Here is a 108,179-nt window from a genome sequence, read left to right as displayed (position 1 = left end):
TCCACGCGTCGATGTTCTACAACATCTACCGCTGCATGCTCCCGCACGCCGACGATCGCCTGGACGCCTTGATCAAGGCTTTCCGCCTGTACCAGCAGCAGGCCAAGGCGCTCGGCGAGGACTCGGAGCTGGACTTCACCCGCGCCTGGACGCTGGTGCGTTTCTTCGACAGTGACCAGGTCCAGCTCGCGGCCTGCACACAGTGTGGGGGCCAGTTCGTGGCGCACGCCTACGAGAACCACAACAGCTACGTCTGCGTGCTGTGCCGCCCGCCGGCCCGCGCCGGCAAGAAGCGCCGCCCCCTGCTGGCGGCCGGCGCCTGAGCATTTCTTCACGCTCGCGGCCGCTCGTCCCCGAGTAACGGCGATTTACTCAACGTAACTAGATGTCACACTCCTTGCAGAGGACCGGAAGCCATTCCGGCGAGGAGCGTGTCAATGGAAGCGGCTGACGCCACCAAGGAAATCGCGGACCTGAACCTGACCTACCTGCTGCTGGCGCAGAAGCTGCTGCGGGAGGACCGGGCCGGCGCCATGCTGCGCCTGGGTATCAGCGCCGAGATGGCCGACCTGCTGGGGAGCATGACCCTGGCGGAGGTGGTGAAGCTGGCGGCCAGCAACTTCGTGCTCTGCGCCTTCCGCCTGGACGAACTGCCCGGCGTGCGCAGCATGTTGCAGCCCGGCCGCGAAGGCGCGCTGCAGCAGGCCCACCTCTCCATCCTGCTCGCGGGCCGGCACCAGCAGGCCGCTGCCGCGGCCCGCTGAATCCTTCCTACGGTTCCTGCCGGATCACGTCGCTGACGGTGAAGCCCACCTGGCGCAGCAGCGCCGTGCGGCCGCCCGTGCTGCCGAAGCCCGTCACGTGCGCCACCGGCGCCCAGCGCAGCTGCTCGCCGTCCGACACCTGCTTCTCGATCGACGCGCGGAAGGTGTAGACGTAGCGCCTGCCCTCGGCCGCGCAATGCAGTTCGCCGCGCAGCTGCATGTCCTTGGGCAGGTCGAGGTTGTTCACCTTGCCCGCCCTCTGGATCGCCTGCGCCAGCTCGCCCGCCGACACGATCGGGCAGGAGGATTCCTGGCGAACCGCATAGGTGCCCGCCTGGGCGGCGCCGGCTGCGGCGGCGACGAGGGTCAGCAGCATCAAGGCCTTCTTCATCTCGCTCTTCTCCTGGTGTTGTGCGTGCATCGTAGGAGCGCGGGGCACGATCCGATCGGCGGAACAGCGCGGGGTTTCCGTGCCAGCTTGCCGGCGACCGGATAATCCGCGCCCATGCCCGACGCCAGCCCCCCTTCCTTCGACGCCGTCGTCATCGGCGCCGGCGCGGCCGGCCTGTTCTGCGCCGGGGTGGCAGCCCAGCTCGGGTTGCGGGTGCTGCTGGTGGACCACGCGGAGAAGGTGGCCGAGAAGATCCGCATCTCCGGTGGCGGCCGCTGCAACTTCACCAACCGCGAACTCGACCCGCGGGCGCCGCACAAGCACTTCCTGGGCGAGAACCCGAACTTCTGCCGCTCGGCGCTGGCGCGCTACACGCCGCAGGACTTCATCGCGCTGGTGCAGAAGCACGGCATCCCCTTCCACGAGAAGCACAAGGGGCAGCTGTTCGGCGACCGCTCCTCGGAAGACTTCATCCGCATGCTGCTGGCCGAATGTGCCGCGGGCGGCGTGACGCACTGGCAGCCGTGCGGCGTGCGCGCCGTGCGCACGACCGGCGACGGCTACGCGCTCGACACGGACCGGGGCGCGGTCACCACGCGCTCGGTGGCGGTGGCCACCGGCGGCCTGTCCATCCCCAAGATCGGCGCGACGGACTTCGGCCACCGCCTCGCGCAGCAGTTCGGGCTGCGCGTCGTGGCGCCGCGGCCGGCGCTGGTGCCCCTCACGTTCGACGGCGCGCACTGGCAGCCCTTCGCGCAGCTGGCGGGCCTCGCCTTGCCGGTGCGCATCGAGACCGGCGCGAAGAAGGAGCGCATGGCCTTCGACGAGGACCTGCTCTTCACGCACCGGGGCCTGAGCGGACCGGCGGTGCTGCAGATCTCCAGCTACTGGCGGGAAGGCACGCCGCTGCGGGTGGACCTCGCGCCCGGCGTCGACCTGCCCGAAGCCCTCACCGCCGCGAAGGCGCGTTCGCGCAAGCTGATCGCCAACGAGCTGGCGCAGTGGGTGCCGTCCCGGCTCGCCGAAGCCTGGGCGCAGCAGGAGGGTGCGTGGCAACGGCCCGTCAACGAGGCCGGCGACAAGGCACTGCAGCAGCTGGCCGAACGGCTTTCGCGCTGGGAGCTGGTGCCCACCGGCACCGAGGGCTACCGCAAGGCGGAGGTCACGGCCGGCGGCGTCGACACGCGCAGCCTCTCGTCGCAGACGATGGAGTCCACGCAGAAGGGGCTGTACTTCATCGGCGAAGTGGTGGACGTGACCGGCTGGCTCGGCGGCTACAACTTCCAGTGGGCCTGGGCCAGCGGCTTCGCTTGCGCGCAGGCGCTGGCGGCATCCCGCTAGTCCGTCCCCGCACCGGGCGGGCGCGCCGGCCAGCGCGCCGTGAACACGACGTCCGGGTCTTCGTAGGTGTACGCCAGAGAGCCCCCGTGCCCGCGGGCGATCTCGTGGGCGATGTAGAGGCCCAGCCCGAGCCCGCCCTTGTTGCGCGTGTTGCCGACCGACTGGCGCTTGTAGGGCGAGAACAGCTGCGACGCCACGTCCTCCGGGATCGGTGGCGCCGGGTTGCGCACCCGCAGCACCACGTGGTCGCCGTCCTGTTCCAGCTGCACGGTCACGGGGCGTCCCGCCGCGCCGTGGTGGCGCGAGTTGGACAGGAGGTTGCTCAGGAGCTGCGACAGGCGATCCGGGTCGGCGTGGGCCCGCAGCGCCTCGGGCAGGCGACGGTCGATGACGGTCCCCGGCAGGGCGGCCGTGACTTCGTCGGCCAGCGCTTCGACCAGTTCGCGCAGCTCCACTTCCCGGATGGCGAAGCCGAGCCCCAGGCCGCTTTGCAGCCGCGACATGTCCAGCACCTGCCCGATCAGCCTCTGCATGCGGCTCGTGGCACTTTGAATGCGTTGCCCGACCTTCGCCGTGTCCGCGCCCCGCTCCAGCAGGTGCGAACTCATGGAGATCGCCTGCAGCGGATTGCGCAGGTCGTGGCCCAGCACCGCGAGCAGCTGGTTGCGCGCCCGCACCAGCTCCGCATGGCGCGCCGCGCTGGCGCGCCCGAGTTCATCCAGCAACTGCCTGCCGATCTCCAGGTCGGTGGGGCTCCAGGGGACCGCCGTGTCCCGCACGGTCTCGCGCCACTCCTGGAACGATCCGCGCGGCGTCAGGCGCGGGCCCAGCGGGCCGTTGACGTAGTGCTTCTCGGGCCGCCCACCCCAGGCGATCGTTTCCACCTGTTCGCGCCTCAGTACCAGCACCCAGCCCGCGGTGGCCTCGTCGTGCCGCAGGCCGAGGATGCCGCACCAGGGACCGAGTGCCTGCGCCAGTGCCGGGGGCAAGGCGGCGCGGCCGGAGATGGCGAGCAGCCCGCCTTGCAGCGGAACGTCGGGCGCTTCGAGCCACCCGAGCAAGGCGCGCGCGGCCGGCTCCTCGATGCCGCCGTGCAGCGCCAGCCGGCCGCCCTCGGCCACCACCACGGCTTCCGCGTCGAGCGCCAGCGCCACTTCGGCCGCGGACGGCGCCAGCGCTGCGACCGTGTCGTCGGTGACCAGCAGGCTTTCGACCATGCGGCTGCGCAGGCTGGCTGCCCGCGCGATGCGCCGGCCATGCTCCGCCGCCTCCAGGCTCTGCAGCCGCGCCGCGAGGACCTGGGCGAGAACGTCGCACGCCATGCGCAGCCCGTAGGGCACGTGCCGCGCGGTGCCGTGGTGGCAGGCGATCATTCCCCAGAGCGCGTCGCCGATCACGATGGACACGCTCATGGAGGCGCCGACCCCCAGGTTGTTCAGGTATTCGATGTGCACCGGCGAGACGCTGCGCAGCACCGAATGCGACAGGTCCAGCGGCTGCGGCTCGCGCCCGAGCAGCGGCGCAGGTTGTGCGCGCACGTCCGCGATCAGCCGCAGGGTGCTGGCGATGTAGAGCCGCCGCGCCTGCGCCGGGATGTCGGCCGCCGGATAGCGGCGGTCGAGGAAGGGCTCCAGCGAAGCCTCGCGTGCCTCGGCGGCGACCTCGCCGCTGCCGTCGTGCCGGAAACGGTAGGCCATCACGCGGTCGAAGCCGGTGAGGATCCGCACCTCCTGGACCGCGATCTCCAGCAGCTCCTGCTGGCTCTTCGCGCGGCGCAGGCGGTCGAGGCCGCGGTGCGCCTGGATCGCGAAGGCCGCGGCATCGTCGTCCGGGGCCTGCGGCTCGAACTCGGCGACCAGCAGTTCACCGGAGTGGTGCAGCATCAGGTGGAAGTAGCGGCCGGCCAGCGCCACGTCGTGCTGGCGGGGAACGGCGCCGGCTTCGGGGGCGGTGGCCAGTTCGCCGGCGACGGCCAGCGCCACCACGGCTTCGCCGTCGAAATGGGCCAGCCCTAGGCGTTCGCCGAGCGCAGGCAGCGCCACGCCGAGCACTTCGGACGCATTGCCGCTCACCCAGCGCAGCACGCCGCCACGGTCGAAGGCGAGCAAGGCGCCGTGCGGCTGGATGTGTCCGGGGATGTGGATGGGCTCCCGGTCGCAATTGTCGAGGTTGACGTCCTGCGGGACGGGGCTGGGACCGGCTTGCATGCGGCCCCCATCGTAGCAAGGGGCGTCCCGGCAGCTGGCTCGGCAGCGGCGACTTTGCCCGCAGGACACCCGCCGCCACCGGCCCGCCGGTTGCCGGATTCCGGAGGGCGGCTATAATCGCGGGCTTTGCTGGCAAACCCTCGCCGGCCTGATCGAAACCACAGGCGGGGGAAACATCGGCGGGTGTCCTCGATCTTCACCTGCCACCTGAATATTCTGGAAGTCATGACGACCATTCGTGTCAAGGAAAACGAGCCGTTTGACGTGGCGCTGCGCCGCTTCAAGCGCACCATCGAGAAGCTGGGCCTGCTGACGGAACTGCGCGCGCGCGAGTTCTACGAGAAGCCGACCGCCGAACGCAAGCGCAAGAAGGCCGCCGCCGTGAAGCGCCACTTCAAGCGCGTGCGCAGCATGCAGCTGCCGAAGAAGCTCTACTGAGCCCCGGCCCGCGACCGCTTCGAAAAGCCCGCCTGGGGACGCCCAGCCGGGCTTTTTCCATTCCACCCGAGGAAACCACATGACCACGCTCAAGGAACGCATCACCGAAGACATGAAGGCCGCCATGCGGGCCAAGGAGACGGAGCGCCTGGGCGCCATCCGCATGCTCACCGCGGCCATCAAGCAGAAGGAAGTGGACGAACGGGTGGAGCTCGACGACGCCGCGGTGGTGGGCATCGTCGACAAGCTGCTCAAGCAGCGCAAGGACAGCATCGACGCCTTCCAGAAGGCGGGCCGGCAGGACCTCGCCGACAAGGAACAGGCCGAGGTGGCCGTGCTGCAGGCCTACCTGCCCGCGCGCCTGTCCGCCGACGAAGTGGCCGCCGAAGTGAAGGCCATCGTGGCGGAAGTCGGGGCCAAGGGCCCGGGCGACATGGGCAAGGTGATGGGCGCGGCCAAGCAGCGCCTGGCCGGCAAGGCCGACATGGGCCAGGTGAGCGCCGCGGTCAAGGCGGCGCTGGCGGGCTGAGCCGCCGCCTTCAGAACCCTTCCAGCACCACCTTGCCGCGGGCGCGATGGCTTTCGACGAAGCCGTGCGCCCGCCGCAGGTTGGCGGCGTTCACCGTGCCGAAGTGCTCGCTGGCCGTGGTGCGCACGACGCCTTCGTCCACCAGGGCCGCCACGCGCTCGAGCACTTCGTGCTGCCGGACCATGTCCGGCGTCTCGTACAGGGACCGCGTGAACATCATCTCCCAGTGCAGCGACAGGCTCTTGGACTTGAGCGCCCTGGCGTCGAGCGACTGCGGATCGTCGATCAGCGCCAGCCGACCCTGCGGCCGCAACGCCTCGACGAGCTGGGCGAAGTGCGCATCGGTGTGCGTGAGGCTCGCGGCCAGGTCGACGGACGCCAGCCCTGCGGCGCGCAGTTCCGCGGCCAGCGGCCGGCCGTGATCGACGACGTGGTGGGCACCGAGCGCCCGCACCCATTCCGCCGTCTCCGGCCGTGACGCCGAGCCGATCACGGTGAGCTTCGTGAGCCGCCGCGCGTACTGCGTCAGCATCGAACCCACGCCACCGGCGGCGCCGACGATCAGCAGGCTCTGGCCCTCGCCACCACCTTCCGGCACGCCGAGGCGGTCGAACAGCAGCTCCCACGCCGTGATCGACGTCAACGGCAGCGCCGCGGCATCCGACGGCGACAGCGAGCGGGGGCGATGGCCCACGATGCGCTCGTCCACCAGCTGGAGTTCGCTGTTGCTGCCGGGACGGCGGATGTCCCCGGCATAGAAGACGGCGTCGCCCGGCCGGAACAGCGTCACGCCGGAACCGACCGCCTCGACCACGCCGGCGGCGTCCCACCCGAGGACGCGGGGCTCCTGCACCGGGCTGCTGCCGCGCACCTTGGTGTCCACCGGATTCACCGACACTGCCTGCACGCGCACCAGCAGGTCGCGGGGACCCGGCGTCGGCGCGGGGAGCTCGAGGTCGAACAGGGCTTCGGGATGGCTGCTGGGCAGGCCGTGGCGGGCGTACACGATGGCTTTCATGGCGGCTTCCTCTCTCTTGGGGTTGGAACAGGCCTGCATGGTGGGCTGCGGCGTTCCATTGAAAAAGCCGGAAAATCGGGAAGCACTTTCATTGGATTCGTGAAGATGATCCGTCTCGACGACCTGGGCCTGTTCGTCCGTTCCGCCGCGCTGGGTGGCTTTTCCGGCGCGGCTCGCGAAGCCGACCTGCTGCCCGGCCAGGTCAGCGCCGCCATCCAGCGCCTGGAGCGCGCGCTCGACGTGCGGCTGTTCGCGCGGTCCACCCGCAGCCTGCGCCTGACCGCGGAGGGCGAGCGCTACCTGCCCTACGCCCAGGAGGCGCTGCAGGCGCTGCGCGACGGCCATGAAAGGCTGCGGTCCATGCCCGGCGGTGCGCTCAACGGCATGCTGCAGATCGCGGCGCCCTCCGACTTCGGGCGCAACGTGCTGCTGCCCTGGCTGGCCGCCTTCCGCCGCCGCCACCCGGCGCTGCAACTGCGGCTGGTGTTCTCCGACCAGGTGAGCGACGTCTTCCGCGAGCCGGTGGACGTCGCCTTCCGCTACAGCCCCAGCACCCACGCCAGCTTCATCGCGCTGCCGCTGGCGCCGGCCAACCGGCGCGTGCTGGTCGCCTCGCCGGGCTACCTGGCGCGCCGCGGCACGCCGGCGAGCGTGGACCAGCTGGCGCAGCACGACTGCCTGCCCTGGACGCGCGGGGAGCGCGCGCACGACCAGTGGACCTTCGTGGAAGACGGGCACCGGCGGCAGGTGCGGGTGCGCGGATCGCTGCAGGCGGGGGACGGCGACGTCGCGCGCCGTCTGGCGCTCGAAGGGGATGGCATCGCTTACAAGTCCTGGCTCGACGTGCGCGACGACGTGCTGGCCGGGCGGCTGGTCCGGCTGCTGCCGCAGGTGCAGGGCGAGCCGGCGCCGCTGCACCTCGTGTGCCCGCACCGCAAGCAGTTCTCGCCCGCCGTCCAGCAGCTGCATGCATGGGTGCGGGAGCGCTGCGACGCGCTCGCGGCGGACTGATGCGCGGCCCGTCGGCCGATTACGAGCCGGCGACCTTCATCCGCGGGACCAGGATCGACCCCACCGTCTTGGCGCCGTAGTTGTAGACGTCGGCGCCGACGGCCTCGATCGACATGAACATGTCGCGCAGGTTGCCGGCGATGGTGATCTCCTGCACGGGGAACGCGATCTCGCCGTTCTCCACCCAGAAACCGCTCGCGCCGCGCGAGTAGTCGCCCGTCACGTAGTTCACGCCCTGCCCCATCAGCTCGATGACGAACAGCCCCGTGCCCAGCTTCTTCAGCATCTGCACCAGGTCGTCGCCCGGCTGCGTGCGGCGCGAGGTGAGCGACAGGTTGTGCGAGCCGCCGGCGTTGCCGGTGGTCTTCATGCCCAGCTTGCGCGCGGAATAGCTGCTGAGGAAATAGCCCTCGACCCGCCCGGCATCGACCACCTTGCGCGCGCGGGTGCGCACGCCTTCCTCGTCGAAAGCGGCGCTGCCCTTGCCGCGGCGCACGAACGGGTCTTCCAGCACGTCGATGTGGTCCGGGAAGACCTGCTTGCCCAGCGCATCGAGCAGGAAGGTGCTCTTGCGGTACAGCGCGCCGCCGCTGGTGGCCTGCACGTAGCCGCCCAGCAGGCCGGCGGCCAGCGGGGACTCGAACAGCACCGGGCACTCCCGCGTGGGGATCTTGCGCGACTTCAGGCGCGCCAGCGCGCGCTCGGCGGCATAGCGGCCGATGGATTCCGGCGAGGCCAGCTCGGAGGCCGAGCGCATGGAGCTGTACCACGCGTCACGCTGCATGTCGTCGCCGCGGCCGGCGATGGGCGCGACGGAGATCGAGTGGCGCGAACTGGCGTAGCCGCCGCGGAAGCCATGCGTGTGGGCGCTGAAGAAGTGGCTCTGTTGCGCCGACACGCCGGCGCCTTCGCTGTTGGTGATGCGCGCGTCGGTGGCGAAGGCCGCGCGCTCGCAGCGGATCGCCAGCTCCGCCGCCTGTTCGCTGGTGACGTCCCAGGGATGGAAGAGGTCGAGGTCGGGCTGCGCATCCGGCGGTGCGATGTCGTCGGGCTCGGGCAGGCCCGCCACGGGGTCCTGCGCGGTGAAGCGGGCGATGTCGTAGGCGGCCTGGACCGTGCGCTCGATCGCCGGGCGCGAGAAGTCGGACGTGCTCGCATTGCCGCGCCGCGCGCCGACGTAGACCGTGACGCCCAGCGACTTGTCGCGGTTGCGCTCGACCGTCTCCAGTTCGCCCTTGCGCACGGACACGCTCAGGCCGCAGCCTTCGGACGCTTCCGCGCCCGCGTCGGTGGCGCCCAGGGTGCGGGCATGGGCCAGGGCGAAGTCCACCAGTTCCTCGAAATCGGCACGGCTGTAGCTGAAACCGGATGGCGCTCGCGCGGGGGCTTTGTTCATGGCGGGCTATGATACTTGCGCAACACGGCACGCCACGGCCGCGCTTCCCTTCGGCTCCACTCCCCCCATGTCCCGCAAACCCAAAAAAGGCTACTTCGTCAAAGGCCACTTCGTCGCCGAAGGCAGCGAGCTCGATCTCGAACTGCGCGCGGAACAGACGGGTGGCGAGCCGAGCCGGACCGAGCTGAAGAAGGAAAGCCTGGAACTGCAGAAGGTCGGCGAAGCGCTGCTCACGCTGCGCGCCGACCTGCTGGAACGCCTGGAGCTGCCGGAGTCGCTGCTGACCGCCCTCGACCAGCTGCGCCGCATCACGAACTTCGAAGGCAGGCGCCGGCAATTGCAGTACGTCGGCAAGCTGATGCGCCAGCTCGAGCCGGAGGCGCTGCAATTCGTCCGGGACGCGCTGGAGGAACAACGCAGCGGTTCGGCGCAGCAGACGCTGGCGCTGCACGCGGCGGAGAAATGGCGCGACGACCTGATCGCCGACGACGAGGCCGTGCACGCGTGGCTGCAGGCGCACCCCGCAACCGACTCGCAGCAGCTGCGCGCGCTGGTCCGCCAGGCGCGCAAGGACGGCGCGCCGAGCGCGGACGAAGTCTCGCGCGGGCAGGCACCGCGCCGCGGCCGGGCCTATCGCGAGATCTTCCAGATGGTGCGCGACCAGCTGGAGCAGGAAGAACATGAGTGAGCACGACCCCGTCACCATCGGCATCGTCTCCGTCAGCGACCGCGCCTCGACCGGCGTCTACGAGGACAAGGGCCTGCCCGCGCTGAAGGACTGGCTCGGGCGCGCGCTGAAGAACCCGCTGACCTTCCACGAACGCCTGATCCCCGACGAGCAGGAGCGCATCAGCGCGACGCTGGTCGAACTGGTCGATGCCGGCTGCGCGCTGGTGCTCACCACCGGCGGCACCGGCCCGGCGAAGCGCGACGTCACGCCGGAGGCGACGCTCGCCATCGCCGACAAGGAGATGCCGGGCTTCGGCGAGCAGATGCGGCAGATCAGCCTGCGCTTCGTGCCCACCGCCATCCTGTCGCGCCAGGTGGCGGTGATCCGCGCCAACACGCTGGTGATCAATCTGCCCGGGCAGCCGAAGTCGATCCAGGAAACGCTGGAAGGCCTGAAGGAAGACGGCAGGCAGGTCGTGCCGGGCATCTTCGCCGCGGTGCCCTACTGCATCGACCTGATCGGCGGGCCGTACCTCGAAACGAACGACGAGGTCTGCAAGGCGTTCCGCCCGAAGAACGCGGTGCGGGTGAAGTAGCTACTTCCCCACCAGCTGCGTCAGCTTCTCCTTCTCGAACTGCTCGGTGACCTGCGCGTCCAGCGGCACGCAGTCCCCGGCCTGCCGTTGCGACGAGAGCTTCTCGATCGCCTGCCAGAGCAGCGCGATCTGGTGCTCCTGCGCCGAGGCGTTGTCGATCAGCCCCTTCATCGCCTGCGACAGCGGGTCGTCGCTCGCCGTGATGCCGTAGGCGGAGAAGCCCATCTTCGCCGCCGCTTCCTCGCGGCGGGCGGTGTCTTCGGCCTGGATGATGCGCGCGGGGATGCCCACCGCCGTGGCGCCGGGGGGCACGGGCTTGATCACGACGGCATTGCTGCCGACCTTGGCATCGTCGCCGACCGTGAAGCCGCCCAGCACCTTCGCGCCCGCGCTGACCACGACGTTCCGGCCCAGCGTGGGGTGCCGCTTCTCGCCCTTGTACAGCGAGGTGCCGCCCAGCGTCACGCCCTGGTAGATGGTGCAGCCGTCGCCCACTTCGGCGGTCTCGCCGATGACGACGCCCATGCCGTGGTCGATGAACACGCCCCGGCCGATGACGGCGCCGGGGTGGATCTCGATGCCGGTCATCCAGCGCGCGAACTGCGAGAGGAAGCGTGCGAGCCAGCGCAGTTCGCGCTGCCACAGCCAGTGCGCGCCCCGGTGCAGCACGATCGCATGCAGTCCCGGGTAACACGTGAGCACCTCCCACTTGCTGCGCGCGGCAGGGTCGCGGTCGAGGATGCACTGGATGTCGGAACGCAGGCGGCTGAACATGAGGTTCTTTGCTTCTGTCCGGAGGAGTCTAAGGCTTTGCCTTTTTCGCTGCTTCGGCCATGGCCTTGGCAACACCGCGCAGGATGTGGATTTCCTCGGTGGTCGGTTGCGCCCGGTTGAACATCTGGTTCAGGCGCGGCATCAGCTTCTTGGGGGCCGCGGGGTCCAGGAAGCCGATCGCGACCAGCGCCTCCTCCCAGTGCCGCAGCATCCCCGCCACGGCGGCCGCGTCGGCGACCGGCGCAGCGGCGACGGACGGCGCCCCGAAGCCGCCCAGCGCGATGCGCCATTCGTAAGCGATCACCTGGATCGCCGCGGCCAGGTTCAGCGAACCGTAGTCCGGGGACACCGGGATGCGCAGCGCCGCATGGCAGCGGTACACGTCCTCGTTGCGCATGCCATAGCGCTCGGACCCGAACAGGAAGGCGACGCCGTGGCCCTGCGCCGCGACCGGCCCCAGGTGCTCGCGCGGCGTGTACGTCGGCGGACCGAAGTCGCGCGGGGTCATCACGGTGGCGCAGACATGCGTCATGCCGTCCAGCGCCTCTTCCAGGGTGTCGACGGCGCGGGCCTTGCGCAGCACGTCGACGGCGCCGCTGGCGCGTTCGACGGTCTCGTCGCGCTCCAGCACGTCGTCCCAGCGCGGCTGCACCAGCACGAGATCGTCGAACCCCATCACCTTCAGGGCGCGCGCGGCCGCACCGACGTTGCCGGCGTGGCTGGGTTGGATCAGGACGAAGCGGGTGGCCATGGCACCGATTGTCGGGTACGTGGTTGGACGTAGGACGCGCCCGGGAGTCCCTCGCCGCGCGCGGCCGACACCCCCGCCGCTAAAATGGGGCCAACGTGGCAGTCCGCATCGGCGGCCTGTCTTCCGCCGCACCCGGCGAGGCTCTTCGCACAACCCATGTCGTCCAACCAGCACCCCATGCTCAACGTGGCCGTCAAGGCCGCCCGCGCCGCCGGCGCGATCATCAACCGCGCCGCCCTCGACGTCGAGGCGGTCCGCATCTCGCAGAAGCAGACCAACGACTTCGTGACCGAGATCGACCACGCGGCCGAGAACGCGATCATCGAGACGCTGCTGACCGCCTATCCCGACCACGGCATCTGGGCCGAGGAGTCCGGCCGCGAGCACGGCAAGGCCAGCTCCGACCACGTGTGGGTGATCGACCCTCTGGACGGCACCACCAACTTCATCCACGGCTTCCCGGTCTACTGCGTCAGCATCGCGCTGCTGGTGCGCGGCCGCGTGGAGCAGGCGGTGATCTACGACCCCACCCGCAACGACCTCTTCACCGCCACCCGCGGCCGCGGCGCGTACCTGAACGACCGCCGCCTGCGTGTGAGCAAGCGCACGCAGCTGAAGGAGTCGCTGGTCTCCACCGGCTTCCCCTTCCGCCCGGGCGACAACTTCAACATCTACCTGCGCATGATGTCGGACGTCATGAAGCGCACGGCCGGCCTGCGCCGGCCCGGTGCCGCGGCCCTTGATCTCGCCTACGTCGCCGCCGGCTACACCGAAGGTTTCTTCGAAACCGGCCTGTCGCCGTGGGACGTCGCCGCGGGCTCGCTGCTGGTGACCGAAGCCGGCGGCCTGATCGGCAACTTCACCGGCGAAGCCGACTTCCTGGAACAGCGCGAGTGCGTGGCCGGCAACCCGAAGGTCTACGGCCAGCTGGTCGCGATCCTCGGCAAGTACAGCAAGTTCGCCAGCGCCGGCGAGAAGGCCGACCTGCGGCAGAACACGCCGAACCTGGTCGAGCCCTCCCTGCAGCCGGGCACGCAGATCGACGACGGGCCCGTTTCGGACGACTGACCCCGCGCGCATGCTGCCCCTGCTCCAGGGCCATCCGTGGATGGCCGCCCTGCTGGCGGCGCTCGCGGCAGCGCTCGTCGCCCTCGCCCTCCACCACGCGGCACGCGCCGTGCTGCGCCGCGTGCTGGTCCGCGAGCACGCGCAGGTGCTCAGTGCGATGCTGGAGCGCACCCAGCGCGCCGCGGGCTTCGCCGCGCCGCTGCTCGCGATGCAGCTGGTGTGGGCCGCGGCGCCGGACACGCTGGATTCCATCGGCGCGGTGCGGCACGTCAACGGCGTGCTCCTGATCATCGCGCTCACCGCCTTCCTCATGGGGCTGATCGGCGGCATCGCCGACGGCCTGATCGCGCGCCACCCCTCGAACGTCGAGGACAACCTGCACGCGCGGCGGGTGGAGACGCAGACCCGCGTACTCTCGCGCAGCGCGCAGACGCTGGTCCTGATCGGCGGCGCGGCGATGGTGCTCATGACCTTCCCGGGCATGCGCCAGCTGGGCGCCAGCCTGCTGGCGTCCGCGGGCTTGCTGGGCATCATCGCCGGCCTGGCGGCGCGGCCGGTGTTCAGCAACCTGATCTCCGGCCTGCAGATCGCGCTCTCGCAACCGATCCGCATCGACGACGTGCTGATCGTTCAGGGCGAGTGGGGCCGGGTCGAGGAGATCACCGGCACCTACGTCGTGCTGAAGATCTGGGACGAGCGCCGGCTGATCATCCCGCTGCAGTGGTTCATCGAGAACCCGTTCGAGAACTGGACGCGCACCGGCTCGAACCTGCTGGGCACCGTGTTTCTCTACCTGGACTACACCGCGCCACTCGACGCGATCCGTGCGGAAGCGAAGCGCATCGTCGAGGCCGCGCCGGAATGGGACGGTCGCGTGTTCAACGTGCAGGTGACGGACGCCAGCGAGCGGGCCATGCAGGTGCGCGTCCTGGTGTCGGCGAACAACTCGGGCAAGGCGTTCGACCTGCGCTGCAAGGTGCGCGAGGGCGTCCTCGCGTTCCTCGCGCGCGAGCACCCGCAGAGCCTGCCGGTGGTCCGGGCCCCGGCCCCGGCGGCGGCGGCCGAACCCGCGTAGCCGACGTCCGCGAACGCTCCGCGGCACGCGAGGCCTGCTAAGCTTCGTGCCCCGAGTCCGAACATGCCTGCCCTGTCCGCCCCGCCCAGCACCCCGCGCCGCATCGCCGTCGCCATGCTGCTGCTCGTGCTGGTGCTGGCGCAGACGCTCGGCTGGGTGCACCGCAGCCTGCACGGCTCGGCGACGGAGGGCTGGCGCCACGGCTCGCCCCTGCTCACGGCGGTAGCCGCCGAAAGCAGCGCCGCCGCCGCCGTGCAGGACCTCTTCAGCACCCACGCCGACACTTCCGACTGCCGGCTGTTCGACGTCCTGGGGCAGCCCGGCTGCGCCCCGGCGCCGCTGGTCGCGCTGCCGGCGCTCGTCCCGGCGACCTTCATCGTCCTCACGCACGCGGAGTTCGTCGCCCGCTGGGCCGCGCTTTTCGACGCCCGCGGCCCGCCCGCCTCTCGCTGACCCGTTCCCGGCCCCTGTCCCGCCGCCGCGGGCAGGACCTCCGTCCCCTTTCAGCGAGTTTCCTCATGCAGACCTTCCGGGTCCTTCCGTGCATGGCGACGGCCATCCGCCGCGCCGCGTGCACCGTTTTCCTTTCCTCGGCCGCCACCGCGGCCTTCGCGCAACCCGCCGCCACCGGCTGGCAGGCGGGCGCCGTGCTCGACCTCTCCGCCAGTTCGCGCGAACTGGCGCTCGGCAGCCGTGACAAGGGCCTCGGCCTTGGCCACAGCGACGTCAGCGTGCGCGGCCCGCTGGGCACGCACCTCGAGGCGCAGGGCACCGCCGCCGCCCACACCGACGAGCGCAAGCTCGAGGTCGAGCTGGAGGAGGCGTGGATCCAGACGCGCACCCTGCCGGCCGGACTGCAACTGCGCGCCGGCCGTTTCTCTTCGCAGATCGGCTACCTCAACGAACAGCATCCGCACAGCGACGACTTCATCCAGCGCCCCTTGCTATACCGCGCCTTCCTGGGCAACCACTGGTTCGACGACGGCCTGCGCGTGAACTGGACGGCGCCCACCGACTTCTACCTGCGCCTGGGCCTGGAGGTGTTCCGCGGCAAGCAGCTGGTGCGCGAGGCCGCGTCGTCCCGCCGTCCGGGCGCCGTCGTGCTCTCCAGCCGCATCGGCGGGGACCTGGGCCGCAGCCAGAGCTGGCAGGCGGGACTCTCCCTGCTGCACAACCGCCGCGAAGCCGCGGTGGAAGCGCACGAGGAAGGCGAAGAGGAAGAAGAACACGAAGAGCACGGGGCGGAGCACGAAGAGCATGCGCACGCCCACGGCGCCGCCTTCAGCGGCCGCCGGATGTGGCTGGCGGAGCTGGCGTGGAAATGGGCGCCGGAGGGCAACAACCGCCGGCAGCAGGTGCGCGTGAGCCTGGAGCACGCGCGCGTGACGCGCCTGAACCGCTTCGCCACCAGCTCCGACCAGCATCACGCCACCTACCTCAGTGCCGTCTGGCGCTTCGCGCCGGAGTGGGAGGTGGGGGTGCGGCACGACCTGCTGCGCGTGCGCCAGCCGCACGAGGACCACTTCGACGATGGCCGACTGCGCGAGACCGCGCTGATGCTGGCCTACAAGCCTTCGCACCGCCAGACCGTGCGCGTGCAGTTCACCCACCAGCGCGATCGCGGCGGCTTCGAGGCCGCGACGCACGCGGTGCAACTCCAGTACATCCTCAATTTCGGCGCCCATGCATCCCACTCCTTCTGAACGCGGCGCACGCGTGCTCCGCACCGCCCTGGCCGCCTTCGCCCTCTGGGGCGCCGGTGCCGCGCAGGCCCTCACCGTCTTCACCTGCGAGCCCGAATGGGCCGCGCTGGTGCGGCAGCTCGCGCCGTCGGCCGACGTGCGCAGCGCCACGCACGCGCGACAGGACCCGCACCACATCGAGGCCCGTCCCAGCCTCATCGCGCAACTGCGCAAGGCCGACCTCGCCGTGTGCACCGGCGCGGCCCTGGAAGCCGGCTGGCTGCCGATGCTGCAGCAGCGCGCCGGCAACCCGAAGGTCCAGGACGGCGCGCCCGGCATGGTGTATGCGGCCGACCACGTGAAGCTGATCGACCCGCGCCCGGCGGGCGGGGTCTTCGACGGCGACGTCCATGCGGCGGGCAACCCGCACGTGCAGCTCGACCCGCGGCGCATGGCCGACATGGCGGCCGCCATCGCCCAGCGGCTGGAGCAGGTGGACCCGTCGGGGGCCGCCGGCTACCGCTCGCGCCTGGCGGCCTTCCAGGCCGACTGGCAGGGACGCATCGCGCAATGGGAACGGCGCGCCGCACCGCTGCGCGGCACGCGCGTGGTGGCGCAGCACAGCACCTTCGCGTACCTCTGGCGCTGGGTGGGCATGGAGCAGGTCGCCGACCTCGAACCCAAGCCCGGCGTACCGCCGACGCCCGGCCACCTGCAGAAAGTGCTGGAGCAGGTGCGCAGCGCACCGCCGCGCGCGGTGGTCGTCTCGGCGTACCAGGACCCGCGCGGCGCGCAATGGCTGGCGCAGCAGCTCGGGGCCGGCGTGACGGTGCTGCAGCTGCCGTCCACCGTCACCGAGGAGGCGCCGGCGGAGACGCTCGCCGGCCTCTACGACCACCTGCTGGACCGCCTGCTGGCCGGCCGCTGACGCCGTGTCCGACTTCGCCTGGCTCGCCGCGCCCACCGCCGCCCTGCTGGCGGCCTGCCTGCTGCTGGTGCCGCTGGGCGCGCAGGTGCTCGCCCGCGGCGTGGTCTTCATCGACCTCGCCGTGGCGCAGGTGGCGGCCTGCGGCGTGCTCGGCGCGGGCATGCTGCTGCACGATGCGCAGCCGGCCCACGCGATGGCCGCGGCGGCCGTCTCGGCGCTGGCGGGAGGCGGGCTGGTGTGGTGGCTCGCGCGCCAGTGGCCGCAGCAGCGGGAAGCGCTGATCGGCCTCGTCTACGTGATGGCGGCCAGCGCCTCGGTGGTCGCCGTCGCCTTCGATCCGCACGGACGCGAACGGCTCACCGCGCTGCTCGCCGCGGACGTCCTGTGGGCGCCCTGGTCGTCGGTGCTGCTGCTGGCGATCGGCGCCGCGGTGATGGTCGCCCTGCTCGTGCTGCGGCGCGGACTGCTGCAGCGCGATGCCGTCTTCTATCCGCTGTTCGCGCTGGCCCTCAGCGTGGTCGTGCAGGCGCTGGGCCTGTACCTGGTGTTCGCGTTGCTGATCGGGCCGGCGCTGTGGACGCGCCGCGGCTGGCCACTGGCGCGCTCCATTGGCCTGGCGGTCGTGGCCTGCCTGGCGGGACTGGGGCTGTCGTGGGCGCTGGACTGGCCGAGCGGCGCCTGTGTGGCGTTGGCGCTGAGCGGGCTGGGACTTCTGAGCGCCTGGGGCGTCCGCGCGCACGCCTGACGCAGGGCCCGCGAGGCCCGGCGGGGATAATCCCCCCGGAATGAGCCAGAACCCCGCCCAGACGCCCGACCTGAGCAAGCACACGCCGATGATGGCCCAGTACCTGGCCATCAAGGCTGAGCATCCGTCCACGCTCGTGTTCTACCGCATGGGCGATTTCTACGAGCTGTTCTACGACGACGCGGAGAAGGCCGCGCGGCTGCTGGACATCACCCTCACGCGCCGCGGCACGTCCGCCGGCGAGCCCGTGGTCATGGCCGGCGTGCCTTTCCATTCGGTGGAGGGCTACCTGGCCCGCCTGATCCGCAGCGGCGAGTCCGTGGCGATCTGCGAGCAGGTCGGCGAGGTCGGCGCGAGCAAGGGCCCGGTCGAACGCAAGGTGGTCCGCGTCGTCACGCCGGGAACATTGACCGACACCGAGCTGCTCACCGAGAAATCCGAGGCCTTGCTGCTGGCGGTGCACCAGGGCGCGAAGCACCAGGTCGGCCTGGCGTGGCTGAGCGTCACCCAGGGCGCGCTGCACCTGGCGGAATGCGACGCCGACGCCCTGGCCGACTGGATCGCCCGCGTCGGCCCCAGCGAACTGCTGCATTCGGCGGACGTCACGCCGGCGTTCGCGCAGCGGCTGCAGGCGGCCCGCGCGTCGATCCCGGTCACGGCCCGGCCCGAGTGGCAGTTCGAGTCCGGCCTCGGCCAGCGCAAGCTGCTGGAACAGCTGAAGGCCGCGAGCCTTTCGTCCTGGGGCGCGGAGGAACTCGCGCACGCGCATGCCGCCGCCGGCGCGCTGCTCGCCTATGCCGAACACACGCAAGGCCGCGCGCTGTCGCACGTGCAGCAGCTGCTGGTGGTGCGCGACGGCGAACGCATCGAATTGCCTCCAGCCACGCGGCGCAACCTGGAACTGGTGCAGACGCTGCGCGGCGAGGACAGCCCCACCCTCTTCTCCCTGCTGGACACGTGCATGACCGGCATGGGCAGCCGCATGCTCAAGTCCTGGCTGCTGGAACCGATGCGCGACCGCACCGTCGCCAACCTGCGGCTGGATGCGATCACCGGACTGCGCGAAGGCCTGTGGCAGAAGCTGCGCGGCGAACTCAAGGGCGTGAGCGACGTGGAACGCATCACGGCACGCATCGCGCTGCGCCAGGTGCGCCCCCGCGAGCTGGTCGGCCTGGCCCTGGCCCTGGGCAAGTCGCGCCAGCTGGCCGCGCTGCTGCAAGGGCTGCCGGGACTGCTGTCGAACGCCGCGTCCGACCTGCAACCGCCGGCCGGATGCGCGGAGCGGCTGGCCGCGACGCTCAAGGAAGACCCTTCGGCGCTGGTGCGCGACGGCGGCGTGATCGCCCCCGGCCACGATCCGGAGCTGGACGAACTGCGCGCGATCCAGGACAACTGCGACGGCTTCCTGCTGGAGCTGGAAGGCCGCGAACGCGCGCGCAGCGGCATCGGCAACCTGCGCGTGCAGTTCAACCGGGTGCACGGTTTCTACATCGAAGTGTCGCAGGGCCAGCTGGACAAGGTGCCGGCGGACTACCGCCGCCGCCAGACGCTGAAGAATGCCGAGCGCTTCATCACGCCGGAACTCAAGGCCTTCGAGGACAAGGCGCTGTCGGCGCAGGAGCGCGCGCTGGCGCGCGAGAAGTGGCTCTACGAGCACCTGCTCGATGCCTTGCAGGACCACGTGCCGGCGCTCACGCGGCTGGCCCGCGCACTCGCAAGCGTCGACGCCCTGTGCGCGCTCGCCGAACGCTCGCTGAACCTGAACTGGTGTCGGCCGCAGTTCATCCGCGAGCCCGGCATCGAGATCACGCAGGGTCGCCACCCCGTCGTGGAGTCGCGGCTGGCGGAGACGCACGGCGGCGCCTTCATCCCGAACGACACGCGGCTGGGCCCGAAGCAGCGCATGCAGGTGATCACCGGCCCGAACATGGGCGGCAAGTCGACCTACATGCGGCAGGTGGCGCTGGTCTGCCTGCTGGCGGCGATGGGCTCGTACGTGCCGGCGCAGGCCTGCCGGCTCGGCCCGATGGACGCGATCCACACGCGCATCGGCGCCGCCGACGACCTGGCGAACGCGCAATCCACCTTCATGCTGGAGATGACGGAAGCAGCGCAGATCCTGCATGCGGCCACCGCGCAGAGCCTGGTGCTGATGGACGAGATCGGCCGCGGCACCTCCACCTTCGACGGCCTCGCGCTCGCGTCCGGCATCGCTGCGCACCTGCACGACAAGACCCAAGCGTTCACGCTGTTCGCCACCCACTACTTCGAACTGACGGAATTCCCCGCCAAGCACCACTGCGCCGTGAACGTGCACGTGGGTGCCACCGAGTCCGGCGCCGACATCGTCTTCCTGCACGAGATCCAGCCGGGCCCGGCGAGCCGCAGCTACGGCATCCAGGTGGCGAAGCTGGCCGGAATGCCCACCGGCGTGGTGAACCACGCACGGCATGCGCTGGCCGCGCTGGAGAAGCACCAGGAGCAGAGCCGCGAGCAGGTAGACTTGTTCGCACCACCGCCCGCCGCGGAGGCCCGCGCGCCGAGCAAGCTGGAAGCGACGCTCGCCGCCCTCGACCCGGACGCCCTGACGCCGCGCGACGCGCTCGACGCGCTCTACACCCTCAAGAAAATGATCCAGTCATGACCTATTGCGTCGGCATCAAGCTCAATGCGGGGCTCGTGTTCCTCTCCGACTCGCGCACCAACGCAGGCGTGGACAACATCAGCACCTTCCGCAAGATGATCATCTACGAGAAGCCGGGCGACCGCTTCATGGTGCTGCTGACCGCAGGCAACCTGAGCATCTCGCAGTCGGTGCGCGAGCTCCTGCAGGTGGAGCAGCTGAAGGAGCAGGATTCCGACCAGCCCATCACGATCTGGAACGCCAGGAGCATGTTCGACGCGGTGCGGGTGCTGGGCCAGGCCGTGCGGCACGTGTACGAGCGCGACGCCAAGTCGCTGGAGCGCGCCGGGGTGGAGTTCAACGTCAACCTGATCATCGGCGGCCAGATCGCCGGCGAGGGCATGCGCCTGTTCCAGGTGTACTCGGCGGGCAACTTCATCGAGGCGACGCCCGAAACGCCCTACTTCCAGATCGGCGAGTACAAATACGGCAAGCCGGTGCTGGACCGCGTGCTGACGCCCGACACCGACCTGGACGAGGCGGCCAAGTGCGCGCTGGTGTCGATGGATTCGACGATGAAGTCGAACCTGTCGGTGGGCCCGCCGCTGGACCTGGTCGTCTACGAGGCCGACCGGCTCCAGACCGACAAGGTGGTCTGCATCGACATGCAGAACCCCTACTACCGCATGCTGCACCAGAGCTGGGGCCAGAAGCTGCGCGAGGTGTTCGACAGCCTGGAAGACCCGGTCTGGGACGAATCCCACACCGACACGCCGCTGCGCACGCACGCGGGCGGCCGCAGCAAGCCGCTGAAGAAGATCACGCGGCCGGAAGAGAAGCTGATCTAGTGTCCCTGATCGTCTTTTCGCACGCCAACAGCTTTCCCGCCGGCACCTACAACCTGCTGTTCCGGAACCTGCGTTCACGGGGCTTCCTGGTGCGCGCCATCGACAAGTACGGCCACGAGGACGCATACCCGGCCACGAACAACTGGCCGCACCTGGTCCAGCACCTGCACGACTTCACCGCACGCGAGGTCGACAAGGCAGGAGAGCCGGCCTTCCTGGTGGGCCATTCGCTCGGCGGCTTCCTCAGCCTGATGTGCGCCGCGCGCCATCCGCGCCTCGCCCGCGGCGTGCTGCTGCTCGACTCGCCGTTGATCGGGGGCTGGAAGGCGCACGCGCTGCGCGCGGCCAAGCACACGCAGCTGGTCGGGTCGATCTCGCCGGGCGCGGTGAGCCGCAAGCGCAAGAACCGCTGGCCCACGAAGGAGGCGGCGATGGAGCACTTCCGGCACAAGAAGGCGTTCGCGCGCTGGGACCCGCAGGTGCTGGCCGACTACATCACGCACGGCACGCACGACGAGGACGGCGAACGCGTGCTGAGCTTCGACCGCGACATCGAGACCACCATCTACAACACCCTGCCCGACAACCTGGCGGGCATGTTGCAGCGCCATCCCCTCCGTTGCCCGGCGGCCTTCATCGGCGGGCTGCAGTCCGAGGAGATGAAACAGGTGGGCACCGCGCTCACCGGGAAGCTCACGCACGGGCGCATGACGATGCTCGAAGGCAGCCACCTCTTCCCGATGGAGAAGCCGGTGGCGACGGCCGCGGCCGTCGAAGCGTCGCTGCTGGCGCTGCCGGCCTGACGTCCTACCGCGGCGCCGGGAGCGGACTACAAGGCGCTTCCCCGCCAGACCACAGACAGGGACGGGCTGCGGGCCCACAGTGGCGGCATGCCTTCATCGACTGCCCTGGCCTTCCAGGCGCCCTCGCTGGCGCTGCTGGCCACCGAGCCCCTGCGCGCCGCCCTCGACTTCTTCGCCGCCCGGGTCGGCCATCTCGCCCCGGTGCAGGGCGACGGCCATCCCGTCATCGTCTATCCGGGCCTCGGCGCCGGTTCGCTGTCGACCGCCGCGCTGCGCAACCATCTCGCCAGCTGCGCCTTCACCGTGCACGACTGGGACCTGGGCGTGAACCGCGGACCCGAGGGCATGTTCGACGCTTGGTTGCCGGCCCTCGTGGAACGCGTGCGTGCCTTGCATGCCGGCCACGGCCGCAAGGTGAGCCTGGTGGGCTGGAGCCTGGGCGGCATCTACGCCCGCGAGATCGCCCGCTGCTGCCCGGGCAGCGTGCGGCAGGTCGTCACGCTGGGAACGCCCTTCGGCGCGCTGGGTACCGCGAACCATGCGGGCACGGTGTTCCGCTGGCTGGGCGGCGACGCCTCGCAGTTGACGCCCGAGCTGCAGGCCCGCCTGCGCGAGCGCCTGCCGGTGCCCACCACCTCGATCTACAGCGAGAGCGACGGCGTCGTCTGCTGGCGCGGCTGCCTGGAACGCAAGGGGCCGATGGTGGAGAACGTCGCCGTGCAGGCCAGCCATCTGGGCATGCCGACACACCCCGAGGTGCTGCGCATCGTGGCCGACCGGCTGGCGCAGCCGGAAGGCCGCTGGAAGCGCTATCGCGCGCGGCGCCTGCTCACTTCGCCGACCACTGCACCCAGCCGGTCGCGGACGTCACCAGCACGATGATGCCGAAGGCGATGCGGTACCACGCGAACGGCACGAAGCTGTGCGTGGAGATGTAGCGCAGCAGCCAGCGCACGCACAGCCAGGCGCTCGCGAAAGAGAACAGCAGGCCCACGGCGAACATCGGCAGGTCGTCCACCGACAGGTGCTGCCGCTCCTTGACCAGGCTGTACACGCCCGCGCCGATCAGCGTCGGGATGGCCAGGTAGAAGGAAAAGTCGGTTGCCGCCTTGCGCGACAGGCCCAGCAGCATCCCGCCGATGATGGTCGCGCCGCTGCGGCTGGTGCCCGGGATCAGCGCGAAGCACTGCACGAGGCCGAGCTTGAGCGCATCCGTCCAGCGCATCTCCTCCACCTCGTGGATGCGGATGTTCGGGTGCGGCCGCTTCTCGGCCCACAGGATGATGAACGCGCCGACGATGAAGCTGGTGGCGACCACCGCCGGCGTGAACAGGTTGTTCTGGATCATCTTGCCGAAGGCCAGCCCCAGGATCACCGCGGGGAAGAACGCCACCAGCACATTGGCCGCGAAACGCTGCGCCTCGCGCTGCGTCGGCAGCGCCACGATGGTGCTGCGGATCTTCTGCCAGTACACCAGGATCACGGCCAGGATCGCGCCGGTCTGGATGGCGATCTCGAACACCTTGTCGCGCTCGGCATGCAGGCCCAGCAGGTGCCCCGTCAGGATGAGGTGGCCGGTGCTGGAGATGGGCAGGAACTCCGTGAGCCCTTCGACGATGCCCATGATGGCGGCCTTCACCAGCAACACGATGTCCACGCAAGCTCCCCGAACAAAAGGGCGGATTATCCCTGTCGCGGCGGAGCCCGGAGCGGCGCGGGTCTGTAGCTCAGCCACAGCTTCCGTCTGACAGGGCGTGTCGGAAAGCTGCATCCATGGTCGCGCACGGAACCTACAGGGCGCGATCGGGGCGGCGGCAACATCAGCGGTTATGAAAATCCTCGAACTGCTCCACGTGATGGTTGCCCAGTCTTTCTATCGCTGGGCGATGAAAGAGATCAACCCGATGCACCCGGACGTGCCGAAGATCATGCTGCGCCAGCAACAGCTGGCCGAGAAGTACCGCCGCATCTGGGCCTGAGCCCGGTCACCGGCCGCCGCTGACGGCGGCCAGCGCCCGGTTCGCGGCGCGTTTCCCGCATTTCGTCGCACCCGGCTCGCAGCGCGGGGCGGCACCGCGCAAAGTGCGCTCCATCGCAGACACGAGGAGCGCACCATGCAACTCACCCCCGTCATCGCCGTCCACATGACCGCCGCCATCGCGGCGGTGGCCATCGCGGCGGTGGCCATCGGCCCCGTGGCCCTCTGGGCCCGCCGCGGCGCCCGGCCGCGGCCGCGCCTGCACCGCGCTTTCGGCTACGCCTGGGTGACGCTGATGGTGGTCACGGCCACCTCCGCCGTGTTCATCCGCGACTTCGAACTGCCCAACATCGGCGGCTACACGCCGATCCACCTGCTGGTGCCGGCGACCCTCCTGGGCCTGTTCGGCGCCTTCTGGAAGCTCGCCCACCGCGACATCGCCGGTCACCGCCTGGTGATGCGCCACCTGTACTTCTGGGCCTGCATCGTCGCCGGCGCCTTCACCCTGCTGCCGCGCCGCTACCTCGGCCAGCAGGTCTGGGCGCAGCTCGGCCTGCTCTGAACCGATCCCCCGCCCCCACCCAAGGAGAAAGCCATGACCGCACTCGCCGACACCGAACTCGAACGCCTCGCCCGCCGCCGCGCCGGCATGAAGATGGGCTGGTACATCCATGCCGGCGTCTACATCGCCGTCAACCTGATGCTCGCCGCGCTGTCCTACCTGAGCGGACGGCACTGGGCCGTCTTCCCCGCCTTCGGCTGGGGCCTGGGCCTGGCCATCCACGGCGTCGTGGTCTATCTCGTCGCCGGCGGCAGCGCCTACGAAGGCATGGTGGAGCGCGAGCGCCGCCGCCTGCAGGCCAACCCCGAACCGTGGTGAAACACCCACCCGCTCCCCTAGAATCCGCTCGCCATGCCCCAGCTTTCCGAAGACGACATCGACCGCCTCGCGCGCAAGCGGGCCGGCGCCAAGCTGGGCTGGTACGTCCACGCCGCGGTGTACCTGGTGGTGAACGTGGGCATGTTCGCCGCCTGGCAGTTCGGCCTGCGCAGCCGGCCCTGGTCGGCGTACCCGGTGCTCGGATGGGGACTGGGGCTCGTGCTGCACGGCCTGTCGGTCTTCGTGCTGGGCGGCGGCAGCGCGTGGCGCGAGCAGCTGGTGCAGCGCGAGCGCGATCGGCTGCGGCGCGAGCAGGACCGCGCGGCGCGTCGATGAAGATCGACTGGATCTCCAAGCTGCAGAACCTGCTGCAGACCATCGCCTTCTGCCTCGCGGTGGCCACCATCCAGTACGCCTTCTCGCCCGACCGCCCCTACCCGCCGCTGGTGGCGTACTCGCTGTTCACGGGTTGCACGATCTGGGCGGTGATCGACCTCGGGCGGCACCTGTTGCCGACCGCTTCCGAGACGGGCTGGCCCGCGGGCTGGCAAGGCGGCATGCTGGTGGTCGGCGGCATCGTCACCGGCTTCCTCGTGGGCAACATCGGCGGCGACGCGGTGATGCGCTCCCTCGGCCTGATCCCGGCGGGGAGCAGTTCCTCCGGCACGCACCTGCGCAGCGGCCTGCTGATCACGCTGCTGGCGGGCATCGCGGGCAGCTACTGGTTCTACAGCCGCAACAAGAGCGCCTACCTCGAGCGGCGCATCGGCGAAGCCGAACGTCACGCCGGCGAGGCCCGGCTCAAGCTGCTCGAATCGCAGCTGGAACCGCACATGCTGTTCAACACGCTGGCCAACCTGCGGGCGCTGATCGCCGTGGATCCCGGCCGTGCGCAGCAGATGCTGGACCACATGATCGCGTACCTGCGCGCCACGCTCGATGCGTCGCGCGCCACCACGCACCCCCTGCAGTTGGAGTTCGACCGGCTGCGCGATTACCTGGAGCTCATGGCGATCCGCATGGGGCCGCGCCTGCGTTCCACCATCGAGCTGCCGGCGGAACTGGCCGGCCTGCGCGTGCCCACGTTGCTGCTGCAGCCGGTGGTGGAGAACAGCATCCTGCACGGCCTCGAGCCCAAGGTGGAGGGCGGCCAGGTCACGGTGCGCGCCGCGCGCGACGGCGACCGGCTGCTGCTGGAGGTGACGGACACCGGTGTCGGCGACGCCGCCGGCTCCGCCGGCAAGGGCTTCGGCCTGGTGCAGATCCGGGAGCGGCTCGCGACCCTGTACGCCGGCCGCGCCGTGATCGACTTCACGCGCGATGCGCACGGCGCGTGCACGCGCATCCTGCTGCCGATCGCATGAAGCCCACCGCCGTCCTCGCCGAAGACGAACCGCTGCTGGCGCAGGCCCTGCAGGCGGAGCTGGCGCGCGCGTGGCCGGAGCTGCAGGTGGTCGCCTCCGTCGGCGACGGCGCCGCCGCCGTGCGGGCCGCCCTGCAGCACCGCCCCGACGTGCTGTTCTTCGACATCCGCATGCCCGGCCAGGGCGGGCTGGAGGCCGCCGCCGAACTGGCGGATGCGTGGGCGCAGGACGCACCCTTCCCGGCGCTCGTCTTCGTGACGGCCTACGACCAGTACGCGGTGCAGGCGTTCGAGGCCCAGGCCGTCGACTACGTGCTGAAGCCGGTGCAGCCGCAACGCCTGGCGCGGACCGTGGAGAAGGTCCGACAGGTGCTGGCACGACGCACCGCCGGCGGCGTCGACCTCGAAGCCACGCTGGGCCAGCTGCGCCACCTGCTGGCCGGGACCCCACCGACCCCGCAACCGCACCTGAAGGTGATCCAGGCCGGCGTGGGCACCACGATCCGCATGGTGCCGGTCGAGGAAGTCGTGTATTTCGAAGCGGCCGACAAGTACGTGCGCGTGGTCTGCGCGGCCAGCGAAGTGCTGGTGCGCACGCCGCTCAAGGAACTGCTGCCCCAGCTCGACGCCCAGCTCTTCTGGCAGGTGCACCGCGGCACGGTGGTGCGCGCCACGGCCATCGAAAGCGTGCACCGCGACGAGGGCGGCAAGCTGCACCTCGCCCTGCGCGGCCGCAAGGAGCGGCTGCCGGTGAGCCGGCTGTACGCGCATCTCTTCAAGGCGATGTAGCCGCGGTTGAATCCGCGCGGGGTTTTCCTGCGTATCCGTGGCGGACGCAAGCCGCGTCACTTCGCAACGATCAGGAGATCCCCCATGCAACGCCTCATCCTGGCAGCTTCCTGCTGCGCCACGCTCGCCGCCTGTGCCTCCGGCCCGATGGCCATGTCCCGTCCCTACGACCAGGCGATGCTGCCGGCCGCCGTGCAGGTGCCGTCCGGGCACCGCGTGGCGATGGAAACGGTGGGGGTGGGCGAGATCACCTACGAATGCCGCGTGAAGGCGGGGGGGGGCCACGAATGGTTCTTCGTCGGCCCCGATGCCAAGCTGATGGACCGCGCCGGCAAGCAGGTCGGCCGCTACTTCGGCCCGCCCGCCACCTGGGAGAACATGGACGGATCGCGCGTCACGGCCACGCAGGTCGCCGTGGCACCGGCCGATGCGGGCAGCATCCCGCTGCAGCTGGTCAGGGCGAACCCCGCCATGGGCAACGGCGCCATGAACGGCGTCACCTACATCCAGCGCGTGGCCACGCAAGGCGGTGTGGCGCCCGCGGCCGCCTGTGGCGCTGCGAACCTCGGCACCAAGCAGGTGGTGCGCTACCAGGCCGACTACATCTTCTACAAGGGCGCGTGAGTTCGCCCCCGGGGCCTGCGATGCACCAGGCAAAGGGGGAATCGTCCGGCAGGCGCTGTGGGCGGCGTCCTACAAGGCGTACCGCGGCCGGCCCTTCTACTACAAGGCATCGAATTGCACGGAAGGCGCCCCTTCACCGACAGACCGAAGCAGCGCGTTCCGTCTCCCGATCACCCCGACTCCTCTGAGTCCCCTCCTCCTCCGGGGTGAGCTGGTCCGGCCCTCCGTCCCGCGACTGGCATTGTTACCCCCAGGCTCAACCCCTGGGGGTTCTTTTTTGCCCGTCCCCGTTGCGGGTCCGCCTACGGCTCGGTCGATGAAGTCCGACGCCCAAGGCCGGGCACGGCCGTCATGTAAAGCGTTGCTGCGCCCGTACTCTGTTAACACTCAGAGGAACAACAGACATGAAAGACGGCAAACCCAACAGCGCGAGCGAGCCGGACGACCGGCGCGTTGCGCCGGGCGGCCGGAGGAGCAACGGGCCCGGCCGGACGCGCGGATTCGTCGAGCGCGCCACGGCCAAGGGCCACAGCGGCTACGGGGCGGACAGCGTGCGTCCCCACCTGCGGGACCAGCTGAAGCTGAAATCCCTGCTCCCCCAGCCTTACCCGACACCGGAACAGCAGCCCGAAGCGGGCAAGGACGAACACCACCGCTGATGCGGCGGCCACGGGTTTCAACGCGGGACGGCGCGACCCACCCACCAAGCCAAGGGCCCAAAAAGAAGGCCCCGGCTTGTGGGCCCGGGGCCAATCGCTTGGAGAACCGAAACTTCTTTTTCTGCCTGTCCGTTGCTGCAACTCCCTGAGGGGCCGTCCCGCGCTTGTCAGTGATGGTGGCGATGGTGCCGGTGATGCTTGTGGCGCTTGTGCCTGTGGTGTCCGTAGCCCTGGCCGTAGTACACCGGCGCCGGCTGCACGTAGTAGACGGGCGGGGCCACGTACACCGGCCGCGGTGCCACGTAGATCGGGGCCGGCGCGACGTAGACCGGCGCCGGCGCCACATAGACGGGCCGGTGGTTGCCGACGCCGACCGAGACGCCGGGGGCGGCATCGATGCCGATCGACCAGTACACGTTGTCGCGGGCCTGCGCGGCGCCGGCCAGCGTGGCCAGGGCCAGTGCTGCGAAAGCGGTGATAGCGCGAGAGGTTTTCAATTTCAGGGTCCTGCTTGGGGTGTCCCGGGTTTTCCCGGAACCTGTGGCGTGATTGAACGCAAGCCGTGAAGGATTGCCTAGGGGCGTCGCAGTCAAATGCGTTGCCGGACGTAACCCGCCGCGCCGTTCATCCCCGGATGCCGACGCTTCGTCCGAAAGGCGCGCAAGTCCCGCTTTCGGTGCACTGCAACAAGCCATGACAAAATCGTCCGCATATGGCTTCCCCGACCGAAAAAGAAAACGCCCCCAAGCCGTCCAACTTCCTGCGCGGCATCGTCGAGCGCGACCTGGAACAAGGTACCTACCGGCAGCGGCACTGGGGCGGCGGGCCCGGGGATGCGGCGCACCACCGCATGGGAGAGCCGGACCCGGCGCGCATCCGCACCCGATTCCCGCCCGAACCCAACGGCTACCTGCACGTGGGCCATGCCAAGAGCATCTGCCTGAACTTCGGGCTGGCGCGTGACTACCAGGGCATCTGCCACCTGCGCTTCGACGACACCAACCCCGAGAAGGAGGAGGTGGAGTACGTCGAGAGCATCAAGGATGCCGTGCGTTGGCTCGGCTTCGACTGGGACGCGCACGGCACCAGCCACCTGTACCAGGCCAGCGACTACTTCGACTTCATGTACCGCGCCGCCGAGTACCTGATCGAGGCGGGCCACGCGTACGTCGACGAGCAGACGCCGGAAGAGATGCGCGTCAACCGCGGTGACTTCAGCAAGCCCGGCACCGACAGCCCCTTCCGCAGCCGCAGCATCGACGAGAACCTGCAGCGCTTGCGCGAGATGCGCGACGGCAAGCTGGAGGACGGCAAGGCGGTGCTGCGCGCGAAGATCGACATGGCCAGCCCCAACATCAACCTGAGGGACCCGACCATCTACCGCATCAAGCATGCGGAGCACCACCACACCGGCGGCAAGTGGTGCATCTACCCGATGTACACCTTCGCGCACCCGATCGAGGACGCGCTGGAGAACATCACCCACAGCATCTGCACGCTGGAGTTCGAGGACCAGCGGCCGTTCTACGACTGGCTGCTCGATCGCCTGGCGGAGGGCGGCCTGATCAACACGCCGCAGCCGCGGCAGTACGAGTTCGCGCGCCTGAACCTCACGTACGTGGTCACCAGCAAGCGCAAGCTGAAGCAATTGGTCGACCAGGGCCACGTGACGGGCTGGGACGACCCGCGCATGCCGACCATCGTCGGCCTGCGCCGCCGCGGCTACACGCCGGAGAGCCTGCAGCTCTTCGCCGACCGCATCGGCGTGAGCAAGGCCGATTCGTGGATCGACTATTCGACGCTGGAGATCGCGCTGCGCGACGACCTGGACCCGAAGGCGGCGCGCGCGATGGCGGTGCTGGACCCGGTGAAGATGGTCATCACCAACTGGGACGAGGCGATGGGCGCCGGCCACCTGGACCCCTGCTCCGCGCCCGTGCACCCGCATGCGCCGGAGCGCGGCAAGCGCGAGTTCATGTTCGGCCGCGAGCTGTGGATCGAGCGCACCGACTACGAAGAGACGCCGCCCAAGGGATTCTTCCGCCTGTTCCCGGGCAACAAGGTGCGCATGAAGTACGGGCACGTGATCGAGTGCACGGGCGCCACGAAGGACGCATCGGGCCAGGTCACGGAAGTGCAGGCGACGCTGGTGCCGGACACCAAGAGCGGCACGCCGGGCGCGGACGCCGTGAAGGTGAAGGGCAACATCACCTGGGTCGGCGTGGCGGATGGCGTGAAGGCGGAAGTGCGGCTGTACGACCGCTTGTTCTCCGTGCCGCAGCCGGGCACGGGCGAGAAGGACTTCCTGGACGAACTGAATCCGGACAGCCTGAAGGTGGTGACCGCGTATGTGGAGCCGTCACTGGGCCGGGCGAAGGGGGATGAGAAGTTCCAGTTCGAGAGGCATGGGTACTTCGTGGCGGACCGGAAGGACCATGGTGGAGGCCGGCCCGTGTTCAATCGGGTGACGGGGCTGAAGGACGGCTGGGCGAAGTGACGAAGGCGGGAAAGGGTGCTTAGTCCCTCTCCGCGAACGCCTTCAGCTTCGCCAGCGCCATCTCCCACTGCTGCCCGATCACCTCCAGCGACTTCCTCGCCTCCTCCACCTGCGTCGGGTCGAACTGCCAAAGCCGTTCCCGTCCGATCCGCAGGTCCTTCACCAGCCCCGCATCCGCCAGCACCTGCAGGTGCTTGGTGATGGCCTGCCGGGTGAGGTCGGTGTTGGCGGTGAGCTGGGCGATCGAATAGACGCCGCCTGCGCAGAGGATGGCGACGAGGCGCAGGCGCGTCGCGTCGCCCAGGGCGAAGAAGACGTTCGCCAATTCGGAAGCGGCCAGTTTCGTCATGCAGTCTCGGCGTGCTTGCGGATGTTCTCCAGTTGGCCGTCCCAGCCGCCGCTGTTCATGCGGAAGGCTTCCAGCCGCCGCCCCGGCGGGACCTTGTCGAAGCCGGACTCCACCGTCTTCACCAGCGTGCCGCCACCGGGCGCATCCTGCAGCGTCCAGGTGACCACCGTACGCTCTTCCCTGCTGTAGTCGACCTTCGGATCGACGGCGTAGGGATGCCAGCGCCACGAGAACACGCTCTCGGGTTCCAGCCGCTCGACGATGACGTCGAACAGGATGTGCGTGTAGCCCGGGATCGTGATGGGGCCCTGCGTGCGCTGGCCGACCGCGAACACCTGGCCCTTCAGGTCCGCGCCGAACCAGTGGCCGAACGCCTCGGCGTCGGTGATCAGGCGCCAAACGCGCGAGCGGGGTGCGGCGATGACGACGCTGCGTTCGATGCGGTCGCCGGCTTCGGTCTTCGTGTCCATGCGTTCTCCTTGATTGGCAACCAATCTGTTGCCTATCGCCCATTCTGGATCGACGCGTGCAGAAATGCAACCTATGGGTTGCCAGAAACCCCGGGCCGCGGAGGGTTGGCGGCTGCGTCCGCAGGGCCCCTTGCCCCGCTGCGCCATGAGCCGGGCGGGACGCCGTACTCGAGCTTGAATGCGCGGCTGAAGGAGGCTTCGGAGTCGTAGCCGACCGCCTGGGACACCTGCAACAGTGTCGCGCGTTCGTGCGCCAGCATGCGGGCGGCGACCCCGAGCCGCAAGCGCCGCAGGTAGTGCATGGGCGGCGTGCCGAGCAAACCGCTGAAGCGTTCGGCGAGCACGCTGCGCGAAGTGTGCGCGGCCTGCGCGAGCGTCTCCAGTGTCCAGTCGCGCGCCGGTTCGGCGTGCATCAGCGCGAGGCAGCGGCCGACCTGCGGGTCCCGAAGCCCGGCGAGCCACCCGCATTCTTGCGCCGTCAGGGTCTCCACGTACGCACGCAGGGACTCGACGAAGAGCGACTCCGCCACCCTGGCCGCCACTGCGGTGGAGCCGGGTTCGCGCGCCGCCGCCTGCCGGGTCGCGTACCGGATGGACTGCTCCAGCCACGGCCCGGCGTCCCGGCCGCCGACCGCCACCCGGAACAGGCGTGGCAGCGCGGCCAGGAGCAGGTTGGGCACGTCGCGTTCGTAGGCGAACCAGCCGCACACCAGCGCGCAGGGCTCCCCGTCGCCTCCGTAGCGGACTTGCGCCACTTCCGGCAGCTTGACGGGCACCACGTGCTGCAGGCTGACGGGCGCATGCTGCATTCCGCTGCCCACCAGGTGGGCGTCGCCGGCCGGGAGCACGGCCACGTCCCCCGCCTCCAGGGACACCGGTTCGCCATCGGGCATCTGGATCCAGCAGCGGCCCTCCATCACCATGTGCAGGATGGCCAGGTGGCGGGCGCCGGGCCGCAGCAGCGGTGCCATCGAAACCGCGGGCGGCGCCGCCACGCACCAGGGCTCGCGGAAATCACCGTTCAGGAACAGGGCCCCCTCCAGGCGGATCGTGCGCAGCACGTCGGACAAGGCATCCATCCGCCGGACTGTCCACGCCCGCGGACGATCGGTCAAGAACCCAGGACGCCGGGGCAGGACGCCGGCCACCCGCGACGCGGAACATGCGGGCTCCCGGACCCCACACCCCCCAGGAGCATTCCAGTGACCACCGATTCCCGCGAACTCGTCGTCCTCATGACCCGCGGCGCCGACCATGAACTGTCGTCCGTCGCCTCCACCATCGCCTGCGGCGGCATCACTTCCGGCCTCAGGGTGACGGCCTTCCTCACCAGCAGCGCCGTCGACCTGGTGCGCAAGCGCAGCGTGGACCTCACCCAGGTGGCGCCCCTCGACCCGTTGAAGGCCTTGATGGAAGACTTCATGCGCCGCGGCGGCAGCGTCGTGGCCTGCCCGCCTTGCGTCAAGTCGCGCGGCTACACGCAGGAGGACTTCATCGAAGGCGTGACGATCGCCGGTGCAAGCGTGGTGCACGAGAAGCTGAAGGCCGGCGCAGCCAGCCTGAGCTTCTGATCAGCGCGGCAGCCGCGCGCCCCAGGTCTCCAGCGGCACGCGCGCGGCGCGGCAGACGTAGCTGATCGCGCGGTACCAGCCCGCCAGCATCAGCAGTTCCACCAGCTGCGGATGCGTCCAGTGCGCCGCAAGGTCCGACCACAGGGCATCGGACACGTCCGAGCCCTCGTGCAGCTCGTCCACCATGCGCACCAGCAAGCGGTCGCGTTCCGTGAGCACGGCCAGGTCCGCGGCCGGATCGGCGATCGCGCGGCTCTGCTCCGCGCTGAAGCCGGCCGCCTCCGCGAATGCCGCGACGTGCACGCCCCACTCGTACTCCGCGCCGCAGCGCGCGCAGACGCGATCGATCACGACCTCCCGGTCGCGCAGTGACAGCAGCGCCTTGCGGCCCAGGAGAAATCCGCCCCAGCCGGTCATGCGCTCCGCCAGCGCCGGATGGTGCGCAAGCACGCGGAACAAGGCCAGCACTTCGGGCGCGCCGGGCGGTGTCATCTTCGCCAGGAGCGCCTGCAGTTCCGCGTCGTACGGCGGCTGCAGCGGGGGGATGCGCGGGGTGGTCGGGGTCGTTGGCATGGTCGGCCTTTCCTTGTGCACGTGCGATGGTGCACCCGGCGCAGCCGCCACGAAATCGTGTGGGCGACAGGGGATCTCCGCGCCACGGGCGCCGCGTTGCCGCTGAGTCGAAACGCGCCGACATGCGGCAGCCCCCTGCGCCGCTACTTGTCGTAGAACAGGCGCGCTGCAATGGTGTCTGTGGGCGGCACCCCGCCGCCTCATCGACAGGAGCCACACCATGCAAGCCGATCAACTCAAGCAGAGCATCCACCGCATCGAGGAATGCGTCGACGAAGCCAAGCGCGCCGTCGAACAGGGCAACGCGCCCGCCGAACTGCGCCAGTCCGTCGACTCGCTGCACCAGCAGGCGCGCCAGGCGCAGCAGCAGGCCGACAGCGGCCAGCAGCAGGGCCAGGAGAGCCTGCGCAACGCCGTCATGCAGATGGAACAGGAAGGCGACCGCGCCATGCAGGCCTGCCGCAATGCGGGCAACAGCGTCGATCCGCAGACGCAGCAGGCCGTGAAGCGCGCGCACGACGAGATCTCGGGCCTGAAGAAGCAGATCCAGATGCAGTAAGCCGCGCCACGCACGCAGCGGCGGCCTTCGGGCCGCTTTTTCTTCGGGATTCGCGCGCGGCGCACAATGCCCGATGGCTTTCACCGTCACCTCCGCGGGCCGCCGGCTCGTCATGGCCGCCCTGCTCGCGCTCGCGATCGCCGGGCTCGTCGTGCGCCACTTCGCGCCCAACCCCTCCACGCTGCGTGACGTCGGCACGCTGCTCCTCGTGCTCTGGCTGCCGGCAGTGGGGAACCTCGTGGCGTACCTGGTCCGCAAGATGCCACGCAAGCCGGACGCGCGGCCCGCAAATGCATTCGCGCCGGGCAGCGCATTCACGCCGCAGTTGCGGGCGGAGATCGAGACGGAGGGCATCCCGGCGCACGTGGCGTCGCCGCTCACCGCCGGCGACGCACGTTTCATGGTCGTGAAGGGACAGCACGCCTTCACCGCGCGGCTCGAACGCCCGCTCGTGGAGATGCTGGCCGCGCCGGGCAAGCAGGTCATCGGCCTGGAGTTGCTTCACCCCGCCACCGCGCTGCCCCACTTGCGGGCCGGCGGAGACTTCCACGTCGTCGTGGGGAGGACGGCGGTGGCGAAGGGGCGCGTCGTGGAATGAGGAAGAGCGGCCGTGGCCGCTCTTTCCGGATGCCCTGGGTTCCCGCCTGCGCGGGAAGGACGGTCAGGCCGCCTTCTTCTGCGCCGGCACGCCGATGCGGTCCAGCGCGTCGGCCAGCGACTTCACCGTGCGGTCGACGTTGTGCCACTTGTCCAGGCCGAAGAGGCCGATGCGGAAGGTCTTGAACTCCGGGCCCTCGTCGCATTGCAGCGGCACGCCGGCCGCGGTCTGCAGGCCTTCGTTGAGGAATTTCTTTCCGCTCTGGATGTCGGGGTCGGTCGTGTAGCTCACCACCACGCCCGGCGCCTTGAAGCCGTCCGCCGCCACGCTGGGGAAGCCGCGGCTTTCGAACAGGGCCCGCACCTTGCGGCCCAGGTCTTCCTGCTCCGCCTTCACGTTGGCGAAGCCGTACGCCTTCGTCTCCACCATGGTCTGCCGCAGGCGGGTGAGCGCGTCGGTCGGCATGGTGGCGTGGTACACGTGGGCGCCGCCCTCGTAGGTCTCCATGACCTGCAGCCACTTCTTCAGGTCCATGGCGAAGCTGCTGCTGGTGGTCGCGTCGATCGCGGCGCGGGCGCGCTCGGAGAGCATCACCATCGCGCAGCACGGCGAGCTGCTCCAGCCCTTCTGCGGCGCGGAGATCAGCACGTCGATGCCGCAGGCCTGCATGTCGACCCACATCGCGCCCGAGGCGATGCAGTCCAGCACGAACAGCCCGCCGGCCTCGTGCACCGCGTCGGCGACCTGGCGCATGTAGTCGTCCGGCAGGATCATGCCGCTGGCGGTTTCGACGTGGGGCGCGAACACCACCGCCGGCTTCTTCTCGCGGATCGCGGCGGTCACTTCGGCGATCGGAGCCGGCGCATACGGCGACGTCGGGCCGCTGCCCTGCTTGCGCGCCTTCAGCACCGTGGACGACGCGGGGATGTTCCCCATGTCGAAGATCTGCGTCCAGCGGAAGCTGAACCAGCCGTTGCGCAGCACCATCACGTCCTTGCCGTTGGCGAACTGGCGCGCCACGGACTCCATGCCGAAGGTGCCGCTGCCGGGCACCAGGATCGCGGAGCGCGCGTTGTAGACCTCCTTCAGGATCGAGGAGATGTCCTTCATCACGCCCTGGAAGCTGCGCGACATGTGGTTCAGCGCGCGGTCGGTGTACACCACCGAGAATTCGAGCAGGCCTTCGGGGTCGACGTTGGGCAGCAATCCGGGCATGGGTGCGGGCTCCGCAAAGGGGAAAAGCGGCAGCTTAGCATCCGCCGCACGGCACGCCGGCTCCGGGGGCTTGGCCGGCTGCTACAGTTCGCGCATCAAGGAGGAGCTCCCATGCCCAAGGGTGAACAGCGCAGCAACAAGTTGGCCAAGAAGCCCAAGAAGGACACCTCGCCGCCCAAGGAAAGCACCTCCGACCGGCCGACCCCGCCGATGACCACGGTGATGCCGAAGGGCAAGCTGAAGAACAAGTAGGCGATGGCCGCGGCGCCGTTCCACCGGTGCGAGGTGCTGGCCTCGCCGTGGCCCGGCGTCTTCGCCGCGGTGGTGCGCAGCGAGCGCCACTACGGCCGCCATTCGCACGGCACCCATGGTTTCGGCTTCGTCGATGCCGGTGCGCACCGTTCCTGCAGCGGCCGCGGCACCGTCGACGCGCATGCCGGGGACGTGGTGACCACCAACCCGGGCGAAATCCACGATGGCCGTCCGCTGGGCGCGCCCAGCCGGAGCTGGTGCACCGTATACGTCGAGCCCCCGGTGCTCGCGGGCATGGACCCCGGCGGCAGGGGCGACATCGCGATCACGCGGCCCGTGCTCGCCGACCCGGCGTTGATGCACGCGATCCGCCGGCTGCTGGCCGCCCTGCGCGCATGGCGGGACGAAGGCGCCGAAGCGCTGGCCTGCGAAGAAGCGCTGGTGCACGCCAGCGGCCTCCTCCTTGCCAGGCACAGCACGCGCAACATCGCGCTGGAGAACGCCGCCCCGGCCCTCGCGGCCGTGCGGCAAAGGCTCGCCGACGACCTGCTCTCGGCGCCCACCCTCGCCGAACTCGCGGACGAAGCCGGCACCAGCCGCTTCCAGTTGCTGCGGCGGTTCGCCGCCGTGCATGGCTGCACGCCGCATGGCTGGCTGCAGCAGCAACGCACCGAGCGCGCGCGCGGCCTCATCCGTCAAGGCACGCCGCTGGCCGAAGCCGCCACCGCGACCGGGTTCGCCGACCAGAGCCACATGACGCGCGCGTTCGTGCGCCAGTTCGGCTTCACGCCCGGGGCCTGGCAGCGCGCCGCGCGCCCGCTGCAATAGCGTTCAAGACGGCAGCGGCGGGGCCGGTGACACTGCGGCATGGACTTCAGCCACCACCCCGCGCTCTGGCAGCAGTATCCCGAACTCGCGGCCGGCGCCCTGTCCGCGCGCGGCATCCGGCGTGACGCGGATGCGTCCGCGCCGATCGCCCGCTACGAAGCGCTCGCAATGGCGCGCCTGCAGGCCGCCGGCAGCGAATCGGCGCTGCCCGAGATCCAGGCCTGGCGCCGCACCTTCTCGCGCATGGGCCTCAAGCCCACGCAGTACCGCTGCGCCTCCGAGTCGCTGCTGCGCCGGCTGCGGACGGAAGGCGCCATGCCGCGCATCCATCCACTGATCGACGTGTGCAACGCGATCTCCATGGCCTTCGCCATCCCCATCGCCGTGCTGGACGCGGCAAGGATCGCGGGGCCGTTGCAGGTGCGCCCTGCGGACGGGACGGAGCGCTACCTGAGCTTTGCCGGCGAAGTGGAACATCCCGACGCCGGCGAGGTGAGCTTCGTGGATGCGGCAGGCAATGCGCACGCGCGCCGCTGGACCCACCGGCAAAGCGGCCTGTCGGCGGTGCGCGACGGCACGGCGGAAGTGTTGATCGTGGCCGAGGCGATGCACGACGCGGGGCGGGAGGATGTGCGCAAGCTCGTCGAGGCCGTTGCGCAAGTGCTGCGGGACGTGTGGTCCGCGGCGCCGGTGACCGGCTTTCCCGACGCGGCGGCGCCGCGCTTCCTCGCCTAGCAGCGCAGTTCGCGGTAGCGCTTCTTGTTGCGCACCAGGGGCATCTCGTCTTCCAGCGTGGCCGTATCGCCCTTGGCCTTGAGCTCGGATTCCTGCTCCGCCATGTGCGTGTCGAGCGCCCGGCACTCCTCGCGCTGCTCATCGCTGAGCACCGCGCGCCTGGCGATCCGGGCGCGGTCCTGCGGGACGGGCTGGGACTTGTCGGTCCGGGTGCGGACCGTCGAACCGACCTGGCGGCCGCCGGGACAGGCGACCTGGCTGTACGTGACGCCGCTGCGCGACCAGCACTTGTAGGCCCGGTCGACTTGCGCGTGCGATGCCCCGGCCGCCGCCCACAGGGTGGCCGCTCCCAGCATCGCCGTCCAGGTCCGTGCTCGCTTCATGGCCGCCATGCTAGGCGCGCCACGGCCGGGCAGGCCGCTACAAGAGGTATCCGCGATGCGCCGTCCCAACAGCGGCACCGCTCGTCCGCCGGATCATGCCGCCTGTGCGCCGCCGCCGACCATCCAAGGGACGCCGAAGCGGTCGGTCAGCATGCCGAAGGCTTCGGCCCAGAAGGTCTTGCCCATGGGCATGGTGACGCTGCCGCCCTGCGACAGGGCGTCGAAGATGCGCCGGGCCTCCTGCGCCGTGGGGTAGTTCAGCGCCAGCGCGAAGGCGCCGGGTGTCGCCTGCCCTTGCCCGGGCGGCATGTCGGATGCCATGAGCATGCGCCCGCCGAGCTTCAGGCAGGCGTGCATCACGAGGTCGGGCGCCGGAGCACCGCCCGCGCATCCGGGCTCCTCGGGACGGTCGCCATACTTCAGGAGGGGCTCCAGCTGTCCGCCGAACGTCCGTTCGTAGAAGCGCATGGCTTCGGCGCAGTTGCCGTTGAAGAAGAGGTAGCTGTCGAGGTCGGGCATGGCAGTCTCCGTGTGCGGGCAACGGCCTGTCCGTGCCCTTGCAGGCATGACGAACCACGAGGCCCGACTTCGACAAGCCCACCGAAATGACAGCTTTGGTTCACGTTTGGTAGCGCGGATCGGGCGAACTTTCAGCCGCAACACGCTTGCCCGTGAATTTTGTTACGCACCGTCGCCGCCGTCGGTTCGCCTCTGTACATGGCCCGGGTCACCCGCTCCATCAAGACTGGACCAACGGCATCTGTTGCAAATCGTAATCCTCTGCCATACTAGGAAAAAACCCTAAACATGGCCTCGCTCTCCCGCATCACCTGCCACGCCGTCCACGACATGCCCCCCGCGGCGCGGGAAACGCTCGCGCGCGAGCTGTTCGCGGTCCATTGCCAGATCTTCAGCGGCCTCGCGTTCGAAGCGTTCCGCGACTACGTGATCGAGCGGCCTGCGTTCCGTACCTGGATCTACGTCAAGCACAACGGGGCCGGCAGCCTGGTGGGCTACACGTCGATGCACGCCTTCCACATGCGCGTCGCCGGGCGCGCCTCCACCGTGATCCGAATGGAAGCGGGCACGCTGCGCGCCGCGCGCGGGCGCGACCTGACGATGGTCTACGCCGTGCTGCGGCTGCTGCGCCTGTGGGCGAGCGAGCCGTGGCGGCGCTTCTGCATCTTCGCGGCGCTGACCCATCCCAGCAGCTACACCTTCCTCTCGCACTACGCGCCGGTGATCTACCCACATGCCTCGCGCGAGATCCCGGCCAACGTGATGCAGCGGATGGAAGAACTCGCGCAGGCGTTCGAGCTGGAGCGCATCGACCCCGCCAACCCGCTGCTGCGGCGCGTGGACTGGGTCACGCTGGAATCGGCGGAGGAGCGCACGCGCTGGCACACCAGCCGGCGGCCCGACACGCGCTTCTACGTCACGAACAACCCGGGCTACGAGAGCGGCCACGGGCTGCTTACCTACATCCCGTTCAACGGCGCGATCCTGGTGCGCTCGCTGGTGCGCTTCCTGGTCGGCCGCGCCGGCCGCATCGCGCGGCTGGTGTTCGGCGACCAGCGCGCCGCCGTCCCCGCACCTTCGGCCGCGCCCCAGAAGGCACCCCCTGCCGGTGCCGAGTGGGCGCACACGCGGCCACCCTCACTCTGAGCGCGGGGCCGCCGCCGGCGGCAGCGTGAACGAGAAGGTCGCGCCCTGCCCGGGGCCCGAGCGCGCCCACACCCTTCCACCCTGCCGCGTGATGGCACGCGCCACCGTCGCCAGCCCGATGCCGGTGCCGGGGAACTCGTCCGCGCCATGCAGCCGCTGGAAGGTGCCGAACAGGCGGTCGGCGTAGGCCATGTCGAAGCCCACGCCGTTGTCCAGCACCCAGTACTCGCCGCGCGCGTGCGAACCGCCGACCACGATCTCCGCATCGTCGCGGCCGGAGGTGAACTTCCAGGCGTTGCCCAGCAGGTTCTCGAGCACCGACCGCATCAGCCGCACGTCGCCCATGACGGCCAGGCCCGGCTCGACGCGCCACTGCACGCGGCGCTGCGGCTGCTCCGACTGCAGGCGCTGCAGGATCTCCGTGGCCATGTCGCTCAGGTTGACGACCGCCGAGATCACGTCGACCTCCGAGACGTGCGCCAGCGCCAGCAAGCCCTCGATCAACTGCGTCATCGTCTCGGCATTGGCCTGGATGCGCGCGAGGTAGTGGAGCGCGCGCTCCTGCGGCGCGTCGCCGAGCTCCTGCCGCAGCAGCCGCGCGAAGGAGCCCACGCGCTGCAGCGGCGACTGCAGGTCGTGCGAGACCGAATAGGAGAAGGACTCCAGCTGCTTGTTGGCCAGCCGCAGCGCCGCCTCGTTCGCCATCAGGTCCGTGATGTCGGTGTCCACGCCGACCCAGAACAGCACCTTGCCTTCGTCGTCGCGCACGGGCACGGCGCGGTAGGTCATGGTGTGGTAGCGGCCATCGCGCGCCCGGATGCGCCGCGTGCCCGTGTACGGATCGCCGCTCACCACGCTGCGCAGCCAGTTGTGCTGCACCGCCGTGACGTCGTCGGGGTGGATCAGTCGCATCCACTCCTCGCCCAGCCAGTCCGGCGGGGCGCCGCCCGCCAGCTCGTACCAGGCGCGGCTCAGGAAGGTGACGTTGCCGCGCGGGTCGACCGTCCAGAAGGGCAGCGGTGCCTGTTCGGCCAGCGTGCGGAACAGCGCCTCCTGCCGGGTCAACTCGCCGGTGCGCTGGGCGATGCGCTCCTCCAGGCTGGCGTTGAGCCGGCGGATCTCCTCCATCATCAGCACGCGCAGCGTGATGTCCTGCTGGGCGCCCTGGATCCCGGTGATCGTGCCGTTCTCGTCGCGGATCGCTTCGCCGACGGTGCGAATCCAGACGTGACGCCGCGCCGGCGTGACCATCTCCACCTCGAGGTCGAAGGACTCGCCGTCCTCCATGCAGCGGCGGATGGCCGGCAGGCTGACGCCCACGCCCTCCGGCGTGAGCATGGCGACCAGCTCCTCCAGCGCGGGTTGCGCGTCCGGCGGCAGGTCGAGCACCGCCGCCACTTCCTCGGACAACATGACCCGCTGCGTGGACATGTCGACGCGCCAGCTGCCCATGCGGGTGAGGCGCCCCGCCATGCGCAACTGTTCGGCCTGCGCATGCAGGCGTTCCTGCGCCTTCTTCAGGGCGTCGATGTCGGTGGCGGTGCCGAACCAGGCGACGGCGGCGGGATCGCCTTCCCGCACCGGCACCGCCCGCAACAGCTGCCAGCGGTAGCTGCCGTCGCGGTAGCGCAGCCGGTGCTCGACCTGCAGGTCGCCGCCGCGGGCCATGCCGTCCGCCAGCTGTTCGACCATGCGCTCGCGGTCCCTCGGGTGTACGGCCTGCTGCCAGCGCGTGCCCATGGCTTCCTCCTGCGTGCGCCCCGTCACTTCCGTCCAGCGCTGGCTGACGAACCGGACGGCGCCGCGGTCGTCGGCGATGAAGACGATCTGCGGCACCGCCTGCGCGAGCTGGCGGAAGCGCTGCTCCGACTGTTCGCGGATGCGCGAGTGGCGGCGCAGCTGCCAGGCGAGCGCGATGGCCACCAGCACCGCGGCGGCCCACACCGCGCCCGTCAGCGTGGCGAAGCGGCGCCACGGCGCCAGGAGTTCGTCGTAGCCGGAGCCGACCACGACCACCAGCTCCGGGTAGGCCGGCAGCTCGCGATAGGCGGTGACGCGCAAGACCCCGTCGATCACCGAAGGGCGCACGAAGACGCCCTCGCCGGCGCGCGGCAGCTCGTCGCGGAACAGGCGCGTGCCGGACATGTCGGCCCCGACCATCCGGGGCTCCGAAGGCGAGCGCGCCACGACCTGGCCGTTGCGATGGTGCAGCGCGATGACCCCGGACCGGCCCATGTCCACGCCCTGCCACTGCTGCTCGAAGTAAGGGGGCTCCACCGCGCCGACCACCACGCCCCGCAGGCTGCCGTCCGGCCCGCGGATCGCCCGCGACACGGTCACCATCCAGCGGTTCGTGATGCGGCTCAGGATCGCGGGCCCGATGTGGAAGTCCGTCTCCGGCCGCTCGCGGTGCACGTGGAAGTAGGAGCGGTCGGCGCGCATGCCGCCGCGGCTGCCGGCGCCGCGGGAGTCTTCCACGACGCGGCCTTCGCCGTCGGTCAGCCACAGCGCCGTCAGCAGCGGGAGCGCCTTCTGCTCGGCCGCCAGCAGGGCGCGGACCGCGTCCGGATGCGCGCCGCCGCTGTCCTCCAGCGCGCGCAGGCGCAGCGCGGCCAGCTGGAGGCGCTGGTCGGCCGACTGGAAGGTGCGCGCGGTCTGTTCGGCGATCACCCGCGACAGCGAGTTCGCCTGCTGCATCCCGTTGCGCAGCGCCATCTCGCGCTGGTACAGCAGCGCGGACACCAGCAGCGCGCCGGTCAGCAGCACGATCGCCAGCACCGCGCCCGCATCGCGCAAGGGTCTCCTCATCCTTGCCATTCTCGCCGCAACGGCTGTCCGGCAAGCACACGGGCTGTCCGCTGACAGGGCTGCTGGGCCGCGTCCCCGGACACTGCCCCCTACGTGAACAGGAGGCCACGATGACGCAGCATGCAACGATCCGGGGAGAGGTGTGTTTTCGCGCGGGCGACGGCGTGCTGATGCCCATTCCCGACGGGATGGTGGACATCGACGTGGCCGACGACAGCGTCACCCTCGGCTGGACCGACGGCGAAGGCAACGCCGGCTCGGCCGCCATCACGCGCGACGAGTACGACCGCTACGTGCGCGAAGGCAAGATCCGCGTGCAGCCCGCCTGACATGGACGCTGCCTTCGGCCTGGAACTGATGCTCCTGGCACTCGCCTGGGCGGCGACGCTGCTGGTGCGGCCGTGGCGGCTGCTGCGGCCGGTGCAGGGCAAGGTGCCGCTGGCCACGCCGATGCTGGCGCTGGCGGTCGTGCTCGCGTGGTTGTGGGCCTGGCCCGGCCTCGCCACACTGCCGCTGCCCCTGCACTGGTCGGGCGCGCCGCTGGCGGTGTTGCTGGTGGGCTGGCCGCTCGCCGTCGCCGTCGTCACGTTCGCGGGCTTCAGCACCGTGGTGAGTACCGGCGCCAGCTTCGCCGACGCGCTGTCGCTGGTCGTCTGGTCGGGCCTGGTCCCGGCCACCCTCGTCCTCGGCCTCGGGCACCTGGTGCGCGTCGCCTTCGGGCCCAACCCGGTCGCCTACATGCTGGGCCGCGCCTTCTTCGTCCCGATGGTGGCACTCGGTGGCTGCGGGCTGGCCGCGGCGACGCTGGCACAGTCGTTCGCCGGGCCGACGGGCGACCTGCAACGCATCGCCATCGGCCTGCTCGCGATGGGCGAGGCGGCGTGGACCTGCGCCATCGTCAGCTTGCTGGTGGCCTACAAGCCGCAGTGGCTCGCCACCTGGTCCGACCGCCTGTACTTCGGCCGGCCGGCGCGGGCGGGCGTGGCGCGGGCGCGCCCGGTGCAGCCGCCCCGCTGAGTCACCTCGGCGCAACGGGCTTGTCCCCCCTGGCGTGCCGGGCAAATCGCCCGATGCTATGGTCACGCCATGCTGTACCTGTCCCGCTCCCTGGCGACGGCCGGGCTGGCGCTGTCCGCCGCCTCGCTGGCCGCCGCCTCGCCGTCCGTCCCTGCTTCACAACGCGCCGAACAGGTTGCATTGCGTTCACCGGTCACGGTCGACGGCCTCTGGTGCGGTGCCGGCCTGCTGCGGGACTTCACCCTGGAGATCGCGCAGCAGTACCAGCGCCTCGAAGGCCGGCTGGTGCGGCGCGGCAAGGTGCGCGAGATTACCGGCCGCGTCGACGGCGCTGTGGTGCGCACGGACCCGCAGCGCGACCACACCATGGAACTGCTGGCCCAGGGCGATGAGCTGCGCATCATCGGCGCGACCGGCGTTCTGGCGCTCGCCAAGGGCCAGTTCTTCACGCGCGCCGCCGGCGCCACCTGCACGCATTGACCGCCGCGGCCGCCTGGATCTGGGTCCCCATCGTCCTGTGGGCGGCCCTGGCCCAGACGGCACGCAACGCGGCGCAGCGCTCGCTGGTCGCACAGGCGGGCACCCTCGGCGCCACCCTCTCCCGCTTCCTCTACGGCATCCCCTTCGCCGCCGCCTGGGTGCTCCTGCTGCACGTGCTGCCGGCCACCGCCGCACCGCTGCCGGCGTTCTCTGCCGGCTACTTCGGCTGGCTGCTGCTCGGCGCCCTCGGCCAGCTCGCGGCCACGGCGTTCCTCCTCGCGGCGATGAAGCAGCGCAACTTCGTGGTCGGGGTGGCTTACTCCAAGACCGATGCGCTGCAGGTCGCGCTGTTCGGATCCCTCTTCCTGCGAGAGATGCCGGGCGCGGTCACGCTGGCGGCGATCGCGCTGGCGACCACGGGCGTGGTGATGCTGTCGCTGCCGGCCAAGGGCGCGCGGCTCGACGGCCGCGCCTGGACCAGCGGCGCGGCCTGGTACGGACTCGGTTCGGGCGCGGGCTTCGCGCTGTCCGCGGTGGGCTACCGCGGTGCCGCGCTCCAGCTTCCCGACAGCTCGCCGTGGCTCGCGGGCGCCTGGGGCGTGCTGCTGGCGCAGACGATCCAGACCTTGCTGCTCGGCGGCTGGCTCGCGTGGCGCTCGCGGGCGGCGCTGGCGGCGACGGTGACGGCCTGGCGCGTGTCCGCCATCGCCGGCGCCGCGGGCGCGCTGGCTTCGATCGGCTGGTTCACCGCCTTCGCGCTGACCACCGCCGCCAACGTGCGCACGCTCGGGATGGTGGAGGTCGTGTTCAGCTACCTCGTGTCGCGCCGCTTCCTGCGCGAGAAGCTCTCCTTCATGGAGCAGGCCGGCTTGCTGCTGGTGGTGGCCGGCCTGCTGGTGCTCGGCCTGCAGCTCTGAGCCGCTGCGGCGGCCGCGTCCTACACCCCGGGCGGCACCACCGCGGGAGATTGGAGGCTCGCAAGGAGCACCGACATGGCAGAACAGAACGATGCGCAGCGCGCACGGCAGCCCTACACCCTCTACGCCGCGGGCGGCCGCATCTACGCACGCAACCGCGACCAGAAGGTCATCGACCTGGGGAGCCTGGAACGCGCCGACGCGGGCGGCTTGCGCTACTTCCTCGACGGCAACAAGCAGGTGGGCGAAGGCTTCTCCACCGAGGAGCAAGCCCTGCGCGACCTGGGCGGCCACCTGCGCTTCCTGTGGCTCGACGGCCAGTTCACCGCCGTGGCCGATGCGCGCGACGACCCGTCGCTGAACCTCGACGGCGCGACGCAGGTCGAGATCGAGCTGGACGAACTGCAGCCGGGCGAGCCGGCCGTCGACGCGACCGTCTGATCGCCGGCCTCAGTCCTTCTTCTTCGCCGTCTTCGCCGCCTGCTTGAAGGCCTTGGCGGTGGGGGCGCCCTTCTCGCCCGGCTTGCGCATCTTCTCGGCACTGCCGTGGGCGATGCGTTCCTGCTTCGCGTGGATGCTGGCGTACAGGCCGGGCTTGCCGGACTTGCTGCTGCTCTTCTTCGCTGCCATGGGTTCTCCTGGGTAGGGGGGACGGAAGCCGAGCGCGCGCATCGCGCCGGCGAGGGATTGCGGGGTGCGCCAGTAAGCCTCCCACGGGTCCGCCTTGCGCGAGGCAAGGTGGGCAGGGGCGTCCACGAGCGTCCAGTGGGCTCCACCGGTCAGCGCCGGCAGGTCGTCCCAGCGCACGGGCATGGACACGCCGAGGCCGGGGCGTGCGCGGGCCGAATACGCCTCCGCGGTGGACTGCACCCAGCCGTTGCGGAGGTAGTCGATGAAGATGCGCCCGACGCGGTTGCGCGGCCCGGACTTCGCCACGAAGCGTTGCGGGATGGTGCGCGCCATGTGCTGCACCACCGCCTCGGAGAAGTCCTTGGCCGCTTCGTAGCCGAACTCCGGCGCCACCGGCACGAACAGGTGCAGGCCCTTGCCACCCGTCGTCTTCAGCCAGCTTTGCAGGCCCAGCTCCTGCAGCAGCGTGCGCATCAGCAGCGCCGCTTCCTGCATCTGCGGCCAGGCCACGCCTTCGCCGGGATCGAGGTCGAACACCAGGCGGTCCGGCCGGTCGATCGCGCGGTCCGTCGAGTTCCAGGTGTGCAGCTCGATCATGCCCAGCTGCGCGGCGGCGACGAGGTCCTCCGCCCGCGCGAAGGCGATCGCCGGATCGTGCCCGGGCCACAACGCGGGGTCGGTGCCGTGCAGGCCCTTGAGGCCTTCCGGGTGCTGCTGGAACACCATGGGCTCCGCGATGCCGAGGGGCGCCCGCTTGATGTACGCGGGGCGGCCGCGCAGGTGCGGCAGCACCCACGCGGCGACGCTCGCGTAGTAGCGGACCACATCCAGCTTGGTGAGGCCGGTGGTCGGATCGACGATGCGGCTGCCATGCGTCACCTGCAGGACGGCGGGCGCCGCCGGACGCTCGCGGACCACCGCCGCCGCCGGCTTGTCCTCGCGCAAGCCCTTGAACGAGGCATGGCGCAGGCTGCCGCCTTCCGGCCATTCGTTGTAGGTGACCTCGCAGACCAGGTCCGGCGCCACCCAGGTCGCATGGCGGTCATGCCCGGTGGGCCCGGCGAACGGGCGCTTCTTCCGTGCGATGGCGTCGAGGCGCTGCCGCAGGGCGGCGGACATCTCGCCGGTGAAGCCGGTGCCCACCTTGCCCGCGTACTGCAGCACGCCGTCGGCATCGCGCTGCCCGACCAGCAGGGCCCCGATGCCCGACGGCCGCGCGTCGTCCGGCCAGGTGAAGCCGCCGATCACGAACTCCTGCCGCTGCACGCACTTGAGCTTGATCCAGTCGTCCGAGCGCCGCTGCACGTAGGGCGACCCGCGCCGCTTGCCGATCACGCCTTCGAGGCCGAGCCGGCACGCGGACGAAAGGATCGCGGCCGCATCGCCGTCCACTTCCTGGCTGAAGCGCAGGCGGGCCGTCTCCTTCAGCACCGATTGCAGGACCGCGCGGCGTTCCTCGACCGCCACGCGGCGCAGGTCGTGTCCCGCGCAAAAGGGAACATCGAAGAGGTAGAACACGATGTCGTCGTTGTCGCCGCCCTCGATGGCGTTCTGCAAGCGATGGAAGGTGGGCTTGCCGGCCTGGTCGAGGACCACGATCTCGCCGTCGTACCAGCCCGGTGGCAGCTTCGCCGCGGCGAGCTCCCTGCGCAGCGCGGGGAAGCGGCCCGTCCAGTCGTTGCCGCGGCGGGTGACGATGCGCACGTCGTTGGCCGCATCGATGCGTGCCAGCATGCGGTAGCCGTCGAACTTGATCTCGTAGAGCCAGTCACCCGGCAAGGGCTTGTCCACCAGCGTCGCCAGTTCCGGCGACAGGCTGTCGGGCAGTTCGGCCGGCACCGCGGCCGCGGGCAGTTCGACGCGGCGGCGCGCGATGGCAGTGCTCCCGTGGAATGGAAGCACGATGCTCGCCGCTGCCGCGGCGGCCGCCTGTAGGACGGCGTCAGCGGATGCACCGCTGTGAAATGATGCGGGATGGCCGAAACACCCGCTACCCGCTTCTCGACGCTGTCCCTCCCGCCCGCCGCACTGCAGAACCTCCAGCGCCTGGGTTACGAAACCATGACCCCCGTCCAGGCCGCCAGCCTGCCGCATGCCCTGGCGGGGAAGGACGTGATCGCGCAGGCCAAGACCGGCAGCGGCAAGACCGCCGCCTTCGCGCTGGCGCTCCTGTCACGGCTCGACGTGCGCAGCTTCGCGCCGCAGGCGCTGGTGCTGTGCCCGACGCGGGAACTGGCCGACCAGGTGACGCAGGAGACGCGCCGCCTCGCACGCGCGGAGGACAACGTCAAGGTGGTCACGCTGTCCGGCGGGGTGCCGCTGCGCGGCCAGCTCGCCTCGCTGGAAAAGGGCGCGCACGTGGTGGTGGGTACGCCGGGACGCGTGCTCGACCACCTCGGCCGCGAGAGCCTGCGGCTGGACGCGTTGCGCACGCTGGTGCTGGACGAGGCCGACCGCATGCTGGACATGGGCTTCTTCGACGACATCGTGGCCGTCGCGCGCAACTGCCCTGCCGGGCGGCAGACGCTGCTGTTCTCGGCCACGTACCCCGAAGGCATCGCGAAGCTCGCCGCGCAGTTCATGCGCGAGCCGGTGACCGTGAAGGTCGAGGCGCAGCATGCCGGCAGCACGATCGTGCAGAGATGGTACGAAGTGACCGAAGCGGAGCGGCTGCCCGCGGTGGCGAAGCTGCTTGCCCACTTCCGGCCGGAAAGCACCCTCGCCTTCTGCAACACCAAGGCCCGCTGTGCCGCCTTGGCCGAGCTGCTGCAGGCGCAGGGCATCAGCGCGCTGGCCTTGCATGGCGACCTGGAACAGCGCGACCGCGACCAGGTCCTGGTGCGTTTCGCCAACCGCAGCTGCTCGGTGCTGGTCGCGACCGACGTGGCCGCGCGCGGCCTGGACATCCAGGGGCTGTCGGCCGTGATCAACGTCGACATCCCGCCGGACGCGGAAGTGCACGTGCACCGGATCGGGCGCACCGGCCGCGCCGGCGCCGAAGGCCTGGCGCTGAACCTGGCCAGCCTGGACGAGATGGGAGCCGTGGGGCGGATCGAGCAGTTGCAGGGACGCCCGAGCGAATGGTCGCCGCTGTCCTCACTGCAGCCCACCGGCGACGGCCGCCTGCAGCCGCCGATGGCCACCATCCACATCCAGGGCGGCCGCAAGGAGAAGATCCGGCCCGGCGACGTGCTCGGCGCCCTCACCGCGGACCTCGGCTACACGCGGGAACAGGTCGGCAAGATCGACGTCAACGAATTCTCCACCTACGTGGCGGTGGAGCGCGGCATCGCCAGGGAAGCGGCGCAGCGGCTGGACGGCGGACGCATCAAGGGCAAGGCGGTGAAGGCGCGGCTGCTGCGCGACTGAAGGCGCACCATCCGTGTGCAAACGTAGCGCGGGCATGCACGTTCCTACACGCATTCAGCATGGACACGGACGGTTCCTGGCGCTACAAGGACCGAACATGCCAGCCAGAGTGAGCACACCATGCCCTTCCGCACGCTGCTGTACCGGTACTTCTTCTTCGGCTGGCTCTTCAAGGACGTCAACCGGGGCAACCTGATCGAGCGCGCCGCGGCGTGGCGATTCAACCGCGAACAGGCGCGCTGGCTGCCGACGTACATGCGGCGTTGGGTGTGGTGCGGCGTTTCGATGTACTCGCTCGGCATGGGCATCGAGATGCTGCTGCACGCGCCGGCCCTCTCCGCTTTCTTCTACGTCCCCAGCGCCCTGGCCGTGCCGATCAACGTCGTGATCGGCGCCACCTGGATCGGCCTGCGCGTCAGTCCCGCGCAAGCCTGAACGGTTGCCCGGCGCGGGAATAGTTGGCACGACGGGCCGCCGGCTTGCCGCGCCGGCGTTCGCGCCGCGAGGAACACTGTACGATCATCCAGTGAACCTCCAGGACAAGCTCGCGATCCTCGCCGATGCCGCCAAGTACGACGCCTCGTGCGCTTCCAGCGGCGGCGTGAAGCGCGATTCCACGCAAGGCCGCGGCCTCGGCTCGAACGAGGGCATGGGCATCTGCCACAGCTATGCGCCGGACGGCCGCTGCATCTCGCTGCTGAAGATCCTGCTGACCAACTTCTGCCAGTACGACTGCCTGTACTGCGTGAACCGGGTGAGCAGCAACGTGCCGCGCGCCCGCTTCGCGGTCGACGAGGTGGTGCAGCTCACGCTGGACTTCTACCGGCGCAACTGCATCGAGGGCCTGTTCCTCTCCAGCGGCATCATCCGCAGCCCCGACTACACCATGGAGCAGGTGGTGGAGGTCGCGCGCCGGCTGCGCGAGGAGCACGACTTCCGCGGCTACATCCACCTGAAGACCATCCCGGATGCCGCGCCCGAGCTGCTGGAGCGCGCCGGCCGCTACGCCGATCGCCTCTCGATCAACATCGAGCTGCCCACCGAACAGTCGCTTGGTTCACTGGCGCCGGAGAAGGACGTGGCGGCGATCAAGCGCTCCATGGCCCGCCTGCGCGTGCACATCGACGATGCGAAAGCCGAAGCACAGGACGCCCGGCGCGTGTCGATCGTCTCGATGCCGAAGGCGCGCCCCGCCCGCGCACCGGCGAAGAGCTTCGCCGCGGCCGGCCAGAGCACGCAGATGATCGTGGGTGCCGATGCGACCGACGACGCGACCATCCTTTCCACGAGCGCGCAGCTGTACGGCGCCTACCGCCTCAAGCGCGTCTACTACTCCGCCTTCAGCCCCATCCCGGACGCATCCTCTTCCCTGCCGCTGCAGGCGCCGCCGTTGGTGCGCGAGCACCGCCTGTACCAGGCCGACTGGCTGATGCGCTTCTACGGCTTCGCGGCCGACGAGATCGCCTCGGAGCGCACCGGCGGCATGCTGCGGCTGGAAGTGGACCCCAAGCTGGCGTGGGCGCTGGCGCACCCCGAACGCTTTCCGGTGGACCTCAACCGCGCGCCGCGCGAGCTGCTCCTGCGCGTGCCCGGCCTCGGCGTGAAGGCGGTCGACCGCCTGCTGCTCGCGCGCCGCGTGCGCCGCGTGCGCTCGGAGGACCTGAAACGGCTGCACGTGCCCGTGCAGAAGGTGCTGCCCTTTGTGCTGCTGGCGGACCATCGGCCTTCGCGTGCGCCCGACGTCGCCGAGGCGGTGGCGCGCGCCATCCCCCTGCCGGTGCAGCAGGCGTCGCTGTTCTGACCATGCACGTGCGGCTGGCGAACGAAACGGACCTGCCAGGTTTCCGGCGGGAGGCGCGGGCGCTGCTCGCCCGCCGCGTGCCGCCGCAGGACGTGCACTGGTCCGTCGGGACCGGCCACGACGACCTCTTCGCCGATGCGCCGGAAGACGCGACCGACGACCCGCCGCCGGAGACCGGCGTCAGCGTGCCCGCCGCCTTCCTGGAGCTGTGCCACACGGTGGTCCTGCACCGCGAGCCGCAACGGTTCGCGCTGCTGTACCGGCTGCTCTGGCGGCTCGTGCACGAGCCGGGCCTGCGCCACGATCCGCTGGACGCCGACATGCTGCAGGCGCGCCAGATGGCGCAGGCCGTGCGGCGCGACATCCACAAGATGCACGCCTTCGTGCGCTTCCGGCAGGTGCAGGACAACGACAACGCACTGGACCCGCTGCACGTCGCGTGGTTCGAGCCGGACCACCACATCGTGGAGGCCAACGCGCCCTGGTTCCGCCGGCGCTTCGCCAACATGCGCTGGGCCATCCTGACGCCGGAGCGCTGCGTCGAATGGGACCGGCGGCAGCTGCACTTCGGCCCGGGCGCGAGCCGCGGCGATGCGCCGCCCGCCGATGCCGGCGAGCAGTTGTGGCTCACCTACTATCAGAGCATCTTCAACCCTGCGCGGCTGAAGATGAAGATGATGCAGAAGGAGATGCCGCGCAAGTACTGGCGCAACCTGCCCGAGGCGCAGCTGATCGCACCGCTGGCGGCGCTCGCGCAGGAACGCAGCACCACCATGATCGAGCAACCGGCGACCGTCCCGTTGCGGCGCATCCCGCGAGCGCCGCAGCGGCCGGCTCCCATCGTGGCGCCGGGCGGCTTGCCGGCGCTGCGCGAGGCGGCACAGGCCTGCCGGGAATGCCCCATCGGCGCGCTGGCCACGCAGGCCGTGCCCGGCGAAGGACCGCTGCACGCGCGGCTGATGTTCGTCGGCGAGCAGCCCGGCGACCAGGAAGACCTGCGCGGGCGGCCTTTCGTGGGACCGGCGGGGCAGCTGTTCGACCGCGCGCTGGCACAGCTGGGCATCGCGCGGCAGGACGTGTACGTCACGAACGCGGTGCGCCACTTCAAGTTCGAGCTGCGCGGCAAGCGCCGCATCCACAAGACGCCCACGCAGCAGGAAGCCGCGGCCTGCCGCCACTGGCTCGACGAGGAGATCGCCCTGGTGCAGCCGCGGGCGCTGGTGGCGCTGGGGGCCACCGCCGCGCGGTCGCTGCTGGGCCGGCCCGTGGCGGTCCTGACCGAGCGGGGCGAATGGTTCGAGCGCCCGGACGGCTTGCGCGTGCTGGTGACGCTGCATCCTTCCGCCCTGCTGCGCATGGAACCCCCGCAGCAGCCCGCGGCGTTCGATGCCTTCGTGCGCGACCTCGAACGCGCGCGCATGCCGGCTGCCTGAGCCGCGCACATTCGGTCACGCGGCTTTGCACGGCAGGGGCGGGACCTTCGCCCCCACGACATGCGCGGGGCGCACGATGGCTCCATCGACTTTGGAGAAACCATGAAAGCACAAGCCATCCTCTGTGCCGCGCTGGCCGGCACCTTCGGGTTCAGCAGCCTGGCCATCGCGCAGGACGGCGGGCGCCGCGGCGACCGCGAGCAGCGTGCCGAACAGCGCGAGCTGCGGCAGGATCGCCGCGAAGCGCGCCAGGCACAGCGGGAGGACCGCCGCGAGTTCCGGGCGGAACGCCGTGACGACCGCCGCGACCGCCAGGGGCAGCGCGTCGACCGCGCGTGGGACCGCGGGTATGACGCGGCGGTGCAACAGCCGCGCCACGTCTACCAGCAGCCCAGCTACGTGTACTCGCAGCCGGCCTACCGCAGCCACGTCCTGCGCTACCACCGCGGCGGCTACCTGCCGCACGAGTACCGCAACCACGGCTACCACGTGAGCAACTGGAATGCCTACCCCGGCCTCTATGCGCCGCCGTACGGCCACCAGTGGGTGCAGGTCGGATCGGACTTCCTGCTCGTAGCGGTCGCGACCGGCCTGATCGCCAATCTTCTGACGCAATGACGCGAAGGGTGACCCGGGCGCGCGCCCTCCTGCCCTACAGCGGGGACGCGTACATCCGGTCACCCTGCTTTGCACGGGCGATGGTGGTCGACGGACGCCGCGCCCCCATCTGTGATGAAGCGTCAGCCGGCCGCGCTCCGCGTGGCCGCACCGAAGGAGCCCCCATGAAATCGAAGACCATCGCCTTTGCCGCGGCCGCCCTGGCGGCCTTCGGAGCCTTCTCTTCCGTCGCGCAGGCCGAAGTGCTGGTGACGGACGAAGATCGCTACCGGCACCAGGCCGACCGCCTGGGCTATTCCGGTGGCGTGCCGGCCGTGCCGCAGCCGGACTACCGCAACTTCGGCCGCGACGGCCTCCCCTACATCCTGGGCGGCGTGGCGCCGGGCCTGCAGAACCGTGTGTACATCAACAACTGGCGCGACTACGGGCTGCAGCGCCCGCCGCGGGACCATCGCTGGGTCCGCATCGGCGACCAGTTCGTGTTGCAGCGCCGCTAGGCCTGGCGGGCCCGGGCGAGGCGCATCTCGTTCGCGCCCTGCTCCGCCCCGCTCCCCGGCACCGTCTCGCCGTGCCGGTCGCGCACTGCGTCCATCTGCGCCAGCAGCCGCTCGGGCGCATCCGCACCCGTGCCGACGTGGACGCCCTGCGTCAGCGTGACATGCGCGGCTTCGAAGCCGCCGGCACCCGCGCACAGCGTGGTGCGCGTCGGCGCTTCCTGCGAGGCCAGCACCAGCATCGCCGGGACGACCGCCTGCGGGCCGAAGTGCTCCAGCATGTCGGGCGGGAACAGCGCTTCCGTCATCCGCGTCGTGGCCGTGGGCGCCAGGCAGTTCACGCGGATGTCGTGCTTCATCCCTTCGATGGCGAGCGTCTGCATCAGGCCGACCAGCGCCATCTTGGCCGCGCCGTAGTTCGCCTGGCCGAAATTGCCGTACAGCCCCGACGAGGACGTCGTCAGCACGATCCGGCCGTACTTCTGCGCCATCATGACCGGCCACAGGGCCTTGCAGCAATGCACGGCGCCCATGAGGTGCACGTCCAGCACCAGGCGGAAGTCGGCCAGGTCCATCTTGGCGAAGCTCTTGTCGCGCAGGATGCCGGCGTTGCTCACCAGCACGTCCACCCGGCCCCACGCGTCCATCACCTGCTGCACCATCGCCTCGACGGCCGCGGCGTCGGTGACCGACGCGCCGTTGGCGATCGCCTCGCCCCCGGCCGCGCGGATCTCGTCGACCACTTTCTGCGCCGCGCTCGCGGATCCGCCCGACCCGTCGACGCCGCCGCCGAGGTCGTTGACCACCACGCGCGCGCCCCTTGCCGCCAGCGCCAGTGCATGCTGCCGGCCGAGGCCGCCGCCCGCGCCCGTGACGATGGCCACGCGGCCGCTGAAATCCAATGCCATTGCCCAGTCCTGTGTGCAAAGCCGCCGACTTTAGCCGCAGCGCAGGCCGCCGCTTGTCGCCGCCGTTTCCCGATGAGCGGGAGGCCCGGACCGCCAGGCGTACTTTCGGGCGAATTGCATCAAACTGTAAGATGCATCTTTGCGACACGAGGGGCAGGGGATGGGCATGTTCGGTTTGCTGATGGGGAAGAAGTCCGCGCCTGCGGCCAAGGCCCCGCGCCCGTCCGGGCCCGCGGCCAGCATGCAGTTCGGCCATTCGCAGGCGACGCAGAGCGGCGGTTCGGTGAACTCGATCCGCAAGGACGTGCTGCGCGTGGCCCTGCGCGACCTGATGCTGCGCAATGGCATCCCCGCCACCTGGCTGTCGGCCGAGATGCTGCGCACCAGCACCAGCCAGAAGGACGCGGGCATGCACATGCGCTTCCTGGTGCGGCACTGGGAGCCGCGGCTGATGCTGCACGCGCCCGCGCTGGAACAGGACTTCCTGCACCGGCTCAACATCCTCGACCCGCAGGCGAGCAAGTGGCTGGTCGGGATGTCGTGGCAGTTCGCCCTGGACGACCGCTCGATCTGCCCGCCGCTGCCGCACGCCAACAGCTGGACGGCACCGGAGCCGCGCCCGGACCCCACCCAGCCGGCGCCGATCAGCAGCCACGGCGACATCATCGAAGGGCCGGTGATGATCCCGAAGCCGCAGGAGGACGTGCGCGCCGACCTCGAGCGCCTGCTGGCGCTGCGCGACGACGACATGCGGCGCCACCATGCGCCCGCCAAGGGCGACGGGTTCGCGCCCACGCGCCCGGCCAGCCTGTAGAGCGCGCTGCGTCGCCCAAGCAAAAGCGGCCCCGCGGGCCGCTTTTTCGTTGCCGTCCTGCGCCTCAGCGACGCCGCTGCGGCGGTGCGCCCGTGCTGGCGCGGTTGGGGAGGTGGCGGAACATGATGCGCCCCTTGGTCAGGTCGTACGGCGACAGTTCCAGGCTGACGATGTCGCCGGCGATGATGCGGATGTGGTTCTTGCGCATCTTGCCGCCGGTATAAGCCACGAGCTCATGGCCGTTGTCCAGGATCACGCGGTACCGCGAGTCCGGCAGGATTTCGGCCACGCGGCCGTTCATTTCGATCAGTTCTTCCTTCGCCATTCGATGTCCTCAGCGCACAGCCGGTGCACTCGCCGCTCCGCGCGGCGCCCTCCCTGGGGGTTGCATCTGGCTGGATCCACGGGCCGGCCGAAGCCGGATCTTGCTGCAAACCGGCAACCAGGCCCTGCAGCAGGAGAAGCGGGTTTGCTGGGGGGCCCGCCGCGCCGCGCGACGTCCCGGCCCCCGGAAACGCGAAGATTGTACTTCTTCGCGCACGCAGCTGCCGCGCGCCGCCGGGGTGCCCGAGCGGCCGGATGGCAGCGTCAGACGGCAGCGAGCGCCGGCGCGACGGCGGCCTGGCCGAGGCCCAGCCGCTCCGGGGAGATGTACTGCTGGCGGTACTGCTCGAACGGCAGCGCGTCGGCCGCCTCGACCGCCTTCTGGTCGGCGACGGACTGCTGCACCACCGCCTCCATGCGCGCGTGCAGGCTCCCGCCGTAGGGCAGCTTGAGCAGCTTGGACTTGGCCTGCTCCGACTGCGCCAGCGTGAAGGCGGAGAAGGCGTTCTGGTGCTCGCGTGCCATCGCGGAGAGCACCCGCGCCGACGGCAGCATGTCCGGGTTCTCGAGCAGGGCCTGGGCCGCACGCAGCGCATCGCCATAGTCGGTGGTCTTGTGCACCTGGTCCAGCATCGCGGCGATGGGACCGCACTGCTCCACGATCTCCGCGCCCCAGGTGGTGAGCTTCACCTCGCGGCCGTCGCGCTCCAGCAGGACCGCCGGGTCGCGGCCATAGGCGGCGGTGCGGTGCTGGTTGCGCCCGAGCGCCGCGATCTCCTGCGGGCTGTCCTGCGGGCTCCCGGACAGCAGGCAGTGCAGCAGGAACACGTCGAGGAAGCGGATGGTCTGCGCCTTGATGCCGATCGGCACGAAGGGATCGAGGTCCATCAGGCGCACCTCCACGTACTCGACGCCCCGTTCGCGCAGGGCGTGCAGCGGGCGCTCGCCGGGGCGGATCACGCGCTTGGGCCGGATGGTGCCGTAGAACTCGTTCTCGATCTGCAGCAGGCTGGTGGCCAGCTGGTTGTACTCGCCGCCGGGGTTGACGATGCCGATCGCCTCGTAGGCGGGGTACGGCTGGGTGAGCGCTTCGTGCAGCGACGCGGCATAGCCTTCGAGGCTGTTGTAGCTGACGGCGAGGCTCGCCTGCGCGTCGCTCTGGTAGCCCAGGCGCCCCATGCGCAAAGACGTGCCGTAGGGCATGTAGACGGTGCCGGTGGTGAGCGTCTGCAGTTCGTGCTTGCGCCCGGTGACGAAGCTCGAACAGGCGGCCGGCGAGGCGCCGAACAGGTACAGCAGCAGGAACGCGTGGCGCCGGAAGTTGCGGATCAAGCCGAAGTACTCGGCATCGCTCACGCCGGGCAGCGACCAGTTGTAGTGGATGCCGGAGATGGTCTGCATGCGCCGGCCGTAGCGGTGCGCGAGACCCATGCGGTACACGCTCTTCGCGCGGCCGACATTGGATGCGCCGTAGCGGCCGATGGGGATCGTCTCGTCCGCCGGCAGCGTGCACGGCATGCTGCTGACCCACATCAGTTCATCGCCGAGCGCGCGGTACACGAACTGGTGCACCTGCGTGAGCTCTTCCAGGCACTGCTCCACGCTGGCGTGCACGCCGGTGATCAGCTCCAGCTGCGACTCGCTGTAGTCCGTGGTGATGTTGGGGTGCGCGAGGGCCGAGCCCAGCGCCGTCGGGTGCGGCGTGAGCGCCAGCACGCCGGCGGGCGTCGCGCGCAGGCTTTCCTTCTCGATGCCGCGCCGGATGCCCTGGAGCCGCGCGGGCGCCAGCGTGTTCAAGCCTTCTTGCAGGTTGCTCATGGATCTCAGGTGTCGCGCCCTCGGGGACGGCTTGTCGATTCGCGTGCGAAGTTAACACCTTTGCCGAAAACCTGCTCGTGCCGGCCCAAGCACGGGTTGAGGGTTCGTGCTAGGGACGCACCTCTAGCGCGCGGCGCCCCTTTAGGTCGCGAGCCCTAGCCCGCGTCCGGACAATCCGGCCATCCCCCCAGACAGGAGAACTCCCATGGACAACAACGATTTCCGTGCTGCCGCCGAGCAATGGCTGGCCGGCTTCGACACGCAGGCGCACAAGGCCGTCGGCCAGCTGCGCGAGAGCAGCGACCGCCTGGGCACCTTCGCCCGCTCGCGCTGGGACAGCGCCTTCGCCGAGTCCAGCCCCAAGCTGTCGGAGGAAACGCGCCGCAACGCGAGCCACGCGCGCGACGTGTTATCGCGGTGGTACGTCAAGGGCGTCGAGGTCTCGACGACGGGCGCGGATCGCGCGGTGGATGCGTTCGTCGGCGTGGCGCGCACGGCGGTGTCGCGGGCGGCGGAGTGGCGCGCGCGGCGCGCCTGAATTCTTGCTACCAGTGACAGGGCGGGCCGGGGGTCCGGGCAAGCAGCGCGAACTCTCCCGGCCCACGACCTCGCCCTGAATCCCGGACAGCAGCGCGTCAGAATACGCTCCATCCCAACAGGAGACCGCCCATGACGGTGACCGTGCACATCGACCTCGGCTACGAATTCGAGGTCAAGGCCAAGTTCGACGAAGTCTTCGCCGTGCTGTCGGACGTGCCCCGTTCGGTTTCGCACTTCCCGAAGGTGGAGAAGCTCACCGACCTCGGTGACGGCGTCTACCAGTGGGAGATGCAGAAGGTCGGCACGGCGCAGGTGAACATCCAGACCGTCTACGCGAGCAAGTATGCCGTCGACAAGGCCAAGGGTTCCGTGAAGTGGACGCCGGTGAAGGGCGTGGGCAACGCCCTCGTCGGCGGCAGCTGGAAAGTCACCGACCAGAAGGGCAAGTCCACGAAGCTGGTGCTCAAGATCGACGGCACGGTGGACGTGCCCGTGCCCGGCCTGATGAAGATGGTGGTCGAGCCGATCGTCGCTGCCGAATTCGAGAAGCTGGTCGACAAGTACATCGCCAACCTGATCAAGACCTTCGGCGGCGAGGTCTAGCCCGCCGCCGCGGCCCTCAGGTCTTGCGGATCTCGCGGAAGTCGACGTCCTGGATCTCTCGCTCCAGCGTCTGGCCTGCTTCCTCCAGCACGGCGTCGGCCTGCTGCGGCAACTCCCCGGCCGGGGTCAGCTGGTCCACCATCTCCGGCATGATTTCCGCGAAAGCCTGCGCGGCCTCCTGCTCCGGCACGCCGAGGCGCTCCGCCATCTGCCGCAGTTCGTCGTGCCCGACCACCTGTTCGACGGCCTGCTCGTCCAGCGGCTGGTTGTCGCCGCGGTCCACCCAGGACCGCGTCTGCCCCGCGTAGCCCTTCTGCCGGAAGCGATCGAGCACGGCACCCACGCCGCCGTTGCGTTGCACCCAGCGCATCGCCATCGGCAGCATCATGAGCAGCAGCGCGTTCCTCGCGTTGCCGCCGCGCGCGGCCGGGAGGCCCATGGGGCCACGGCGGCCACCGAGCATGCCGCCCAGCACGCTGCCCATCGCGATGCCGCCAAGGCCGCCCATGCCGCCGCCACCAGGCATGCCCATGCCGCGACGGCTCATGGCCTGCCCGATCAGTCCGCCGAGCACCTGGCCCAGCAAGGGATTGTGGTTCATCGAAAGCTCCTTGTTCTCCTTGGATGCTCCCGAGGCTACGCGTCCGGCGCGGCCGTGGCGTAGGCCGCGAGGCTGTCCGCGGGCGTCAGTCGGCGGACAGCACCCGCACGAGCCAGGCATCGAGGTGCTCGATCTCCTCCGGGCACACGGAATGCGGCATCAGGTACTCGTGCCATTCGACGTCGTAGCCCAGCGCCTTCAGCGCGTCGCGTGACGCGGTGGCCCGGGCGAGTTCGATCACGTTGTCGTGCGTGCCGTGGGCCAGGAAGATCGGCGTGCCCCTGCCCGCTTCGCTGCGCTCGGCCGCGGTCTTCTCCGCCAGCGGCAGGTAGCCGGACATCCCGACGATGCCGGCCAGGCGCTCGGGCTGTCGCAGGCCGGTCAGCAGCGCCATCGCGCAACCCTGCGAGAAGCCGGCGAGCACGATGCGATGCGCCGGGATGCCGCGTTCCTTTTCGCGCGCGATCAGCGCCTCCACCAGCTGCTGCGACCGCCGCAGGCCGGCTTCGTCCTGCACGCCCTGGTGCTCCGTGCCGAGGATGTCGTACCAGGCGCGCATGCGGTAGCCGCCATTGATGGTCACCGGCATCACGGGCGCGTGCGGGAAGACGAAGCGCACAGGGCCGACGCCTTCGAGGCGCAGTTCCTGCGCGATCGGCACGAAATCGTTCCCGTCGGCTCCGAGGCCGTGCAGGATCAGGATGGTCGCGGTGGGGTTCGGGCCCGATTCGGCCTCGATGAGGTCCAGCATGTGCAATGTTCTCCTTGCGGCGCGAGCATACTGCCCCGCAAGGGCAGGCCGCGTCCGACAGGCCAATCAAAGCAGGACGACTTGCCCGGTCGCGCATCGGTGCGCAGAGTGGATGCAAACGCGAAAGGAAATCCGCATGAAAGTGCAAGTCAACACGAGCAACGACATCGAGAACAAGGAAACCCTGGAGCGCTGGGCCAGCGACTACCTCAACGAGCATCTCGCGCGCTTCGAGCAGGACATCACCAGCATCGAGGTGCAGATGACCGACGAGAACCATGCGGGCAAGGGCGGCGGTGTCGACAAGCGCTGCATGATGGAAGCCCGGGTGAACGGCCGCGCGCCGGTCGCCGTCACCAACTACGCACCCGACCAGAACCTCGCCTTCCGCGGCGCGGCCGACAAGCTGTCGCATGCGCTGGACCACGCTTTCGGCAAGCTCGACCGCCGCGAGCACCGCGTGCGCGACACCATCCGGCGCGACCCGGAGGTGCTGGAGGACGTGGTTCCGCCGCAGTCCTGACCGTGCCGGCGCCGCGCAGCGCGCGGCGCAGCCCGACCGTGGTTTCAAGGGCGGCGACACGGCCCGCAACACTTGTACCAACGTGTTTCTCCTTGGTGAAGCGCTACACCACGCCTGCGTCCTGCATGCGTAAATTGCGCTCCGCGTTACGGCGCCCGCCGGGCACGGACAACATCCAAGGAGCGCTTCCATGAACTTCGCTTTCAAGAAAACGACCTGTCGTGCGCTGGTGGTTTCCGTCCTGGCGCTGTCGTTCCAGACCGCGCAGGCCGGGCTGATCGGGGCCGACCAGGCGGCCGCGGCCACCATGACGCCCGAGCGGGCGCTGGTGCTCGGCTCGCTGGACCGTGCCGAGGTCGTCGCGCAGCTGCAGTCCGCCGGCGTCGACCCGGTGGCTGCCCGCGAACGCATCCGTGCCATGAGCGATGCGGAAGTGCACGCGCTGGCGCAGGACATCCAGCACGGCCCGGCCGCCGGCGACATCAGCACCTGGGGCTGGGTCGCGATCGTGCTGGTCGCCGCCCTCATCTGGTACTACGCCATCCGCAAGTAAGGGCGGATGCAGGCTCTCCTGCGCTTGTTCCGCGGCGCGCGGCTGCCCACCCTGTGGGCGGCCGTGCTGGCGCTGTCCGGCTGCGCGTCGCTGATCCCGCAGACCGTCGACCTGCGCACCCAATGGCCTGACGGCGTGCCGCGGGCGGTGGAGTTGTCGCAGGTCCCCTTCTTCCCCCAGGACGAGTTCCAGTGCGGCCCCGCCGCGCTCGCCACCGTGCTCACGCACGCCGGCAAGGGCATTCGGCCCGAGGCGCTGGTCGACGAGGTCTGGCTGCCGGCGCGCCGCGGCAGCCTCCAGCTCGAGATGCTGGCCACGCCGCGCCGCCATGGCCGCGTGAGCTACCGGCTGGAGCCGCGCTACGCGGACCTGCTGCGCGAAGTCGCCGCCGGCCATCCCGTGGTGGTGCTGCAGGACATCGGGCCTCTCCTCACGCAATGGCACTACGCCGTCGTCAACGGCTTCGACTACGAGACCGGCACGATCCTGTTGCGCTCGGGACTGCAGCAGCGCCAGCAGATGTCGTTCACCGCCTTCGAACGCACCTGGATCCCGGGCGGCTACTGGGCGATGGTGGTGGTGCCGCCGGACCGCATCCCCGCCACCGCCACCGAACAGCGCTGGCTCGACGCCCTGCTCGGCCTGGCGCGGGGCGGCGACGCGGAAGCGACCGTCCGCGGCTACACGGCGGCGTTGCAACGCTGGCCGGACAGCCTGCCGGCCGCCGTCGGCCTGGCCAACCAGCTGCATGCGCGCGGTTCGCTCGACGAGGCGGCGCGCGTGCTGCGCACGGCGCTGCAGCGGCACCCGCAATCGGTGATCGTGCTGAACAACCTGGCGCAGACCTTGTCCGACCAGGGCCGCCACGGCGAGGCGCTGGCGCTCATCCGCCGCGCCGACGACACGCAGAGCCCGTTCGCCGGCGAAGTGCGCGCCACGCGCCAGCTGATCGAGGAACGGATGCGCGCGCGCGGCGGTTAGCCGCGCAGGGCGCGTGCCACGCGGGTCACGAAGCCGGGTGCGCGGGCAGGGTCCAGCCAGCGCACCACGACGACCGCCTGGTGCACGGGATCCATCCACACGTAGTGCCCGCCGGCGCCGACCATGAACCAGCTCTCGCGCGTCGCGTCGGCGAACATTGCGCCGTCCCGGTTCAGCCAGGCCAGCCAGCCATAGAACGGCGCGATCGCGCAGGGTTGCTGCATGCGCCGCACCCAGCCGGGCGGCAACAAGGCCTGGCCGGCGTGGACGCCGTCGTCGAGCAGCAGTTGCCCGATGCGCGCCTGGTCGCGCGCGCTGATCGACACGCCGCCACCCCAGTGGCTGCCGCCCGGGACGGAGGGCATGCGCTGCCCGTCGATCTCCACCCATGCGTCGTCGTAGCCGACCCAGCGGAACCCCTCGCCGCCGCCGAGCGGCGCGAGCACGGCCTCCCGGAAGACCTCGGGCAAGGGACGGCGGAACAGGTGCAGCAGCGCCAGCGACAGCTGGTTGATCCGCACGTCGTTGTATTCCCAGTAGCGGCCCGGCGCCTGCAGGTCCCGGCGCTCGCCCTTGCGCCCCTGTGGCGGCTTGGGGTCGTGCGAAACCCGGCGGTGGTGCTCCACCTCGTCGGGCATGCCGAAGCAGCTGCCCTGCCACTCGCTGGTCTGCTCCAGCATGTGCGCCCACGTGATCGCGCGGTTGTGCGCATCGTCGAAGCCGATGCCGGGCAGGCGCGAAGCGATGGTTTCGGCCGGATCGAGCAGGCCGCGCGCGTGCGCCACGCCGGCCAGCAGCGCGAGGTAGGTCTTCGCCACGCTGAACGTCAGGTCGGCACGCGCCGGTTCGCCCCAGCTCGCGGCCTCCTCGCCGCGCAGGAAGACGACGCCGGAAACGCCGCCGCGCGCGTGCACCGGCCCGCGCAGCACGTTGAATGGCGGCGCGTCCGCGTGGTGCACGCCCCAGTGCGCAGGGTCGGCGGACGGGTCGCGCGGCCACGGCACCTCGTGGGACTGCGCGTGGACGATGGCTTCGCTGAAATCGGGCATGCGGCGAGCATACGACGCGTGTCGCGCCCTGGCGTGCGCGCGGCGCCCGCGCCTGCTAGCCTGCGGGCATGGAGCTGCAGACCTTCCACAACCACGGGCCCGCCGCGCCGTCCGCGACGGTGGTGCTGCTGCGCGACGGCCCGGGTGGGCTGGAGGTGTTCCTGCTGCGGCGTCACGCGCAGTCGGACGTGCTGGCCGGTGCGTTCGTGTTTCCGGGCGGCAAGCTGGACCCGGAGGACGCCGCATGGGCCACGCGCCTGGACCGGACGCCCGCAGACCTGCATGCCTTGCTGGGCGAACCCGATCTGCCACCCGGCGAAGCGGCCGGCCTTTTCGTCGCCGCCGTCCGCGAGCTGTTCGAGGAGACCGGCCTGCTGCTGGCCGATGCCACGCCCGAACAAGCGGCGCGGGCGTGGGCGGCATTGCGCGGGGGGCTGCGCTTCGACGCGGTGCTGGCGCCGCTGGGTGTGACGCTCACGGCGAGCGCCCTGCTGCCCTGGTCACGCTGGGTCACGCCCACCATCTCCAGCGTCGTGCGCAAGCGCTTTGACACGCGCTTCTTCGTCGCGACCGTTCCGCCGGGACAGCATCCCGTGCACGACGACCACGAGGCCACGGAGAGCCTGTGGCTGCCGCCGCGGGAGGCGCTGCGCCAGTACTGGCACGGCGGCATCGAGTTGGCGCCGCCGCAGATCATGAGCCTGGCGCATCTCGCACGCCACCGGAGCGTCGCAGGGGTGTTCGCGGCGGCCCGCGCGCGCCGGCCGCCCTGCATTCGTCCGCAGCCCAACGACGTGGACGGGGTGCGCGTGCTCTGCTACCCCGGCGATCCCTGGCACCCCGAGGCCGAACAGTTGCTGCCCGGCCCCACACGGCTGTCGTGGCGCAACCGGCGCTTCGAGCCGGACGGAGGCCTGGCCGAACTGACCGGCGACTGAAGCGGCCTGCGGCTCCCACAACCCGGGCCTGCGGCGGCCTACAGGCGCTCGCGCGCGCCGCCTGCGCACGTTCCGAGCCCCGGGGCCTCCAATCACGCAAAGCCAGCCGGCTTCCGCGCTTTGACGACAGGTATCGGGCTTTCCGCTTCCGCAGGCGAACAAGCGAGAACATTGTCCAGTGGGCCGGCTGGCTTCCCCTTGCGGAAGGCTGCATGAGCCTGCGCACTGCGGAAGGCTGCATGAGCCTGCGCACTTTTCCCGCGTCCGGCCCCCTTGTCCAGCCACCCTCAACGCCGCGCTTGCGGCTCCCACGTGCCACCGGGAGCTTCGCCTACAGGGCGCATCCCGCTGCGGACCTACCCTGACTGGCGTCACACATCCACCCGCCCGGAGCTTCGATGAGCCCCCTGATGATGCGCTTCTTCACCCTCGTGGGCATCGCCCTGGCGGCCGCCAGCATGCAGCTGAAGGCGCGCGCGGAAGTCCCGGCCGGTGCCGGGGTGCAGCACGTCCAAACCCTTGCCGCTTCGTGGCACATCCGCTGAGGTCCTCGTGCAGATCGACTCCCAATCTCCGTCCACGCCGCTGCGCAAGCACCGGTTCGGCCTCCGCACCCCGGCCACCGCGTGGTCGCTGATCTTCACTGCCGTGCTGTTCGCCGGCGTCTTCACCTCCGAGCCGCCGCAGGCGGCCGCGCCCCGGGCCGCATCGGTGCAGGTGGTGCAGCAGGTCGTGCAGCAGCAGTTGCAGGCGCTGTCGGCGCAGGACGCCACGCGCGCGTTCGCGCTGGCCGACCCGGACCTGCGCACGCAGTTCGGCACGGCGGAAAGCTTCCTCGACACCGTGCGCGAGCAATATCCCATGCTGATGCAGCCGGCGACCGTGCTGTTCCTGAAGCCGGAGACCGACGGCACGATCGCGATGCAGAAGGTGCGCATCACGGACGTCGAAGGCGCGTCCTGGTCCCTGACCTACCTGCTGAACCGCCAGCAGGACAACCAGTGGCGCATCAGCGGGTGCGTGGTCACGCCCGAAGGCAAGCAGATCCTGACCTGAGGTTGCGTCCAGCCAAGAAAAAAGCGCGGGAGTCCCGCGCTTTTTCATGGTCTGCGTTCCGCTTTTAGTTGCGGTCGGCGCGGGCGCGGCGGGTCGTGGTGGCGCCGGTGTCGGAAGACATCGTGCCGCTGCCGGAGGTCGCGCCGGCCGTGGAGCCGGAGCTCATGGTGCCGGAGGACGTGCCCGTGCTGCCGGCGGTGCTGCCGGCCGTGGAGCCTTGCGCAGCCGTGCCGCTGCCGCCGGGGGTACCGGTGGAGCCCATGGGCGTGCTTTGCGAGCTCTGCTGGCCCTGGCCCACGGCGGGGTTGGACGCCGGCTGGGGCGGGGTGCCTTGGGCGAAAGCCAGGCTGAAAGTGGCGGCGGCCGCGACGGCGGTCAGGATCTTGAGCGAGGACATGTCAGGACTCTCCTTGGTGTTGGGTGCTAATTCCCTGGCATTGATGCCAGACCCCCAAGATAGAGAGACGCCGCTGAGGCAACGTCAGTGCCGCCCGCACCCGCATGTCGGACGGAGGCGCATCGGCTCAGACTTCGTCGAGCGCGCGGAACACCTGCTGCAGCGATCGCGTTTCCGGCAGCACGTACACGACGCTGCGGCCGGCACCGAGCACGCGCTCCACCACGTCCGTGTAGAACGCGACCGGCACGACGACGCAGCCCCACGAGACGCGCTTGTCGCTGGCATCCCCATGGGCGAGGCGCGTGGAGCGGGCCTTGTAGGCGAAGCCCGGCCGCAGCCGGTGGATCGCGAACGCGCTCTGGTAGTCCACCCACACCACGTGCTCGCCCTTGTCGTTGTGGCCCGGCATGGCTTCGAAGCGGCCCGCCGGCGTGGTGCGCTCGTCCGGACCGACGTCGCCGGTCTGGGCACGCTGCCCGACGCCCGGGACGGTGTGGTCGCCGATGGTGCTGCCCAGCAGGGCCTGCGAATGGCCGGCGAGGCGGCCGTCGGCATGGAAGACGTAGAGGTGCGCCGCGCGCTTGTCGACGACGGCGAAGGGCCGGCCGCGCGGATCGCCGGTCTTCAGCGCCCAGGTCACGAGGTGTCTTGCCGGTTGTGACGGCTCCGCCGCACTGAACTCCCGCAAGGCGGCGAGAACAGGCTGCGAGACCGCAGCCCAAACCCAAGCCGTCCCACCGGCTGCAGTCCGCAGCCACCGGCGCCGATCCAACATCCGAGTCCCCTCTGCCGAGCTCTCGTGGCTCGACAGTGGGAGATGCTAGCAAGCGCGGCCGTGGCGCCGCAAGAGGTGGAAAGGTAACAGCCGGGCTAGCGGGCCTGCTGCAGCGCGACCCGCTGCATGCCTTCGCGCTCGCGGCCGGCCTGGTTCTGCGGCGCGAGCACGTCGTAGGCACCGAACACCTGCTGCACGGTCTTGACCTCCGGCAGCACGTAGACGATGGCGCCGTGCCTCTGCACGGTGGGGCTCAGCACGTTCTCGTAGAACGAGACCGGCAGGTTGACGCACCCGAAGGACACCCGGTTGTCGTCGACGGTGAGCGAGGCCAGCCGCTCCAGCCGGCGTTCGCTGGCGTTGGTGGGGCGGATGCGGTGCATCGACACGGCGGCGTCGTAATCGACCCACACGATGTCCTCGTTGCTGGTGTTGCGGCCCGGTTCGGCGATGAACCGGCCGGCCGGGGTCGTCTTCTCGAAGGGCTTGATCGCCGACAGGGGCTTGTCGCCGATGCCGGGGAAGGAGTCGTCGCCGCGGGCGGACCCCAGCAGGGCCGGCGCGCTCTCCACCAGCTTGCCGTCCGGCGCGAACACGTAGACGCGCGCGTCCTTCTTGTCGATCACGACGAAGGCGTTCTGCTTGTGGTTGCGGGTGTGCACCGCCCAGTTGGCGACCAGGCGCGCATCCGCCGTCGGTTCCTCGCCGCGGAAGTCGGCGAGCCGCATGCCCGGCTTGCTCGGGGCCGGCAGGGCCGGACCTTCCGGCGTGGCGGCGGGACTCTCCGGCTGTGGGGGCACGGGGGCCGGCGGCGCCACGGCCACCTGCGCCGGAGGCTGCGGCGCCTCGGGCTTCTGCACCATGCGCAGCGCCGGGATCAGGACCACCAGCAGCGCGATGCCGATCAGCACGCCCTTCTTGAGGGCATCGGTGAACTCGGCGGACGGGGCGTCCTCGCGCGGGGTGTCTTGGCGGTGGGGGTCTTGCATGGTCGGTGGTTCCCGGCTGGAGGCGCCAGCTTAGGCAGCGCCGCGGCGGCGGCGCGTGCGGCAGTTCAGGCACCCGCTGTAGGAGTGCCGCTTCGCGCTTTAGTTCGCTTCGCCGGGCCCGGAAGCTTCCTGGCCCCAGCGCTCGATCTGCAGCGACGGGTCGGCGCATTCGCAGCCGAGGGCGTAGTCGATGTCGTCGAACGTGGGCATGGCGGCCATGGACACCGGCATGGCGGCATCGGACGGCGTGGACGGCTGCATTTCAGGCATGGCGGCTCTCCCTCTATCGAAGAGCCATTGTTCGGTGCGGGTCGCCCTGCGCTTATCCGCGCACCGCGCGAGGCAGCGTAGGAGGGTGCCTACGCATGAGCAACCGCCCTAAGGGTCTTCACGCAGGCAGGGCCGATTTGCCGCGCATCTTGCGGATGGCGGCATACAGGGCCACGAGGATCGCGCCCGCCGTAAGGCCAACCACCGCATCCACCAGCATGCCGGCCGGCACGCTGAAGGCGCCCGCGCCCGAGGTGATGCCCTCGGCCAGGTGGTGCAGCGCGGGAATGCCGTGTTCCAGGATGCTGCCGCCCACCAGGAACATCGCCGCGGTGCCGGCGACGGAGAGGAACTTCATCATCCACGGCGCGGCGCGGAGGATGCCGCGGCCGATCGCCTTGGCCGCCGAGGACGCGCGCCGCGTCAGGTGCAGCCCCAGGTCGTCCAGCTTCACGATACCGGCCACCAGCCCGTACACGCCCACCGTCATCAGCAGCGCGATGCCGACGAGCACCGCGACGCGCGTGACGAAGTCCTGGTCGGCGACGGTGCCGAGGCTGATGACGATGATCTCGGCGGAGAGGATGAAGTCCGTGCGCACCGCGCCCTTGATCTTTTCCTTCTCGAACTCCTTCATGTCGACCTGCGGGTTGGCGGCTGCCTCGATCAGTTCCTTGTGGTGCTGCTCGTCCTCCTGCCGGCTGTGCAGGAACTTGTGCGCCAGCTTCTCGGCGCCTTCGAAGCAGAGGAAGGCGCCCCCGACCATGAGCAGCGGCGTCACCGCCCAGGGGGCGATCGCGCTGATGGCCAGCGCCGCGGGGACGAGGATGGCCTTGTTGACCATCGATCCCTTGGCGACGGCCCACACCACCGGCAGTTCGCGGTCGGCCAGCACGCCGGTGACCTGCTGCGCGTTCAGCGCCAGGTCGTCGCCGAGCACGCCCGCCGTCTTCTTGGCCGCCACCTTGGTGAGGACGGAAACGTCGTCGAGGATGGTGGCGATGTCGTCGAGGAGCGCGAGCAGGCTGGTGGCCATGGGAGGGTTGCCGTTGTGGTTGTCGCGCTGATTATGATCAGGCCATGACCGAAAAGGGGCCGGACGACGGCCCGTTCCGCGTGACGGTGCGCCCGGCCGGCACCACTTTCGAGGCCGATGCGGGACGCACGCTGCTGGCTTCCGCGCTGCTCGCCGGCGTGGAAGGTCTGCCGAATTCCTGCCGCAACGGCACCTGCCGTGCCTGCCTGCAGCCGCTGCATCGTGGCGAGGTTGCCTACCGGATCCCGTGGCCCGGCCTGCTGCCCGAGGAACGCACCGGCGGCTGGGTGCTGCCGTGCGTGGCCTTTCCCCGGTCCGACATCGAACTCGGGGGCTGAACGCAGCGGCGCTAGTAGTTGCCCGTGCGGTACGGGCTGCGCGGCACGTACTTGTGCTCGCCGTCGGGGATGGGCTCCGCCTTCGGGTCCGGCTTGTGCTGGACCGCGTTGGTGCCCTCGCCGCCCGCGGGCGGCCGGCGCCGTGCGCGAGGCGTCTCGGCCTGCGGCTTCGGCTTGCTCGAACGTCGGTAGAGGTTCATGCGGCCACCTTAGGAGCCGCACCCCGAGCAGGTTGTAGGACTCGGACCATGACCATGTCGTCCGCGCGCCGACGACACGGTGTGCGGCTGCCAACAATGGCATAGTCGCGCCCCATGCGCGGCCTGCTTCTTTCGTTCGCCCTTGCCCTGTGGCTCGCCACGGGGGCCTCGGCGCAGCCCGCCCCGTTCCGCGACGACATGGCGCAGCGCACCCTCGCGTGCACGGTGTGCCATGGGCGCGAGGGGCGCGCCGGCCCGGACGGCTACTACCCGCGCATCGCCGGCAAGCCGGCCGGCTACCTGTACAACCAGCTGCTCAATTTCCGCGAAGGCCGGCGGCACTACGGGTTGATGGCCGGACTGCTGGACACGCTGTCCGACGAATACCTTTACGAGATGGCGCAGCACTTCGCGCGTCTCGACCTCCCCTACCCTGCGCCGCACGCGGCTGCCTTTCCCGCCGAAGTCCTGCAGCGCGGACGCGAACTCGCGCTGCAGGGCGACGCGGAGCGCCGCATCCCGGCGTGCGCGGCCTGCCACGGCAAGACGCTCACCGGCGTGCAGCCGAACACGCCGGGGCTGCTCGGGTTGCCGCGCGACTACCTGAACGCGCAGCTCGGCGCGTGGCGCACGGGGCAGCGCCGGGCGCTGCCGCCCGACTGCATGGGCGAGATCGCGCGCCGGCTGGCGCCCGAAGACCTGTCCGCGGTGACCGCGTGGCTCGCGTCCGAACCGCTGCCGAAGGATGCGAAGCCGGTGGCGGCCGGCCCGGTCCCGGCGAAGGCGGCACCGCGCCGCAAGGGCCGCACGGCGCAGCCGGCGGCGGCACCGGAGCCGCCGCCGATGCGCTGCGGCTCCGCCCAGCCGCCGGTGGCGGGGACGGGCCGATGAAGCGCTTCCTGCTGTTCCTGCTGGTTCTGGTGGCCGTGCTGGCCGGCATCGTCTGGCTCTACAGCTTCCAGGGGGCGCAGCGCGTGCTGGACACCGCGCCACGCACCCCGCCCGCGCCGGAACAGGTGGCGCGCGGCGCCTACCTCGCCCGTGCCGGCAACTGCATGCTGTGCCACACCGAGCGCGGCGGTGCGGCGTACGCCGGCGGCCGGCCGCTGGAGACGCCGTTCGGCACGGTGTACGCCAGCAACCTCACCCCCGATGCCGAGACCGGCCTGGGCCGTTGGTCGGCGGGGCACTTCCGGCGGGCGCTGCACGAGGGGCGCTCCCGCGACGGCAGGCTGCTCTACCCGGCCTTCCCGTACACGCACACGACGCGCGTCACGGCCGCCGATTCCGACGCGCTGTTCGACTACCTGCGCAGCCTTCCCCCCATCAACAAGCCGAACCGCGCGCACCGCCTGCGCTGGCCGTACAACACGCAGGCCGCGCTGGCGGTCTGGCGCATCCTCTACTTCAAGCCCGAGACCTTCGCCGAGGACCCGTCGCGCACGCCCGAATGGAATCGCGGCGCCTACCTCGTGCAGGGCCTGGGCCACTGCGGCGCCTGCCACACCGCGCGCAACGCGCTGGGCGGCACGCGCGACGTGATGGACCTGTCCGGCGGCCTGATCCCGATGCAGAACTGGTATGCCCCGTCCCTGGCATCCGCCACGGAGGCCGGCGTGGCCGACTGGCCGCTGCAGGACATCGTGCAGCTGCTCGGCACGGGCACCGCCCCGCGCGCAAGCGTCTCCGGCCCGATGGCCGAGGTCGTGCTGCACAGCACCCAGTACCTCGAGCCGGCCGACCTGCGGGCCATGGCGGTGTACCTGAAGGCCTTGCCTCCGGCGCCCGGCGACAGCGACCCGCGCGAAACGCCGCGGGCGGCGCCCGACGTGCTGCAGCGGGGAGGCAAGCTGTACGAACAGCACTGCGCCACTTGCCATGGCGCGCAGGGCGAAGGCGTGAAGGGCGCCTACCCGCGGCTGGCCGGCAACCGCGCGGTCACGATGCCCGAGACGACGAACCTGGTGCAGGTCGTGCTGCACGGCGGCTACGCACCCGCCACCCGCGGCAACCCGCGGCCCTTCGGCATGCCGCCCTTCGCCACCACGCTGTCCGATGCGGATGTCGCGGCCGTCGTCACGTACCTGCGCAGCGCATGGGGCCACCGCGCGGCGCCGGTATCGGAGCTCGCCGTGACGCAGCAGCGCAGCAGCTTCAGGCCGTGAAGGGCGCGGGCCCCGCTACGGCAAGGTAATCGCCGGCCATTGCACCTGCTGCCAGCCGGTGCCCTGCTCCAGGTCGATGAGTTCGCCGCCGAAACGCACCTCCCAGCCGGTGCCGACGGGGACGAACTCCAGCGCGCCGTAGCCGGACCCGTCGCGCGGGGGCGCGCCAGGCAGCGCCTGCACGCTCAGCAAGCCCGCTGGGGTGGGGACCGGCTCCGGCAGGAAGAGGTCTTCCGGCCTCGCGTTGGCGTACACCAGCGGCGCGTGCAGCGGTGGCGCCACGATCGCCGCGCCGATGCGCCGGCCCGCCAGGCAGATCTCCCCGGCGAAGCTGACGTGGTAATCGCCCGAGACCAGGACGAAACGCCCCGGCACCCATTGGGCCAGCTGGCCGAGCAGCCATGCGCGCTCCGCCGGTGCGGCCTGCATCGTGTCCTGCGGGCCCGCGTTGGCCGGGTCGGCGCCGGGGTGCAGGCCCGGCGCGACGACGCTGCCCGTCACCAGGCAAGCGAGGACGCCGTCGGCGGCGCACCGCTGCACCCAACGTGCGAAGGCGTGCCGCGCCATCCAGTGCAGCGTGCGGACTTCGCCGTTGCGCTGCCGGCGGCGCCAGGTGCGCGTATCGAGGACGAAGAAGCGCACGCCCCCGCGTTCGACCTCGCAGTAGCCGAACCGCCGCGCGGTATCGGGCAGCTGGGCCAGCTGGTAGGCGGACAGGGTCTCGGCCGCGAAGACGCGCGCCGCCCGTTCGCGGCGGCGGGCCTGCCGCTTCTCGGCCCGCGTGCGCGGCGACGCGCGCCGCAGCAGCGGCCGCCCGAGCGGGTAGGCGTCCACGAACTCGTGGTCGTCCGGCACGCAGAGGGTGGGCACGCTGGAGAACAGGCGGCGCGCGGCGCGGGTCGTGAACGCCTCCTGGTGGCGGAACAGGAAGCGCTCCACCGGACTCAGTGCATCGACCAGTCCCGCGGTGCGGTCGGCATAGATCTGGTCCCCGAGCATGAACAGCAGCTCCGGCCGTGCCGGCCCGCGCCGGCCGCGCACGAGTTGCTCCAGCCGGAACAGGGCTTCGTCCGCGCGCTCGCGCTCGAAAGGGAACCCGGGGTAGCGGCAACACCCGAGTGCGACGCGCACGGGATCGCCCGGCTGCGGCTGCGCGAGCACGTGCCGCGACAGCCTGGCCTTCATGGTGAAGCGGTGGCGCGGGAAGCGCAGGCGCTGCGACAGCGTCGGCGGGAAGGGGCGCTCGGACTCGGCACGCCGGTCGCGCTCCCACTGTTCGGCCGCCGCCACCGCCTGCTCCAGCACGGCCACCGGCGGCAGGGCCAGCGCCGGCCCGTCGAAGGCGTACGCGAAGCACTTCACCAGCAGGTGCCGCCCCGGCGTGAAGCCGGACACGTCGATGCGCCCGTGGGCGACGCGCACGCCGACCAGCGGGTCGCGCGCCGGCACCTGGTAGCTCCCGTCGCGCGCGGGGACGGCCACGGGCATGCTGCGGATCGCGAGCGGCACGGCCCGCGCGGTGGCGGGACGGTCCCACTCCTGCACCAGCGCGACCGCGCCGTGGGGGACTGCCTCCATGTCGTCCACGACGAAGGAGATGCCGGCCGTGCGCTTGCCCCCCACGTCCAGCAGCGGGCCGAGGAAGGGCCCCGACTTCGGGAAGTGCACGCGGATCTGCGCCGGCGGCACCGCCGGGGGCGGCAGCGGGTGCGCATGCGGCATGGCCCATTCCGCCTCCAGCAATGCCGCCATGCGTTCGTAGGCGCACGCAGCCTCGCCGGGCCGGCGCACCCCCGCGTGCTCGCCGAGCAGCACGTCGACGTGGCCGTAGTCTTCGAGGATGTCGCACACCCGGCCGGTGCCGCCCACGCCGTAGCGCTGCGCCCAGCCCGGATGCAACCGTGCGTATTCATCGGCCGAGCGCCGCGCGCTTTCCGCGTCGAACAGGTCGTTGTGGGCACCGTGCACGAAGCGCACGGGCATGGCCAGGTGGCGCCGCATCGCATCGTCGGTCGCGAAGACGTTGAAGCCGTCTTCCGAGCACAGGCGCTCGTAGCGGAAGAACTTCGCGCCCTGCGCGAACAGCCGGATGCTGCCCGCGCCGAAGAACCGCGGCAGTTCGCGGTGCGTCGCCAGGTTCAGGTTGCGGTGGAGGTACATGCCGCCCAGCAGGAAGCGGATGCGGCGGCAGGTCGCGCAGTCGTCGTCGGCGTGGTGGGCCCGGCCCTCTTCGGGACAGCGCTCCCCGTCCGGCACCGGCAGTGCCGCGAACAGCCGGTCCGCCAGGGACTCCACGACGGAAGCCACCGGACCGCGCACGCCCAGCGGCAGCATCGTCCGCCCCGCGAGGTCGCGCACGAAGGCCGGCACCCACATCTTCGATTGCGCGGCGCGCGAGCCCACGATGAAGGGATGGGTCTGCGACGTCACCAGGCCGGCCAGCTTCGGCATGAGGGGGAGGTCGCCGCGGGCGTCGGCGAACGCCGCCGCGGCCGGGATGCCGTGCGAGAGCTTTCCGCCCAGCAGCCCGATCAGGAAGGAGGCAGCACCCATGCATTGCCCGAAGCCGTAGACCTGCAGCGGCGCCGCGCCATGCACGGCGAGTTCCTTGTCGAGGGTGCGCAGCATGAAGTCGACCGCGGCGGGCGCGTCGATGAGGCCCAGCTGGTCCACCGTGCAGGGCTCGATCCCGGCGAGCGTGCGCGAGCTCATGCGCGAGTCGAGGATCCAGACCTCCCAGCCCTGGGCGTAGAAGTGTTCCGCCAGGTTGCGCTGCGTGGTCTTGAAGGTGAAGGAGAGGCCCGACATGTCGAAGGCGTGCGTGAGCAGCACGGACTTCGCGCGCCGCACCGGCTGGCCGCACCAGCTGCCCTGCTGGCAGTCCGGCGCCCCGCCGGGCCGCGCATAGCGCCACAGGCGCAGTTGCAGCCGGTCGCGCGCGGGGCGCTCGGTGCCGTCGTCGCTGGAAGAGAGACCCGCCGGCACGCGCAGCACGAACTCGGCCGGCTGCAGCAGGGGCCGGCCCGGGGCCACGCGCAGCCCGACATCGAGGTCGGAGGCGGTGTCGCGCGCGGGGTCGTCCGAGTACGTCGGCAGGCGGAACTCCAGCAGGCGGGACTGCAGCAGGTAGCGCGCGACGAAAGCCGGATAGGCGAACGCGGAGAAGGCGGCCGAGGTGCTGTCGCCGCCGCCGAGGACGCGCAGCGGCGTGCGCTGCAGCGCCTGCTGCAGGTCGAAGTCGAAGCGGCCGGCGGCGTCGCTGCAGGCGCGCGGCCACCACGCCGGCCGGCGCCGCGTGTCCAGGCGCAGGTCGGGGCAGGTCAGCTGGTCCAGCAGGCTCGCGCGCAAGTCGCCGGGACGCACCGGGACGCCGGCGCGCCGGGCACCCGTGAGACGCTGCCACGCGTGGCAGGCGATCTCGGTCCACGAAGCGGCGTAGGTGATCTTCTTCGTGCCCCGCAGCCACAGGTCGGCGGGCGCCCCTTTCGCCCTGCCCACCGGCGCGAGGTGCAGGTCGTAGCGGACGTAGCGAACCTCGGTCGCCAGCCACGCGACCAGGACGCCGGCCTTCCACGACAGCGACGTCTCGCCCGGCCGGCGCCTGGCCTCGCGCCAATCGCGCCAGCCGCGCAGGACCAGCCACGTGAGTGCCACCGGCAGCAGGCGCAGGACGCGCCGCAAGTTCGCGAAACGCGGGTCGCGGCTGAACAGTTCGACGTGGCCGCCGTCCACCGCGTACGCCAGGCGGCGAGGCTTCCGGGCCGTCTTTTCGACCAGGCGCAGCGTCCCCTCGATCGCTTCCATGCGGTGCCCCGGGGCATCCCACACCGCGGACCAGTCCGCCGACCCGATGGACAGCGCGAGGTCGCTCTCCACTTCGTCGACGCCGAGGGCCGCGCGCAGGCGTCCGCGCAAACGCAGGCTCTTCGCCTCGAGCCGCTCGATCAGGTCGATGCGCATGGGCGCCTCGAAAGCGCGCGCGACCGCCTGCGGCCTGCGGGTCCCCCCTGCGGGGCGGGCACCCGGGGCGGGGATCTTCAAGGCGCCGCCGCGGCGGCGGTACGCCATCGCGCGCTCCGCCAGCGCGGTGATCGTCCAGAGCGGATTGCAGCCGAGCGAGGTGGGGACGATGGAGCCGTCCAGGACGTAGAGGTTGTCCCAATGCCGGTTCGGTGCGCGCCAGACGCGGCCCGCGTGGTCGACCACGCCGTCCTCGAAGCGGTCACCCATCGGGCAGCCGCCCAGCGGGTGCACGCTCATCAGCGTCGCCGGCGGCAGCTCGCCATCCGCCGCGGCCGACAGGTCGGGGCGGATCATCTGCCAGGTCGGGGGGTGCAGGTGCACGCCGTCGCCGTCCTGCGCGGCGTCGAACAGCTGCTGCTGGCGCCGGAACGTCGGCTCGCGTTCGGGGTGTTCCCAGTACGGCACCACGCCGTCCATCTCGGGCAGCCACACCAGCCGGCCGCGCGAACCGTCGTGGCCCATCACGAGGAGCATCTGGGTGTGTTCGGACAGCTTGCGCGTGGCCGCCAGCGGCTCCGCCCCTGCGTTCGCCCGCGGCGCCCGCGCGAGGAAGCGCAGGCTCCACGCGGTGGCGAGCAACTCGCGGTACACGCCCGCCAGCGCGCCGGGCGCCGCCCCATCCTGCACCACCACCCGCTGGTCGATCTCGCGGCGTCCGCGCAGGTCGAGGACGGACGTGATGGTCGGGCCCACGGGGGCCGCGGACGGCGATGCGCCGGCGCCGACGCCGTGCACGGGCTCGCGCCGGTCCGCCAGCACGCTGAGGCTGTCGCCGTTGCCGCTCAGGCGCGTGCCCAGCGCCGGCGACAGGGAGAAGAAGGAATGGATCTGCCGCGACCGCGCCAGCAGTTCCGTGCTGCCGAAGGTTCCGGCCGCGACCACCACGAGGCGGGCCCGCAGCTTGCGCCCTTCGCCGAAGACGGCCTGGCTGCGGCGCAGCGCGTGGCGTTCCTTCTCCGCGGGCAGGACGCTCAGCATCCACTCCTTCACCTCGTCCTTCCCCTTGGCCAGGACCGGCACGATCGCGTAGACGAAGGCGGACGTCACCAGGGCCGCGCCGCGCGCCCGCGCATCCGCCAGGTAGTTCGTGGTGAGCGTCTTCTTCGCCCCGTCGACGTTGCAGCCGGTGAAGCAGTCGCCGCAATGCCGGCACTTGTCCATGGCGATGGTGAGGCGGGCGCGCCGGGCGCGGAAGTCCACCTCCCGGTCCGGCTTGCCGCGCACGTCCGCGGTGCCGCGCTGCATCGCGCCGCCGATGCGGTGCAGGGTCTCGGCCTTGGGCAGCACGGAGAAAGCGGGTGGCGGCCCACCGCCCGGCGCGGGCGGGTCGCGGAAGATCTCCCCCTGCAGCATGCCCTGGGCCCGGGCGAAGGCCGCGCGCAGGCCCAGCCGCTCGCCGCCCGGGGTGCACAGGCGGTCGTCCAGGCCATGGCGGATCTCCGCCGGCCATCCGGGCTGGGCGAACACGTCGGCGTCGGGCCGCATCATCACGCCCGCGTTGATCAGGCTGCCGCCGCCGAGGCCGTTGGCCACCAGCGAGACCATGCCCTGGCCGATGCGGAAATCGAAGAGGCCACCCACGCTGCCCATCGTGCCGTCGAAGCCGTTGGCGCGGACGAACTTCGGCAGTTGCCCGAAGTCGTTCGGGAAGTCGCCGGGGAGGAACTCGGAGCCGCGTTCGAGCACGAGCACGGAGCGTCCCTCCTCGGCCAGGCGCAGCGCGGCCACCGCGCCGCCGTAGCCCGAACCGATCACGACGGCGTCGACATGGACGGGGTCCTGGCCGCGAACGCCCTGTTCCTCGAACCAGTCGGAAAACGGCTGCGAGATCGACCCGGACATGCTCACCTCCTCAATGCAACCCCGATCTCCCGTGCCAGGACGGCCGGGCGCACGGGCTTGTGCAGCAGCGGCAGGCCCGATCGCGCAGCCTGCTCGATCCGGGCCGGCGCCGTGTCCCCAGTGATGAGGATGACAGGCAGCCCGCGATGCGCCACGCGCAGCGCCTGCGCGGTGCGGATGCCGTCCTCCCCGTCGCGCAGCCGCAGGTCGCACAGGCACAGCTGGCATTCGCCCTCCGCCTGCTGCGCCAGCACGCCCTGGGCCTGCACCAGGCCGTCGGCCTCGTCGACCTCGGCGCCCCAGGCGCGCAGCTGTTCGCGCATGGAGGCGCGCACCAGCGCCTCGTCGTCGATGACCAGCACCCGCCGCCCCTGCAGGTCGACACTGCCCGGAAGCTGCTCCTCGCCCGCCACGCCGACCTCGTCCGCGGCCGTGAACGGCAGGCTCAGGGCGAACGTGCTGCCCTGCCCGGGCGTCGACTGCAAGTGCACTTCGCCGCCCATCAGGGCGGCGAGCCGCGCCACGATGGACAGGCCGAGGCCGAGGCCCTTGCTCTGGTCGCGCTCGGTGTTGCCGACCTGGTAGAACTCCTCGAAGACCAGCCCGAGCTGCTCCGCCGGAATGCCCTGCCCCGTGTCGGAGACGCTGAACACGAGGCGGTCGTGCTCGCGCGCCGCCCCGAGGGTGATGCAGCCCTGCACCGTGAACTTGCAGGCGTTGTCCAGCAGGTTGCGCAGGCAGCGTTCGACGTGCACCGGATCGAACACGGCGGAAACGTCGGCCGCCGTGGCCATCACCTCGATCGGGCGGTTGGAGACCACGCCCGCCGTCTCGGCGGCGAGCCGTTCGACGAAAGGCTTGACGGCCACGGGCTGCACCGCCACCGACACGATGCCGGCGTCGAGGCGGGAGATGTCGAGCAGGTTGTCCAGCAGCTTCTTGAGGATGTCGCTGACCGCGGCGATGTTGCTGGCGATCGTGCGGTGCTGCTGCGTCTGCGCGGTGGCGCCGAGCACGCTGCTGAAGAGGCCCAGCGCGTGCACCGGCTGGCGCAGGTCGTGGCTGGCGCTGGCGAGGAAACGCGACTTCGCGCGGCTGGCTTCTTCCGCCTTCTGGCGCGCGAGCTCGGTGTGCGCCTTCTCGCGGCGCAGCTGCTCCACCACGCGTTCGCGCTCGAAGCGGATCTCCACGGAACGCTCGAAGACCTCGCCCAGGTGGCGGGACAGCCTGACCATCAGGCCGCCGAACACGACCAGCGTGACGACGACCACCCAGGACGGGCCGTCGCCCAGCACCGCCCAGTCGAAGACCAGGGGCGGCAGCGCCAGCGCGAGCACGCACAGGTAGCCGGTGCGGTACGAGGCGAAGGTCGCGGCCCCGGCGGTGAGCGACAGCAGCGACATCACGGTGAGCGCGGCGCGCGCTTCCACCGACAGCGCGGCGAAGAAGGCGAGCGGCAGCGCGCCGGTCCAGGCGCCGTTGAACAGCGCGAAGTGCAGGTAGCGCCGCAATGCCGCGGCATCGGGCGCGACCTCGTTGCGCAGCACGCGGCGGCTGAAGCGGATGCGCAGGATCGCCGGCCCGAGGTACGCCGCGATCCAGATCGCCACCTGCCAGCGCGACGCCTCGGAGGCAAGGACGACGCCAATCAGGATGGCGCCGACGAAGGTGGACACCGCGGCGCCGGACGACTGTTCGGCGAGCAGGCGCACGCGCTCGCGCAGCAGCGGGACGTCGGCCTCGGGCGGGACGCCGGCGGCGGCGGCGCCGCCGCTCAAGCCTCGAGCTCCTGCGGGCCGATCTCCAGCCGCGCCAGCGCGAAAACCGCCTGCGTGCGGTTGCTGACCTTCAGGGCGTCGAAGACGGCCGACAGGTGCGTCTTGACGGTGGCTTCGCTGATCCCCAGCTCGCGCGCGATCACCTTGTTCGGCTTGCCGTAGGCGAGTTTCGCCAGAACCTGCATCTGCCGCTCGGACACGCCGAGCTCCTGCATGCGCTGCTTCGGCGTGAGGTCGCGCGCGTGCGCCGCCCGCCGCCCCGTCTCCGTCAGGCAGACCTGCGGGATGGTGATGCCGCCGTTCAGGACGACGCTCAGCGCCGCACGCAGCGTCTCGGCATCCGATTGCTTCTGGATGAAGCCCATGGCGCCGGCGTCGATGGCCTTCCACACGACCTGCAGGTCCTCGCTGCCGGACAGCACCACGATGGGCGGCGTCTCGTGCTGCCGCATGTGGAGCAGCGCGTCGAGGCCGGTCATGCCCGGCATGTGGAGATCGAGCAGGACGAGGTCGATGGCCGGCTCGCGGCGGATCGTGGCCAGCGCTTCGACGACGGAGGAGGCGTGGAGGACGTCCATCTCCGGATGCAGGTGGTGCAGCAGGAGGTCCATGCCGGTGCGGAACAGGGCATGGTCGTCGACCAGGAGCAGTTTCATGCGGACTTCCGTTGTTCGGGGGCATTCTCCCGGCGCGGTCCACGAACGGCAAGTGCGCGGCATCGGCCGTTCGTATGAGTGCGCGCCCGCCTCCCGGCCGATGGCCGGCCCGCCGTCCGGCCCGGCGCTGTTCGTGCGCCTGGACGAGCCGCGCGCGGCCTGCCTCGCCTAGCCTTGCGCCACCCGAAACAACGAAGGCAAGGCAGTGGACGGCACCCTCTTCTCCCCTCCGGCCGCACCCGGATCGCGGCGCTACCCGCACCCCGCATTCCCCGACGCGCCCGACACGGCGGACCCGGCGCCGCTGGCCCACTGCATCACGCGGGTGCTCGACGAGATCGACTACGGCGTCATCCTTCTGTCTTCCGCCTTCTCGGTCGCGCACCTGAACCACGCGGCACGCCGCGAGCTCGCCGGCGGCCACCCGCTGCGGCTGGCGGGCGGCCACCTGTACGCGCGCAGCGCGGAGGACGACGCCCTGCTGGCGGCGGCACTCGCCGCGAGCCGCGACCAGGGCCTGCGCCGCATGCTCACCTTCCAGCACGGCGAGCGCCGGTGGATGCTCGCCGTGGTGCCGATGGCCGGAGGGGGCGCCGGCCCCCTGTCGCTTGTCGTCCTGGGCAAGAGCGCCGCGTGCGAAACGCTTTCGGCCGACGGCTTCGCGCGCTGGTACGGCCTGACGCAGGCGGAAGCCGCGGTGCTGCTGGCGCTGTCCACCGGCCTGCGCCCGGGCACGATCGCCCAGCGGCAGGGGGTGGCGCTTTCGACGGTGCGCACGCACATCGCGCGCATCCGCGACAAGACGGGCGCCGCGAGCATCGCCGAACTCCTGGACATGATCGCGCGGCTGCCCCCGCTGGTGGGCGCGCTGCGGGACTGATCGCGCCGTGCCGCACCGGAGGTTCGCCCCATCCGTCCTTCCGGTGAGGCGCCCTCCACCTTCCGCAGCATCCGCGCTCCGCCTGGCGGCGATGTCATCCCGATTGCGGACGTCCCGGCGCGCAGGCCCGCCTATCGTCCGCCGCGTCCACCACGGACGTCCATTCGAAAGGGGCTCATCATGATCTGCAGGTTGCTTGGAACAGCGTTCCTCGCATGCGCGCTGGCCGCATGCGGGGGCGGAGGCGGGGGCGGCGACACGCCGCCGGCACCCGAAAAGGCCGACATCGCCGGCATCGCGGCCACCGGTGCGCCGTTCGCCGGCGCGGTCGTCACCCTCTACGACCGAAACGGCCGTGCGGTGCAGACCGCGGACGTCGGCGCCGACGGGAGCTACACCTTCACCATCCCGGCCGACACACCGGCCCCTCTGGTGCTGGAAGCCGTGCGCGACGACGTGACGCTGGTGAGCACCTTCGCCGAAACGCGCAGCACCCGCCTGAACATCACGCCGCTCACGACGGTGATCGCCGCGCGGCTGTCGCCCGACGGCGACCCGCGCAGCCTGCGCACCGACCCTTCGCAGGTCACCCCCGAGCGCCTGGCGAAGGAAGTCGAGGAGCTGGTCGCCGTCCTCCAGCCCCTGGTGGACGCCGTGGGCAACCCGGTGGACCCGTTGACGGGCACCTTCAGCGCGGACGGCACCGGCCACGACCGCGTGCTGGACTCGCTGAGCGTCAGCATCCGGCCTTCCGGGACCTTCTCCAACATCGAGATCGCCGTGCGCGTGGCGAGCGACGATCCCGTGACGCTGCCGTTCACGAGCAACGGCGAGCTGCCCGCGCCGCTGCCGGACATCGCGCCCGGCACCCTGCCCCCGGTGGGCATCGCGCAGATGATCGCGGACCTGACCACGCGCCTGACCGCGTGCTATGCGGTGCCGCTCGAGCAGCGCGTGAACGGCGCGACCTCCAGCTCCACCAACGTCACCGGGACCGCCGCCGACGTCGTCGCCCCGGCCTGCCGCACGCTGTTCGTGGGTGACGACCCTGCCAACTTCCTGAACAACGGTTTCCGCGTGGGGCGCGATGCGAACAACAACGGCGCCTTCGCGGGCCTGTTCCGCCGCGGCGCGACGGGCGTGGTGTTCGACAACGGCCAGCTGGAATTCCTGCGCAACAACGCCGAGGCCGACGTCGTCTTCAGCTACCGCAGCCGCGACGCCGCCGGCGCCGTCACGCACGACACCCTGGTCGCCCGCACTGCCGGCGGCACGCTGAAGCTGGTCGGCAACCAGTACGCCTACAACGCCCGCGTGCGGCCGTGGGTGGTGGACCGCGAGTTCCTGAACCAGGCGCAGGCCAGCTACCTCGGGGTCGGCTACAACGTGTGGATCGCCAACCAGGTCGTGTCCGGCACGCCCGTGTTCAGCAAGGTCGAGGTCACCGCGCCCAACGGCGAGAAGTTCACCTTCAAGCCGCTGGCCGGCCGCACGGAGCTGGCCGCGGTGCGGGGGGACGGCAGCCTGTCCAACTCCAGCGTGCTGATGCTGGCGGGCCGCTTCAAGTCGGCCTCGCAGCCGGGCGCGCCCTCCGACTTCGAGACGGGGTTCAACTGGGCCGCGCCGGCCTACACCGAGGACCGCATCAAGGCCGTGCCGGAGCAAGGCACCTGGAAGCTGGAGTTCTTCCATGCCGACGCCGCGCAGGCCAACGTGGTCCAGCACCACCGCACGATCTCCCGCGCGCCGACGCTGGCGGAAGCCGCGCTCATGCCGATGGCCGACCTGACCCCGCAGGCGAAGGACGAGATCCGCGCCGACACGTCGACCTACGGGGTCGCCCTGTTCGGCCCGCCCAGCGCGTCGGCACCCAACACGGCGGACCTGAGCGTCGCCGGCGGCGGTGACTTCTGGACGGTTCCCGCCGGCGCGGCGGCCCCCACCAGCATCTCCGTGTACGGCCGCGGGCCCGACCCCGACGGCTCCGGCCCGCTGCGCGGACCGGCCTTCGACGACCGGGTGACGGTGCCCCAGTCCGCCCGCAAGGCGCTGATCACCTGCACCACCCTCAGCGTCGGTGACACCCACTGCGACAACGCCACCGGCGTGAACCAGTACGCGCAGGGCAGCACGATCTCCGTGCTCGAGCTGTGGGCCCTGGCGCCGCGCGGCGTGGAGATTTCCCGCAGCCCGGCCTTCTGGTACCCGCTGCCCCGCTGACGCGAGGCGCCACCGCGAGGGACATGCCGCCACAATGGCGGCATGTCCCTTCGTCGCGTCCGCCTGCCTTCCGACCTGCCCGGCCAGCTCTGGCTCGGCCCCATGCCGGGACGCTTCACGTCCTGGGGCAGCTTCCAGCAGCAGGCCCAGGGGTGCGAACTGTCGGTGGTCGTGTGCCTCACGCCGCGCCCCGAGATGCAGGAGCTCTCGCCCGAATACCACGCCGCCGTCGCGGGCGGCCGGCTGCCGTTCCGGTGGCTGCAGCTGCCGATGCGCAACTTCGGCGTGCCCGACGATCCGGCGGGCTTCCGGCGCGAAGTCGAAGCGCTCGCGCAGGGCGTCCGCCAGGGCGACCGCGTGCTGCTGCACTGCGCCGCCGGCATCGGGCGCACCGGCACGGTGGCCGCCTGCGTGCTGAAGGCGCTCGGCCTGGAGGCGAACGAAGCGATGCAGCGCGTGCGCGACGCCGGTTCGAACCCGCAGAACGCGGAGCAGTCCGGCGTCGTGCGGTGGTTCTGAAGCCGGTGACCTAGCCCTGCGCGGCCGGCAGCAGCTCGAACGCCTCGGCGTAGGGCGCGTCGATGGCCAGCGAACGCGCGGCTTGCCGGTTCACTTCCAGCACCCGGGCATCGAAGCCTTGGCCGCGCGTGCGCAGGTTGCGCTCCTGCTGCGAGCGGTGGCAGCGCAGCAGGCGAGCCTTCCACGCGGCCTCTTCCTCGCCGAAGCCGAGATACAGGTCGACGCGCATCGCCACCGTCTTCGCATCCTGGTTCAGGCAGGCCCACGCATGCAGCCCGAGATCCGCGGCCACGGCACGCGCGGCCTCGAACGTGCGCCGGTGCGTTCGGTTGCTGTCGTTGCCGTGCGGCAGGAACAGCAGGTGCGCCGCCTTCCGCTCCGCCATCCAGGCGAGCAGCCGGGCGTGGCCGCCGTCGGTCCCTTCCCACAGGCGCAGGAACTGCAGGCGGTCCGGCGGCAGCCCGAACAGCGCGCAGCTCTCGCGCTGTTCGGCCTCGCGCAAGGCCGCCTTCTCCGCATCGTCGCGCGCTCCTTCGAAGCCGGTCTCCACGCCGCCGGTCCCGCGGGTCAGCACCGCGACGTGCAGGGCATGACCCTGCGCCTGCAGGTGCCGCAGCGTGAGCGCGATCGCGTCGAAGTCGTCCGGGTGCGGCGCCAGCACGAGGATCTCGCGTGCCGGCGGCAGCGTGAGCGTGCGCAACGAATACGGCCCGTCGCCGGGCCGCAGGGGTTCGAGGAAGGGGCCTTGCATCGGCCCCGAGCTTACTTCGCGAAGGGGTTCGCGAACACGAACATCATCGCCACGCCCACGCCGATCAGGAAGTTGGCGTCGATGAGGCCGGCCAGCAGGAACATCTTCGTCTGCAGCGGTTCCATCATCTCGGGCTGGCGCACCGCGCCATCGAGGTAGCGCCCGCCCATGGCGCCGATGCCGAGGCAGGCGCCGATGGCGCCCAGGCCGATGATGAGACCGCAAGCGACGGCGATGAGTCCGGTGTCTGTCATGGTGCTCTCCTTCTTTCGTTGAACCTGCACGCATGGTGCAGCGTTCCCCTCATGAAGGCGATGACGTGGGAGGTAATGGGGCGATGCGCTGGCCGGCCACGGCGGCAAGGTCTGCGTCGGAGACGAGGTGCGGCGCCAGCTCGCGCAAGGGCAGCAGCACGAAGGCCCGCTCGCGCAGGCGCGGATGCGGCACGGTCAGCGCGGCGCTCCCGATGCGCGCGCTGCCGTACAACAACAGGTCGAGGTCCAGCGTGCGCGGCGCATTGCGGTACGGCCGTTCGCGTCCGGCGGCGTGCTCCAGCTGCTGCAGCGCGGTCAGCAGTTCGGGGGCCGTGAGCCGGGTCGAGAGTTCGGCGACGGCGTTCAGGAAGTCGGGGCCGCCGGCGCCGACGGGCGCACTGCGGTAGAGCCGCGAGTGCGCGACGAGCCGCGTCCGGGGAAGGGTCGCGAGCGCCGACAGCGCCTGCGTCAGCGTCCGCCCGGGATCTCCGAGGTTCGCGCCAAGGCCGACGAAGGCCTGCACCGCCTCGCGCATGGCGGTTCAGTCGCCGGTATCGCCGCCGCCCTGCGCGGGCGCCTCGCCGCCGCCGCCGCCCTGCCCTGCCGACTTGCGGCGCCGGCGCCGGCGCTTGCGCGGCGCATCGCCCATGGCGCCGTCCACCTCGGCTTCGGCCGGTGCGTCTTCACCCGGCCCGGCGGCCTGCACGTCACGCGGCGGACGCGGCGGCCGGGCTTCGCGCGGCTCCCGCGGCTCGCGGGCCTCGCGAGGTTCGCGGGCCTCGCCCGCTTCGTCGCCGATCGGCTTGGGCCGCGCGCTGCGCACGCGGCGCTGGTTCTTCTGCAGTTCATCGCGCAGCTGCGCCACCAGGTCCTCGCGCACCTGGTCGCTGGCCTGGCTGAACTCCTGCCACCAGTCCGCCAGCACCACGTCGACCTCGCCGACGTCGGCGCGCAGGCGCATGAAGTCGAAGGCGGCGCGGAAGCGCGGCTGCTCCACCAGGCTGAAGGGCGTGTTGCCGGTCCGCTTCTCGAAGCGCGGCTGCATCATCCAGATCTCGCGCATGTCCGCACCCAGCTTGCCGCGGCCGGAGATGTCGCCGATGCGGGACTCGAACACCTCGTCGATCGCTTCCTGCAATGCCGGGAACGGGTGCATGCGGCGGCCGAGGCGCTGCGCCCAGCCGTCGCGCACGTCGGACCAGAGCACGCAGGCCAGCAGGAAGCTGGGGGCGACCGGCTTGTTCTCGCCGACGCGGCGGTCGGTGTCCTGCAGCGCGGCGCGCACGAACGGCTGTTCGGCCCGTTCCACGATGAGGTCCAGCAGCGGATAGATGCCCCGCGCCATGCCCAGCTGCTTCAGCTGCTCGATGGTGGCCAGCGAATGGCCCGTCTGCAGCAGCTTGAGCATCTCGTCGAACAGGCGGCTTTGCGGCACCTCGTTCAGCAGCGACAGGCTGGGCAGCAGCGGGGCCTTGGTCTTGGCCTCGAACTTGAAGCCGAGCGCCGCGAGCTTGGCGGCGAAACGCACGGCGCGGATGATGCGCACCGGGTCTTCGCGGTAGCGCGTGGCGGGGTCGCCGATCATGCGCAGCAGCCGCTTCTTGGCGTCGACGATGCCGCCGTGGTAGTCGACCACGATCCGGCGCTCCGGGTCGTAGTACATCGCGTTGATGGTGAAGTCGCGCCGCGCGGCGTCTTCCTCCTGCGGGCCCCAGACGTTGTCGCGCAGCACGCGGCCCGCGGCATCGACCGCGTGCTTCATGCCCGCGAGTTCGCTCTTGCTGGTGCGCTCGTTGCCGCTCACGGCCTCGGCGGCGGCGGCGTCCAGGTAGGCGCGGAAGGTCGAGACCTCGATCACCTCGTGTTCGCGGCCGCGGCCGAACACCACGTGCACGATGCGGAAGCGCCGGCCGATGATGAAAGCGCGCCGGAACAGGCTCTTGACCTCTTCCGGCGTCGCGCTGGTGGCGACGTCGAAGTCCTTCGGCCGCAGGCCCAGGAGCAGGTCGCGCACGGCACCGCCGACGATGTAGGCCTCGTGGCCCGCTTCCTTGAGCGTGTGGACCACGTTGAGCGCGCGTTCGTCGACCAGCGTCGGGTCGATCGCATGCTCCTCGGGTCCCACTTCCTGCCGCTTGCCGAACTTGGGCCGGGGACGGCCGGCCAGCAGCTTGTCGATGAACTTTTTGATCATGGGTTTCCGAAGAGGTCGAGTATGCGCCAGCCGCGCTCGAGGGCGAGGACGCGCAGGCGGGGGTCGGGATTGGTGGCGACCGGATGGTCCACGCGCTCGAGCAGCGGCACGTCGTTCATCGAGTCCGAATAGAAGGTGGTCTCCACGTCGGCCCAGTCCAGGCCGCGGGCGGCGAGCCACTGCGTGACGCGCACCACCTTGCCGTCGCGCATCGAGGGCACGCCGGCGATCTCGCCGGTGATCCAGCCACCGGCGTCGCGTTCCAGCTCCACGGCAATCAGCTCCGGCACGCCGAAGGCGGCGGCGATCGGGCGGGTCACCAGCTCGTTGGTCGCGGTCACGATCGCGACCGCGTCGCCCTGCCGCTGGTGGCCGCGCACCAGGTCGAGGGCGGCCGGACGCAGGTTCGGCTGGATCCACTCGCGCATGAAGCGCGCATGCGCCTCGTGGTAGGCCGCTTCGCCCCGCTGGCGCAGCGCCTCCACCGCGAAGCGCACGTAGTCGTGCACGTCCAGCGTGCCGGCCACGTAATGGGCATAGAAATCATCGTTGCGCCGCTTGAACTCCACCGGGTCGGTCCAGCCGATTTGCTGGGTGAATTCGCCCCAGGAATAGTCGGAGTCGATCGGCAGCAGCGTGTGGTCCAGGTCGAACAGCGCGATGCGTTGGCGCGTGAAGCTCACTCGTTCTCCAGCATGGACTTGACCAGGGGGATGGTGATGGCGCGCTGGGTCTGCAGCGCATAGGCATCGAGGTGTTCCAGCAGCTGCATGAGGCTGCCGAGGTCGCGCGAGAAGCGGTGCAGGATGAAGTCCATCACGTCGTCGCCGAGGAAGACGCCACGGGCGTCGGCCGCCTGGCGCAGCACGGCGCGCCGCTCCGGCTCGCCCAGCACGTGCAGCTCGAACACGTGGCCCCAGCCGAGGCGGGTGCGCAGGTCCTCGCGCAGTGCCAGGTCCGCCGGCGGCAGCAGGCCGGCCGCCAGCACCCCGCGTTGCAGGGTCTGCGCCTGGACGAACCAGGCGAAGGCCGCATGCTGCTGGACCGCGCTGTAGGCATGCACGTCGTCCATCAGCACCACCGCCCAGCGCTCGTCGTATTCGGGCGGCTCGGCCATGGAGGGGTCGAGCCAGCCGGCGGTGGCGCCCTGCTCCCGCAGGCTTTCGCGCACCGCCCGCAGCAGGTGCGTCTTGCCGCTGCCCGCCGCGCCCCACAGGTAGGTGGGCACCGGCGAGCGCGTGGGGCTGCCCGCCCACAGCTGCAGGTGCTTCCACGCCGCCTCGTTGGGGCCGGCGAGGAAGGAAGTGAGGCTGGGCGCGCGCGCCAGGCCGATGTCGAGCGTGAGCTGCTTCATGGGCGCCGGCGCTGGAACGGCCGGCAAGTAAAATCAACCGCAAATTCTATCGGGCCGCGCCTCACCGTTGCCCTCCCACCCCATGAGCTCCACTCCCCTCTCGTACAAGGACGCCGGCGTCGACATCGACGCGGGCGACGCGCTGGTCGAACGCATCAAGCCGCTGGCCCGCAAGACCATGCGCGAGGGCGTGCTCGCCGGCATCGGCGGCTTCGGCGCGCTGTTCGAGGTGCCCAAGCGCTACAAGGAGCCGGTCCTGGTGAGCGGCACCGACGGCGTCGGCACCAAGCTGAAGCTCGCCTTCGAGTGGAACATGCACGACACGGTCGGCATCGACCTGGTGGCCATGAGCGTCAACGACGTCCTGGTCCAGGGCGCCGAACCGCTGTTCTTCCTGGACTACTTCGCCTGCGGCAAGCTGGACGTGGACACGGCCGCGGCGGTGGTGGGCGGCATCGCCCGCGGCTGCGAACTGGCCGGTTGCGCGCTGATCGGCGGCGAGACGGCGGAGATGCCCGGCATGTACCCGGCGGGCGAGTACGACCTGGCCGGCTTCGCCGTCGGGGCGGTGGAGAAGTCGAAGATCCTGGCCGGCCAGGGCGTGCGCGAAGGCGACGTGGTCCTGGGGCTCGCCTCCAGCGGCGTGCATTCCAACGGCTTCTCGCTGGTGCGCAAGTGCATCGAACGGGCGGGCAGCCAGCTGCCGGCCACGCTGGACGGAAAGCCCTTCCGCGAGGCGGTCATGGCGCCGACCCGGATCTACGTCAAGCCGGTGCTCGCCGCCCTCGAAAAGCACGCCGGCATCCGGGCGCTGGCCCACATCACCGGTGGCGGCCTGCTGGAGAACATCCCGCGGGTGCTGCCGGACGGCATGGCCGCGCAGCTGCGCCAGGGCAGCTGGCCGCGCACCGAGCTGTTCGCCTGGCTGCAGGCCACGGCGGCCATCGACGACCACGAGATGAACCGCACCTTCAACAACGGCATCGGCATGGTGGTGGTCGTGGCACCGGACGAAGCGAAGGCGGTGGCCGCCAGCCTGCAGGCCGGCGGGGAGTCGGTCCACGAGATCGGCCGCATCGGCGCCCGGGGCACCGGACCGGCGGTCACGGTCGCCTGAGCGGCAGCCGCCGGGGGACGAGCGGCGGCGGCGTTGCGCCGCTACAAAAGGCGCAGCACGCCGGTCGCCCGCCCGGTGGACTTGGCGGCCGGGAGCCGCCACACTGTCCTTCCACTCAGGGAGGATGGCATGCCCGTCGTCGCGGTCGTCAACCGCAAGGGAGGGAGCGGCAAGAGCACCTTCGCCGCCCACATGGCCGCGTGGTGCGCCCGCGAGGGCCTCTCCGTGATGCTCGGCGACGTCGACCGCCAGCAGTCCAGCCGCGGGTGGCTGCGCCGCCGCGACCCTTCCCTGCCCGCCATCGCCCCCTGGGTCATCGACCAGAAGAACGTGCTGCGCGTGCCCACCGGCATCACGCACGTCGTGCTGGACACGCCCGGCGGCCTGCATGGCTTCGAACTGGCCCGCATCGTGATGTTCGCCGATGCGATCGTGCTGCCGGTCTGCCCCTCGGTGTTCGACCGGGAATCGGCCGCGGCCTGCCTGCAGGAACTGGCGACGCTGCCCCGCGTGGCCAAGGGCCAGTGCCGCCTGGCCACGGTCGGCATGCGGGTGGATGGCCGCACCAGCGCCGGCGACGTGCTGCGCGCCTGGGCCGGCGAGCACAAGGTTCCCATGATCGGCGTCCTGCGCGAGACGCAGAACTACGTGCGCAGCCTGGAACGGGGGTTGACGCTGTTCGACCTGCCGCCCGAGAAGGTCGAAACCGACATGGCCCAGTGGAAGCCGATCATCGACTGGATGCGGCCGGTGCTGATGCCGGTGACGGTGCCGGAGGTCCGGCGCGAACCGGTGCTGAACGCCCACCGCGTGCCCGTGCTCGGCGCCCGGCCGCTGCACCCGGGTCAGCAGGCGCTGCGCACCGCCTAGGCGCTCACTGCTTGGCGCGGCGCAGGTCGGCCACCCGGTCGGCGATGGCGTCGATGTCCAGCGCGTCCTGCGCGTGCACCAGGTAGGTTTCCAGGTCCTCGACGGCCCGCGAGGTGTGGCCCTGCTCCGCATGCGCCAGGCCGCGGTCGCGGTACTCCGCCCAGGCATCCGGCAGCAGCACCAGCAGGCGGTTCTGCACGGCGATGAGCCGCTGCCAGTCCTCCTGCGCGCGGTGGATCTCCTTGAGGTTGCGCAGCATGCGCGCGAGGATGTCGCGCGGCGGCGCGGCCTGCAGGTAGAGGCCCAGCGGCACCTCGAATTCGTCCACCAGGCCGCTGCGCCGCTTGTACGGCTCCAGGCGCTCCGACAGCTCCTCGCGCGACAGCGACTGCCCGGTGAACGGATCGATCACCACCTGCCCCTTGGGCAGGTTGACCTTGACCATGAAGTGGCCGGGGAAGCAGACGCCGCGCGCGTGCAGTCCGATGCCCTGCGCCAGCTCGATCCACAGCACCGCCAGCGAGATCTGGATGCCGCGCCGGGTGCGCAGCACCACGTTCAGGTAGCTGTTGTCGGGGTCGCAGTAGTCGTTGACGTTGCCGCCGAAGCTCAGGTCGCGGAAGAAGAACTGGTTGAGCGTGCGCAGGCGCTGCAGCGCCGCGGCGTCCGCGGGGATGCGGCGCTTCAGGCGGGACAGCAGCTGGTCGACGTCGCCCAGCACCACCTGCAGGTCGAGGTCGGGGTATTCGTCCTGGGCGACGCTGGCGGCCGCTTCGAGCAGCGGGAAATGCTCGTCGCTCTGCACCAGCATCCGGAAGTATTCCAGCGGAGTCGGTGCAGTGAATTGGAGCGACGTCATGCAGCCGTTGTAATGGACGGGCCAGCCGGCGTCAACCGCACGCCCGCAGCTTCGCTCCCCGCGTGGTCAACGCGTGACAAACTGACGCAGCTTCACGCCGGCCAGGGCCAGCGCGGTGAAGTAAATCGCAGCCGACGCCGCCAGCATGCCGGCCATGGCACCGGCGCGCAGCCAGCCCTGCGCCCGCCACTGCACCCAGGGGAAGCTGTGCGCGCCCCAGGTCAGGAACACCCCCAGCAGCGCCGTTGCGGCGAGCACCTGCACGGCGAAGAGGCCCCAGCCCGGGCTGGGCCGGTAGCTGCCGCGGCGCATCAGTCCCACCAGCAGCCAGGTGGCGTTGATCAAGGCGCCGACACCGATCGACAGCGCCAGCCCCGCATGCTGCAGCCAGGGCACGAAGGCGATGTTCATCAGCTGCGTGAGCACCAGCACCACGATCGCGATGCGCACCGGCGTGCGCATGTCGCGGCTCGCGTAGTAGCCGGGTGCCAGCACCTTGATCGCCACCAGTCCCAGCAGGCCGACGCCGTAGCCCGCCAGCGCCAGCGAGACCTGGCGCACGTCGGCATCGGTGAAGGCGCCGTAGTGGAACAACGTGGCCACGAGCGGCCCGGAGAACACCAGCAGGGCCACGGCCGCGGGGACGCTCAGGAGCAGCACCAGGCGCAAGCCCCAGTCGAGCATCGCGGAATAGCGATCCGGGTCGTCCGCGGCCTTGGCCGAGGCCAGCTGCGGCATCAGCACGACGCCGAGCGCCACTCCCAGCATGGCGGTGGGGAATTCCATCAACCGGTCCGCGTAGCTCAGCCAGCTGACGCTGCCGGCGGGCAGCCAGGACGCGATCTGGGTGTTGATCAGCAGCGAGATCTGCGCCACGCCCACGCCCAGCAGCGCCGGCGCCATGGTGCGCAGCACGCTGCGCATGCCCTCGTCGTGCCAGGCCTCTTTCAGCCGGCTCCAGCCGAGGCCGACCCGCGGCAGCAGGCCGAGCTTGCGCAACGCGGGGATCTGCACGCCCAGCTGCAGCGCGCCGCCCACCATCACGCCGACCGCCAGCGCGTAGATCGGCTCGACGCCGGCCGCCTGCAGGCGAGGCGCCAGCAGCCAGGCCGCCAGGATGACGCAGACGTTCAGCAGCACCGGCGTGGCGGCCGGGACCGCGAACTTCTTCCAGGTGTTCAGGATGCCGGCGGCCAGCGCCACCAGCGACATGAACCCGATGTAGGGGAACATGAAGCGCGTGAGCAGCACCGCGATCTCGAAATGGCGCGGGTCGCGCTGGAAGCCGCTGGCCAGCGCCCAGACCAGCACGGGCGCGGCGATCACGCCGATCGCGCAGGTGAGCAGCAGCGCCCAGGCCAGGATGGTGGCCACGCTGTCGATCAGGCGCTTGGTGGGCTCGAAGCCGTCCCGCTCCTTGGAATGCGCCAGGGCCGGCACGAAGGCCTGGCTGAAGGCCCCCTCGGCGAACAGGCGGCGGAACAGGTTGGGGATGCGGAACGCGACGTTGAAGGCGTCGGTCATGGCCGAGGCACCGAAGGCCGCGGCGATGAGGAATTCACGCAGGAGGCCGGTGACCCGCGAAGCCAGCGTCAGGACGGAGATGGTGGAGGCGGCTTTGAACAGGCTCACCGCGGCGAGTGTAGCCGCGGGTTCCCCACTGGAGGGCGGGGTCAAGGGGCCGGGCTATAATCGCGGGCTTTGCTGGCATCATCCTCAGACACCTAAGGAACATCAATGGCTTCTGGAAAACCCAAGAAGAAGAACCCGCGCCTGGCCTCCGGCCGCAAGCGCGCCCGCCAGGACGTGAAGCTCAACGCTGCCAACACGTCCCTGCGCTCCAAGTACCGCACCGCGGTGAAGAACGTCGAGAAGGCCGTCGCCGCGGGCGACAAGGCCAAGGCGACCGAACTCTTCGCCAAGGCCCAATCCATCGTGGACACGGTTGCCGACAAGGGCATCTTCCACAAGAACAAGGCCGCTCGCGACAAGAGCCGCCTCTCGGCGAAGGTCAAGGGCCTTCAAGCCGCCGCCGCCTGACACCACAGCGTCAGGTCCAGCCCGTGAGGCGCGAGCCCCACGCCGTTTGAACCGGGTGCGCTGCCAGCAAAGCAAAAAGCAAGAACCGCCTTCGGGCGGTTTTTTGTTGGTCGATCCGATCCACAGCGCCCGTCATCCCCGCGGAGGCGGGGATCCAGGGCTTCCGCATTCGGGGTGCGTCTGGAGCGGGCCTGCGGCCCACGGTGCGGGAGCCCTGGATTCCCGCCTGCGCGGGAATGACGCAAGACCTTACTTGTCCCGCTCCGGCAGCAGGCACGCCTCGCCCACCTGCAGGTCGTTGTCCTTGGCGAAGTTCAGGACGAAGTCCCAGGCCATCGGCTCGTGGGAACGCAGGTCGCTGTGGACGATCACGCACTTGATGCCGTTGATGACGGTCGGCACGCACCAGGGTGAGTAGCTGAGGTGGCTGCCGGGCTGGGCGCCGCCCGGGCGGAAAGAGCTCATGACGCCGGCAAGGCGCTCCGCCCAGTCGCTGGGACGAAACGTGCGTCCATCCCGGGTGACCCCCTGGATGAACACTTCCTTGGCGTTGCTGGAGACCATGGGTGGGTTGCTCTGGCGCCGGTGGCAAGGGTGGCTTGCTGCGGCGCACAAGTATTCTATCTTATATAAGAGTTGCAGCCGGATTGGACACCGCGCACCTGTCGGCAGGCTGTCGGGGCGCATCGGTGTGATGCGGAATTCTCAAACAAGCCACGCAATGCGTGTGCCTACAATCGTGCTCCAACGGCTCACACCACGTTGAGCCGCTTTCATTTGTGACGACGAGGAAGCGCGCAATGGCTCACATCGAGGCGGCATCGCCCCACACCATGAACACCTACGGGCGGCTGCCGATCGCGCTGTCGCACGGCGACGGCGTGTACCTGTGGGACGTGAACGGCAAGCGATACCTCGACGCGCTGGCCGGCATCGCCGTCAACACCCTCGGCCACAACCACCCGAAGCTGGTGCCTGCCCTGCAGGACCAGGTGGCCAGGATCATCCACAGCAGCAACTACTACCACGTGCCGAACCAGGAGAAGCTGGCGGCCAAGCTGGTCGAGCTGTCCGGCATGAGCAACGTGTTCTTCGGCTCGACCGGGCTGGAGGCGAACGAGGCCGCCATCAAGCTGGCGCGCAAGTTCGGCCACGACCGGGGCATCGAGAAGCCGCAGATCGTCGTCTACGAGAAGGCCTTCCACGGCCGCAGCATTGCCACGCTGTCGGCCACCGGCAACGAGAAGGTGCAGAAGGGCTTCGGCCCGCTGGTGGAAGGCTTCATCCGCGTGCCGCTGAACGACATCGCCGCCCTGCGCGCCGCGACCGACGGCAACCCGAACGTGGTGGCCGTGTTCTTCGAGACCATCCAGGGCGAAGGCGGCATCAACCAGATGCGCGCCGACTACCTGCAGAAGGTGCGGGAACTCTGCGACCAGAAGGACTGGCTGCTGATGATCGACGAGGTCCAGTGCGGCATGGGCCGCACCGGCAAGTGGTTCGCCCACCAGTGGGCCGGCATCGTGCCGGACGTGATGCCGCTGGCCAAGGGCCTGGGCTCCGGCGTGCCGGTGGCCGCCGTCGTGGCGGGCCCGCGCGCCGCCAACCTGTTCCAGCCCGGCAACCACGGCACCACCTTCGGCGGCAACCCGCTGGCGATGCGCGCGGGGGTCGAGACGATCCGCATCATGGAGGAGGAAGGCCTGCTCGAGAACGCGTCGCGCGTCGGCGCCCACCTCAAGGGCGCGCTTGCCCGCGAACTCGGCGGCGCCAAGGGCGTGGTCGAGATCCGCGGCCAGGGCCTGATGCTCGGCCTCGAGCTCGCCAGGCCGTGCAGCGTGCTGACGCAGCGTGCCGCCGATGCCGGATTGATGATCAGCGTCACCGCGGACACCGTCGTGCGCCTGTTGCCGCCGCTGATCCTGACGCAGGCCCAGGCCGACGAGATCGTCGCCATCCTCGCGCCGCTGGTGAAGGGTTTCCTCGCGGAATGACCATGCCGATCCGCCATTTCCTGCAGTTCAGCGACTTCAGCACCGAGGAGCACGAGTGGGTGTTCCAGCGTGCCGCGGTGATCAAGCGCAAGTTCAAGAACTACGAGAAGTACCATCCGCTGGCCGACCGCACGCTGGCGATGATCTTCGAGAAGGCCTCGACGCGCACCCGGGTGAGCTTCGAGGCCGGCATGTACCAGCTGGGCGGCTCGGTGGTGCACCTCACCACCGGCGACAGCCAGCTCGGCCGCGCCGAGCCGATCGAGGACAGCGCCAAGGTGATCAGCCGCATGGTCGACCTGGTGATGATCCGCACTTTCGGGCAGGACAAGATCGAGCGCTTCGCCGAGCACTCGCGCGTGCCGGTGATCAACGGCCTCACCAACGAGTTCCATCCCTGCCAGATCCTGGCGGACATCTTCACCTTCATCGAGCACCGCGGCTCGATCAGGGGCCGCGTGGTGGCCTGGGTCGGCGACGGCAACAACATGGCCAACACCTGGCTGCAGGCCGCCGAGCTGCTGGGCTTCACGGTGCACGTGAGCACGCCCACCGGCTACGAGGTCGACCAGGACATCGCGGGCATCCGCAGCAGCGACAGCTACAAGGTCTTCCGCGACCCGATGGAAGCCTGCCGCGGTGCCGACCTGGTGACCACCGACGTGTGGACCAGCATGGGCTTCGAGGCCGAGAACGAGCAGCGCCGCAAGGCCTTCGCCGAGTGGTGCGTGGACACCGAGATGATGAAGGTCGCCAAGCCGGACGCGCTCTTCATGCACTGCCTGCCGGCGCACCGCGGCGAGGAGGTCGAGGCCGACGTGATCGACGGCCCGCAGTCGGTGGTGTGGGACGAAGCGGAGAACCGCATGCACGTGCAGAAGGCGCTGATGGAGTACCTCCTGCTCGGCAAGGTGACGGGCTGAGCCTAGTTGGCCGCAGCGCCCGCGGCGTAGCGGCCGCCGCCGGGCGGTGCGGCGACCTTCCCCAGCTTCACCAGACGCTGTTCGACGGCGAAGGTGGTGCGGCCCAGTTCCTGCGCGACCTGCCGGAGCGCGATGCCGGCGTCGAAGGCGGTCTCCAGCGCGGCGTCTTCCTGGGCCGTCCAGGCCTTGCCCGCGTTCGGCGGCGCGGCACGCCGCACCTTGGCCGGCGCGGACGGCCCGGCACCGTCCCCCTCGAGCGCGCGCGACACCGCGTGCAGCGCCCGGATGACGGGCGGGGCGTTGTAAGGGCTGTCTTCCGGCATGGCCTCGCCGGTGACGGGATGGATGCCCTGCGCGAGGGTGTCGATAATCTGGCGCGCGATCTGCAGTTCCATGGATGCCTCCTTGGGGGTGGTGGATAGCTGTATTTGCATACAGCCTTGCCGCAACGCGCGCGCCACTCCTGCCGTTGACGACCGTATGTCCGACCCCGACCACCCCTGCCTGCGCTGCGGCGCCTGCTGCGCCGCCTACCGCGTGGACTTCGCCGTCTACGAACTCGACAGCGAAGGGGGCCGCGTGCCCGCCGGGCTCGCGGTGGAGGTGACCGGCAACACCTGGCGCATGCGCGGCACCGACCACGTGCCGATCCGCTGCGCGGCGCTCACGGGCAAGGTGGGCGAACGCGCCGCCTGCGGCATCTACGAATGGCGGCCCAACCCCTGCCGCGAGCTGGAGCCCGGCAGCTACGGCTGCGAGAAAGCCCGTGCGCGCCACGGCCTGCCGCCGCTCGAAGGCCCGATGCTTTAGGCCTGAAATAATTGCGCGGTGTTGGAACGAACCGACACCACGGCCAAAACGCGCGGCGCACACTTTCGCGCATGCGAAGACTCTGGGACATCTCTCCGCCGGTGCAGGAAGGCGCGCCGGTCTTCCCCGGCGACACCCCCTACCGGCAGCAATGGGCCGCGAGCATCGCGCCCGGCTGCCCGGTGAACGTGAGCACGCTCACGCTGTCGCCCCACGTGGGCGCGCACGCCGACGCGCCGCTGCACTACGACCCGCAAGGCGTGCCCGTCGGCGCGCTCCCGCTCGACACGTATCTCGGCGCCTGCCGCGTGATCCACGCGATCGCGAAGGGCCCGCTGGTCACGTGGGAACAGATCGCGCACGCGGTGGACGGCCTGCCGCCGCGCGTGCTGGTGCGCACCTACGCCCGCGCGCCGGTGGACCGCTGGGATCCGCAGCTCGCGGCCTTCGCGCCGGAGACGATCGAGCGGCTGGCGGACGCCGGCGTGCGCCTGGTCGGCATCGACACGGCCAGCATCGACCCCGCCGAGAGCAAGACCCTCGACAGCCACCAGGTGGTCCGCCGGCGCGGGCTGCGCGTGCTGGAGAACCTGGTGCTCGACGACGTGCCCGAAGGCGACTACGAACTGATCGCCCTGCCTCTCAAACTGATGACCGCCGACGCCTCGCCCGTGCGCGCCGTGCTGCGGGAGCTGGCGGCATGACGACGCTTGCTGACTGCCGCGCACTCGACGCGCAGGACCCGCTGCGTGCCCTGCGCGAGCTCTTCACGCTGCCGGAAGGCATCATCTACCTCGATGGCAACTCCCTCGGCCCGCTGCCGAAGGCCGCGCCGGAACGCATCGCCCGCGCCGTGCGGGAGGAATGGGGCCAGGGGCTGATCCGCTCCTGGAACAGCGCCGGCTGGTTCGAGATGCCGCAGCGCCTGGGCGACAAGATCGCCCGCGTCATCGGCGCCGGGCCGGGCGAAGTGGTCGCCACCGACAGCACCTCCGTCAACCTGTTCAAGGTGCTGAGCGCCGCGCTGTCCATGGTCGCGGCCGATGCGCCGGCGCGCCGCGTGGTGCTCAGCGAACGCAGCAACTTCCCCACCGACCTGTACATCGCCGAAGGCCTGTGCCGCGAGCGCGGCTGCGAACTGCGCCTGCTGGAGCCGCACGAGATCGCCGGCGCCCTGGGCGCCGACACCGCGGTGCTGATGCTCACGCACGTGAACTACCGCACCGGCGCGATGCACGACATGGCGGCCGTCACGCGTGCGGCGCACGCTGCCGGCGCGCTGGTGGTCTGGGACCTGGCGCACAGCGCGGGTGCCGTCGAAGTGGACCTGCGCGGGGCCGGTGCCGACTTCGCCGTGGGCTGCGGCTACAAGTACCTCAATGGCGGCCCGGGCGCACCGGCCTTCGTCTGGGTGCATCCGCGCCACGCCGACCGCTTCTGGCAGCCGCTTTCCGGCTGGTGGGGCCATGCGGCGCCGTTCGCCTTCACGCCCGACTACCGCCCTGCCCCCGGCATCGCACGCTACCTGTGCGGCACGCAGCCGGTGCTGAGCATGACGGCGCTGGAATGCGGGCTCGACGCCTTCCTCGCGGCGGAGCCGCTGGGCGGCATCCCGGCGCTGCGCCGCAAGTCGCTCGCGCTCACCGACCTGTTCATCGCGCTGGTGGAAGAGCGCTGCGCCGGCCACGGACTGGGCCTCGCGACCCCGCGCGAGCACGCCCTGCGCGGCTCGCAGGTGTGCCTCACGCGCGAGGAAGGCGCCTACGCGATCGTGCAGGCGCTCATCGCCCGCGGCGTGATCGGCGATTTCCGCGCCGGCCGGCCCGACATCCTGCGGTTCGGCTTCACGCCGCTGTACGTCGGCTTCGAGGACGTGTGGAACGCCGCCGAACACCTGCGCCAGGTGCTGGAAAGCGGCGAGTGGCGCGGCCCCGAATTCAACCGCCAGCACGCGGTGACCTGAACATGAGCACGCCCAAACCCGAAGAGATCGTCCAGTCCGAGCGCGCGCAGTTGGATTTCAGCCGCGACATGAGCTACGGCGACTACCTGCAACTCGATGCGATCCTGAACGCGCAGAAGCCGCTCTCGCCCGAGCACAACGAGATGCTGTTCATCGTGCAGCACCAGACCAGCGAGCTGTGGATGAAGCTGATGCTGCACGAGCTCGGCGCGGCGATCGCCGCGGTCTCGCGCGACGAGCTGCCGCCGGCCTTCAAGATGCTGGCGCGCGTGTCGCGGATCATGGAGCAGCTGGTCCACGCCTGGGACGTTCTGGCGACGATGACACCGCCGGAGTACAGCGCGATCCGCCCCTACCTCGCCAGCTCCAGCGGCTTCCAGAGCTGGCAGTACCGCTGCATCGAATTCCGCCTGGGCAACAAGAACGCGGCGATGCTCAAGCCGCACGAGCACCACGCCGGACGGCTGGCCGTCGTGCAGGCGGCCTACGAAGCGCCGTCCTTGTACGACGAAGCGCTGCGCCTGCTGGCGCGGCGCGGACTGCCGGTCCCGGCGTCGCACGTCGAACGCGACTGGACCCAGGGCTACGAGTCGAGCAAGGAAGTGGAGCAGGCTTGGCTGCAGGTGTACCGCAAGCCCGACGCGAACTGGGACCTCTACCAGCTCGGCGAAGAGCTCACCGACCTGGAAGATGCCTTCCGCCTCTGGCGCTTCCGCCACGTCACCACCGTGGAGCGCGTGATCGGCTTCAAGCGCGGCACCGGCGGCACCGGCGGCGTGAGCTACCTGCGCAAGATGCTGGACGTGGTGCTGTTCCCGGAGATCTGGCAGCTGCGCACGGAGCTCTAGGCTCCGTACAGCCAGGGCTGGTCCAGCAGCCGCGCGCCCAGCATGCGCAGGCCCGCATTGCGCGCGCGGCGCAGCAGGCCGTCCGCATGGAAGATCGTGGCGTTGCGCAAGGACCGCTCGTGCACGCGCCCGACGCGCTGGTAGCGGTTGAGCGCGTAGCGGCGGAAGGCGGTCGGCACATCGACGATGCGGTCGTCGGCGATCGCCAGCACCCGCTGCAGTTCGCGCGCATCCTCGATCGCCATGCCCGCGCCCTGCGCCAGGTAGGGCAGCATGGGATGCGCGGTGTCGCCCAGCAGCGCGATACGGCCCCGCGCCAGTTCGTCGGCGGAGCGCACCGGCGGGCGATCGTGCAGCACCCACAGGCGCCACTCCGGGACCGCCGCGAGCTGCTCGCGCACCCCGGCGCAAACGGGACCGAGCACGGCTTCGAGTTCGGAGCGCACGGCGAGATGGTCCCAGCCGCGCGGGTCGCCGGGCACCTGGCCCTCGACGAGGCAGACCGCGTTGAGGACATCCCCCCCGCGCACCGGATAGGTCACCAGGTGCATGCGCGGCGCGAGCCAGACCGAAACCTCGTGGCTGCGCAGCGGCGGCGGCAGGTCCGCTTGCCGCACCAGCCCGCGGTAGGCCAGGTGCCCGGTGGGCCGCGGCGCGCCATTGCCGGCGACCAGGCTGCGCGATTCGCTCCACAGGCCTTCCGCCAGCACCACCGCCTCGGCCTCCATGTCGGCGCCGCCCCTGGCACTCACGCGCACCAGCGCCTCCTGCTCCGCGAGCGCCGTCACCTTGCGCGCGGTGTGCAGGCGCACGCCCTGCGCACGGGCGGCGACGAGCAGTGCAGCATGCAGGTCCGCGCGATGGACCGTGAGGTAGGGGGCGCCGTAACGCTGCTCCATGTCCGCGAGGGGCAGCGACGCGAGTTCGCCGCCATCCACGCCGTCGCGCACGCGCAGCCGCTGCGGCGCGAAGACCTGCTGCTGCAACTCGCCCTGCAGCAGGTCCCATTCGCGCAGGATGCGGACGACGTTGGGCCCGAGCTGGATGCCGGCCCCGCCTTCGGCGAAGGTCACGGACTGCTCCAGCAGGCGGGCCTCCCATCCGGCGTGGCGCGCGGCCGTCGCGGCGGCGAGCCCGCCGATCCCGCCGCCCGCGACCAGCAGTTCGCGGCTCACGCTGCGGCTTCCCGGCTCACGCCAGGAGCTGTCGGAGCACGTAGGGCAGGATGCCGCCGTGGCGGTAGTAGTCGACCTCGATCGCCGTGTCGATGCGCAGCGTCAGCTTGACCTCCTGCCGCGAGCCGTCCGGCCGGCGGATCACCATCGCGGCCTGGCTTTGCGGACGCAGCTGCGGGTCCGGCTCGATGTCGATCACTTCCTCGCCCGTGAGGCCCAGCGCCTGCCAGCTCATGTCGCCCTGGAACTGCAGAGGCAGCACGCCCATGCCGACCAGGTTGCTGCGGTGGATGCGCTCGAAGCTGCGTGCCACCACCGCCTTGATGCCGAGCAGCTGGGTGCCCTTGGCCGCCCAGTCGCGCGACGAGCCGGTGCCGTACTCCTCGCCCGCCAGGATCACGGTGGCGCGGTTCTCCGCGATGTACTTCATCGCCGCGTCGTAGATGAACATCTTCTCGGCCCGGCCATCCGGGTGGCGGTACAGCGTGAGTCCGCCCTCCTCGCGCGAGCCGTCCGGCCCCGGCGGCAGCATCAGGTTCTTGATGCGCACGTTGGCGAAGGTGCCCCGCATCATCACTTCATGGTTGCCGCGGCGCGAGCCGTAGCTGTTGAAGTCGGGCTTCTGCACACCGTGCTCCAGCAGCCACCTGCCCGCGGGCGAGGTGTCCTTGATGGAGCCGGCAGGAGAGATGTGGTCGGTGGTGATCGAGTCGCCGAACAGGGCCATGATGCGGGCGTCGCGGATCGCCTGCGGCGAGCCGCCCACGGCCGACTGCACCGGCTTCGCGGCCGGCGGCTCCATCGCGAAGTCGGCGAAGAACGGTGGCTCCGCGATGTACGTGCTGGTCGGCCAGTTGTAGGTGGCACCCGAAACGCCCTGGATGCCGCCCCACAGCTCGCCGGGGTCGCTCTTCACCTTGCCGTAGTTGTTGCGGTAGCCCTTGGCGTTCATGGCGTGCCGCATCAACTTGTGGATCTCGTCGCTGGTCGGCCAGATGTCGCCGAGCCAGACGTCCTTGCCGTCGGCGCCCTGCCCCACCGGCTCGGTCATCAGGTCCTTCAGCACCGTGCCGGCGAGCGCGTACGCCACCACGAGCGGCGGGCTCGCCAGGAAGTTCGCCTTGATGTTCGGGTGGATACGCGCCTCGAAGTTGCGGTTGCCGGAGAGCACGGCGGCGCACACCAGGTCGCTCTGGCTGATCGCCTCGTTGATCTCCGGCGTGAGGTCGCCCGAGTTGCCGATGCAGGTGGTGCAGCCGTAGCCGGCCAGGGTGAAGCCCAGCTGCTCCAGGTACGGCAGCAGCTTCGCGTCCTGCAGGTACTCGGTGACCATGCGCGAGCCGGGGGCGAGCGAGGTCTTGATGTGCGGCTTGACCTTCAGGCCCTTCTCCACGGCCTTCTTCGCCAGCAGGCCGGCGGCGAGCATCACGCCCGGGTTCGACGTGTTGGTGCAGCTGGTGATGGCCGCGATCAGCACGTCGCCGTTGCCGATGGTGATGTCGCCCACCTCCACGTGCGGCACCGACATGGCATGCGCCGCCGGGAGCGTCGGCTTGTTGTCCTGCATCTCGCGCTCGAAACGCGGCGCGCCGATCGGCACCGGCGGGTTGTCGGCCGGCAGGCGCTCGTCCATCTTCTCGATGCCGGGCCGCTGCACCAGGTGGCGCGTCAGCAGCACGTCGGCCGACTGGTTGAAGCCGTTCTCCTGGACCGGCCTGGAGAACAGGCTGGTGAACGTGCTGGCCACCTTGCCGAGCTCGATACGGTCCTGCGGACGCTTCGGGCCCGACAGGCTGGGCGTGACGTCGCCCAGGTCCAGCCGCACCACCTGCGAGTAGTCGATGTCGCCAGGCATCGGCACGCCGAACATCCCCTGCGCCTTGCAGTAGGCCTCGAGGTACTTGATCTGGTCCTTGCTGCGCCCCGTGCCCTCGAAGTACTCCAGGGTGCGCTCGTCGACCGGGAAGAAGCCCATGGTGGCGCCGTACTCGGGCGCCATGTTGCCGATGGTGGCGCGGTCCGGCACCGCGATGTTGCGCGTGCCCTCGCCGAAGAACTCGACGAACTTGCCGACGACCTTGTGCTTGCGCAGGATCTCGGTGACCGTGAGCACCAGGTCGGTGGCGGTGCAGCCTTCGCGCAGCTTGCCGGTGAGTTCGAAGCCGACGACGTCGGGGGTGAGGAAGTACACCGGCTGGCCGAGCATCGCCGCCTCGCCTTCGATGCCGCCCACGCCCCATCCCACCACGCCGATGCCGTTGATCATCGTCGTGTGGCTGTCGGTGCCGACCAGCGAGTCGAAGTAGCAGACGCCGTCGTCGCGCTGGTGGACACCGCGCGCCAGGTACTCCAGGTTCACCTGGTGCACGATGCCGAAGCCGGGCGGGACCACGCCGAAGGTCTTGAAGGCCTGCATGCCCCACTTCATGAACTGGTAGCGCTCGCGGTTGCGGCGGAACTCCAGCTGCATGTTGAGGTCGATGGCGTCCTTCGTCCCGTAGTGGTCGACCATGATCGAATGGTCGACGACCAGGTCGACCGGCACCAGCGGCTCGATGCGGCCCACGTCCTTGCCCAGCCGCTGGGCGGCGCTGCGCATGGCCGCCAGGTCGGCCAGCAGCGGCACGCCGGTGAAGTCCTGCAGCACCACGCGGGCCACGGTGAAGGGGATCTCGTCCGTGCGCTCGGCGTTCGGCTGCCAGTTGGCGACCTGCGCCACGTGCTCGGCCGTGACCTTGCGGCCGTCGCAGTTGCGCAGCACCGACTCGAGCACGATGCGCATCGAGAACGGCAGGCGGCGGACGTTGGGGAAGGTCTTGGCGAGCTCGGGCAGGGAGTAGAACCTGCCGCTCTTGCCCAGCCCGGCCTTGAAGGTCTGGAGTGTGTTGGCGAAGGTGTTGTTCATGCTCGGCCTCTCGTTGTTGCTTTGGGCCATTGTGCCGCCAGTCGCCAGCCGGCGGGCGCGCAGGGGCGGCTCAGGCCGGTAGCGGCAGGTAACGCACCGCCAGCACGCCTGCGATGGCCCGCAAGCGGTCCAGCACATCGGCGGCGACCGCGGAATCGACGTCGACCAGGGTGTAGGCCATCTCGCCCCGCGAGTTGTTGACCATCTTGTGGATGTTCAGCCCCGCCTGCGCCATGGCGGTGGAGATCTGGCCGAGCATGTTGGGCACGTTGGAGTTGGCGATGGCGACCCGCCAGGAAGACTCGCGGCGCATGCTGACCGCCGGAAAGTTGACCGCATTGCGCACGTTGCCATGCTCGAGGAAGTCGCGCAGCTGGTCCACCACCATGACCGCGCAGTTCTCCTCGGCCTCGCGCGTGGAGGCGCCCAGGTGCGGCAGCGCGATCACCCGCGGGTGCCGCAGGATCGCCGCATGCGGGAAGTCGCAGACGTACGCGCCGAGCTGGCGGCCGTCCAGCGCGGCCATCGCAGCGGCATCGTCCACGACGCCTTGCCGCGAGAAGTTCAGCAGCACGCCCTCGGGCTGCATCAGCCGCAGGTTCTCGGCGTGCACCAGGTGGCGCGTGGCCGGCACCAGCGGCACGTGCAGGCTCACCAGCCGCGCGTTCTTCAGCACGTCCTCGACGCTGGCGGCGCGCTGCACCTGCGAGGGCAGGCTCCAGGCCGCATCGACCGTGATCTCCGGGTCGTAGCCCATCACCTGCATGCCGAGCTTGATGGCGGCATCGGCGACCATGCTGCCGACCTTGCCGAGGCCGATCACGCCCAGGGTCTGGCCGGCGAGTTCGAACCCGGCGAACGCCTTCTTGCCGTCCTCGATGGCCTGTTCCAGGTCGGCACGCCCCGCATCGAGCCCGTCGACGAAGCGCTGGGCCGCGCCCAGGTTGCGCGCCGCCATCAGCATGCCGGCGAGGACGAGCTCCTTGACCGCATTGGCGTTGCCGCCGGGGGCCGTGAACACCGGAATGCCGCGGGCGCTGAGCGCCTGCACCGGGATGTTGTTGGTGCCCGCGCCGGCGCGGGCGACGGCGCAGACGCTTGGCGGGATCTGCGTGCCGTGCAGGTCGGCGGAGCGGACCAGGATGGCGTCGGGCGCCGCGAGGTCCTTGCCCGTGAGGTAGCGGCCGGCAGGCAGCCGCTCGAGGCCAGATTTCGAGATCTGGTTGAGAACCAGGATCCCGAAAGGCCCCTCAGCCATGCTGGCTCTCGAATTCCTTCATGTACTGCACCAGCGCCTGCACGCCCTCGGTCGGCATGGCGTTGTAGATCGAGGCACGCATGCCGCCCACGGACCGGTGGCCCTTCAGCTGGATCATCCCGCGGGCCTGCGCGCCTTTCAGGAAGGCTTCGTCCAGCGCGGCGTCCTTCAGCCAGAACGGCACGTTCATCAGCGAGCGGTCTTCCTTCGCGACGGGGTTGCGGTAGAAGCTGCTGCCGTCCAGGAAGTCGTAGAGCAGGCGCGCCTTGGCCCGGTTGTGCTCTTCCACCGCCGGCATCCCGCCCGTGGCCTTCACGTGCTGGAGCACCAGGCCCATGATGTAGATCGCGTAGGTGGGCGGCGTGTTGTACATCGAGTCGTTCTCGGCCTGCGTCTTGTAGTTGAAGGCCGAAGGCGTCACGGGCAGCGCGTGTCCCAGCAGGTCTTCGCGCACGATGACCACGGTGAGGCCGGACGGACCCATGTTCTTCTGCGCGCCGGCGTAGATCAGGCCGTACTTCGACACGTCGAGGGCCCGCGACAGGATGTCCGAGGACATGTCGGCCACCAGCGGCACGCCGGCCGTGTCGGGGGTCCAGTGGAACTGCACGCCGCCGATGGTCTCGTTGGAGCAGATGTGCACGTAGGAGGCGCCGGGGTCCAGCTTCCACGCGGCCTGCTCCGGGATGGCCGTGAACTTCGAGGATTCGGCGGTGGCGGCAACGTTGACCGTGCCGAAGTTCCGCGCTTCCTTGTACGACTTCTTCGACCAGTCGCCGGTGAGCACGTAGTCGGCGCGGCCGGTGCGGCCGATCAGGTTCATGGGCACGATCGCGTTCTCGCCGATCGCGCCGCCCTGCATGAACAGGACCTTGTAGTTCGCGGGGATGGCCAGCAGTTCGCGCAGGGTCGCCTCGGCCTCCGCGTGGATGGACATGAACTCCTTGCCGCGGTGGCTCATCTCCATCACCGACATCCCGGAGCCGCGCCAGTCCAGCATCTCCTGCGCGGCCTGGCGCAGTACGGGCTCCGGCAGCGTGGCGGGACCGGGACTGAAGTTGAAAACGCGGGTCATGGAAGCTGTCTCTCGTCGGCGGGCAGGCGCGGGTGCGCGGGCCTGCCAGCATACAAGAAGCGCCTTGACCCGCCCCGGGTCAGGCCCAGGCCGTGCGCCGCGCGCCGCGCAGGCCCGCCCATTCCAGGGCCGCGAGGGCGCCGACCGCGACGGCCAGCACGAGCAGCCAGCCCTGCCCCAGCCAGGTGGCGGCGGCCCCCGTGAACAGCAGTTCCACGCAACCGGCCACCCACACGAGGTTGGCCAGGACCAGCAGGACGACGCCACCCCGGGACACGGGCCGTCCGCGCGCCAGCCACGCGGCGAACGCGGCATAGGCGAACAGCGCGTAGCCGCTGGCGGACAGCAGCCCCTGCGGCAGGCCCAGCCAGCCGGCGAGCACCGGCGCGGCCGCCACCTGCAGGACACCGGTGGCCAGGCCCGATGCGGCATCGGCCCAGAGCACGGCGGGAAGGAAGCGGGGGGAGGCGATCAGGTTCATGGCAGCTCCTTGGGTGGTGAGGCCCGCACTTTCGTCGCGGGACCACGGCCGGTCCATGACCTCGGAGGTCATGGAAGGCGCCCCCGGCCGCGACTACCATCGCGGCCATGGACCTCGCCCTCGCCTCGCCCGCGCCCGCCGGGACCAGCCTCACCTTCGGCGACCACCTGCGCCAGTGGCGCCAGCGGCGCCGCATGAGCCAGCTCGACCTGGCCGGCGAAGCGGACATCTCGACGCGGCACCTGAGCTTCGTGGAGACCGGCCGCTCGGTGCCCAGCCGCGAGATGGTGCTGCGCCTCGCCGAGCGGCTGGACATCCCGCTGCGGGAACGCAATGCGCTCCTGATCGCGGCCGGCTACGCGCCCATGTACCGCGAGCGGCCCTTCGACGATCCGGCGCTGGCGACGGCGCGCGAGGCCGTGCAGCTGATCCTGCGCAGCCACGAGCCCTACCCCGCGCTCGCGGTCGACCGGCACTGGAACCTGCTGGCGTCCAACGCGATGGTGGGCCCGCTGCTGGCCGCCGTCGATCCTTCGCTGCTGCAGCCCCCGGTGAACGTGCTGCGCCTGAGCCTGCATCCGCAGGGCCTGGCCCCGCAGATCGTGAACCTCGGGCAGTGGCGGCACCACCTGTTCGAGCGGCTGCGGCGGCAGGTGCAGGTGACCGGGGACGCCGCGCTGCAGGCGCTGCTGGAGGAACTGCGCGCCTACCCGGTTCCCGAAGGCGGCGAGCACACCCGGCTGGACGGCGAGGTGCTCGGCGTCGCCATGCCCTTCCGCCTGCGCACGCCGGCGGGCACCCTGAACTTCATCAGCACCGTGACGATCTTCGGCACCCCGGTGGACGTCACGCTGGAGGAGCTGGCGCTGGAGACCTTCTTCCCCGCCGACGCGGCGACGGCGGAGGCCTTGCGCGCGATGGCCTCCGCCTAGGCCTCGGCCGTCCCCGGCAGCGCGTCGTCGAGCGGCTCGTCGTGGATGCGCCGCTCGAAGGCGCGCAGCCGCTTGTAGACGGAGATCAGTTCCACGATCGTTCCCCAGCTGAGCACGAGGTACTGGAAGGATTCCGTCACCTTGTCGAAGGCACGGGCGATCTGCTGCATGACGCCCAGCGTGATCACGCCGGCCGCGATGGTGGGCCCCATCGCGATCAGGGGCACCAGCACGCTCACCTGCAGGTAGGACCACTTCACGACGTCGAAGTACAGGTAGTGGAAGAACAGGCGGAAGTAGTTGCGCCGCACGTGCTGGAACAGTGAAGCCGCGACCGCCGGCGTGGCGCGGTCGGCGTGGTCTTCGCCGTACACGAGCTCCTTCCGGTAGGCCGCTTCGACCCGCTGGTTGTTGAACTCCAGCCCCGGCAGCAGCACGCCCGTCGCGGCCAGCAGGATGGTGCCGAACAGCGCCCAGCCGATGGAGACCCACACCAGCGAATGCGGGATGGAACCGATGACGGGGATCGACGTGATCTTGTCCGAGAGTCCCCACAGGATGGGCAGGAAGGCCGCCAGCGTCATCAGGCTGCGCATCAGCTCGACGCCCAGGCTCTCGACGATCCGCGCGAAGCGCATGGTGTCCTCCTGCACCCGCTGCGCGGCGCCTTCGATGGTGCGCAGCTTGGGCCAGAACGCCATGTAGTAGTCGTTCATGGCCTGGCGCCAGCGGAACACGTAGTGCTTCACGAAGAAGTCGACCAGCACCGCCACCGTGATGTAGATCATCGCGATCGACAGGAAGGTGGACAGCTGCTGCCAGTACTGCGGCAGCGTGATGCTGCCCGGCGTCGACAGGGCCTTCTGCACCAGGTCGTAGAACGTCCCGAACCACTCGTTGATCTGCACGTCCAGCTGCACGCGGTACCAGGTCGCCGCGAGGATCAGCAGCGTGCCGAGCACGGACCACGGCATCCAGCGGCGCGAGAGGAAGAAGGAACGGAACATGCGGGGACCTCGGAGTTCGGCTGCGCGCATGCTACCGGTTGCCCGCTCCACGCGGGCGCGCTCCTGTAAAGATAGCTGCAGAGGCATGGTGGATGCGGCGTGTCGAATTACCGGCGTTCACGCCCCGTGTCGGTGCGCAGCGGGCTGCAGCTGTCGGCGCGCGCGTACAGCGCGCACGGGGAGGTGCCGACGAAACCGCGCGGACGCGCCCCGCACGATGGACCTGCTTCACCTACGTGCCGGATCCTTCCGGGCGGCGGGGTGAGTGGGTCATGCGCCGACGCCGCGCAGTGGTGCGCGGGGCGGCCCAATCAACGTGTCAGGTCCATCCAGGGAGCCAAGATGAAAAGCAAGATGAAGAAGATGCAGATGACGCTGCTCACCGCCACGCTGGCGGGGGCGCTCGGCGTCGCGTTCGCGCAGGGTGTCGGCGGCGGCGTCGGCGGCGGTGCCGGGGGCGGCGGCGGAGCGGGCGCCGGTGCAGGCGTCGGCGGCGGTGGTGGTGGTGGTGGTGGCGCCGGTGCAGGCGTCGGCGGCGGTGCCGGGGTCGGCGGCGGTGCCGGTGGCGGTGGCGCCGGCGCCGGCGCCGGTGCAGGCGTTGGCGGCG

At 70.7% G+C, this 108,179-nt stretch carries 119 protein-coding genes (1 of these 119 running past the window's edge); 71 read left to right on the top strand and 48 right to left on the bottom strand.

The genetic code is table 11. From position 1 onward, the window contains the following. Nucleotides 1-323, top strand: the 3' portion of a protein-coding gene (gene flhC, locus IM787_RS13695) for a flagellar transcriptional regulator FlhC (RefSeq protein WP_193677246.1). The gene continues 211 nt to the left of window position 1, outside the view; the window shows 323 of its 534 coding nt (coding positions 212-534); the start codon falls outside the window, past its left edge; it ends in the stop codon at nt 321-323. A 114-nt stretch (nt 324-437) separates the two neighbouring features. Next, on the top strand, nt 438-764 hold the full coding sequence (flhD, locus tag IM787_RS13690; RefSeq protein WP_193677245.1) for a flagellar transcriptional regulator FlhD: 327 nt from the start codon (nt 438-440) through the stop codon (nt 762-764). 7 nt (nt 765-771) lie between these two features. Here flhD and IM787_RS13685 read toward each other — a convergent pair whose 3' ends face one another. Continuing rightward, nucleotides 772-1,185, bottom strand: a complete 414-nt coding sequence (locus IM787_RS13685) for a hypothetical protein (protein WP_193677244.1) — start codon at nt 1,183-1,185, stop codon at nt 772-774. An 84-nt stretch (nt 1,186-1,269) separates the two neighbouring features. On the opposite strand from IM787_RS13685, the gene IM787_RS13680 reads away from it, so the two are divergent. After that, nucleotides 1,270-2,496: a BaiN/RdsA family NAD(P)/FAD-dependent oxidoreductase gene (locus IM787_RS13680; protein ID WP_193677243.1), complete on the top strand. Its 1,227-nt coding sequence runs from the start codon at nt 1,270-1,272 to the stop codon at nt 2,494-2,496. Here IM787_RS13680 and IM787_RS13675 read toward each other — a convergent pair. Continuing rightward, the gene (locus IM787_RS13675; protein WP_193677242.1) at nt 2,493-4,703 is read right to left on the bottom strand and encodes an ATP-binding protein; all 2,211 of its coding nucleotides are present in this window, start codon (nt 4,701-4,703) and stop codon (nt 2,493-2,495) included. The genes IM787_RS13680 and IM787_RS13675 overlap by 4 nt on opposite strands. A gap of 225 nt (nt 4,704-4,928) precedes the next feature. Between IM787_RS13675 and rpsU the strand changes: the two genes are divergently transcribed. After that, entirely contained in the window at nt 4,929-5,141 is a 213-nt protein-coding gene (gene rpsU / locus IM787_RS13670; protein WP_104301834.1) for a 30S ribosomal protein S21, read from the top strand. 79 nt (nt 5,142-5,220) lie between these two features. Further along, nucleotides 5,221-5,670, top strand: a complete 450-nt coding sequence (locus tag IM787_RS13665; RefSeq protein WP_193677241.1) for a GatB/YqeY domain-containing protein — start codon at nt 5,221-5,223, stop codon at nt 5,668-5,670. A gap of 10 nt (nt 5,671-5,680) precedes the next feature. On the opposite strand, the gene IM787_RS13660 is transcribed toward IM787_RS13665, so the two are convergent. Then, nucleotides 5,681-6,688, bottom strand: a complete 1,008-nt coding sequence (locus IM787_RS13660) for a zinc-binding alcohol dehydrogenase family protein (protein ID WP_193677240.1) — start codon at nt 6,686-6,688, stop codon at nt 5,681-5,683. Nucleotides 6,689-6,793: 105 nt separating this feature from the next. Between IM787_RS13660 and IM787_RS13655 the strand changes: the two genes are divergently transcribed. Continuing rightward, a complete protein-coding gene (locus tag IM787_RS13655) occupies nt 6,794-7,699 on the top strand; it encodes a LysR family transcriptional regulator (protein ID WP_193677856.1) in 906 nt (301 codons plus the stop codon). Nucleotides 7,700-7,718: 19 nt separating this feature from the next. On the opposite strand, the gene pmbA is transcribed toward IM787_RS13655, so the two are convergent. Next, complete coding sequence (pmbA, locus tag IM787_RS13650) at nt 7,719-9,095, bottom strand: metalloprotease PmbA (RefSeq protein WP_193677239.1); 1,377 nt, start codon at nt 9,093-9,095, stop codon at nt 7,719-7,721. Between the two features lie 67 nt (nt 9,096-9,162). On the opposite strand from pmbA, the gene yjgA reads away from it, so the two are divergent. Next, entirely contained in the window at nt 9,163-9,783 is a 621-nt protein-coding gene (yjgA, locus tag IM787_RS13645) for a ribosome biogenesis factor YjgA (protein WP_193677238.1), read from the top strand. Further along, nucleotides 9,776-10,360, top strand: coding sequence for a molybdopterin adenylyltransferase (gene mog, locus IM787_RS13640; RefSeq protein ID WP_193677237.1), 585 nt, complete (start codon nt 9,776-9,778; stop codon nt 10,358-10,360). Before yjgA ends, mog begins: the two co-directional genes overlap by 8 nt. Here mog and cysE read toward each other — a convergent pair whose 3' ends face one another. Both cysE and IM787_RS13630 read right to left on the bottom strand, forming a co-directional pair. Then, nucleotides 10,361-11,134, bottom strand: coding sequence for a serine O-acetyltransferase (gene cysE / locus IM787_RS13635; RefSeq protein ID WP_193677236.1), 774 nt, complete (start codon nt 11,132-11,134; stop codon nt 10,361-10,363). A 28-nt stretch (nt 11,135-11,162) separates the two neighbouring features. After that, nucleotides 11,163-11,885: an RNA methyltransferase gene (locus IM787_RS13630; protein ID WP_193677235.1), complete on the bottom strand. Its 723-nt coding sequence runs from the start codon at nt 11,883-11,885 to the stop codon at nt 11,163-11,165. Between the two features lie 156 nt (nt 11,886-12,041). Here IM787_RS13630 and IM787_RS13625 point away from each other — a divergent pair, with 156 nt between their 5' ends. The 10 genes from IM787_RS13625 (at nt 12,042) to IM787_RS13580 (ending at nt 22,539) form a co-directional block, all read left to right on the top strand. After that, nucleotides 12,042-12,953 carry an inositol monophosphatase family protein gene (locus IM787_RS13625; protein WP_193677234.1) on the top strand — a complete coding sequence of 304 codons (912 nt, stop codon included), beginning with the start codon at nt 12,042-12,044 and terminating at the stop codon, nt 12,951-12,953. Between the two features lie 10 nt (nt 12,954-12,963). After that, complete coding sequence (locus IM787_RS13620; protein ID WP_193677233.1) at nt 12,964-14,028, top strand: mechanosensitive ion channel family protein; 1,065 nt, start codon at nt 12,964-12,966, stop codon at nt 14,026-14,028. A gap of 63 nt (nt 14,029-14,091) precedes the next feature. Then, nucleotides 14,092-14,481, top strand: coding sequence for a hypothetical protein (locus tag IM787_RS13615; protein ID WP_193677232.1), 390 nt, complete (start codon nt 14,092-14,094; stop codon nt 14,479-14,481). A gap of 92 nt (nt 14,482-14,573) precedes the next feature. Continuing rightward, on the top strand, nt 14,574-15,731 hold the full coding sequence (locus IM787_RS13610; RefSeq protein ID WP_193677231.1) for a hypothetical protein: 1,158 nt from the start codon (nt 14,574-14,576) through the stop codon (nt 15,729-15,731). 13 nt (nt 15,732-15,744) lie between these two features. Further along, nucleotides 15,745-16,638: a metal ABC transporter substrate-binding protein gene (locus IM787_RS13605; RefSeq protein WP_354004411.1), complete on the top strand. Its 894-nt coding sequence runs from the start codon at nt 15,745-15,747 to the stop codon at nt 16,636-16,638. 4 nt (nt 16,639-16,642) lie between these two features. Further along, entirely contained in the window at nt 16,643-17,383 is a 741-nt protein-coding gene (locus tag IM787_RS13600) for a metal ABC transporter permease (protein WP_193677229.1), read from the top strand. A 40-nt stretch (nt 17,384-17,423) separates the two neighbouring features. Beyond that, nucleotides 17,424-20,027: a DNA mismatch repair protein MutS gene (gene mutS / locus IM787_RS13595; RefSeq protein WP_193677228.1), complete on the top strand. Its 2,604-nt coding sequence runs from the start codon at nt 17,424-17,426 to the stop codon at nt 20,025-20,027. Beyond that, entirely contained in the window at nt 20,024-20,854 is an 831-nt protein-coding gene (locus IM787_RS13590; protein ID WP_193677227.1) for a proteasome-type protease, read from the top strand. The genes mutS and IM787_RS13590 overlap by 4 nt, the downstream gene beginning before the upstream one ends. Then, complete coding sequence (locus tag IM787_RS13585) at nt 20,854-21,657, top strand: alpha/beta fold hydrolase (RefSeq protein ID WP_193677226.1); 804 nt, start codon at nt 20,854-20,856, stop codon at nt 21,655-21,657. The genes IM787_RS13590 and IM787_RS13585 overlap by 1 nt, the downstream gene beginning before the upstream one ends. Nucleotides 21,658-21,744: 87 nt before the next feature. Next, nucleotides 21,745-22,539: an esterase/lipase family protein gene (locus IM787_RS13580; RefSeq protein WP_193677225.1), complete on the top strand. Its 795-nt coding sequence runs from the start codon at nt 21,745-21,747 to the stop codon at nt 22,537-22,539. On the opposite strand, the gene IM787_RS13575 is transcribed toward IM787_RS13580, so the two are convergent. Next, nucleotides 22,487-23,314, bottom strand: coding sequence for an undecaprenyl-diphosphate phosphatase (locus IM787_RS13575; RefSeq protein ID WP_193677224.1), 828 nt, complete (start codon nt 23,312-23,314; stop codon nt 22,487-22,489). The genes IM787_RS13580 and IM787_RS13575 overlap by 53 nt on opposite strands. Before the next feature lie 172 nt (nt 23,315-23,486). Between IM787_RS13575 and IM787_RS13570 the strand changes: the two genes are divergently transcribed. The 8 genes from IM787_RS13570 to IM787_RS13535 all read left to right on the top strand — a co-directional run bounded on the left by IM787_RS13570 (nt 23,487) and on the right by IM787_RS13535 (nt 27,950). Continuing rightward, complete coding sequence (locus IM787_RS13570; protein WP_193677223.1) at nt 23,487-23,636, top strand: hypothetical protein; 150 nt, start codon at nt 23,487-23,489, stop codon at nt 23,634-23,636. Between the two features lie 135 nt (nt 23,637-23,771). Beyond that, nucleotides 23,772-24,197, top strand: a complete 426-nt coding sequence (locus IM787_RS13565; protein WP_193677222.1) for a DUF2306 domain-containing protein — start codon at nt 23,772-23,774, stop codon at nt 24,195-24,197. Between the two features lie 33 nt (nt 24,198-24,230). Then, on the top strand, nt 24,231-24,515 hold the full coding sequence (locus tag IM787_RS13560; protein ID WP_193677221.1) for a 2TM domain-containing protein: 285 nt from the start codon (nt 24,231-24,233) through the stop codon (nt 24,513-24,515). A gap of 33 nt (nt 24,516-24,548) precedes the next feature. Beyond that, on the top strand, nt 24,549-24,851 hold the full coding sequence (locus IM787_RS13555) for a 2TM domain-containing protein (protein ID WP_193677220.1): 303 nt from the start codon (nt 24,549-24,551) through the stop codon (nt 24,849-24,851). Beyond that, nucleotides 24,848-25,879 (top strand): sensor histidine kinase, encoded by a 1,032-nt coding sequence (locus IM787_RS13550; RefSeq protein ID WP_193677219.1) that lies wholly within the window; start codon nt 24,848-24,850, stop codon nt 25,877-25,879. The genes IM787_RS13555 and IM787_RS13550 overlap by 4 nt, the downstream gene beginning before the upstream one ends. Further along, entirely contained in the window at nt 25,876-26,667 is a 792-nt protein-coding gene (locus IM787_RS13545) for a LytR/AlgR family response regulator transcription factor (RefSeq protein WP_193677218.1), read from the top strand. Before IM787_RS13550 ends, IM787_RS13545 begins: the two co-directional genes overlap by 4 nt. Nucleotides 26,668-26,751: 84 nt before the next feature. Continuing rightward, nucleotides 26,752-27,291 (top strand): DUF3455 domain-containing protein, encoded by a 540-nt coding sequence (locus IM787_RS13540; protein ID WP_193677217.1) that lies wholly within the window; start codon nt 26,752-26,754, stop codon nt 27,289-27,291. A gap of 404 nt (nt 27,292-27,695) precedes the next feature. Further along, on the top strand, nt 27,696-27,950 hold the full coding sequence (locus IM787_RS13535; protein ID WP_193677216.1) for a hypothetical protein: 255 nt from the start codon (nt 27,696-27,698) through the stop codon (nt 27,948-27,950). A 167-nt stretch (nt 27,951-28,117) separates the two neighbouring features. Here the strand turns inward: IM787_RS13535 and IM787_RS21530 are convergent, their stop codons facing one another. Continuing rightward, entirely contained in the window at nt 28,118-28,447 is a 330-nt protein-coding gene (locus IM787_RS21530; protein WP_227494374.1) for a hypothetical protein, read from the bottom strand. 215 nt (nt 28,448-28,662) lie between these two features. On the opposite strand from IM787_RS21530, the gene IM787_RS13525 reads away from it, so the two are divergent. Beyond that, on the top strand, nt 28,663-30,447 hold the full coding sequence (locus IM787_RS13525; protein WP_193677214.1) for a glutamine--tRNA ligase/YqeY domain fusion protein: 1,785 nt from the start codon (nt 28,663-28,665) through the stop codon (nt 30,445-30,447). 19 nt (nt 30,448-30,466) lie between these two features. Here IM787_RS13525 and IM787_RS13520 read toward each other — a convergent pair whose 3' ends face one another. The 3 genes from IM787_RS13520 to IM787_RS13510 form a co-directional block, all read right to left on the bottom strand. Continuing rightward, nucleotides 30,467-30,796 (bottom strand): ArsR/SmtB family transcription factor, encoded by a 330-nt coding sequence (locus IM787_RS13520; protein ID WP_193677213.1) that lies wholly within the window; start codon nt 30,794-30,796, stop codon nt 30,467-30,469. Then, a complete protein-coding gene (locus IM787_RS13515) occupies nt 30,793-31,266 on the bottom strand; it encodes an SRPBCC family protein (RefSeq protein ID WP_193677212.1) in 474 nt (157 codons plus the stop codon). Before IM787_RS13515 ends, IM787_RS13520 begins: the two co-directional genes overlap by 4 nt. A gap of 71 nt (nt 31,267-31,337) precedes the next feature. Further along, a complete protein-coding gene (locus IM787_RS13510) occupies nt 31,338-32,345 on the bottom strand; it encodes an AraC family transcriptional regulator (RefSeq protein ID WP_193677211.1) in 1,008 nt (335 codons plus the stop codon). A 123-nt stretch (nt 32,346-32,468) separates the two neighbouring features. Between IM787_RS13510 and IM787_RS13505 the strand changes: the two genes are divergently transcribed. Continuing rightward, nucleotides 32,469-32,837: a DsrE family protein gene (locus IM787_RS13505; protein WP_354004410.1), complete on the top strand. Its 369-nt coding sequence runs from the start codon at nt 32,469-32,471 to the stop codon at nt 32,835-32,837. Here IM787_RS13505 and IM787_RS13500 read toward each other — a convergent pair whose 3' ends face one another. Beyond that, a complete protein-coding gene (locus IM787_RS13500) occupies nt 32,838-33,410 on the bottom strand; it encodes a carboxymuconolactone decarboxylase family protein (RefSeq protein ID WP_193677210.1) in 573 nt (190 codons plus the stop codon). A gap of 220 nt (nt 33,411-33,630) precedes the next feature. On the opposite strand from IM787_RS13500, the gene IM787_RS13495 reads away from it, so the two are divergent. Next, nucleotides 33,631-33,969, top strand: coding sequence for a hypothetical protein (locus IM787_RS13495; protein WP_193677209.1), 339 nt, complete (start codon nt 33,631-33,633; stop codon nt 33,967-33,969). A 73-nt stretch (nt 33,970-34,042) separates the two neighbouring features. Beyond that, nucleotides 34,043-34,567: a hypothetical protein gene (locus tag IM787_RS13490; RefSeq protein WP_193677208.1), complete on the top strand. Its 525-nt coding sequence runs from the start codon at nt 34,043-34,045 to the stop codon at nt 34,565-34,567. Nucleotides 34,568-34,630: 63 nt separating this feature from the next. Here IM787_RS13490 and IM787_RS13485 read toward each other — a convergent pair whose 3' ends face one another. Beyond that, nucleotides 34,631-35,782 (bottom strand): aminotransferase class V-fold PLP-dependent enzyme, encoded by a 1,152-nt coding sequence (locus IM787_RS13485; RefSeq protein ID WP_193677207.1) that lies wholly within the window; start codon nt 35,780-35,782, stop codon nt 34,631-34,633. Between the two features lie 111 nt (nt 35,783-35,893). Here IM787_RS13485 and IM787_RS13480 point away from each other — a divergent pair, with 111 nt between their 5' ends. From IM787_RS13480 to IM787_RS13470, 3 genes are read left to right on the top strand one after another with little or no spacing between them, the layout of a single operon-like run. After that, nucleotides 35,894-36,034, top strand: coding sequence for a hypothetical protein (locus tag IM787_RS13480; RefSeq protein WP_193677206.1), 141 nt, complete (start codon nt 35,894-35,896; stop codon nt 36,032-36,034). A 3-nt stretch (nt 36,035-36,037) separates the two neighbouring features. Next, a complete protein-coding gene (locus IM787_RS13475; RefSeq protein ID WP_193677205.1) occupies nt 36,038-36,862 on the top strand; it encodes a helix-turn-helix domain-containing protein in 825 nt (274 codons plus the stop codon). Between the two features lie 39 nt (nt 36,863-36,901). Then, nucleotides 36,902-37,597, top strand: coding sequence for a B3/B4 domain-containing protein (locus IM787_RS13470; RefSeq protein WP_193677204.1), 696 nt, complete (start codon nt 36,902-36,904; stop codon nt 37,595-37,597). Here the strand turns inward: IM787_RS13470 and IM787_RS13465 are convergent. Both IM787_RS13465 and IM787_RS13460 read right to left on the bottom strand, forming a co-directional pair. Next, nucleotides 37,594-37,980, bottom strand: a complete 387-nt coding sequence (locus tag IM787_RS13465; protein ID WP_193677203.1) for a hypothetical protein — start codon at nt 37,978-37,980, stop codon at nt 37,594-37,596. The genes IM787_RS13470 and IM787_RS13465 overlap by 4 nt on opposite strands. Before the next feature lie 93 nt (nt 37,981-38,073). After that, nucleotides 38,074-38,499: a VOC family protein gene (locus tag IM787_RS13460; protein ID WP_193677202.1), complete on the bottom strand. Its 426-nt coding sequence runs from the start codon at nt 38,497-38,499 to the stop codon at nt 38,074-38,076. Between the two features lie 288 nt (nt 38,500-38,787). Here IM787_RS13460 and IM787_RS13455 point away from each other — a divergent pair, with 288 nt between their 5' ends. Then, entirely contained in the window at nt 38,788-39,645 is an 858-nt protein-coding gene (locus IM787_RS13455; RefSeq protein WP_193677201.1) for a hypothetical protein, read from the top strand. Here IM787_RS13455 and IM787_RS13450 read toward each other — a convergent pair. Beyond that, nucleotides 39,637-42,453, bottom strand: a complete 2,817-nt coding sequence (locus tag IM787_RS13450) for a PAS domain-containing protein (protein WP_193677200.1) — start codon at nt 42,451-42,453, stop codon at nt 39,637-39,639. The genes IM787_RS13455 and IM787_RS13450 overlap by 9 nt on opposite strands. 110 nt (nt 42,454-42,563) lie before the next feature. Between IM787_RS13450 and IM787_RS13445 the strand changes: the two genes are divergently transcribed. The 5 genes from IM787_RS13445 to IM787_RS13425 all read left to right on the top strand — a co-directional run bounded on the left by IM787_RS13445 (nt 42,564) and on the right by IM787_RS13425 (nt 45,308). Then, nucleotides 42,564-42,782 carry a hypothetical protein gene (locus tag IM787_RS13445; RefSeq protein ID WP_193677199.1) on the top strand — a complete coding sequence of 73 codons (219 nt, stop codon included), beginning with the start codon at nt 42,564-42,566 and terminating at the stop codon, nt 42,780-42,782. Nucleotide 42,783: 1 nt separating this feature from the next. Then, nucleotides 42,784-43,470: an aromatic acid exporter family protein gene (locus IM787_RS13440; RefSeq protein WP_193677198.1), complete on the top strand. Its 687-nt coding sequence runs from the start codon at nt 42,784-42,786 to the stop codon at nt 43,468-43,470. Between the two features lie 69 nt (nt 43,471-43,539). Continuing rightward, nucleotides 43,540-43,950, top strand: coding sequence for a hypothetical protein (locus IM787_RS13435; RefSeq protein WP_193677197.1), 411 nt, complete (start codon nt 43,540-43,542; stop codon nt 43,948-43,950). After that, nucleotides 43,947-44,867 (top strand): EamA family transporter, encoded by a 921-nt coding sequence (locus IM787_RS13430; RefSeq protein ID WP_227494373.1) that lies wholly within the window; start codon nt 43,947-43,949, stop codon nt 44,865-44,867. The genes IM787_RS13435 and IM787_RS13430 overlap by 4 nt, the downstream gene beginning before the upstream one ends. A 75-nt stretch (nt 44,868-44,942) precedes the next feature. Next, on the top strand, nt 44,943-45,308 hold the full coding sequence (locus IM787_RS13425; RefSeq protein ID WP_193677196.1) for a hypothetical protein: 366 nt from the start codon (nt 44,943-44,945) through the stop codon (nt 45,306-45,308). A 9-nt stretch (nt 45,309-45,317) separates the two neighbouring features. On the opposite strand, the gene ligD is transcribed toward IM787_RS13425, so the two are convergent. Beyond that, nucleotides 45,318-47,399 carry a DNA ligase D gene (gene ligD, locus IM787_RS13420; protein ID WP_193677195.1) on the bottom strand — a complete coding sequence of 694 codons (2,082 nt, stop codon included), beginning with the start codon at nt 47,397-47,399 and terminating at the stop codon, nt 45,318-45,320. Between the two features lie 72 nt (nt 47,400-47,471). Between ligD and dbpA the strand changes: the two genes are divergently transcribed. From dbpA to IM787_RS13390, 6 genes are all read left to right on the top strand, one after another. After that, nucleotides 47,472-48,866: an ATP-dependent RNA helicase DbpA gene (gene dbpA / locus IM787_RS13415; protein WP_193677194.1), complete on the top strand. Its 1,395-nt coding sequence runs from the start codon at nt 47,472-47,474 to the stop codon at nt 48,864-48,866. 120 nt (nt 48,867-48,986) lie between these two features. Next, nucleotides 48,987-49,301, top strand: coding sequence for a hypothetical protein (locus tag IM787_RS13410; RefSeq protein ID WP_193677193.1), 315 nt, complete (start codon nt 48,987-48,989; stop codon nt 49,299-49,301). A 91-nt stretch (nt 49,302-49,392) separates the two neighbouring features. Continuing rightward, entirely contained in the window at nt 49,393-50,667 is a 1,275-nt protein-coding gene (locus IM787_RS13405) for a putative DNA modification/repair radical SAM protein (protein ID WP_193677192.1), read from the top strand. Between the two features lie 2 nt (nt 50,668-50,669). Then, the gene (locus IM787_RS13400; protein WP_193677191.1) at nt 50,670-52,100 is read left to right on the top strand and encodes a UdgX family uracil-DNA binding protein; all 1,431 of its coding nucleotides are present in this window, start codon (nt 50,670-50,672) and stop codon (nt 52,098-52,100) included. 102 nt (nt 52,101-52,202) lie between these two features. Further along, the gene (locus IM787_RS13395; protein ID WP_193677190.1) at nt 52,203-52,718 is read left to right on the top strand and encodes an RcnB family protein; all 516 of its coding nucleotides are present in this window, start codon (nt 52,203-52,205) and stop codon (nt 52,716-52,718) included. A 164-nt stretch (nt 52,719-52,882) separates the two neighbouring features. Continuing rightward, on the top strand, nt 52,883-53,215 hold the full coding sequence (locus IM787_RS13390; protein ID WP_193677189.1) for an RcnB family protein: 333 nt from the start codon (nt 52,883-52,885) through the stop codon (nt 53,213-53,215). On the opposite strand, the gene IM787_RS13385 is transcribed toward IM787_RS13390, so the two are convergent. Next, nucleotides 53,212-54,120: an SDR family NAD(P)-dependent oxidoreductase gene (locus IM787_RS13385; protein ID WP_193677188.1), complete on the bottom strand. Its 909-nt coding sequence runs from the start codon at nt 54,118-54,120 to the stop codon at nt 53,212-53,214. The genes IM787_RS13390 and IM787_RS13385 overlap by 4 nt on opposite strands. 166 nt (nt 54,121-54,286) lie before the next feature. Here IM787_RS13385 and IM787_RS13380 point away from each other — a divergent pair, with 166 nt between their 5' ends. After that, nucleotides 54,287-54,934, top strand: a complete 648-nt coding sequence (locus IM787_RS13380; RefSeq protein WP_193677187.1) for a hypothetical protein — start codon at nt 54,287-54,289, stop codon at nt 54,932-54,934. A gap of 64 nt (nt 54,935-54,998) precedes the next feature. Here the strand turns inward: IM787_RS13380 and infA are convergent, their stop codons facing one another. Continuing rightward, the gene (gene infA, locus IM787_RS13375; RefSeq protein ID WP_193677186.1) at nt 54,999-55,259 is read right to left on the bottom strand and encodes a translation initiation factor IF-1; all 261 of its coding nucleotides are present in this window, start codon (nt 55,257-55,259) and stop codon (nt 54,999-55,001) included. Between the two features lie 263 nt (nt 55,260-55,522). Further along, the gene (gshA, locus tag IM787_RS13370) at nt 55,523-57,076 is read right to left on the bottom strand and encodes a glutamate--cysteine ligase (RefSeq protein ID WP_193677185.1); all 1,554 of its coding nucleotides are present in this window, start codon (nt 57,074-57,076) and stop codon (nt 55,523-55,525) included. 205 nt (nt 57,077-57,281) lie between these two features. Between gshA and IM787_RS13365 the strand changes: the two genes are divergently transcribed. Together IM787_RS13365 and IM787_RS13360 are read left to right on the top strand one after the other, a co-directional pair. Then, nucleotides 57,282-57,614 (top strand): hypothetical protein, encoded by a 333-nt coding sequence (locus IM787_RS13365; protein WP_193677184.1) that lies wholly within the window; start codon nt 57,282-57,284, stop codon nt 57,612-57,614. 131 nt (nt 57,615-57,745) lie between these two features. Further along, nucleotides 57,746-58,219 carry an SRPBCC family protein gene (locus IM787_RS13360; protein WP_193677183.1) on the top strand — a complete coding sequence of 158 codons (474 nt, stop codon included), beginning with the start codon at nt 57,746-57,748 and terminating at the stop codon, nt 58,217-58,219. Between the two features lie 16 nt (nt 58,220-58,235). Here IM787_RS13360 and IM787_RS13355 read toward each other — a convergent pair whose 3' ends face one another. Continuing rightward, the gene (locus tag IM787_RS13355) at nt 58,236-58,820 is read right to left on the bottom strand and encodes a YidB family protein (protein WP_227494371.1); all 585 of its coding nucleotides are present in this window, start codon (nt 58,818-58,820) and stop codon (nt 58,236-58,238) included. Nucleotides 58,821-58,905: 85 nt separating this feature from the next. After that, a complete protein-coding gene (locus IM787_RS13350) occupies nt 58,906-59,571 on the bottom strand; it encodes an alpha/beta hydrolase (protein ID WP_193677181.1) in 666 nt (221 codons plus the stop codon). Between the two features lie 136 nt (nt 59,572-59,707). Between IM787_RS13350 and IM787_RS13345 the strand changes: the two genes are divergently transcribed. From IM787_RS13345 to IM787_RS13335, 3 genes are all read left to right on the top strand, one after another. After that, nucleotides 59,708-60,094, top strand: a complete 387-nt coding sequence (locus IM787_RS13345; protein WP_193677180.1) for an HPF/RaiA family ribosome-associated protein — start codon at nt 59,708-59,710, stop codon at nt 60,092-60,094. Nucleotides 60,095-60,284: 190 nt separating this feature from the next. Beyond that, nucleotides 60,285-60,647, top strand: a complete 363-nt coding sequence (locus tag IM787_RS13340) for a PA2779 family protein (protein ID WP_193677179.1) — start codon at nt 60,285-60,287, stop codon at nt 60,645-60,647. Between the two features lie 6 nt (nt 60,648-60,653). After that, entirely contained in the window at nt 60,654-61,628 is a 975-nt protein-coding gene (locus IM787_RS13335; protein ID WP_193677178.1) for a PA2778 family cysteine peptidase, read from the top strand. Here the strand turns inward: IM787_RS13335 and IM787_RS13330 are convergent. Continuing rightward, the gene (locus tag IM787_RS13330) at nt 61,625-62,677 is read right to left on the bottom strand and encodes a serine hydrolase domain-containing protein (RefSeq protein ID WP_193677177.1); all 1,053 of its coding nucleotides are present in this window, start codon (nt 62,675-62,677) and stop codon (nt 61,625-61,627) included. The two genes, IM787_RS13335 and IM787_RS13330, sit on opposite strands and share 4 nt — an antisense overlap. Before the next feature lie 68 nt (nt 62,678-62,745). Between IM787_RS13330 and IM787_RS13325 the strand changes: the two genes are divergently transcribed. The 3 genes from IM787_RS13325 to IM787_RS13315 all read left to right on the top strand — a co-directional run bounded on the left by IM787_RS13325 (nt 62,746) and on the right by IM787_RS13315 (nt 64,671). Continuing rightward, nucleotides 62,746-63,615 carry an NUDIX hydrolase gene (locus tag IM787_RS13325; RefSeq protein ID WP_193677176.1) on the top strand — a complete coding sequence of 290 codons (870 nt, stop codon included), beginning with the start codon at nt 62,746-62,748 and terminating at the stop codon, nt 63,613-63,615. A gap of 398 nt (nt 63,616-64,013) precedes the next feature. Further along, on the top strand, nt 64,014-64,160 hold the full coding sequence (locus IM787_RS13320) for a hypothetical protein (protein WP_193677175.1): 147 nt from the start codon (nt 64,014-64,016) through the stop codon (nt 64,158-64,160). Between the two features lie 7 nt (nt 64,161-64,167). Beyond that, nucleotides 64,168-64,671: a DUF4864 domain-containing protein gene (locus IM787_RS13315; protein ID WP_193677174.1), complete on the top strand. Its 504-nt coding sequence runs from the start codon at nt 64,168-64,170 to the stop codon at nt 64,669-64,671. Between the two features lie 64 nt (nt 64,672-64,735). Here IM787_RS13315 and IM787_RS13310 read toward each other — a convergent pair whose 3' ends face one another. The 5 genes from IM787_RS13310 to IM787_RS13290 form a co-directional block, all read right to left on the bottom strand. Beyond that, a complete protein-coding gene (locus IM787_RS13310) occupies nt 64,736-65,068 on the bottom strand; it encodes a hypothetical protein (RefSeq protein WP_193677173.1) in 333 nt (110 codons plus the stop codon). Between the two features lie 127 nt (nt 65,069-65,195). Then, entirely contained in the window at nt 65,196-65,711 is a 516-nt protein-coding gene (locus tag IM787_RS13305; protein ID WP_193677172.1) for a L,D-transpeptidase, read from the bottom strand. 230 nt (nt 65,712-65,941) lie between these two features. Continuing rightward, a complete protein-coding gene (locus tag IM787_RS13300; protein ID WP_193677171.1) occupies nt 65,942-66,835 on the bottom strand; it encodes a hypothetical protein in 894 nt (297 codons plus the stop codon). A gap of 99 nt (nt 66,836-66,934) precedes the next feature. After that, the gene (locus IM787_RS13295) at nt 66,935-67,105 is read right to left on the bottom strand and encodes a hypothetical protein (protein WP_193677170.1); all 171 of its coding nucleotides are present in this window, start codon (nt 67,103-67,105) and stop codon (nt 66,935-66,937) included. 118 nt (nt 67,106-67,223) lie between these two features. Further along, entirely contained in the window at nt 67,224-68,141 is a 918-nt protein-coding gene (locus tag IM787_RS13290) for a DUF808 domain-containing protein (RefSeq protein ID WP_193677169.1), read from the bottom strand. A gap of 44 nt (nt 68,142-68,185) precedes the next feature. Here IM787_RS13290 and IM787_RS13285 point away from each other — a divergent pair, with 44 nt between their 5' ends. Continuing rightward, nucleotides 68,186-68,479 carry a 2Fe-2S iron-sulfur cluster-binding protein gene (locus IM787_RS13285; RefSeq protein WP_193677168.1) on the top strand — a complete coding sequence of 98 codons (294 nt, stop codon included), beginning with the start codon at nt 68,186-68,188 and terminating at the stop codon, nt 68,477-68,479. Nucleotides 68,480-68,490: 11 nt separating this feature from the next. On the opposite strand, the gene IM787_RS13280 is transcribed toward IM787_RS13285, so the two are convergent. Then, entirely contained in the window at nt 68,491-68,679 is a 189-nt protein-coding gene (locus IM787_RS13280) for a hypothetical protein (RefSeq protein ID WP_193677167.1), read from the bottom strand. Between the two features lie 114 nt (nt 68,680-68,793). On the opposite strand from IM787_RS13280, the gene IM787_RS13275 reads away from it, so the two are divergent. Together IM787_RS13275 and IM787_RS13270 are read left to right on the top strand one after the other, a co-directional pair. Next, nucleotides 68,794-69,570 carry a c-type cytochrome gene (locus IM787_RS13275; RefSeq protein ID WP_193677166.1) on the top strand — a complete coding sequence of 259 codons (777 nt, stop codon included), beginning with the start codon at nt 68,794-68,796 and terminating at the stop codon, nt 69,568-69,570. Further along, nucleotides 69,567-70,844 carry a c-type cytochrome gene (locus IM787_RS13270; RefSeq protein ID WP_193677165.1) on the top strand — a complete coding sequence of 426 codons (1,278 nt, stop codon included), beginning with the start codon at nt 69,567-69,569 and terminating at the stop codon, nt 70,842-70,844. Before IM787_RS13275 ends, IM787_RS13270 begins: the two co-directional genes overlap by 4 nt. 15 nt (nt 70,845-70,859) lie before the next feature. On the opposite strand, the gene IM787_RS13265 is transcribed toward IM787_RS13270, so the two are convergent. From IM787_RS13265 to IM787_RS13255, 3 genes are read right to left on the bottom strand one after another with little or no spacing between them, the layout of a single operon-like run. Next, nucleotides 70,860-76,709: a GMC oxidoreductase gene (locus tag IM787_RS13265; protein ID WP_193677164.1), complete on the bottom strand. Its 5,850-nt coding sequence runs from the start codon at nt 76,707-76,709 to the stop codon at nt 70,860-70,862. A gap of 2 nt (nt 76,710-76,711) precedes the next feature. Beyond that, nucleotides 76,712-78,487 carry an ATP-binding protein gene (locus tag IM787_RS13260; RefSeq protein WP_193677163.1) on the bottom strand — a complete coding sequence of 592 codons (1,776 nt, stop codon included), beginning with the start codon at nt 78,485-78,487 and terminating at the stop codon, nt 76,712-76,714. Beyond that, nucleotides 78,484-79,143, bottom strand: a complete 660-nt coding sequence (locus IM787_RS13255; protein ID WP_193677162.1) for a response regulator — start codon at nt 79,141-79,143, stop codon at nt 78,484-78,486. The genes IM787_RS13260 and IM787_RS13255 overlap by 4 nt, the downstream gene beginning before the upstream one ends. A 205-nt stretch (nt 79,144-79,348) precedes the next feature. On the opposite strand from IM787_RS13255, the gene IM787_RS21780 reads away from it, so the two are divergent. From IM787_RS21780 to IM787_RS13240, 3 genes are all read left to right on the top strand, one after another. After that, on the top strand, nt 79,349-80,023 hold the full coding sequence (locus tag IM787_RS21780) for a helix-turn-helix transcriptional regulator (RefSeq protein ID WP_193677161.1): 675 nt from the start codon (nt 79,349-79,351) through the stop codon (nt 80,021-80,023). A 180-nt stretch (nt 80,024-80,203) separates the two neighbouring features. Beyond that, nucleotides 80,204-82,243 (top strand): carboxypeptidase regulatory-like domain-containing protein, encoded by a 2,040-nt coding sequence (locus IM787_RS13245; RefSeq protein WP_193677160.1) that lies wholly within the window; start codon nt 80,204-80,206, stop codon nt 82,241-82,243. Nucleotides 82,244-82,285: 42 nt separating this feature from the next. Then, nucleotides 82,286-82,762, top strand: a complete 477-nt coding sequence (locus IM787_RS13240; protein ID WP_193677159.1) for a protein-tyrosine phosphatase family protein — start codon at nt 82,286-82,288, stop codon at nt 82,760-82,762. Nucleotides 82,763-82,772: 10 nt separating this feature from the next. On the opposite strand, the gene IM787_RS13235 is transcribed toward IM787_RS13240, so the two are convergent. The 6 genes from IM787_RS13235 to hda are packed head-to-tail and all read right to left on the bottom strand — an operon-like array spanning nt 82,773 to nt 87,315. After that, nucleotides 82,773-83,513, bottom strand: coding sequence for a PIG-L deacetylase family protein (locus IM787_RS13235; RefSeq protein WP_193677158.1), 741 nt, complete (start codon nt 83,511-83,513; stop codon nt 82,773-82,775). 11 nt (nt 83,514-83,524) lie between these two features. Further along, the gene (gene atpE, locus IM787_RS13230; RefSeq protein ID WP_193677157.1) at nt 83,525-83,767 is read right to left on the bottom strand and encodes a F0F1 ATP synthase subunit C; all 243 of its coding nucleotides are present in this window, start codon (nt 83,765-83,767) and stop codon (nt 83,525-83,527) included. Between the two features lie 49 nt (nt 83,768-83,816). After that, complete coding sequence (gene folK / locus IM787_RS13225; RefSeq protein ID WP_193677156.1) at nt 83,817-84,302, bottom strand: 2-amino-4-hydroxy-6-hydroxymethyldihydropteridine diphosphokinase; 486 nt, start codon at nt 84,300-84,302, stop codon at nt 83,817-83,819. 6 nt (nt 84,303-84,308) lie between these two features. Next, nucleotides 84,309-85,961: a polynucleotide adenylyltransferase PcnB gene (gene pcnB / locus IM787_RS13220; RefSeq protein ID WP_193677155.1), complete on the bottom strand. Its 1,653-nt coding sequence runs from the start codon at nt 85,959-85,961 to the stop codon at nt 84,309-84,311. Further along, nucleotides 85,958-86,644: an HAD family hydrolase gene (locus tag IM787_RS13215; RefSeq protein ID WP_354004409.1), complete on the bottom strand. Its 687-nt coding sequence runs from the start codon at nt 86,642-86,644 to the stop codon at nt 85,958-85,960. The genes pcnB and IM787_RS13215 overlap by 4 nt, the downstream gene beginning before the upstream one ends. Further along, nucleotides 86,641-87,315: a DnaA regulatory inactivator Hda gene (gene hda, locus IM787_RS13210; protein ID WP_193677154.1), complete on the bottom strand. Its 675-nt coding sequence runs from the start codon at nt 87,313-87,315 to the stop codon at nt 86,641-86,643. The genes IM787_RS13215 and hda overlap by 4 nt, the downstream gene beginning before the upstream one ends. 82 nt (nt 87,316-87,397) lie before the next feature. On the opposite strand from hda, the gene purM reads away from it, so the two are divergent. Together purM and IM787_RS13200 are read left to right on the top strand one after the other, a co-directional pair. Next, nucleotides 87,398-88,432: a phosphoribosylformylglycinamidine cyclo-ligase gene (gene purM / locus IM787_RS13205; RefSeq protein ID WP_193677153.1), complete on the top strand. Its 1,035-nt coding sequence runs from the start codon at nt 87,398-87,400 to the stop codon at nt 88,430-88,432. A 129-nt stretch (nt 88,433-88,561) separates the two neighbouring features. Next, nucleotides 88,562-89,302 (top strand): nucleotide-binding protein, encoded by a 741-nt coding sequence (locus IM787_RS13200; RefSeq protein WP_193677152.1) that lies wholly within the window; start codon nt 88,562-88,564, stop codon nt 89,300-89,302. 4 nt (nt 89,303-89,306) lie between these two features. Here IM787_RS13200 and IM787_RS13195 read toward each other — a convergent pair whose 3' ends face one another. Together IM787_RS13195 and murJ are read right to left on the bottom strand one after the other, a co-directional pair. Beyond that, the gene (locus IM787_RS13195) at nt 89,307-90,161 is read right to left on the bottom strand and encodes a SirB1 family protein (RefSeq protein WP_193677151.1); all 855 of its coding nucleotides are present in this window, start codon (nt 90,159-90,161) and stop codon (nt 89,307-89,309) included. Between the two features lie 66 nt (nt 90,162-90,227). After that, a complete protein-coding gene (gene murJ, locus IM787_RS13190; protein WP_193677150.1) occupies nt 90,228-91,793 on the bottom strand; it encodes a murein biosynthesis integral membrane protein MurJ in 1,566 nt (521 codons plus the stop codon). A 105-nt stretch (nt 91,794-91,898) separates the two neighbouring features. Between murJ and rpsT the strand changes: the two genes are divergently transcribed. Continuing rightward, nucleotides 91,899-92,201: a 30S ribosomal protein S20 gene (gene rpsT, locus IM787_RS13185; RefSeq protein ID WP_193677149.1), complete on the top strand. Its 303-nt coding sequence runs from the start codon at nt 91,899-91,901 to the stop codon at nt 92,199-92,201. 249 nt (nt 92,202-92,450) lie between these two features. On the opposite strand, the gene IM787_RS13180 is transcribed toward rpsT, so the two are convergent. Beyond that, nucleotides 92,451-92,765 (bottom strand): DUF3579 domain-containing protein, encoded by a 315-nt coding sequence (locus IM787_RS13180; protein WP_193677148.1) that lies wholly within the window; start codon nt 92,763-92,765, stop codon nt 92,451-92,453. Nucleotides 92,766-93,001: 236 nt separating this feature from the next. On the opposite strand from IM787_RS13180, the gene IM787_RS13175 reads away from it, so the two are divergent. Both IM787_RS13175 and argF read left to right on the top strand, forming a co-directional pair. Continuing rightward, nucleotides 93,002-94,195 (top strand): aspartate aminotransferase family protein, encoded by a 1,194-nt coding sequence (locus tag IM787_RS13175; protein WP_193677147.1) that lies wholly within the window; start codon nt 93,002-93,004, stop codon nt 94,193-94,195. Nucleotides 94,196-94,197: 2 nt separating this feature from the next. Continuing rightward, entirely contained in the window at nt 94,198-95,118 is a 921-nt protein-coding gene (gene argF, locus IM787_RS13170; protein WP_435531166.1) for an ornithine carbamoyltransferase, read from the top strand. A gap of 2 nt (nt 95,119-95,120) precedes the next feature. Here the strand turns inward: argF and IM787_RS13165 are convergent, their stop codons facing one another. Further along, complete coding sequence (locus tag IM787_RS13165) at nt 95,121-95,513, bottom strand: hypothetical protein (protein ID WP_193677145.1); 393 nt, start codon at nt 95,511-95,513, stop codon at nt 95,121-95,123. A gap of 85 nt (nt 95,514-95,598) precedes the next feature. Here IM787_RS13165 and IM787_RS13160 point away from each other — a divergent pair, with 85 nt between their 5' ends. From IM787_RS13160 to kynA, 4 genes are all read left to right on the top strand, one after another. After that, nucleotides 95,599-95,928, top strand: a complete 330-nt coding sequence (locus IM787_RS13160; protein WP_193677144.1) for a YkgJ family cysteine cluster protein — start codon at nt 95,599-95,601, stop codon at nt 95,926-95,928. Nucleotides 95,929-95,999: 71 nt separating this feature from the next. Beyond that, a complete protein-coding gene (gene kynB / locus IM787_RS13155) occupies nt 96,000-96,632 on the top strand; it encodes an arylformamidase (RefSeq protein WP_193677143.1) in 633 nt (210 codons plus the stop codon). Next, a complete protein-coding gene (gene kynU, locus IM787_RS13150; RefSeq protein ID WP_193677142.1) occupies nt 96,629-97,891 on the top strand; it encodes a kynureninase in 1,263 nt (420 codons plus the stop codon). Before kynB ends, kynU begins: the two co-directional genes overlap by 4 nt. A gap of 2 nt (nt 97,892-97,893) precedes the next feature. Then, nucleotides 97,894-98,739 (top strand): tryptophan 2,3-dioxygenase, encoded by an 846-nt coding sequence (gene kynA, locus IM787_RS13145; RefSeq protein WP_193677141.1) that lies wholly within the window; start codon nt 97,894-97,896, stop codon nt 98,737-98,739. On the opposite strand, the gene IM787_RS13140 is transcribed toward kynA, so the two are convergent. From IM787_RS13140 to IM787_RS13120, 5 genes are all read right to left on the bottom strand, one after another. Next, the gene (locus tag IM787_RS13140; RefSeq protein ID WP_193677140.1) at nt 98,736-99,914 is read right to left on the bottom strand and encodes an FAD-dependent oxidoreductase; all 1,179 of its coding nucleotides are present in this window, start codon (nt 99,912-99,914) and stop codon (nt 98,736-98,738) included. The two genes, kynA and IM787_RS13140, sit on opposite strands and share 4 nt — an antisense overlap. A gap of 16 nt (nt 99,915-99,930) precedes the next feature. Next, nucleotides 99,931-102,849 (bottom strand): aconitate hydratase, encoded by a 2,919-nt coding sequence (locus IM787_RS13135; RefSeq protein WP_193677139.1) that lies wholly within the window; start codon nt 102,847-102,849, stop codon nt 99,931-99,933. A gap of 40 nt (nt 102,850-102,889) precedes the next feature. Then, on the bottom strand, nt 102,890-104,077 hold the full coding sequence (locus tag IM787_RS13130; RefSeq protein ID WP_193677138.1) for a phosphoglycerate dehydrogenase: 1,188 nt from the start codon (nt 104,075-104,077) through the stop codon (nt 102,890-102,892). Then, nucleotides 104,070-105,152 (bottom strand): 3-phosphoserine/phosphohydroxythreonine transaminase, encoded by a 1,083-nt coding sequence (gene serC / locus IM787_RS13125; RefSeq protein ID WP_193677137.1) that lies wholly within the window; start codon nt 105,150-105,152, stop codon nt 104,070-104,072. Before serC ends, IM787_RS13130 begins: the two co-directional genes overlap by 8 nt. Nucleotides 105,153-105,231: 79 nt before the next feature. Continuing rightward, nucleotides 105,232-105,633: a hypothetical protein gene (locus IM787_RS13120; protein ID WP_193677136.1), complete on the bottom strand. Its 402-nt coding sequence runs from the start codon at nt 105,631-105,633 to the stop codon at nt 105,232-105,234. A 107-nt stretch (nt 105,634-105,740) separates the two neighbouring features. Between IM787_RS13120 and IM787_RS13115 the strand changes: the two genes are divergently transcribed. Continuing rightward, the gene (locus tag IM787_RS13115; protein ID WP_193677135.1) at nt 105,741-106,565 is read left to right on the top strand and encodes a helix-turn-helix domain-containing protein; all 825 of its coding nucleotides are present in this window, start codon (nt 105,741-105,743) and stop codon (nt 106,563-106,565) included. On the opposite strand, the gene sbmA is transcribed toward IM787_RS13115, so the two are convergent. Then, nucleotides 106,562-107,572, bottom strand: coding sequence for a peptide antibiotic transporter SbmA (gene sbmA, locus IM787_RS13110; RefSeq protein ID WP_193677134.1), 1,011 nt, complete (start codon nt 107,570-107,572; stop codon nt 106,562-106,564). The two genes, IM787_RS13115 and sbmA, sit on opposite strands and share 4 nt — an antisense overlap. A gap of 342 nt (nt 107,573-107,914) precedes the next feature. On the opposite strand from sbmA, the gene IM787_RS13105 reads away from it, so the two are divergent. Beyond that, the coding region (locus IM787_RS13105) for a hypothetical protein (RefSeq protein ID WP_193677133.1) at nt 107,915-108,179 on the top strand (265 nt) is incomplete at its 3' end.

Source organism: Ramlibacter pallidus, assembly GCF_015070875.1.
Classification (GTDB): Bacteria; Pseudomonadota; Gammaproteobacteria; order Burkholderiales; family Burkholderiaceae_C; genus Ramlibacter; species Ramlibacter pallidus.
This window is presented reverse-complemented; position numbering and strand designations above follow the sequence as displayed.

What these genes read in the sequence shown, in the direction of transcription:
- flhD (WP_193677245.1), top strand. Translation starts at nt 438, where the DNA reads ATGGAAGCGGCTGACGCCACCAAGGAAATCGCGGACCTGAACCTGACC.
- IM787_RS13685 (WP_193677244.1), bottom strand. Translation starts at nt 1,185, where the DNA reads ATGCACGCACAACACCAGGAGAAGAGCGAGATGAAGAAGGCCTTGATG.
- IM787_RS13680 (WP_193677243.1), top strand. Translation starts at nt 1,270, where the DNA reads ATGCCCGACGCCAGCCCCCCTTCCTTCGACGCCGTCGTCATCGGCGCC.
- IM787_RS13675 (WP_193677242.1), bottom strand. Translation starts at nt 4,703, where the DNA reads ATGCAAGCCGGTCCCAGCCCCGTCCCGCAGGACGTCAACCTCGACAAT.
- rpsU (WP_104301834.1), top strand. Translation starts at nt 4,929, where the DNA reads ATGACGACCATTCGTGTCAAGGAAAACGAGCCGTTTGACGTGGCGCTG.
- IM787_RS13665 (WP_193677241.1), top strand. Translation starts at nt 5,221, where the DNA reads ATGACCACGCTCAAGGAACGCATCACCGAAGACATGAAGGCCGCCATG.
- IM787_RS13660 (WP_193677240.1), bottom strand. Translation starts at nt 6,688, where the DNA reads ATGAAAGCCATCGTGTACGCCCGCCACGGCCTGCCCAGCAGCCATCCC.
- IM787_RS13655 (WP_193677856.1), top strand. Translation starts at nt 6,794, where the DNA reads ATGATCCGTCTCGACGACCTGGGCCTGTTCGTCCGTTCCGCCGCGCTG.
- pmbA (WP_193677239.1), bottom strand. Translation starts at nt 9,095, where the DNA reads ATGAACAAAGCCCCCGCGCGAGCGCCATCCGGTTTCAGCTACAGCCGT.
- yjgA (WP_193677238.1), top strand. Translation starts at nt 9,163, where the DNA reads ATGTCCCGCAAACCCAAAAAAGGCTACTTCGTCAAAGGCCACTTCGTC.
- mog (WP_193677237.1), top strand. Translation starts at nt 9,776, where the DNA reads ATGAGTGAGCACGACCCCGTCACCATCGGCATCGTCTCCGTCAGCGAC.
- cysE (WP_193677236.1), bottom strand. Translation starts at nt 11,134, where the DNA reads ATGTTCAGCCGCCTGCGTTCCGACATCCAGTGCATCCTCGACCGCGAC.
- IM787_RS13630 (WP_193677235.1), bottom strand. Translation starts at nt 11,885, where the DNA reads ATGGCCACCCGCTTCGTCCTGATCCAACCCAGCCACGCCGGCAACGTC.
- IM787_RS13625 (WP_193677234.1), top strand. Translation starts at nt 12,042, where the DNA reads ATGTCGTCCAACCAGCACCCCATGCTCAACGTGGCCGTCAAGGCCGCC.
- IM787_RS13620 (WP_193677233.1), top strand. Translation starts at nt 12,964, where the DNA reads ATGCTGCCCCTGCTCCAGGGCCATCCGTGGATGGCCGCCCTGCTGGCG.
- IM787_RS13615 (WP_193677232.1), top strand. Translation starts at nt 14,092, where the DNA reads ATGCCTGCCCTGTCCGCCCCGCCCAGCACCCCGCGCCGCATCGCCGTC.
- IM787_RS13610 (WP_193677231.1), top strand. Translation starts at nt 14,574, where the DNA reads ATGGCGACGGCCATCCGCCGCGCCGCGTGCACCGTTTTCCTTTCCTCG.
- mutS (WP_193677228.1), top strand. Translation starts at nt 17,424, where the DNA reads ATGAGCCAGAACCCCGCCCAGACGCCCGACCTGAGCAAGCACACGCCG.
- IM787_RS13590 (WP_193677227.1), top strand. Translation starts at nt 20,024, where the DNA reads ATGACCTATTGCGTCGGCATCAAGCTCAATGCGGGGCTCGTGTTCCTC.
- IM787_RS13580 (WP_193677225.1), top strand. Translation starts at nt 21,745, where the DNA reads ATGCCTTCATCGACTGCCCTGGCCTTCCAGGCGCCCTCGCTGGCGCTG.
- IM787_RS13570 (WP_193677223.1), top strand. Translation starts at nt 23,487, where the DNA reads ATGAAAATCCTCGAACTGCTCCACGTGATGGTTGCCCAGTCTTTCTAT.
- IM787_RS13565 (WP_193677222.1), top strand. Translation starts at nt 23,772, where the DNA reads ATGCAACTCACCCCCGTCATCGCCGTCCACATGACCGCCGCCATCGCG.
- IM787_RS13560 (WP_193677221.1), top strand. Translation starts at nt 24,231, where the DNA reads ATGACCGCACTCGCCGACACCGAACTCGAACGCCTCGCCCGCCGCCGC.
- IM787_RS13555 (WP_193677220.1), top strand. Translation starts at nt 24,549, where the DNA reads ATGCCCCAGCTTTCCGAAGACGACATCGACCGCCTCGCGCGCAAGCGG.
- IM787_RS13550 (WP_193677219.1), top strand. Translation starts at nt 24,848, where the DNA reads ATGAAGATCGACTGGATCTCCAAGCTGCAGAACCTGCTGCAGACCATC.
- IM787_RS13545 (WP_193677218.1), top strand. Translation starts at nt 25,876, where the DNA reads ATGAAGCCCACCGCCGTCCTCGCCGAAGACGAACCGCTGCTGGCGCAG.
- IM787_RS13540 (WP_193677217.1), top strand. Translation starts at nt 26,752, where the DNA reads ATGCAACGCCTCATCCTGGCAGCTTCCTGCTGCGCCACGCTCGCCGCC.
- IM787_RS13535 (WP_193677216.1), top strand. Translation starts at nt 27,696, where the DNA reads ATGAAAGACGGCAAACCCAACAGCGCGAGCGAGCCGGACGACCGGCGC.
- IM787_RS13525 (WP_193677214.1), top strand. Translation starts at nt 28,663, where the DNA reads ATGGCTTCCCCGACCGAAAAAGAAAACGCCCCCAAGCCGTCCAACTTC.
- IM787_RS13520 (WP_193677213.1), bottom strand. Translation starts at nt 30,796, where the DNA reads ATGACGAAACTGGCCGCTTCCGAATTGGCGAACGTCTTCTTCGCCCTG.
- IM787_RS13515 (WP_193677212.1), bottom strand. Translation starts at nt 31,266, where the DNA reads ATGGACACGAAGACCGAAGCCGGCGACCGCATCGAACGCAGCGTCGTC.
- IM787_RS13510 (WP_193677211.1), bottom strand. Translation starts at nt 32,345, where the DNA reads ATGGATGCCTTGTCCGACGTGCTGCGCACGATCCGCCTGGAGGGGGCC.
- IM787_RS13500 (WP_193677210.1), bottom strand. Translation starts at nt 33,410, where the DNA reads ATGCCAACGACCCCGACCACCCCGCGCATCCCCCCGCTGCAGCCGCCG.
- IM787_RS13495 (WP_193677209.1), top strand. Translation starts at nt 33,631, where the DNA reads ATGCAAGCCGATCAACTCAAGCAGAGCATCCACCGCATCGAGGAATGC.
- IM787_RS13490 (WP_193677208.1), top strand. Translation starts at nt 34,043, where the DNA reads ATGGCTTTCACCGTCACCTCCGCGGGCCGCCGGCTCGTCATGGCCGCC.
- IM787_RS13485 (WP_193677207.1), bottom strand. Translation starts at nt 35,782, where the DNA reads ATGCCCGGATTGCTGCCCAACGTCGACCCCGAAGGCCTGCTCGAATTC.
- IM787_RS13480 (WP_193677206.1), top strand. Translation starts at nt 35,894, where the DNA reads ATGCCCAAGGGTGAACAGCGCAGCAACAAGTTGGCCAAGAAGCCCAAG.
- IM787_RS13475 (WP_193677205.1), top strand. Translation starts at nt 36,038, where the DNA reads ATGGCCGCGGCGCCGTTCCACCGGTGCGAGGTGCTGGCCTCGCCGTGG.
- IM787_RS13470 (WP_193677204.1), top strand. Translation starts at nt 36,902, where the DNA reads ATGGACTTCAGCCACCACCCCGCGCTCTGGCAGCAGTATCCCGAACTC.
- IM787_RS13465 (WP_193677203.1), bottom strand. Translation starts at nt 37,980, where the DNA reads ATGAAGCGAGCACGGACCTGGACGGCGATGCTGGGAGCGGCCACCCTG.
- IM787_RS13460 (WP_193677202.1), bottom strand. Translation starts at nt 38,499, where the DNA reads ATGCCCGACCTCGACAGCTACCTCTTCTTCAACGGCAACTGCGCCGAA.
- IM787_RS13455 (WP_193677201.1), top strand. Translation starts at nt 38,788, where the DNA reads ATGGCCTCGCTCTCCCGCATCACCTGCCACGCCGTCCACGACATGCCC.
- IM787_RS13450 (WP_193677200.1), bottom strand. Translation starts at nt 42,453, where the DNA reads ATGAGGAGACCCTTGCGCGATGCGGGCGCGGTGCTGGCGATCGTGCTG.
- IM787_RS13445 (WP_193677199.1), top strand. Translation starts at nt 42,564, where the DNA reads ATGACGCAGCATGCAACGATCCGGGGAGAGGTGTGTTTTCGCGCGGGC.
- IM787_RS13440 (WP_193677198.1), top strand. Translation starts at nt 42,784, where the DNA reads ATGGACGCTGCCTTCGGCCTGGAACTGATGCTCCTGGCACTCGCCTGG.
- IM787_RS13435 (WP_193677197.1), top strand. Translation starts at nt 43,540, where the DNA reads ATGCTGTACCTGTCCCGCTCCCTGGCGACGGCCGGGCTGGCGCTGTCC.
- IM787_RS13425 (WP_193677196.1), top strand. Translation starts at nt 44,943, where the DNA reads ATGGCAGAACAGAACGATGCGCAGCGCGCACGGCAGCCCTACACCCTC.
- dbpA (WP_193677194.1), top strand. Translation starts at nt 47,472, where the DNA reads ATGGCCGAAACACCCGCTACCCGCTTCTCGACGCTGTCCCTCCCGCCC.
- IM787_RS13410 (WP_193677193.1), top strand. Translation starts at nt 48,987, where the DNA reads ATGCCCTTCCGCACGCTGCTGTACCGGTACTTCTTCTTCGGCTGGCTC.
- IM787_RS13400 (WP_193677191.1), top strand. Translation starts at nt 50,670, where the DNA reads ATGCACGTGCGGCTGGCGAACGAAACGGACCTGCCAGGTTTCCGGCGG.
- IM787_RS13395 (WP_193677190.1), top strand. Translation starts at nt 52,203, where the DNA reads ATGAAAGCACAAGCCATCCTCTGTGCCGCGCTGGCCGGCACCTTCGGG.
- IM787_RS13390 (WP_193677189.1), top strand. Translation starts at nt 52,883, where the DNA reads ATGAAATCGAAGACCATCGCCTTTGCCGCGGCCGCCCTGGCGGCCTTC.
- IM787_RS13385 (WP_193677188.1), bottom strand. Translation starts at nt 54,120, where the DNA reads ATGGCATTGGATTTCAGCGGCCGCGTGGCCATCGTCACGGGCGCGGGC.
- IM787_RS13380 (WP_193677187.1), top strand. Translation starts at nt 54,287, where the DNA reads ATGTTCGGTTTGCTGATGGGGAAGAAGTCCGCGCCTGCGGCCAAGGCC.
- infA (WP_193677186.1), bottom strand. Translation starts at nt 55,259, where the DNA reads ATGGCGAAGGAAGAACTGATCGAAATGAACGGCCGCGTGGCCGAAATC.
- gshA (WP_193677185.1), bottom strand. Translation starts at nt 57,076, where the DNA reads ATGAGCAACCTGCAAGAAGGCTTGAACACGCTGGCGCCCGCGCGGCTC.
- IM787_RS13365 (WP_193677184.1), top strand. Translation starts at nt 57,282, where the DNA reads ATGGACAACAACGATTTCCGTGCTGCCGCCGAGCAATGGCTGGCCGGC.
- IM787_RS13360 (WP_193677183.1), top strand. Translation starts at nt 57,746, where the DNA reads ATGACGGTGACCGTGCACATCGACCTCGGCTACGAATTCGAGGTCAAG.
- IM787_RS13355 (WP_227494371.1), bottom strand. Translation starts at nt 58,820, where the DNA reads ATGAACCACAATCCCTTGCTGGGCCAGGTGCTCGGCGGACTGATCGGG.
- IM787_RS13350 (WP_193677181.1), bottom strand. Translation starts at nt 59,571, where the DNA reads ATGCTGGACCTCATCGAGGCCGAATCGGGCCCGAACCCCACCGCGACC.
- IM787_RS13345 (WP_193677180.1), top strand. Translation starts at nt 59,708, where the DNA reads ATGAAAGTGCAAGTCAACACGAGCAACGACATCGAGAACAAGGAAACC.
- IM787_RS13340 (WP_193677179.1), top strand. Translation starts at nt 60,285, where the DNA reads ATGAACTTCGCTTTCAAGAAAACGACCTGTCGTGCGCTGGTGGTTTCC.
- IM787_RS13335 (WP_193677178.1), top strand. Translation starts at nt 60,654, where the DNA reads ATGCAGGCTCTCCTGCGCTTGTTCCGCGGCGCGCGGCTGCCCACCCTG.
- IM787_RS13330 (WP_193677177.1), bottom strand. Translation starts at nt 62,677, where the DNA reads ATGCCCGATTTCAGCGAAGCCATCGTCCACGCGCAGTCCCACGAGGTG.
- IM787_RS13325 (WP_193677176.1), top strand. Translation starts at nt 62,746, where the DNA reads ATGGAGCTGCAGACCTTCCACAACCACGGGCCCGCCGCGCCGTCCGCG.
- IM787_RS13320 (WP_193677175.1), top strand. Translation starts at nt 64,014, where the DNA reads ATGAGCCCCCTGATGATGCGCTTCTTCACCCTCGTGGGCATCGCCCTG.
- IM787_RS13310 (WP_193677173.1), bottom strand. Translation starts at nt 65,068, where the DNA reads ATGTCCTCGCTCAAGATCCTGACCGCCGTCGCGGCCGCCGCCACTTTC.
- IM787_RS13300 (WP_193677171.1), bottom strand. Translation starts at nt 66,835, where the DNA reads ATGCAAGACCCCCACCGCCAAGACACCCCGCGCGAGGACGCCCCGTCC.
- IM787_RS13295 (WP_193677170.1), bottom strand. Translation starts at nt 67,105, where the DNA reads ATGCCTGAAATGCAGCCGTCCACGCCGTCCGATGCCGCCATGCCGGTG.
- IM787_RS13290 (WP_193677169.1), bottom strand. Translation starts at nt 68,141, where the DNA reads ATGGCCACCAGCCTGCTCGCGCTCCTCGACGACATCGCCACCATCCTC.
- IM787_RS13285 (WP_193677168.1), top strand. Translation starts at nt 68,186, where the DNA reads ATGACCGAAAAGGGGCCGGACGACGGCCCGTTCCGCGTGACGGTGCGC.
- IM787_RS13280 (WP_193677167.1), bottom strand. Translation starts at nt 68,679, where the DNA reads ATGAACCTCTACCGACGTTCGAGCAAGCCGAAGCCGCAGGCCGAGACG.
- IM787_RS13275 (WP_193677166.1), top strand. Translation starts at nt 68,794, where the DNA reads ATGCGCGGCCTGCTTCTTTCGTTCGCCCTTGCCCTGTGGCTCGCCACG.
- IM787_RS13270 (WP_193677165.1), top strand. Translation starts at nt 69,567, where the DNA reads ATGAAGCGCTTCCTGCTGTTCCTGCTGGTTCTGGTGGCCGTGCTGGCC.
- IM787_RS13265 (WP_193677164.1), bottom strand. Translation starts at nt 76,709, where the DNA reads ATGTCCGGGTCGATCTCGCAGCCGTTTTCCGACTGGTTCGAGGAACAG.
- IM787_RS13255 (WP_193677162.1), bottom strand. Translation starts at nt 79,143, where the DNA reads ATGAAACTGCTCCTGGTCGACGACCATGCCCTGTTCCGCACCGGCATG.
- IM787_RS13245 (WP_193677160.1), top strand. Translation starts at nt 80,204, where the DNA reads ATGATCTGCAGGTTGCTTGGAACAGCGTTCCTCGCATGCGCGCTGGCC.
- IM787_RS13240 (WP_193677159.1), top strand. Translation starts at nt 82,286, where the DNA reads ATGTCCCTTCGTCGCGTCCGCCTGCCTTCCGACCTGCCCGGCCAGCTC.
- IM787_RS13235 (WP_193677158.1), bottom strand. Translation starts at nt 83,513, where the DNA reads ATGCAAGGCCCCTTCCTCGAACCCCTGCGGCCCGGCGACGGGCCGTAT.
- atpE (WP_193677157.1), bottom strand. Translation starts at nt 83,767, where the DNA reads ATGACAGACACCGGACTCATCGCCGTCGCTTGCGGTCTCATCATCGGC.
- folK (WP_193677156.1), bottom strand. Translation starts at nt 84,302, where the DNA reads ATGCGCGAGGCGGTGCAGGCCTTCGTCGGCCTTGGCGCGAACCTCGGA.
- pcnB (WP_193677155.1), bottom strand. Translation starts at nt 85,961, where the DNA reads ATGATCAAAAAGTTCATCGACAAGCTGCTGGCCGGCCGTCCCCGGCCC.
- hda (WP_193677154.1), bottom strand. Translation starts at nt 87,315, where the DNA reads ATGAAGCAGCTCACGCTCGACATCGGCCTGGCGCGCGCGCCCAGCCTC.
- purM (WP_193677153.1), top strand. Translation starts at nt 87,398, where the DNA reads ATGAGCTCCACTCCCCTCTCGTACAAGGACGCCGGCGTCGACATCGAC.
- IM787_RS13200 (WP_193677152.1), top strand. Translation starts at nt 88,562, where the DNA reads ATGCCCGTCGTCGCGGTCGTCAACCGCAAGGGAGGGAGCGGCAAGAGC.
- IM787_RS13195 (WP_193677151.1), bottom strand. Translation starts at nt 90,161, where the DNA reads ATGACGTCGCTCCAATTCACTGCACCGACTCCGCTGGAATACTTCCGG.
- rpsT (WP_193677149.1), top strand. Translation starts at nt 91,899, where the DNA reads ATGGCTTCTGGAAAACCCAAGAAGAAGAACCCGCGCCTGGCCTCCGGC.
- IM787_RS13180 (WP_193677148.1), bottom strand. Translation starts at nt 92,765, where the DNA reads ATGGTCTCCAGCAACGCCAAGGAAGTGTTCATCCAGGGGGTCACCCGG.
- IM787_RS13175 (WP_193677147.1), top strand. Translation starts at nt 93,002, where the DNA reads ATGGCTCACATCGAGGCGGCATCGCCCCACACCATGAACACCTACGGG.
- argF (WP_435531166.1), top strand. Translation starts at nt 94,198, where the DNA reads ATGCCGATCCGCCATTTCCTGCAGTTCAGCGACTTCAGCACCGAGGAG.
- IM787_RS13165 (WP_193677145.1), bottom strand. Translation starts at nt 95,513, where the DNA reads ATGGAACTGCAGATCGCGCGCCAGATTATCGACACCCTCGCGCAGGGC.
- IM787_RS13160 (WP_193677144.1), top strand. Translation starts at nt 95,599, where the DNA reads ATGTCCGACCCCGACCACCCCTGCCTGCGCTGCGGCGCCTGCTGCGCC.
- kynB (WP_193677143.1), top strand. Translation starts at nt 96,000, where the DNA reads ATGCGAAGACTCTGGGACATCTCTCCGCCGGTGCAGGAAGGCGCGCCG.
- kynU (WP_193677142.1), top strand. Translation starts at nt 96,629, where the DNA reads ATGACGACGCTTGCTGACTGCCGCGCACTCGACGCGCAGGACCCGCTG.
- kynA (WP_193677141.1), top strand. Translation starts at nt 97,894, where the DNA reads ATGAGCACGCCCAAACCCGAAGAGATCGTCCAGTCCGAGCGCGCGCAG.
- IM787_RS13135 (WP_193677139.1), bottom strand. Translation starts at nt 102,849, where the DNA reads ATGGCCCAAAGCAACAACGAGAGGCCGAGCATGAACAACACCTTCGCC.
- IM787_RS13130 (WP_193677138.1), bottom strand. Translation starts at nt 104,077, where the DNA reads ATGGCTGAGGGGCCTTTCGGGATCCTGGTTCTCAACCAGATCTCGAAA.
- serC (WP_193677137.1), bottom strand. Translation starts at nt 105,152, where the DNA reads ATGACCCGCGTTTTCAACTTCAGTCCCGGTCCCGCCACGCTGCCGGAG.
- IM787_RS13120 (WP_193677136.1), bottom strand. Translation starts at nt 105,633, where the DNA reads ATGAACCTGATCGCCTCCCCCCGCTTCCTTCCCGCCGTGCTCTGGGCC.
- IM787_RS13115 (WP_193677135.1), top strand. Translation starts at nt 105,741, where the DNA reads ATGGACCTCGCCCTCGCCTCGCCCGCGCCCGCCGGGACCAGCCTCACC.
- sbmA (WP_193677134.1), bottom strand. Translation starts at nt 107,572, where the DNA reads ATGTTCCGTTCCTTCTTCCTCTCGCGCCGCTGGATGCCGTGGTCCGTG.